Genomic DNA, 115343 nt, shown 5'->3' with positions numbered 1-115343 from the left:
GCGCAGCTCGTCGCGTGCCCTGATGGCGTCGGTGAGGTCTGCGTGCAGCGTGGACTTGAGCGTGGTCATGCGGCCAAGTGTCGCAGGTGCGGCCCCCGAGCCGCCCACAGATTTTGTGGCGCCCCGCTGTCTGCGACGATGGAGGTATGCGCGCACGCTATGGGATCCCCCTCAAAGTCACCGCAGGAATCACGGCCGTTGGCGCGGCAGGCATCGCCTATGCCGCCGGATTCGAGGCGCGCTCCTTCCGCCTCCGGCGGGTGACCGTGCCCGTACTGCCTGCGGGTGCCCGGCCGGTCCGTGTCCTCCAGGTCTCGGACATCCACATGGTCGGCGGCCAGCGCAAGAAGCAGCGCTGGCTCCAGTCACTGGCAGGGCTGCGGCCCGACTTCGTGGTCAACACGGGGGACAACCTCTCCGACCCGGAGGCCGTACCGGAGGTACTGGACGCACTGGGCCCGCTGCTCGAATTCCCGGGTGTGTACGTGTTCGGGTCGAACGACTACTACGGACCGAAGTTCCGTAATCCGGCCCGCTATCTCTTCGAGAAGGCACAGGGCAAGCACGGCCTCAACGGCAGGGCGCCGGCGGTGGGCGTGGTCCACAACCCGTGGGAGGGCCTGCGGGACGGCTTCGACGCGGCGGGCTGGGTGAACCTCACCAACACCCGCGGGCGGCTGAAGGTGGACGGCATGGAGATCGCCTTCACCGGCCTGGACGACCCGCACATCAAACGGGACAGGTACGCCGAGGTCGCGGGCGGCCCGGAGGCGGGCGCGGACCTCTCGATCGCCGTGGTGCACGCCCCGTACCTGCGCGCCCTGGACGCGTTCACGACCGACGGTTACCCCCTGATGCTCGCGGGCCACACACACGGCGGTCAGCTCTGCATCCCGTTCTACGGCGCGCTGGTCACCAACTGCGACCTGGACACCGACCGGGTCAAGGGCCTCTCGGCCCACGAGTCCGGCGGCAACCGCTCCTACCTGCACGTATCCGCAGGCTGCGGCACGAACCGCTACACCCCGGTCCGCTTCGCGTGCGCTCCGGAAGCGACCCTGCTGACGCTGACGGCGGGGCGGTAGGGGCGCCACGGGGGCCGGGCCCCGTGGCCACAGGGGCCCCATGAGCCTGTCGGGGGAAACCGGATTTCGTCTCAGGCCACGGGTCCGCTAAAGTAATCGTTGTCGCCACCACACAGGCGACAATCGGGGTGTAGCGCAGCTTGGCAGCGCGCTTCGTTCGGGACGAAGAGGTCGTGGGTTCAAATCCCGCCACCCCGACAGCTGAAATACCAGGTCAGGGGCCTGATCCACTTAGTGGATCAGGCCCCTGAGTGGTTTCCGGGGGCGTTTTGGGAGCCGTTTGGGAGCCGAGTCTGAATGCAGCTCCCTTACAGAGAGTCCGACTTCACGACCTTGGACCCGTACCGCGAAAAGTCCCGACGCACTCCGCCGGGAGACGTCCGGCTTGCCGCCGCGATGGCTGCCTACGGCTGGACACATCACTAGCCCACCACTGCACGCCCCGGAAGCATCAGATCGGGCGGGCCACATCCGGCTTCGCCGCACGTATCCAGCCCTTACGACTCGGACATTTCGTCACGATGAGTGACGCCCTGGCATCCTTGAATTTGAGGCATCAGAGTTCAAGGCCACACAACCGCAGGCGGATGCAGCCGAGCCGATCAAACATGCAGGTCAGGCAACCCTCACCACGCCTCAGCCGACTCGATCCCCATCCTTGAAATCCAGAGGCTGAAATTCAAGGATGTCTGAGTATCCTTACATTGTGGATGCGAAACTCTTGGGACAGTCCCCGATCGGCACCCTGGTGCCGATCGGCGGCTACGACCCCCGCGCTGGCCGTGACTACCACGCCAGCGCATACGTGCCGGATGACCTGCCACACAACGTCGAACTCAGTGGATCAACCCATCTGGCAGTCGCCAATGCTGCTGCTGCCGTAGCAAGGGCTGACCAGGCGGCTCGACAGCTACCGAACCCGCGACTCCTAGTCCGGCCTTCTATCCGGCGCGAGGCGGTAAGCACCTCCGCTCTGGAAGGTACGTACGCGGCCTTCACTGACGTCCTCGAAGCCGACTTCAAGGACCGCGCCCAGCTATCCGCGTCGGTTGCCGAGGTACTCAACTACGTCCGCGCTGCTGAGGAAGCCATTGCCTGGGTGGGCGAGCGACCGATCACCCTCGCGCTGCTACAGCATCTCCAAGGAGTCCTTGTTCGGGGAACCCCCAGCGAGACCCGAGACGCTGGGCGAGTGCGGACAACCCAGGTCTTCATTGGGCTCAACAGCGCTAATGTCGAGGATGCGCGTTTCGTCCCAGCACCACCCGATCACCGACTCCGCGATGGATTGCTTGCCTGGGAGGGATGGATCAACGGAGGTCAGGAGATGCACACCCTCGTAAAGATGGCTCTCGGTCACTACCAATTCGAGACTCTTCACCCCTTTAACGATGGAAACGGACGACTTGGGCGCCTCGTCGTCATCCTGCAGCTCATGGCAGCAGGTGAGCTCCAACTCCCCATCCTCAACCTGTCGCCCTGGCTCGAAGTGCGCCGCCGCGCTTACCAAGACCACCTGCTCGACGTCAGCGTGACAGGCGATTACAACCCTTGGGTTTCCTTCTTCTGCCAGGCCGTAGAGGCACAGGCAAGCGAGGCTATGCGCCAGGTCAGCGGCTTGATCGAAATCAAGCAGAAGTTCATGGATCAGCTGCGCACACTTCGGGCCAAGGGGGTTTCGCTCCAGATCGCAGAAGACTTGATCGGGTACCCGATGCTCACAGTGAGGGATGCCGCCGACCGTTACGGAGTGACGTACCAGGCCGCCAATCAGGCTGTGGCGAAGCTCGTCGAGCTGGGAATCCTGCAGCAGCGTTCTGAGGGCAACTACGGCCGGATCTTTGCCTGCAATGACGTACTGAGAGTCATGCAGCTACCGCCACCGCCACAACAGACCGCTCTCCCTGTCTCGTGACAAGCGCCGACACGGGACTCCCTTACGTCGGAGGTGCCTGAGCAACTATCCGATACAGGTTGTGCTGATGCAGGCACAGACGGTACGACCGTAACCATGCACCGTTGGTCGCCACTTAATGATCGCCAGCTGGTCCTGCTCACCCGCATCGGGGAGGGGACGGAGCCTGTTACCTCAGACAGCCCGGAACTTGCCGCCACCGCTCACGCTCTCAAGGGGCGAGGCTTGATCGCCATGCCAAAGCAGAGCGGGAGGTGGCAGGCGGACATCACCAATGACGGACGCTTCTACCTGGAGCACGGGCACCACCCGGACCGGCCTGAGCGGACTCCACGCAGGCAGCGTTCGGCGGCCCCCAAGCTGACACCGCAGGCTGGCCCGCCCCGCCGGCAGCCAGCACCCTCGTCCGCGACTGCGAAGCCCCCGCGCCCCTCACCGGCCGCGATCGGAGCGGCCCTGATCACCCAGGTACAGGAGGCGCGCTCGGCCCGCACTGCGTCCACGGCCTTGATTGTCGCGATGCCGACGAGGACCGCCAGCCTGATCCCTCCCTGACGGAGCTCTTTGAGGGCCTGCAGGAGAGTCCTGTCGGCCTGCAACCTTTGGTGTGCCATCCGAGCCAGGACCGCTTCAACTTCATTCGTGCAGGCTGCGGAAGCACCACAGCGTTCAATGAGGTGCGTTGCGACGGCCGTACTGGAACGCAGCTGCCCGTCGTGTCGCGGTTGCCAGCTACCGCACAAAGCGGCCTCCGCGATCGCCATTGGCAAGCGCATGGCCCAGGCCAACTGGGCTGCAGCAGCGCTCCGTTCTGACGAGTCAGGGGCCGAGACGAGCGTGCCGAAGAGATCAAGAATCACGGCCGTCGGACGTGATTCCACCGCCGTCGGGGCCCAGGGCGGGCAAGCGTCGGGCACGGCGTCGCATGCTGCTCCGGTGCCGGGCGTGAGCACACTCGTCGCCAGGTCAGTGCTCGTCGGCGGACAGCGCATGTCAGAGCTCCATCAGTAGGACGGCGATCCTGTGCGGATCCGAACTTTCTGGCCGAGCGGGCATCCACCCCCGGACGACATCCGGGTCGTCGCGCAAACAGGGAGCAGGGTGGCTCTTTGCGGAACTGATCCCCGAGCGGCGTGCGTTGTGTACGAACAATCGCAGCGAGGAGGACCAGGGAGCGGACAGACTGTCCTGGCTTTCTCACGCATAAGCCTTGACCAGCCGCATGGGTATAGGTAGTGAGCCGAACCCGTATGCAGCCCTGCGAGCAGGTACAGAAGCGGTCTTTATGGCGGTCTCAACACATTTGGTGACTCGGACAGCTTGATGTCTGGGCCCTCACCTGCTGGCGGCGAGGCCGTTAACAGTTGGCGAGCGCATCCGCGAGGCTGGACATTGTCCGTACGCTGAACTGAGTGCTCCGTCGCGAAGGGATCGATCCACCGATGAGTGAAAACCTGACGCTGGGAGACCGCCTCCGTATAGCCCGCCGAACACGGAAGCTGTCTGCCGCCCAGCTGGCACAAAAGGTCGCGATATCGCCCAGCTACGTCCAGAAGCTCGAGTCCGGCGCACGCAAGGCTTCTCCATCGCTGGCTCTGGCGCTCGCCAAGGCGCTCCATTTCGGCCCCGAGGTTCTGACCGGCCAGCCGTACTACGGTGAGCCGGAGGCCGAGGACGGAGTGCACGCCGTCGTGCCTGAACTCCGCAGGATCATGCTGTGCTACGACCTCCCGGACGAACTTGAGATCGCCCCGCGAGCAGTGCCCGTACTTGCGTCCGAGGTCGACCAGATCGCAGCTCTACGCCGGGATGCGCGCTACGCACCCATGGGACCGCTCCTTCCGTCGATCATCACGGAACTGACGCATCTCGCCCTCGGTGGCCGCAATGGTGACCAGGCTCAGGCGTTCTGGCATCTCGCGCGCGCCTACCGAGCTGTTAACTCACTGGCCCACAAGATGGGGCACCACGATCTGTCCAACACCGCTTTGGAACGCGTGCGATGGGCCGCAGAGCGGTCGGGCGATCCGCTGATGAACTTCACCGCGGGATACCTGGTCGCCGGCGCAATGCTCCGCCAGGGCGCCTACGCTTCGGCACGCCGCAAGCTCCACGGCCTTCGCCAGGAGCTGGAACGACTCCAGCCCGAGCGTTCTTTCACCAACGACGCCCTCGCGGTCGATGGCGCGCTACTGCTCAAGCTCGCTGTCCTGGAAGCCAGGGAGAACAACCCGGACCGGGCAGACGACTATCTGCGCGAGGCTGAGGCCGTGGCCGCGATGGCCGGCAACCGCGACTCCCTCGCCTACGAGATGTCCTTCGGGCCAACGAACATTCGCATCCACGAAGTGCACGCCATGATCGACACGGGAGACACGGAGCAGGCACTGGCGCGCCTCACGGAGTGGTCCGACGTGCCGGGACAGGAGTGGATGCCCTCGGCGGCAACCGTGGGCGAGAGGTCAAGCCACCACTTCATCGACGTCGCATCCGCGAAGCTGGCGATGGCGGACAGGACAGGTGCGTTCGCGGACCTTCGCCGCGCGCGGAAGGTCGCTCCGAACCACACGAGGTTCCACCCGTCCGCCCGCGAGACGACGGCCGCACTCCTGCGTGCGGGTACCCACCCTTCCAATGAGCTCTCAGGCTTTGGCAGTTGGGCTGGAGTTATCACAAACTGAGGCTCCGCCAAGGGTGTTCACGAGAGAAATCCACGGACAATCTGTCCGCTCGCGGCGTCAACTGAATGGAATGGTCTCCTCACTGATGGTTGCGAGGAGGCCCTTCTCATGTCCGATGCCAGCCCACGTCTTCCTGCCCTGCCGCCTCGATGGATGCCCATAGGCGAGGGACCCGAGCTGTGCTCGGCGGGCCAGTGGTGGGACGCAGTACGCGCCACTGAGGTCATCGGCCGACGCGCGATCGAGCTCTTCCACGACGGCGGTGTACCGGTCAGCCCAGTCGTTCTTGATCCTGGAGGCCCAGAACCCCGCCTGTACTTCCTCGTGCCGCCCGGCACGGCCGACGGCTGGGAGGAACCGGGAACGGTACCGCTGGGGCAGAAGTGCCACGTCGTCGTTCCGCCATCCAGAGCCACGGAGCCATCTGGGCTGCACTGGCATGTGTTCCCACGCGGGCCGAGATCGCTGACACAACCCGATCCGCTGCGTAAGGCACTCACCCAAGCGCGCCAAGAGCTGCACGGACCCGAACAAGCCTCGGATTCCGGATGTCTCTGAGAATCTTGCTCGTTCTGCTTCTCGAGATCGTCCTGACGGTCCTGCTCGAAGCGGCTCCTGGAAGGGCGGCCCTGCGGCTGTGAGCGTGCTCTTCGGGTTCTTCCTGGCCAGCACCTCCGTGGCGCCAGACATCAACCGGTTCGCCATCGGTGTCGCGGACATGATCGGCCAGATTCGGTTCTAGGTCCTGTCGTCAAATGCCACGCCCGCATCAGGAGTGATGCGAGGTTGACGGCTGCTTTGGGACTGGGCCGACTTGTTGTAGCAGGTGGAGCGCTGGGCGACGCACGAGGGCCACTGCGCTGGCACGAGGGGAGGTTCGGGAAAGTCCGCGGCCTTCCGCAAGAGTCGGCGAGCTCGCCGACTCTTGCGGAATAGGGGTGATCACGAGCGACAGCAACAAGATCTCAGATTCTTCGCCACTTACTATGCATCAGCTACCGCATCGTCCAGACTAAGTTCACCCTGCTTGCTACGGCGGACAGGCTGGCTCAACCAAGCCTCGAATTCACTATCCGCCATACCGAACCAGTCCTTAAGCGCCTTCCTGAGCGCAGTGTTCGCTTGGTTCTCCGCAATGGGGCGTAGTTCATCTTCCTTTGCTGTCGGCTGGTTGGTCTTAAGAGCCCTGAGCTGTTGCTTGATGCACAGATCCAGGTACATGCGTCGAGCCTCGCCGAGCTTCCTGTCGAACTCATCACGGTGCGGCATCCATGGAGCTACGTGCGACCATGCTGCGGGAACAGCCAGCGCCTGCATCCAGAAATAGCGGAAGTAAACAGCCTGAGCAGACTCCATATTTCCGATCTGATTGATCGGATTCGTGATGCCCGACTTGTTGAAGGCCGCCTTTCGATCACGGGCTCGGCTGTGCTCGATCTGGAAGAAGGCGTTCCAGGCGTCCACGAGAGATTCAGCGAATTTCGGCAGATCCTTGAGCTCCACACCACCCGGCTGCGCCTTCCGGATTTCCCAAATTGACCCCATCGTCATAACAAGGCCGAGTTGGCACGCATGAGTGTTGAGCACACTGTACGCATCCTTGCACCGTTTGACGCGTTCAGGGCGAGTCGACGCCAGGTACTCCTGAGCGCGGTACCGGTCGAAATCCTCCTCCTTCCCCTTCAGCGCCTCCCAGGCCCGAATGACATCCGATTTAGGGACTCGGCGATCCGAATTTTCCCTATGCTCCAGGTAGTGGTCGTGGCTATCCCGGAGTGTCCAAAACACACCAACACCGCCAAACAGCGCGTCGTGAGCCAGTGCCGCAAAAGTGTCGGCTACATGCCAGTCGTCTTTCAGTTTCGTCAAGGCGCTTGCATGTGCCGCATAAGGAGCGGTCCTCGAAAGCAGTGTCAGGATTGCCTTGCCCCAAGTTTCCTTGAAACGTGCGCTGATCGCCTCCATCTTCCCTAGGGGAAACTGCTTGTCCCCGAGGTTATCTCGATCGAAGGGGATCCCCCCATCCTCGAAATACCGCTCTAGCAGTGTGGCTACATCGAGCTGGCTACGCATGAACTCGTCGCGCTGCAATTCGCTCTCCTTGCCGGAGATTCCTTGTGCGACGTTGGTGAGGTACTTCGATGGCCCAAAGATGCAGCGGTTTACAGCCATCTTGAGCAGGTTGATGTTCGTGAGGACCGACCAACGTGCGGGCCTGTGGCTGTTAACCTCCGGGTTGTCGTACTCAACGGCGTACAAAGGAAGGTAAGAGTCGTCACTGCGACTGCGTAGCTCGCTGAGCATGCTCCGAGTGAGGACATTGGAGAGTTCAGCGTCTGAGAGCAGGATGATGCGTGACTCGCTCGGAGGGCGTGCCTCTTTGTTGACGTCAACAAAGAGCTTTCGAGCAGCTTCGTGGGGTCGGGAAGCTTCCCCTGTCTGCTCCGGGAACCAGCACACCGTGACCGGGACCTCCACCTTGGACAGGTCAGGCTCGCCGGCGCCGTGCTGCTCCAGCACACGCCGCACCTGATGCTCGTAGAAGGAGCGGTATTTGACCGCGGACGTGTCCTGCCATGAGTTCGTCAGGGTGCGTTCAATCGCCAGGAGCGCCATCGCGCGATGCTGGCCGTCAAGGACAACCAGGCTCGACTCAGATCGGTTCCACCACAGCTTGCCCACATTTGCACCGTGTGGCTGTCCGTCGGAAGCAAGCAGCCGATGGACCTGGAAGGCGTTGCCTGCACGTTGCTCCTGCCAGCTGGCTTCGTCGGCGTTGATAGACGCCAGCTCCCCGAGCGCTGGGAAGGAGGTAGGCCGTTTGCTGCGGAAGGGAAGCAGAACGGCCACGATCGGAGGGAAGAAGGCGGGGCCTGTCGTCTGTGGTTTTAGCAGGTAGGGAATCAGATTGACTGCCACGCGGTGATCGTCGAGGTCGCGCTGGAGAAGCTGGTTGAAGTCCAGGTCGCCGGCGTCCATGACTTCGCGGACGGGGGCCAAACTCTTCGTGAGTTGACGCTCAGGTGTATCTGCTTCACCGCCGAGCCGCGCCTTCGTCATGATGTAGTCGACCCGCCCCGCAGGAGTGTCAAAACTGCCCCACGTTCCCTGCACGTAATCACGGAACGTGAGCCTGCTACCCGAGCCGAACATCCTTCACTGCCTTTCTACGCTGTATCAGTTGCGGCGCCGGCAGACTCCGCTGCGCGGTCGCGATGGGTTGCCTTCAAGCCTTCTCACGACATCTTGCAGGTCACAGGGTTCTCATGGGGCCCAATGCAGCAACTGATGCTAGTGATGCCGACAGAACAAGCCATGACAGCTTGATCTGGCCCAGCCGCGCCGGAGGACCTGGCCCCCGGCGCGGGCCAGACGTCAGTCGTCCTTCAGCTCTTCCTTGAGCATCGCGCCCGTGAACATGCCCCAGTAAGTGCGCAGTTGACTGAATTGCTCGTCAGGGTTCTCGTGCTGAGCTTCAGCACGCGCGTAGCCCATGAACAGAAGGTCGATCGCAGCCTCGGCTCGGCGTGCCAGGTCGAGAATGTCCTCCGGACTCATGCCGTCGGCACCATCGTCAGCGATCTTCTTGAGTGGTCCGTACACATCGCGGAAGAACGAATGCCGGTGGTTGAACTTCACTACCGACTTGCCATTGAGGTGATGGACCTCAAGGAACTCCTTACCCGGCCAGCTTCCGTCAAGTAGCGTGATGGGCTTGGTTCGGACCTGCTCTCGGAGTTCAGCAATCTTGGCTGCGTCGGCCTCAGGGCTCAGACCCATGTCCTCCGCTGCGTGCTGGACAACCTCCTCTTCCTGCTCCGCTGTGACGTCCCTGCCTGCAAGGCCCCGGGGCAAGCTGGGATCGGTGCGTTCGGCGACGGCCATGCTGCTGCTGTGCTCACCCTTGCTGAGGCGTTCGCGAGCTTCAACCTCCCCCCAGTACTGGCGAATCTGCACACGAGCTTGAGACATCGGGCGCTTGAGCCAGTCATGCAGTTGGTTGCGCAGCTTCGTTACGGGCTCGGCACCACGCTTCACGTTTCGCACTTGGAAGTAGTCGTCCAGATCGGCCGGAAAAGTCACTTCGATGCCGATGTATCGGGCAACCTTGTCGTTACGACTTGCCGAGTCGAGTAGCCGTGGAACCACGTCGTAGTAGATCTCTCGACCATTTCGCAGGATACTGACCCTAGCGGCATTTTCGGCGCTGATCTGGAAATCCCGGATGTCCTCGCCTCGATGGTCGCATTCACCTCCGGCACCTTTCCACGGACGAAATTCAGCTGGCACCAGTGCCACGGAGACGTGCACTTTATAACCCTCGACCTCCAGGTCGCCTTCCTCGATAAGGTGACCACGAGGGTCGAGCTTCTGAGGCTTGTACCTAGAGATAATTCGAGGGTTGTCCCGCAGAAACAACGGGTCGTGCAACGTGACTACCTTACTATCGAGCTCGAAGGTGCGTCCTGTATCGATGTAGGTGCGGTAGGCGCGCGCGATGAACTTACGCAGATCGGAAAGCTTCTCATCCAGGGATGTTCCGTACGTTCCCCCGCTGTGCAGGCGATCGATCTTGCCGAAAATCACCACAGTCCCAGAAGCTAGCGGCCGACCATCCCGCCCGACCATGAGTTTGCCCGCTTCTTCGGGCCAATCGGTGACCACTCGGGTCGCGATGTATTGCTGCTTTCCGTCGCGTACCTCTTCAAGGTCGACGTAACTGTGATTGATCTGAGGGTCGCCCGCACGTTTGCTGTAGACGTCGATGCGCTCCCCCAGGCTGAGCCCAGCCAACTTGAGGCCCATCCCGAAGCGGCCGAGGCCGTCACGCTGGTTATAGCGGGCGCTGTAGCCCATCGACAGGACGTTATGCATGATCGATGGATCGATTCCCACGCCGTTATCGGCGACGATGAAACTGTGGATCGATTTCCTCTTCGGCCCGTAGAGCGGGAGGACACGCATTAGCGTCGCTTCGGCCTGAATCGAGTTGTCCAGCGGTTCACCGATGGCTGCCGTGAGATCGAAGCCGGCATCACGCATTGATTCCAAGGCTCGGTCAATTTGGATGATGTTGGCGCGCTGATCATCGGGCGCCAGGAAAATGGGGCTCGTCATTTTGCGTCCTCATTCCTTGGGGTGTCAGCTTGTGGCAGGCGGCGAAATTTCTGTGCTGCCCGTTGTGTGGGCAAGCAAAAGAGACAAGCAGTCTCGTGAAAGTTCGGGCGATCCGGATGGATGCGGTTCGCTAGTTCGGGTGAGAGCGCATGAAATAGAGCACACTCCATCTCGAAGGCATTCGCGGGGTTGTAGTGCACGTCGTAGGTGAAGTAGGTCCCGGTTCGATCAGTGCAGTGTCGAAGCAAGCGCCGCCGGACGTCTGTGTCGCTGCGTCCGACGTAGCGCGGCACACCCGTGTCCGTGTAGAGCACGTAGGAGCCGACTACGCGGGGCGGGATGAGTGCCCGTATGAGCCAGGGACTCATACGCATGAGGCGGGCGCTCACGCGACCCCGGCCGATGCGGTCCAGAGCTGACGGGCGCTCTTTCGTGCACGGCTGATTCTCTCCCGCATGCGTGTCACGGGCAGTCCCTGTCGATTAGACAGGCTCTCGGCGTCTTCTCCCTGCGCGATCGCCTGGAGGACGACGCGGTGGGCCTGTGAGATGCCAGGCTCCGTGCGGAGCCACTCGCGGAACTCGACGACTGGATAGCCCTGGTCCGGCACCCCGCGTTCGGTGTGAGCCTCTTCGAGGGCGCGGCAAGGGGTGATGGCCTTGCGGCGCTCCAACGTCTCGTAGGCATGCCCCATGGCCGACCGTACGCGGTACTCCGCAGGCGTGAACTCGTCAGAGGGGTTGCGCAGAAGCTCGTCGAGTGCGCGGTCGATCCTGTCGAGCTGGTAGGCGTCGCTGGTAACAAGGGCCCGCTGTTGCAACGCGATAACGGCCCCCTCAACGGGGTGGCTGATCATGTTCGCTCCGTCTTGTCTGGCGGCGAGCCCCATGCGGTGGCTCGCGTCCGAAGGTGAAGCTGTGCCTATTCGGTTGTCTTGCGAGGGTACTCGAGGATGGCCGCCGCGCGTGGCGGATTTCCCTGCTTGGCAAGGCGGCTGACTCCCCCTCACCTGAAGAGGTCGGGTGAGGAGCATCGTTGTTGCAGTGGCTCTGGAAGATTTTCATCAGGCACTTGCTGCCGCGGAAGTATCGCTGACAAGACGCACGAGGGGCCCGCCCCTCCAGGAGGAGGGACGGGCCCAAGGGTGGTGCTGCGCCCCGGAGCTACCCCGTGGCGGTGGAGACGAGCTGCTCGATGGAACGGAGGTCGCTACGGCCGGCCAAGAAGCCGATTCCGCGGTGCAGGTGGACTGTCAACGTCCTGGACAGCCCCTCGTCCGACAGCTCTTCACCGTCCATCAGACACCGTTGCTTGAGCAGAGCGAGGTAGATGTCTCCATAGGGACTGGAAAACGTCTTCCACGACATTTCGACGTTGGAGTCGGTCGTGACTTCCTTGACCAGCGGGGTGGACGGATCGCGTAGCGACAGGGCAAGTGCCCACCTGCACAGCTCATTCCACTGGGTCAGACCAGTGTTGCGCTTCAACCAGATGAGCTGCTCTCTCGCCGTTTGCGAAAGGCGAACTGTCTCAAGCGACATGCGTTACTCCTGCGCTCCACCAGTATCCAGCTTCAACGGTGGTGGTGAACGTCGTGTCGTCGTGAACGAGGGTGTAGGTGTGCGCGATGGATGGCTTCAATCGACCCAGAAGGTTCTCGTCGATCTCTTCGTCCGTGGACAGCAGTAGCACTTGCCGTCCGGCATTGGGGAAGTAGCGATCGACCAGATGCTGACGGTGTCGGCTGTCGAGACGACCCAGGGGTGTGTCGATCACGCTCGGCAGTCGGTTACCGGCAACCTTGGCGAGACCCCACAGGAGCGAGATGGCCAGTAGCTGCCGCTCGCCGGCGCTGAGCCGTCCGGGATCAATGGCTTCTCCGTCCGAGTCAGCAAGAGTGAGGTTGAACTTATCCGTGTCGATCCGCAGGTCATGGATGAGGCCGTTCTTGCGCATCAATGCCTTGAAGCTCTGAAGGACAGCGACTTCCAGGCGGCTAATGTGTCGCTGTAGCAGAGCAGCGCCGAATTTCTCGAGTGTGTCCCGTGCCTTGTCGGCATAGGTCACAATGCGATCGAGCTCCTCGATCTCAATCAGCGTCTTGACCCGCTTCTGTTGTGCTCGTTCCAGGTCAGAACCAATCCGATCGCGACGGCCCCTTGCCTCAGCCAGCAGGTCCTCACCGCGCCTGAGTTCAGCCTTGGCTACAGCGAGTTCGTCAATGGCCTCGTTGCGCTCCTCGACGAGATCCTTGATGAGCTTCTTGTCTGGGACACCGGCTAGGAGGCGATCGGCATCGTCAAGCTGATCAACCGTGTCTGCGGATTCTCTGAGGAGCTCTCGGGCCCGGGTCGCGTCTCGGGTGAGTGCTTCGTTGAGCGCCGAGAGTTGCTGGAGAGTGTCCGACGGCAAGTCAAGGCTCTGCTTCAGCTCGGCCGCATTCTCGCGCTTGTTGCGGTCGGTGGTTAGCTTCCGCTTCAAGGCCGTGCGGGCGGCAGCCGGAACTGACGCAGGGAGTTGATCAAGGAGCCACGCATCGCGCTCCTCCAGAACGCCAACGACTCGTGTGGCGTCATCAGCTTCCTTCTCTCGCTCTGCCTGGTTCCGGAGCGTGGCAAGCTGCTGAGGGAGCATGAGGAGAGGAAGAGGTCCTTGCGCAAGAGAGCGCAGGGCGTGGCGCTGTGACGTCAGGCGATCGGCGATAGCTGCTCGATCACCTTCCAGCTCCTTCTGCCGCTCGAAGAGCTTCCCGCCAGCTCGCTCGAATGACTTCTCTACTTTGTTGAGGCGCACCTGTAGGCGATCGCATCTGACCCTGGTGCTGCCGAGCCTTTGCGTGCGGTCCTCGACGTCCGCCTTCGCCGCTTCGTGTTCGGCTTCCTGGGCTCGGATCTGGTCGATGATGGCCTGATCCTCGTTGGACAACCGCTGTCGGCGCTGTAGCGCAAGGAGATCAGTACGGAGCTGCTCAACCGTGCTCACGCCCAGCAGGGAATGGACTGCGGACTCGATGACAGCGGCTGCGCGTTCAGGGTCCGCGAGAGACTCGACCTTTTCCCCATCGAAGAAGAAGAGCGAGGCCACTTCCAGGGGGAGGATGTCCTCGACATGGTCGGGCCAGCCTTCGCTAAGAATCCGGTCGTACTGGCCGTCCACATGAACGTTCAGGTGTTCCTTGAGCTGCTTGCCGCTCAGGCGCCAGCTCCTGATCACGCGGTAGTTCCTCTCGTGGCTATCCACGATGACGGAGAACTCCAGAGCGATCTCTGCACCCTCGGCTGAGTTCGCCTTGCGATTGATACTCTCGCGCAGATAGGAATCGTACGAGCGACTCCCCCGACCGCTGCAGCGTGCCCGCGGGCCATAGAGGACCAGTTGAATAGCGTCGAGCAAGGTCGTTTTGCCGCATCCGTTGAGCCCACCAATCAGGACGATCGGACGCCCCGGTTGAACTCTCAGATCAAGAGACTGCCTGCCGCGATAGGCGCCAAAGTCGTGGAGTTCAATCTTATGAAGATGCATCAGTGATCTCTTCGTTCAGCGTCAGGTAGGTCGGGGCTGTGTCACGGATCTCCCGCTTACGCTTCGCGAACGCCAGGGCGTCGTCCTCGTTCTCGTAGAAGCCCTTCTTGATCGTCTTCTCCAGCTCCTTGAACAGTCCGGAACGTCGAGTCATCGTTCGGTGCTGCCGCTCGACCGCAAGGAGTTCACGAGTCATCGTGAAGTGAATATCGTCGCCATCGCACACTTCCTTGAGGAGGTCAATCTCCTCTGCCCCAAGGACAAGCTGCTCATCGAGAGGCCGCCCCGGAAACGTCTCCCCCGTAGCCTTCTCATAGATCGCAGGCAAGGTGTCCTCGACCTCGTGCTTGTCGAACACCCAGATTCGGCGGATCTCGTGCAGTTCCTCCATCGTGATCAGCTCGATGCCACGTACGCTCTCCGGGGCGATCCGCCTCACGAGAGTCTGCGCCTCAAGAAGCTTCTTAAGCCATGTCTGTCGTGCTTCTTGCGTGTAGGGCCCGTGGATGACGCCATCGTGGAAGAGTTGGACACTTCCGTTCATTCGGCGAAAGTCCCGGGTCTCCCCTTCCTTTGATACGTCGTCGAGCTCATTACGGAGTGCGAGCAGAGGTCGCATCCACTCCTTCTCCTCGTCGTTGCGAATCATGGCAGTCATGGACTTGTCCTTGTCGACAAGAGTGCAAGTCCAGCACCCGAAACGGCTGTCGCCGCAGGAAGGTGTGGTGTCGTCCACAACCAGTGGGCACTCAGAGTCCTCAGAGGCCCCCTGGTACATGGTCAGTAGATCCTTGTTCCGATGACCCCATGCATTGGAGTACTGCATCAGGAACATCCAAACCTCATCGGTCCCCCACGCTTCGATGGGGCTGTAGACGAGAGAGTTCGGTAGGTTCCCGTTGGGCGAGAGACGGTCCCGAACACGGCGCTTCTCGTGCTTCTCCATGACTCGGGCGCGAGCCTGGCTCTCCGTCTTTCGAATGCCGAGCACGAGGATTGCCTCCCCGTGACGCCGTACTACGCGGCGGATGAACGCGTTCGACGGCTTGATCTTCAACCGCTCTGTACACCAGCGGAACTTAGGGCGCGGGGCTGGGTACCCGCGACCGATGAGATTGACCCAGAAGGTGTCCTTGACCTCAGGGATCAGCCGGTGCGGCTCAATTGGGAGCTGCTGTTCCGACGCGGCCTTGCCCATGGTGTCGAGAGACTGAGTGACCCAGGCAGCCACGACAGGATTCTCAACAAGCGTGTCCGTACTGATCACATGTACTGGTTTCGTGCGCTGCTCTGCCGGCAACCCCTGGAGAGCCAGCCAGACGAGCTGCAGTACAGCAGTAGAGTCCTTGCCGCCGCTGTAGCCAATGACCCACGGCACCTCGTCAGCTGTATAGAGCTCACGAATCTCTTCAGTGAGCTCACCAACTACTTCAGCGAGCGCCTTCCCTTGGAAGGGGGCCGTCGGCTTCGGGCTGCTCATGAAACTCCTTGCAGGTATGCGTCCTCGGCACGTTGCTCTTCCGGGCTGAGCCCGAGCTTCATGTGATGACGCAGATAGTTCACAGTCAGGGTCAAGTTCTGATGGCTCTTCGAGACGCGCCCGCCGATCATCGCGCGACCTTCCCAATCCGGGTTGGTGCGGGACCAATCGACCGAGGTCAGGGGCTGCAACTTTGACTGCCACACCTCGGGGGACTCGGAGTTACGCAAGAGCGAGTTACCGATCCGCCCGAGGGCATGCAGGGCAATCCCGTGGCTGTGGATGTAATCCTTGCGCACCTCCGGCGCCACAAGCTCCCGGCGCCGCACCATCCCCCACTCGGGCACAACCGCGTCAACTGCCTCCCAATACACCTCGGCCAGTTGTTGGGCCTTGTCCTTTTTCAGGTCCAGCCCGTGCAGGAGCGATTGGGTGGCAGAGCAGAGAGCGCTGAGGGTGAAGAGCTTGCGTGAGCGTTGAGCAAGGTTGCTGTTCTCCAGGTCGACGTGTCCTTTGAAGACTGGGGACTTCATGGCCAGGAGACGCGTCATGATGGCTAGGTCATCGCGATGGTCGTACAGCACGCCGATCGAACGCTGCGGGCGCACGGCATGCCGGTTAAGGTCCGCGAACATCTGCTGGCACCGGGCGAGTCCCGCGTCGTGGAAGAAGACGACTGCGATCGTCTCCTCGCCGAGGTCGGGATTCTCCTTCAGAGCCTGCTCGATGGCCGCGCGTCGATGCTGCCCGTCGTTGATCAAGAAGCGGGCGGCCATCGGGATGCGGATCTGTCCGGCGCGCATCCCCATGCCGGAGTCGGAGATGCTCTCGAACTGCATCTCTCCATCGACGGATGCCGTGAGCGCGCTGAAGACGTAGTCGTCAGGATTCTCAACGATGTAGCGAGTAAGGGCAGGAAGACGTCCCTTGTTCAAGATGCGCTGGGCACGGACCTCGGGTGCCAGCTCGTCCTCGTCGAACAGGAAGATCTTCGGGATGAGCCGCAAGGGACACATGGACACGTAGAACTCGCGCCCCGCCTGGACGCCCCGGATGGCTGGAAAGATGTAGTCAAAGCCTGCGGAGGTGGCGGTGTCAGCGAGCTGCGAAGAGGATGATCCCACGCGTGCAACGGTATCGTACGTCAGGTAAATGACGTACAGGATGCGCTCGATTAGCGTTCAGGGGTGTGGTGGGGCTCGTGGTTACCTATCTCGATGTTGCGGCGACGACGCGTGTGGACTCGCGTGTGGCCGACGTGGTGATGCACTGGATGACCGAGGACTTCGGGAACGCCGGGTCCCGAACGCACGAGTACGGGACCCGCGCAAAGCGTGCCGTGCAGCAGGCCCGCGAGTACCTCGCCAGCACGGTCGACGCCGAACCGGACGAGTTGATTTTCACCAGTGGGGCTACCGAGAGCAACAACATCGCCCTGCTCGGCCTTGGCCCGTACGGCGAGCAGAGCGGTCGGCGTCACATCATCACCTCGGCAATCGAGCACAAGGCGGTGATTGAACCCCTGGAGCACCTGCAGTCCCGGGGTTTTGAGGTCGACTTCATCAAGCCAGGCTCGTCGGGGCGGGTCCCCGTCGAGGCAGTGATGGAGCGGCTGCGTCCGGACACACTCCTAGTCTCCCTAATGCACGTGAACAACGAGACGGGTGTCATCCAGCCGGTGGCCGAACTTGCTGGGCTCTTGAGGGAGACCTCGACATACCTGCATGTAGATGCTGCGCAGGGATACGGGAAGGTCCCTCAAGACCTAACCGCCCCCATCGATCTGATGAGCGTCAGCGGCCATAAGATCGGCGCTCCCAAGGGCGTGGGAATGTTGGTTGCTCGCCGCCGACACTGGGAGCGGCTGCCACTGCAGCCGATCATGTTTGGTGGCGGCCAGGAACGCAAGCTCCGGCCCGGAACGTTGGCGGTCCCGTTGATCATGGGGCTTGCCGAGGCAGCCAAGATCTTCGAGAAGGGCCACGCCGAGTGGAGCAGGAACGCGGAGGCCCTCCGCAACCGGCTTCTGGGTGCTCTCGCGAAGACACGGTTCTGGATCAACGGGGACCAGAATCACACCGTTCCCCACATCCTCAACCTGTCCTTCGAGGGTGTGGACGCTGAAGCGCTCATTGTCATGCTGAAGCAGCACGTAGCTGTTGCGACGGGCTCCGCATGCACAAGCGCGTCCTACACCCCCAGCCACGTCCTCACTGCGATGGGGCTGCCCGAGAGGGTGGCCGAGAATGGACTCCGGCTGTCCTGGTTCCCGAGTCAGGCAGCGGATCTTGATGTAGAGGAACTGGCTGCCCAAATTGCGCGCATGCAACCCGACTCAGCGTGACGCCTCAGTCTGGCCTCCGCCGAACCAGCCGATGCCCTCGAAGCGCCCGCCCGCAGCGAATGAGCTCTGCCTCCCAGCCGCCCTCTGTGCCGATGAGGTGAGGACGCTCGTACAGCCCTGCCCGCACCTCGGCGGCCGTCAAGCGCCTGTACCGATCCGCATCTGAATCGTCGCCACTGAGGAACTCGTGCTTGCGGTGGAGCAGCGGTCGGTTCTTGGTTTCGACGTAGGAAGTGTGGGATGTCTCGAGGGTTCCTAGCTCCACCTCGTACGAGGTGGAGATTCTGGGGTGGGGATCGCTGTCGAAGTCCGGGCAGTCCAGCCAGCTAACGGCTCGGCCCTGATGGCGAAGCTTCGCGAGAGTCCATGCTTGAGGGCGGCCGGCTGCGATCGATGCACAGTGCTCGTAGAGGCGTAGCACTGTGGGCAGACGGTCAACGGCTCGCCGGTGTACGTACAACGCGGACGGCGTCACTTTTCCGACCGCTGAAGCGTTCATGGCCCCGCGGATGTATGCGTCGTCGCGCAGCTTGAGCAACAGCCGGTCGGATCGCTGGCACGCCTCCTTGTACGAGGCGAAGAATGCACGGACGTCAAATTGGATACTGAGCGGGAGGCTGCTGAATGGACTGCGCCCGTTGAAGAGTTCGACTCCAAGGAAGAGCAGAGTGTTCAGCGTCGTTCTCTTGGAGCCCTCCTGCATCTTGACGTGGTCGGCGGAGTCGCGGACGAGGCGACGAACCTCGTTTGACCGCAGGTGTCCGAGTAGCTCGGCCACCGGCTGTGGTACTTCTTCCATACGCGGCAGGCGACCACGCTGTTCAGCATGATCGACGACCGCGGCAATCGCCGAAGTCGTGTCACCGGATGCAAGCCACTCGGCGTCGGGGACGATGCGTTGAGCAAGGAAGCGAAGCCGCTCCGCCTCATCTTTGAATGCGTAGACAATCCCGGGCGCCGCAGAGACTGTTCGCACGCCAGTTACGGCCTCAACATATGAGCGCAGTTCGCCTGTGGCATAGAGGTGTTGGAACGTGTGCCGACTGGTGAGCAGCCCGTCACCGAACGCCTCTCCCCTGACCTTCGACTTCTCCCAGGTCAGTCTTGCGGAAGCGACAAGCACTTTGCCAGTGAGGTCCCATGCTTCCTTCAACGCCTTGCGACGCTCGTGCAGGTCTTCGATGACGTTGAGTACGTAAGTAAGGAGCACCACGTCCGCTGACTCCAGCGTGGTGCAGGGTTGGTAGAACGGGTCCCAACCGACCGTTTGGACGTTCAACTGCTGGAGTGCGCGCACGTCACCGCCGCGGCCGCAGCCGTAGTCAAGGACCGTGCGTCCGGCAACTACCTGCTTGTCGATCATCGCTTGCCTGGCCGGCACCGAGACTCTTGCTCGGCTGATCGCGGTCAGCCTGCGGTCGCTGCTCCAAGCCTTCTGTACCACGCTCACGCCCTCGCCCAACTTGGTGACAAGCGAGGTTAGCGGTGGCTGCGCTTCGGTTGCGAGCTATCGGGAGAAGCTGGACGGCTGAGTTGCCTGTCTCGAACCAGCACACACCGGTTAGCAGTGGGCTCTAGCGTGCCAGCATCCGAATCACGCGAGCTCATTTCGACGTCGTGACCTGACGCTCACGGCGCTTCTTCTTGACCCAGTCATGCATGGCCTCGATAAGCGCGTCCGACGGACTACGCTCCTCGCTCGCAGCGAGCGCTTCAAACTCATCGCGGAGCTGTTTGGGCGGCCGGAAGCCCATGACTCTCGTCTGCCCCGTGCGCGGCCTGCCGACCATGGCGCCCCTTCGGTTTCTGTTTAACAAAACCTAGCACTCAGCTGCAGTGATCAATTGACACAGACAGCACTTCGAGGCATTCTCGTTAAACATTAATTCCTCTTGAGCACGCGAAAGAGCTGGGAGTGGGCCCTATGATTTGTCGCCCAAGCTGCGAGGGTGGAGAGTCGCACGGCTGCCGAGCGTGGCCGATCTGGAGAGTTCGCTGCAGAGGCGACTCCCTGGACCGGAACTGGTTCCACGCCTGCGGGCGCCACCTCAACCAAATTGCCCTAAAGCAGGCCGGGGATGCAGGCGTGGAACTCGACCTCGTTCGCGTCCTTGCCGCTTGAACCTGCGATGGCGAACCCAGCAGTACCGTCTCCGGAAGCCTCAGGGTTTAGCGTCCCTGGCGCGCCGTGTGGCAGCCGCGGGCTGATCGCGATGTTGCCAGCCTGGCGGCCTCCGTCCCCGGACAGCCAGGTCCGTCGGGAGAGTTGCGTTGGGAGCCATTCGGGCGCCGAACCGCTCTCCCAGCCCTCCCGACGCCACGCGAAACCCTCCGACACCACCACCCTGACCTGCGAAAATATCGAACAGGCAGGTGTCGGCTACACCCGGCCCTCATTCGGGACGAAGAGGTCGTGGGTTCAAATCCCGCCACCCCGACAGCTGAAACACCAGGTCAGGCTCGGTCTTCTTTCACAGAAGGCCGGGCCTGATCTGCGTTTCCGGGCTCCCGGGGAGCGGCTGGGGAGTGGGGCAAGGAAATCCACTCCCCAGCCGTCGCTCCGGTCCCGCCCTCAGTAAGGCGTCGAGCATCCGGGCCGGGGCGCTCCGAACCCCAGATAGCGGGGCGCCCCATGGCAGCGGGGAGAACGGGGAGATCGTGGGTCGAGCAAGAGGTCGCTGGCGCGCAGCTTGATGGTGCGCACCCGATGCCCTGTCATATCGTCCCCGTCACTGTGCGAACAAGGGGAGGGATCATGAGCAAGGTCATCGGGCGAAGACACCTGGCGGCTGTGGCTTTGATGGCCGTCGGTATGACGGCTTGCGGCGGCGAGCACGACAGCGGCGCACACACCGCGAAGACGACGGGCAGCAGGGGCACGGGGCAGAGTGCGCGTGTGCTCTCTCAGCGGCGGCTTGAGGATGCCGTCGTGGACGCCCATGATCTTCCCGGAGTCCGGGTGGAAGAGATCGGGGTGGGCTCGGAAGGCGTCGGCAGTGGCGTCATTCACGCGGTACGCCGCACCAGAACCGAACCCTCCCTGTGCGCCCCGGTCAGCGCCGCAGTGGACGGGGCCAGCGCTTACGCCCCGGTCGGCAGCGTGCAGCGCGTTGCAGGTACCAAGGGTCACTCTGTGATCCTCACCCTGGTGTCGTACCGCCCGGCGGATGCGGCTCGGGTGATCGACGAGCTTCGCGCGGCCTTGAAGTCGTGCAAGGGGTACACGGCAGCAGGACGAATGAAGGCAATCTACGAGGATGTCGAAGCCACCCACGACCCGTCGCAGGGCGACAGCGGGGTCGCTTTCCGACTCAAGGCGAGCCTGACATCCGGCGGGGACGGCTTGAAGCTCCCCATCAGCGTGATTGTCGTGCGCCACGGTTCCACGCTGGCGATCTACAAGGCGGCTTCCAAGACTCCCGGAACGTCAGCGAGCATCCCGAGCGATCTCGTCGACGCTCAGTCGAAGGTGCTGGACGCCGCCGTCCGCCGGTGAGTGTCCGGCCAGCTGCGTGACCTCCACGGCGCATGGCAGCGGACGACCGTGGATGCCCGTGTCCGTGGACGATCAGCGCAGGTGGCAGGCGCTCCGCCCGCAGGGACAGGCCGGACGGCCCCCTCCCTGCCTGTTGCCTGGGTATCGAAGAGATCGCGGGTCTGAAGGCCGCCACCCGGACAGTTGAACACCAGGTGGCGGCCGCTTCCGGATTTCCGGAGGTGGCCTCCACCCGTCGGCGGGGGCCGACCGAGGGGAGCGACCAGAGAAAGCGGCCGGAGAGGGCGACCAGGGGCCGAGGGGCATGGATCACCCCTCGTCCGTGGGAAATCGACGGGGTGAGCGGCCGGCCGGGCAAGCGCGATGATGGGGGAATGACCGCCGACTCACGGGCCCATTCCTTCAATGTGGCGGCTGATCAGTACGCGGCCGGCCGGCCTTCGTATCCGCCCGCGCTCTTCGATTTCATCGAACAGTTCTCGGGCCGCCCCCTGGCGGGTTCCCGCGTCGCCGATGTCGGGGCGGGCACCGGAATCGCCACCGCTCTGCTGCGTGAGCGCGGGGCTGATGTGATCGGCGTCGAGCCGGGCGGCGCGATGGCAGCCCGGTTCCGCGCCATGCTCCCGGATGTGCCGATCGTCCGAGGTGACGGCAACGCGCTCCCCCTGGCGGACGCCTCCCAGGACCTGATCACCTACGCGCAGTCCTGGCAGTGGACCGACACCGCCCGCTCGGTCCCGGAAGCGCTGCGGGTCCTGCTTCCGGGCGGTGCGCTCGCGATCTGGTGGAACACCACCGCCTTCGACGTGCCCTGGATCCGAGAGCAACACCAGCGGATCGCGCACCACTGCGGGGTGAAGCCGGCCTCTCGGGCACGTCCCGACGACAGCAACGCGATCCGGCTCGCGGGTCTGTCCGGGCTCCGGGTCGCGCGCCGCCGAGTGCGGTGGAGCCGGGTGGTCTCCCTCGACAAGCACCTTGCCAACATCGGCAGCCGCTCGGCGTTTCTCGTCCTTGCCGAGGATGACAGGAGCGCCTTTCTCCACGAGGAGCTCCGGCGACTGCGCGAGATGTTTCCCGGCGAGGTGGTGGAAGAGACCTACGTGGTCGATCTGCTGGTGGCCACCCGTCCGTGACCTGTCCGGTGTTCTGGGACACGGACGGCCGGTCAGGATGCCGGGCGCTCCCGCGGCACAACGAGACGAATGGGACGAACAAGACGGACGAGCCGGCCTCCTGGGCGGCTTCTCCCCGCAGCCGGGCTCACCGTACTGAACCGGACGAGCCCTCCCGGCCACAGCGCTGGAGATCCGGGTTGCCGAAAAAGGGAGCCAAAGGGGGGCGCGAGGGGGGGCAAAAAAGGCGGCCACCCGACGCCCGGGGCGCTCCGGAGCGCCTCCGAGATGTGATGTGAGGGCTCCGGAACGCCTTCTTCGTCAAGAAGGGGCTTCCTGCTTCGGGGCCTTCACACGGTCGCCTTCCGGCATCGCGGCCCTCACCAGCTCCGCGGAGCGGATCGTGCGGGTCCCCCGCGAGACCCTCAGCCGCACCTGGGCACCGGTCGCGATGGCCTGTGAGGCCGCGGGCAGCGCCCAGGCGGTGGTCAGGTCCGTGTCCCCCTCGTCCAGGGCCAGGAACCGGGCCGCCCCCTTGCCCTTGCGCGACTCCATACGCAGCACCTCACCGGTGACCGTGGCGGGCTCCCGCAGCTCCAGACAGGCGACGGTCAGCAGGTACGCCGCCAGCGCGCCGAAGGCCGCGACCGCCACCAGCTCGCCGGGCAGGGGGCCCTCGTGGGTCGCCGCATCGCCGGCCCAGCCGTGGCTGCCGCTCGCGAAGTTGCCGGGCATCATCGCCAGGAACGCCAAGAACAGCGTCCAGCGGCTGAACTTGCCGGCCACCACGAGGCCGAGCAGCGCGCTGCCCACCCAGCCGGCGCTCAGCACCAGTCCCGGCCGTCGCAGCGAGCCGCCGCTGTGCGCGTCGACCGCGACCATCCAGTCGGGCTGTCGCAGCACCGCGAAGGCGCAGAGGCCCACGGCGACCACGCCCGCTGCGGTCGCCGACCGCAGCAGCCGGCTGGTCGAGCCGCCGAAGCCGGGGCGCAGCCGTGGGTAGCGGATCCGCACCGGGCGCCAGGTCCCTCCGTACGAGGACCAGACGCGTCGCCGGTCCCCGGAGTCGAAGCCGAGGAGCCGGCCGGTCAGGCTGGTGACGCCGAGTGCGGTCCCGTACGCGAGGTAGCGGTCCCAGACCGCCACGGATGCGGGCGGCAGCCGGGCAAAGTCCTCGTGCGCCGTCAGCCAGGCGCGCAGTCCGGCCCAATGCCCGGCGCGTTCGAGGCCCTTCGGGGTCGCCCGCTCGCCCAGCGACTTGCCGAGCAGGTAGGCCAGCGCGGCCCCTGGGGCCACACCGGCGCAGAGCGCGGCGCGCACGCCGTGGCCTCCCAAGACCGCGGCCACGGCGAACAGCGCGCCGGGCACGAAGGCACCGGTCAGCAGGGCACTTCCGAGCAGGCGCGGAAACCGGTACCGGGACAGGCCGCGCAGCCGGGCATCGGCGATGATCTCCCGGCGCAGTGCCGTGTTCCAGGAGGCCGCGCGCTTGTCGTCGCGGAAGGCGATCGCCCCGATGGGCGCGCCGCCGTCCGCCACGCGGCTGCTGACCCGGTCCAGTACCCGCTGTTCGTACGGCGTCAGCCCTGGCGCCGACCGGCCGGCCCCGGTGAGGTGGACGGTGCTGAGGGCCGGGTCGTCGCCCGGCTGTCGCAGCTCGACGAGCCCACGGGCCGCGAGGTCCAGCAGGGTGGCCGCGGCGGCGTGCTCCACGCCCCGCCAGTGATTGCCGAGCAGGCTGACCACGGCCGGCGGTTCGGGGTCGGCCCCGAACTCCTGGGTCGCGGGCCCGGGCGCGACCACGCCGTTCCGGGTGGCGGCCAGCGCGAGCCCGAAGCCGACGAGCCAGAGCACGATCAGGCCGGCGCCGCCCCAGTAGAGCTGTTCGGTGAGCGTCACGCGAACCTCACCGGGACGGTCTCCTGCGCCACACCTGCGGCCTGGAAGTACTCCCGCCGCCCGTGAGCGCCGCCCAGCCCCGCCATGACGTTCCCCGGGAAGCTCTCCAGGGCGGTGTGGTAGCTCTGCACGGCGCTGTTGTAGAACTGCCGGGCGTACGCGATCTTGTCCTCCGCCGACCTCAGCTCTGCTTGCACCGCGCTGAAGTGCTGATCCGCCCTGAGCTCCGGATAGCTCTCCCCGAGCGCGAACAGCTTCGCCAGTGTCGCGGTGAGCGCGTCCTCGGCGGTGGCCCGGTCCGCAGCACCGAGTCCGCTGCTCACGGCCGCCCCTCGCGCGGCGGTGACCGCCTCGAAGGTGCCGCGCTCGTGTGCGGCGTACCCGCGCGCCCCCTCGACGAGATTCGGTATCAGCTCATGGCGCCGCTTCAACTGCACGTCGATCTGCGCCCACGACGCCTGCGTCTGATTCCGCAGCCGAACGAGCCGGTTGTGGGTCCGGACGACCCACCAGCCACCCACAACGACAATTACCGCAAGAACCGCACCCACGATGACACCCACGGTGTCGCCCCCCAGAGCCCTGAACGTTGCGGCCCCCCTGGCCGAACCACGCGATCTTAATCGGCCGCAAGGAGACACGGCGCTCGGACAGTTCGCCCATGGTCGTCCCGGAGTCCGAGTGGGAGAGACCGGGGTGGGCTTTCGGGCGAATCCCGCCACATATGCCGTTCAACCGGGCCGCCCGGGTCCCGGACCGAACGCACGGGGCGCAGAAGGCCCGTGGGGTGTCCGGCGTTCGCACCGGGGCGTGCTTCCGTACCTCACGCATGCGCCTCCCCCGGGCAGCCGCCGCGTGGCAGCGTGCCTGAGGTCCGCAGTCGGCCGGTCTTTTGACAGGGGGCACGGAGTGGCATCTCAGTCCAGGTGCGGCGCACGCACCAAAGCCGGTGGGGCCTGCCGGAATCTCGCGGTTGTCGGCACCTCCCGCTGCGCGAGGCACCAAGGTCCCTGGTCCGCCTACGGGGTGGCGCAGCGCAAGGAGAAGGAAGCCAAGGCGAAGAAGCGCACCATCCGCAAGAAGCGGTAGGCGCTGCCGGGAGAGCTGCCGGGAGAAAGGCGCGAAGGGGGCGCGGGCCGCCGCGACGCTCTTGGGCGACGCACAGAGCGTGGTTCCCCGGCCCGGTGGGATTCCCGTTGCCGGCCGCCGCCCCGGGCGGAGCACGCCGTACGCGGCCGGATACGCCCACCGTTCGGTACCGGTCCCTCCCCTCGTGGGGACCGGTACCGAACGTGGGCGGCTTCGGTCCGCGCCATGTCGTGCACGGCGTGGACCGAGGAAGGGGTGGATCCGTGGCCGGTGCGGCAGCGGCCCGGACCGGACCTGTGCCACGGACCTCGCAGGCCCGGCCGGTGGGACGGCGACGGATCTCGTAGGCTCCGCCGGGGAGACGGCCGGTGCCTGCGCCTGGCTACGGTGAGAACGACGGAATTTGACCGAGAACATGCGGCGTCATGAGGTGTCACTCCGAGCGCTGAGCTGGTCGACGATCCGGGAGCCGCCCGGGTGGTGCGCTACTAGGTCGTGATCCTGCCAGCTGCGGCCCCCGAAGAGGGGGGTCCGGGGCCCTGATCGACGGCTAACCGCAGGTCAGCCCGATAGGCTGACTTTTCCGGTCCGGACATCCGGGGGCCGGGGGGAGCGGTCCGGACATCCAGGTGCGGGGGAAGTAAGGAGTGGACACCTTGAGTTCCGACTCAGGGGCGCGCACAGCCTTGGCGGAACGCCTCGCGCTGCTGTACAAGGAGGCCGGTAATCCGCCCCTGAAGAGCGTGTCCGATGCGGTCGTCCGGCTTCAGCGGGTCGACGAACGCGGCCGGCCCGTGCGGGTCTCCGCCCAGCGCATCAGCGACTGGCGGCGGGCCAGGAACGTGCCTGCCCAGTTCGTCGCCCTCGCGTCGGTGCTGCACGTACTGATCCCCCCGGCGCGGCGCTCCCAGCCCGCGCCCGTCTCCGCGGGCCTGTACGACCTGGCGCAGTGGCACCGTCTGTGGGAGCGGGCCGTGGCCGACCCGGTCGGCGACAGCCCTGCGGCAGCCGCCGAGGAGAGGCAACGCCCGCCGGGCGAAGCCGTGGACGTCCCCGGTGCCGTATGCCCCTACCGGGGCCTCGCTCCGTACCGGCAGCAGGATGCCCGGTGGTTCTTCGGCCGTGAGCGGAGCAGGGACGCCCTCGTCGCTCAGCTCCGGGCGGCGGAGCAGACGGGCGGCCTGGTGATGCTCGTCGGCGCTTCGGGGTCGGGAAAATCCTCCCTCCTGAACGCGGGTGCGGTGCCCGCCCTGCAGGACGGCGCCCTCGGCAGCCCCGGCAGCGCGGCGGGGGAAGTGCTCCAGCTCGTCCCGGGAGGAGACCCTCTCGCGGAGCTGACGCGCCGGATACCCGGGCTCGCGCACGTCGTCCCGGCCGCGAAGGAAGCCGCCGCGGACGCATCCGGCACACGCGGATTCGCGCAGCCCGCCAGGGAAGCCATCGCGGCGTGGGCGCACCGCGAGACGCCCTCACCCGGCCGCCCTGTCCTCATCGTGGACCAGTTCGAGGAGGCCTTCACCCTCTGCTCCGACGAGCAGAACAGGCGCGCCTTCGTCCAGCTCCTCCATGCCGTCGGCACGTCCGCCGGGCCGGACGAACCCGCTCCCGCGCTCGTACTCCTCGGCATACGCGCCGACTTCTACGAGCAGTGCCTCGGGTATCCCGAACTGGCCGACGCGTTGCAGCACCGGCACATGGTGCTCGGCCCGCTGACCACCGCGGAGTTGCGCGAGGCGGTGACCGGCCCGGCCAGGGCGGTGGGCCTGGAGCTCGAACCGGGGCTCGCTGAGCTGATCGTCCGTGACGTGAGCACCGGCAGCCCGCGCGGGAGCGGGACGCACGCGGGGGTGCTGCCGCTCCTCTCGCACGCTCTGCTCGCCACCTGGCAGCGGCGGACTGCGGGGCGGCTGACGCTGGCCGGCTACAGCGCGGCGGGCGGAATACAGGGGGCCGTGGCGGCGACGGCGGAGCACGCCTGGTCCAGCCTCGGCCCGGCGGCGCGTACCGCCGCGAGACTGCTCCTCCTCAGGCTGGTCCGGCTGAGCGAGGACACCCAGGCCACCCGGAGACGGGAGACCCGGCGCCAGCTGGCCGAGGAGTCGACGGACCCCGACAGGACCGAGGAGTCGCTCGAAGCGCTGGTCCACGCCCGGCTGGTGACACTCGACGCGGAGACCGTGGAGATCACCCATGAGGCACTGCTCCACGCCTGGCCGCGGCTGCGTGACTGGATCGACGAGGACAGGAACGACAACCTCCTCCGCCAGCAGCTGGAGGAGGACGGCAGGGCCTGGGAGGCGACGGCTCGCGACACCTCGCTCCTCTACCGCGGGACCCGTCTGGAGCAGGCACGCCGCTGGGCGAAGTCGGCCGGTGACACCTTCCTGACCAGGAGTGCGGTGGATTTCCTGGCCGCGTCGGCCAGGCTGCGCAAGCGGAGCGTCTGGATCAGCCGCGGCGCGGTGTCGGCCCTCGTCGTCCTGGCGATGCTGGCGGTCGGTTCGGCGGTGCTCGCGTGGCAGCAGCGCGACGACGCCGTGTTCGAGCAGGTCGTCGCCGAAGCCGACCGCGTCCAGTACACGGATCCGTCCCTGGCCGCCCAGCTCGATCTGGTGGCGCACCACTTGCGGCCGGACGACGAGGCCACCAGCAACCGCCTGGCCTCGATCGTCAACGCGCCCCTGGCCACGCCGCTGCTCGGCCACACCGGCGCCGTCTACCTCACCACGTTCAGCCCGGACGGGAAGACTCTGGCCACGGCGAGCTACGACCGGACCATCCGGCTGTGGGACGTGACCGACCCGACTCGTCCCGCACCGCTGGGCAGGCCCCTCACCGGCCACACGAGCTGGGTGAGCAGCGCGGTCTTCAGCCCGGACGGGCACACGCTCGCCAGCGCGTCGGACGACGGCACGATCCGGCTGTGGGACGTGACCGATCCCCGCCACCCGAAGCCGCTCGGCGCCCCTCTGACCGGCCATGGCGGTACGGCGTACCTCCTCGCCTTCAGCCCCGACGGACATATCCTGGCCTCGGCCGACGAGGATCACACCGTACGGCTGTGGAACGTGGACGACCCGGCCCGGCCGGAGGCGGTCGGGGCCCTGACCGGGCACACCGCCGCTGTGCGCTCGGTGGCCTTCAGCCCTGACGGGCGGACGCTGGCGGCCGGCGGCGACGACGGCACGATCCGGCTGTGGAACATGGCCGGTCGCGGCCGGCCGGATCCGGTCGGCCGGGTGCTGAAGGGTCACACCGGCACGGTGCACTCCGTGGCCTTCAGCCCTGACGGGCACACGCTCGCCAGCGGGGGCGCGGACGACACGATCCGGCTCTGGGACGTGAGCGACCCGCGGCACGCAGCCGAACTCGGCGCCCCGCTGGCCGGGCACACCGGGCCCGTCTGGTCGGTGGCGTTCAGCCCCGGCGGTGGGATGCTCGCCGCGGGCAGCGCCGACAGTACGGCCAGCCTGTGGAACGTCAGCAACCCCGCGTACCCGTCACAGGTCGGTGAGCCGCTCGCCGGGAGCAGCGGCGAGATGTACGCCGTCGGATTCAGCCCTGACGGGCGGACCCTCGCCACCGGGAGCGGCGACAACAAGGTCCGCCTCTGGTCGATCCCGACATCGGACATGACGGGCAGGATCGGAGCGTTCCGTCCGGACGGCCGGGTGCTCGCCACCGCCGCACGCGACCAGAAGGTCCGGCTGTGGAACGTGGAGTCCCCCGACCGCCCCGCACTGCTGGGCAGAGCGTTCATGCCGGGGAAGGGGGACGCGCGCTCGCTGCTCTTCTCCCCCGACGGGCACACCCTCGCGGTGCTGACCGGCAGCCGCGCGGTACAGCTGTGGAACGTCACCGACCCGGCCCGCCCCGTCCCCTACGGTCCGCCTGTTCCGCTGCGGACACGCTTCGCGGGCCCCGACGCGCTGGCCTTCAGCCCGGACGGGCACACGCTGGCCACCGCGCTCGACGACCGCACCATTCGGCTGTGGGACGTCAGCGACCCGTCGCGTCTCCGGCCGCTCGGTGCGCCGCTCACCGGTCAGAAGGGCTATGCCAACACCTTCGTCTTCAGCCCGGACGGACGGACGCTCGCCGGTGGCAGCGCCGACGGCGCCATCAGGCTCTGGAACGTGACCGACCCCCGGCATGCCGCCCGGCTCGGCGCACCCCTCAAGGGACACCTGGGCCCCGTCAACGCGCTCGCCTACAGTCCGGACGGGCGCACGCTGGCCAGCGGCAGCGATGACGGCACGGTCAGACTCTGGGACGTCGCGGCCCCCCGCAGGGCGACTCAGCTGGGCTCCACTCTCACGGGCCACACCGAAGCGGTCGTGTCACTGACGTTCAGCCGGAACGGGCACACCCTGGCGAGCGGCGGCAACGACGACACGGTCCGGCTCTGGAACGTCACCCACCCGTCGATGGCCACCCCCATCGGGCAGTCGCTGAGTCCGAATGCCAAGACCGGCAATTTCCTGTCGTTCAGCCCCAACAGCCACCTGCTCGGGGTGTCCAGCGGCGCCGACACCGTCCGGCTGTGGGACCTGGACGCCGGTCAGGCCGTACGCCGCATCTGCTCGATCACCCGGGGTGTCCTGACCCCGGAAAAGTGGCACGAGTACCTGCCTCGTCTGTCGTACGACCCTCCGTGCGGTGAGTGACGGGCCGGAGTGCTCCCGTGACCATGGCGCGTGATCTCGCTCACAACTCACCGCCGTGAGCGGGCAGTTCTCCCGTCACCTCACCACCCTTGTTACTGTTGGAAATAGCCCGATCGCTGGTGCATCCCCCGTCGCCAGCGGTCGGGCGTTTCCATGACCGCGCTCGGCCACCTCCGTGACCTGCGGATACCGGCTCCGGCTCCTTTCCGCGAGGCTCCCGGCGCCCTGCCGGAGCCCGCGAGGCGGTGGACCGCCCCTTCCGGGCGCGTCAAGGCCTCGTGCTGCGCCGTACGGTGAGCACGTCGGACCAGGAGAGTGGTGAGCTGCGGTGGCGCAGGCGTACGAGCGGATCGCGGATGGGCCCGGGCAGCCCGCCCGCGCCGGTCAGCAGGGGCCCGGTGGACGGCCGCCGGGCGGCGGGCACCGGCGGGTCGTCGTCGTCACCGCCGTCCATGCCCCGTCGGCGCGGTTCCTGGCGGAGGCCTACGCGTCGCTCCGCACACAGGAGTTGCCCGGCGGATGGGACTGGCACTGGGTGATACAGCAGGACGGCGAAGGACCCGGCGTCGCCTCGTATGTGCCCGCCGACGAGCGGGTGACCTTCCGGCAGGGCCGGGCCGGAGGTCCGGGTGTCGCGCGGACCATGGCCCTCGCCCATGCGGACGGCGCGTACGTCAAGGTCCTGGATGCCGACGACCAGTTGGCTCCGGGCGCACTGGCCCGTGACCTGGCCGCACTGGAAGAGAACCCGGACATCGGCTGGGCGACGTCCCGCGTGCTCGATCTGCTCCCCGACGGCTCCACGGCCGGCTTCGACGGGGACCCCGCCGGCGGGCCGGTCGAGCGCGGAGCCGTCCTCGCCCACTGGAGGGCGAACGACTACCGCGCGCCGGTCCACCCTGCGACGCTGTTCGTCCGCCGGGACCTGCTCCTCGCCCTCGGCGGCTGGATGGCCCTGCCGGCTTCCGAGGACACCGGGCTGCTGCTCGCCCTGAACGCGGTCAGCCGGGGCTGGTTCTCGTCCGGGGTCGGGCTCCGGTACCGCAAGTGGCCGGGTCAGGTCACGAGCCAGGCGGCGCACACGGACACGGCGGAGCGCGATACGCGTATGGCCGTCGTGGAGGCCAGGGCGCGTGCGCTGGAGCACTTCCGGTGGCGCCACCCCGTCGGCTCCGCATGATCCGCCGGACCCGGCCGCCCAGGGCAGTGCGCTCTCAGGTCAGCACGGCGGCGTCGGTCCGTGAGAAGACCAGGTCGCTCTCGCCGCTGACCGGTCCGCGCCAGCGGACGGGAGGCAGCGGAGGGCGGCGCCCCGCTGCGACGTAGCTCTCCGGCGAGTAGTCGTTGGCCAGTCGGTAGACGTGGTAGCCGCGCCCCCGCATCGTGTCAAGCAACTCCTCGACGGAGTCACCGAGCCGGGCCATCCGGTGGGGGGTTACCTCCACGGTGATCTCGGCGTCGGGCCGCAGCCGGTCGAGGACGGGGACCAGGCCGCGCATGACGCTGCCCTCCGCCCCCTCCACGTCGACCTTGATCACTCTGGCCGCCGTGATCTCCTCCGGCCGCAGCACCTCTGCCAGCGGGAGGGCTTCGATGTCGAAGGTGGATTCCGCGGCCCCTTCGTAGGGGACGATGCTGTTCGCCCCCATGTTGTTCGAGCTGGCGAGGACGAAGGTCAGCAGCTTCCGGGTGTCGGCGACTGCGGTGTTCACCGCCCGGATGTTGTCGCACGCGTTGAGCCGGGCGTGCTGCAGCAGCCTCCGGTGGAAGACGGGAGAGGCCTCGACGGACACCACCCGGCCCGCACTGCCGACCAGCCGCGAGGCCAGCACGCTGAAATAGCCGATGTTCGCCCCGACGTCGACGAACGTGTCCCCCGGGCGGAGCCTGCTCCGCAGCCAGTGGGTCATGTGCGGCTCCCACCCGCCGAACAGGTAGAGGTAGCGCTGGATCAGGTCCTGTGTGTCGAGGGCGAACCGGGCGCCGAACCGGTCATCGCAGACCCGTCGCCTGGGCTGATCACGCAGACGGGGGTTGAGGTAGCGGGCGGCCAGCCGCTCCTTGCCGAAAGAGCCGGGCGCGTCGCGCAGATACCGGCGGCCGAGGGTCAGCAGTACCTCTGAAGCCGTGTCCCTCATCCGATCGCCTCTCCGCAAGGTGCCGCCCGAACCGCGGCGTTGAGGGGCCGTACGCCCTCAACGCTCCGCCGCGGCCGGGCTCCGGTCAGCCGGTGGCTGCCCGGTCCTGGTCGAACGGCAGGTCCAGCATACGAATGGCGTTGCCCCGCAGCAGTTTGTACGCGACATCGGCGGAGAGCCCGGCCATGTGATCGGCCGCCACCTGACGGGTGTTCGGCCAGGTCGAGTCGACGTGCGGGTAGTCCGTCTCGAACGTCGCGTTGTCCACGCCCACCGTCTCGATGGCCTCAATGCCGTGCTTGTCACGGAAGAAGCAGCAGAACATCTGCCGGTAGTAGTACGTGGACGGCGGCTCCGGGATCAGGTCCTTGACCCCACCCCACGCCCGGTGCTCCTCCCAGACGTCGTCAGCGCGCTCCAGCGCGTACGGGATCCACCCCATCTGCCCCTCGCTGTACGCCAGTTTCAGCCGGGGGAACTTCACCAGGACCCCGGAGAAGAGGAAGTCCATCATCGACGCCATGGCGTTGTTGAAGGAGAGCGAGGCCTGCACGGCCGGCGGGGCGTCGGGCGAAGCGGCGGGCATCTGCGACGACGATCCGATGTGCATGTTCACCACCGTCCCCGTCTCCTCGCAGGCCGCGAAGAACGGGTCCCAGTAACCGGAGTGGATCGACGGCAGCCCCAGATAGGTCGGGATCTCGCTGAAGGTCACCGCCCGGACCCCGCGGGCCGCGTTCCGCCTGATCTCGGCCACGGCGAGGTCGATGTCCCAGAGCGGGATCAGGCAGAGCGGGATCAGCCGGCCCTTGCTGTCCCCGCACCACTCCTCGACCATCCAGTCGTTGTAGGCGCGGACGCAGGCCAGGCCCACTTCCTTGTCCTTGGCCTCGGCGAAGGTCTGCCCGCAGAAGCGCGGGAAGGTGGGGAAGCAGAGCGAGGCCTCGACATGGTTGAGGTCCATGTCCTTGAGGCGCTCCGCCGGGTCCCAGCAGCCGGGCCGCATCTGCTCACGGGTGATGCCGTCGAGCGTCATCTCGTCCCGCGAGAAGCCCACGGCCGCGATGATCCGCTTGTACGGGAAGATCTCCCCCTCGTACCGCCACCAGTCCGTCACCTGTCCTTCCGGGTCGGTGGTGAAGCGGTACTTCCCGCCCACGTACGCCAGGTCCCCGATCCCGGCGGTGAAGGGCTGGGGCCCCAGCTCCCGGTACTTGCCCGGCAACCACGTCCGGAAGAGGTGCGCGGGCTCGATCACGTGATCGTCCACGCTGATCACCCTGGGCAGTTCCGCGGCGCTGTCCTGACTGCTACTCATTCGCTTCCCCTCAGCTGCCTGCCACTTTGTCCGACCCGATCTGACGATGCGTCAGTTTTAGAGTACGGACGCACCCCGGGGCCGACAAGCGGTTGCCCGAACTTGCCCCTTGCGGGATCGCGTCCCGGCACCCGAAACTGACGACCCATCAGCTAACACGACCGGCAGGAGTGCCTCATGCAGACGATGTGGCTCAGCGGGGCCGAGTGGCTCGCGGTACTGCGGATCGGCCTCGGGCTGTGGTGGCTGGAGAGCTGGCGCCACAAGGACAAGACGACCTGGTTCGGCGGAGGCGGCGTGACCTGGGCGGCCGGCATAGCCGCCGAACACCGCTGGCAGTTCGTGCGGAGCGGCTTCGCGAGGACAGTGCAGCCGAACCCCAGGCTCATGGCGTACGTCGTCGCCTACGCGGAGCTGGCACTCGGCCTCGGCCTGACCGCAGGCTTCCTGACGCCGATCGCGCTGGTGGGCGGCCTCCTGCTCAATCTGATCTATCTGGTGCTGATGATCCACGACTGGGCCGAGCAGGGGCAGAACCTGATGATGGTGCTGATCTCGGCCACCGGGCTGTTCGCCATGTGCTGGCAGAGCTGGTCGCTGGACAGTCTCTGGGGCCTGTTCCTGCGATAGGCACCTCAGCGATGGGTACCTCTGCACCAGGCGCAGAGGTACCCGCGGGGGGGGCGGGCGGGACCCGGGCCTGCCGCGCCCCGCCGGTGCTGCCCGCCGTTCCCGCGGCGGCAACCGCGCCGGGGCCGCCCCGGTGCGATCCGTGTCCGCACGTCCAAGGGCATCCGGCGCCCGGCACCCGCCCTCTCCTCCGCCCGGGCGGGTGCCGGGCCGGCCGGAGGAGTCAGAGAGTCAGCAGCCGCTCGATGAGGTGCGCGGCGGAGTCCGGCCCGGCCGCCAGCACGACACGGCAGCGGGCGCCGTTCACCGGCGGGTAGTTGAGGAACTGGCCGCGCAGGTCGCAGATGGTCTGGCCGCGGCCGGGGCCCTGGGTGGCGTCGACGACGACATCGACCACGGGGGCCAGGGTCGGCACCACGCCCCCGACGGCGATGGCCGCCGCCAGCGGGTCGTGCACGGCGCAGCAGCGGCGGCCGAACGTCTCCAGGTAGAAGTCGTAGTAGAGGTCCATCATCTCGCCCAGCGCGGTGGGCAGCGGGCGGCCCGAGTCCAGCAGTCGCTGCCGGTCGGCCTCTTCGAGGGTGTGGGCGAGGGTGACGTCGAGCGGGACGAGTGTGATGTCCCAGGGCGCCGCGAGGACTTCGGCGGCGGCTTCGGGGTCGTTGGCGATGTTCGCCTCGGCGACCGGTGAGACGTTCCCGCTCTGATGGGCGGCTCCGCCCATGATGGTGATGTCCTGGACCAGCGACGGCAGCGCGGGCTCCCGGCGGAGCGCCTCGGCGACGTTGGTGAGCGGACCGGTGGTGAGCAGCCGCAGCTTTCCACGGTGGGTGTGGGCGAGCTCGATGATCATGTCGGCGGCGTCCTGCGCGACGGCCGCCTGGGCCGAGTCGGGCACGGTGATGTCGCCGATGCCGTTGTGGCCGTGGATGTGGGGCACGGAGCCCGCGTAGACGCCGGCCTGGGGGTCGGCCGCCCCGACGGCGACGGGGATGGTGGCCCGGCCCGCGAGCTGGGTGAGGGCGAGGGTGTTGCGGGCCGCCTGGGTGGAGTCGACGTTGCCGCTGACCGTACCGATTCCGGCTATCTCTATCTCGGGGGAGGCCAGCAGGTAGGCGAGCGCCATCGAGTCGTCGATGCCGGTGTCGCAGTCGAAGTAGAGCGGCTGGGCTGTCATGGGAGGTCCTTCGAGGCCGGGGCAGTGGCTGCCGGGGGGGGTGTCGGCACGGTGCCGACGCGGTACGGGGTGTGGTTGTGCCGGTGCGAAGCGGCCGCGGTCAGTCCGGCCGCCGGGTGATGAAGAGGCTGGCCACCAGGGCCAGGACGGTGATCCCCACGGAGATCCACAGGGCGGTGCCGTAGCCGCCGGGGGTGCCGCGGGCCGCGTACGGGGCGACGATGCCGATCCCGGTGCTCGCACCGATGCCGAAGGCGGCGCTGTTGAGTCCGGGCAGGGCGGCGGGCGCGTCCTTGGGCGAGTTCAGGACTCCCAGGCCGTTCACCGTGGTCAGGACGAGGCCGTTGTACGTGATCCCGAGGAAGGCGACAGCCGCGAAGACGGTCCACTTCTGCAGCGGGAAGGCGGCGATGACGCACAGGGCCGCGATGCTCAGGACCAGACCCGCCCTGAGCGTGAGCAGCCAGCCGCGCCGGTCGGCCAGCCACCCCGACACCGGGGCCGCGGCCAGCCCGATCAGGGCCGCGGGAGTCAGGTAGAGCAGCGACGATTCGGTGGCGGAGAGCCCGAAGCCGGCCCCCGGGTTCTGGCTGATGACGACGACGGTGAAGTTGATGACCGCGAAGATCCCGGACAGGGCGATCACGGTCGTCGCGATGACCGGCCACACCTGGCGGGACTTGAGGTGCCGCAGCGCGATCAGCGGGGTGGCCGTGCGGCGTTCGACCAGGCCGAAGGCGAGGGCGGAGACGACGGTGCCGGCCAGATAGCCGAGGGTGCTCGTGCTGTTCCAGCCGTCCGCGAAGCCGTGCGAGACGAGGTAGGTCACGCAGTACAGCGCGACCGACAGGGTGGCCGCGCCCCACCAGTCCATCCGGCCGGCCGTGACCGGCCCCCTGTCCCGGGGCAGGACGAACGCGACGCAGGCCGAGGCGGCGACACCGACCACCAGGATGACGGCGAAGATCGACCGGTAGCCGAAGGAGTCCGAGAGCCGCCCGCCCAGGAGGCCGTCCACGCCGCCGACCCCGCCGTTGATCGCGGTGATCACTCCGAGAGCCGTCGCGAAGGCCTTCCTGCTGAGCCGCTCGTTGAGGACGACGTACGCGATCTGGAAGGCCGCGCTCGACGCGCCCTGCAGGACCCGGCCGGTCAGCAGGACCGGCAGGTTGGGTGCGACGAGGCAGAGCACCGTGCCCGCCGCGGTGACGACGAGGACCGCCATGAGGACCCGCCGGCGCCCCCAGAAGTCGCTGACGCGGCTCAGCACGACACCCGTGATCGCCCCGGCCAGGAAGAACAGCGAGGAGACCTGCGCTATGTCGTCCACGCTCCCCTTCAGCTGCCGCGCCATCTCCGGGAGCGCTGGGGTGATCATGCTGGCGTTCAACTGGTAGGCGATGACGCTCAGCAACAGCGTCGCGACGAGTGCGGCAGCCTTCTTCCCGTGCAGGGTCGCCTGTTCGCCGTCTTCCAGCTGGTTCGCGTCTCTTACTCCTGGACTGACGTCCGGACTGCCTGTGTTCACAAGGAACCTCATCGTTACAGTGAGTCACACTCTTGGCTGATGTGAGATGTTATACCTCTCAGTCCGACATGCGTCTAGAGCTGATGGATTTCTGGTTAGATGGGGCCGACCACAGGCCCGTAGCGAAGCGAGGAGTGCCGTGGCTGTCACCGCCGTCACCGTCGACGGGTTCCTGGCCGAACCCATGACCGTCTCCGTCGGCCAGCCGCTGCGGGTGGCGGTCTACTCGCGGCTCGCGCACGGCATCCGGGACCAGGTCTTCCCGCTGGGCTCCGCCCTGCCCAAGGAGGCCGACCTCGGCGCCCGCCTGGGGGTGAGCCGCACGGTGGTGCGCGAGGCCCTCATGCTGCTGGAGGAGGACGGCCTCATCCGCACCCGGCGCGGGGTCGGACGGTTCGTCAGCCAGACCCTCCCGCGCCAGGGCCTGGAGCAGCTGCAGCCCTTCGAGGAGACGCTGGCCACGCCCGACCAGCCGGTGCGCACCGAGCGCCTGGAGATGAACCTCCAGCGCACGACGGACTTCGTCCTGCAGGGCCTCGGGCTCGACGAGGACAGCAACGCCTGGTTCTGCGAGACCCGGCTGACCCGCGGTGTGGAGCAACTGGCCCTGGTCCAGGAGCACATCCCGTGCGGTTCTGACCTCCGTGCGCTCTCCCCCGTCGTGGCGGACAGGGTGCAGGAGCTGCACGACAGCCCCCGCACCCTGCTGGGCGCCATGACGGGCATGCTCGGGCCGGTCTTCGGCCCCGGCGAGTGCACGATCACCGCGGGCATCGCCGGAGCCACCCGCGGCAGGCTCCTCGGTCTGCGCCCCTCCGACCCGCTGCTCATCCTGACGCAGACCGCGCAGCTCGCCGGCCGGCCCGCCTATCTGGCGAAGTACCTCATCGCCCCCACCGGCGACCCGCTCTCCATCCTCCAGCCGCCCCAGCCGGGAGCGGCGCCCGCGCGCCCCTGAAGGCCCGCGGCCGCCACCGCCTCACCCGATCCGGACCCTCGCCTCCAGCGGCAGGTCCGCCGACGACCGGCCGACCGCCACCGTGTAGCTCCCGGGCACCACCGTCCAGCCGGTGTCCGGTGTCTGCCACACCGCGAACGCCTCGCGGGGCAGGCCGAGATGGACCGTCCTGCTCTCGCCCGGGTCCAGGGTGACCTTCGCGAAGGCCTTCAGCTGCCGGGACGGCTCCCCGGCCGCCGCGGGAGCCGTCAGATACAGCTGGACGACCTCGCTGCCGGTGCGGTGGCCCGTGTTGCGGATCCCGACGCTCGCGCGGTATCCGTCCCCGGACCGCTCCAGGCGCAGGCCGGACAGCCGGAACGTCGTGTACGACAGGCCGTGCCCGAAGGGGAACAGCGGCCTCTCACCGGAACTCTGGTACCAGCGGTAGCCGACCGCGAGCCCCTCGTCGTAGAAGACGTGCACGCCGTCACCCGGGTACTGGGCAGTGGTCTTCGCCGGGCCCTGCTGCTCGGAGGCCGGGAAGGTCTCCGGCAGCCGGCCGCCCGGCTCCTCGTCGCCGAAGAGCATCGCGGCCAGGGCGCTGCCCTGCTCCTGTCCGCCGTACCAGTTGGCGAGGACCGCGCCCGCGTCGTCGAGCCACGGCATGAGGACCGAGCCCGATGTGTTCAGGACGACCACCGTACGGGGGTTCGCCGCGGTCACCGCCGCGATCAGCTCGTCCTGGCCGTCGGGCAGGGCGAGCGTGGTGCGGTCCGAGCCCTCGCCGGTGTAGTCGGCCGCCACGACGACGGCCACGTCCGCCGCCCGCGCCGCGTCGGCGGCCCCCGTGAGGCCCTGGGTATACGTCACCGGGATGTCCCCGGCCCGCGCCTTGATGCCGGCGAGCGGGGTGACGACCGTGCCGTGGGCCGTGACCGCGCCCGAACCGCCGCCGTGCGTACGGGTCCCGGCGTCGGCCGCGCCGCCGATGACCGCGACGGACGACGGACGGGTGAACGGCAGCACCTGCGCGTTCTTCAGCAGCACGCTGCCCTGGACACTGATGCTGCGGGCGAGCCGGAGATGCGCGTCGCTGCTGACCACCTTGGTGAGCACGGTCGCCGGGTCCGGCAGCCGGTGGTCGAAGAGCCCGATCCGGAACATGGCGGTGAGGACATGGGCCGCCATCGTGTCCACGGTGGCCTCGCTCACCGTGCCGGCCGCGACGGCGTCCTTCAGCTTCCCCCCGAGATAGGTGGAGCCCGGCATCTCCATGTCGGAGCCCGCGTGGGCGGTGAGCAGGGTGCTGTGGGTGCCGCCCCAGTCGGACATCACCAGGCCGTCGAAGCCCCACGCGTCGCGCAGGGTGTCCTGTACGGCCACGCGGTTCTCGTGCGACCAGGCGCCGTTGACCTTGTTGTACGAGGTCATCACGGCGCCCGCGCCGCCCTGCTGGACGGCGGCACGGAACCCGGGGTAGTAGATCTCGTGCAGGGCCCGCTGGGAGACCACCACGTCGATCGAGCCGCGCAGGGTCTCCTGGTTGTTGGCGGCGAAGTGCTTGACGGTGGCGATCACCGGGTGGGTCTGGATGCCCTCGATGACCGGCGCCGCCAGCTCCGCGTTGAGGTGCGGGTCCTCGGTGAAGGTCTCGAAGGAGCGCCCCCAGTACGGGACCCGCAGGATGTTGATGCAGGGCGCCAGGGCGATGTTGTGCCCCTTGCCGGCCTGCTCCGCGCCGTAGGCGTCACCGTAGGCGCGGGCCGCGCCCGGGTCCCAGGTCGCCGCCAGGGTCTTGCTGTCAGGCCACTGGGTCACCCCCGTCGACCCGTTGCCCACACCGTTCGGTCCGTCGCCCAGGTAGAGGGCCGGGATACCGAGCCGGGTGTTGGCGAGGACCCGGCCCGCGTAACCCACGGTCCCCGAGGTCCAGCCCTCGCCGTGCAGCAGGGCGATCTTCTCGTCCAGGGACATCTCCGCGACGAGTGCGGCGGCTCTGGTCGCGGCCGCCGCCGAGCCGGGCCGCGCCGCGGGGGCCGCGTCCACTGCTCCGGGGGCGGCGCCGCCCCGCACGGCCGCGGCCGCTCCCGTCGCCGACGCCACGGTGCCGACGCCCGCGGCCACCGTGGCCGCTCCGGCCAGCTTCAGTACCGATCTACGGTCGACGTTCATGTGCCCTCCCGAGTCGCTGTCATGGATGCACGCATGCCATGGGTGAACGAGTGCACGGACGTACGGATACACCTGTGCACGGGTGACATAAGTAAGTGACATGTACATGGGCACATCGATCGCCCGAATCGTCAATGGTTTGTACACGCTTCGCGGAACGCGGCCTCCCCGGCATCGACAGTGGAACGCCGTGCGCCAACTGGCCCGACCCGCGTCCCAGTTGGCTTCAGGGAGTGAACGCGGCAAGGCCCTTGACGGAGCGGCCACCGTGCCCGACAGTCATTCGCAAGGCAGCTGAGAGCGCTCTCAGGCATCTCTCCCCCACCCCCACGGAAGCAGCCCCCCATGAACAGGATCGCTTTCCCCGGCACCTCTCCCGGCGTCTCGACCGGCCCCGGCCGCCGCACCCGGCGCCGACTGCTGACCGTGCTCGCCGCGCTCTCCCTCCCGCTGGCCGGGCTCACCGGCCTGGCGGGCACCGCCGGACTCTCCGGCACCGCCGCGGCGAGCGAACCCGCCGCGGGAGCCCGTACGGCCGCGGCCGACTGGAGCACGGTCTTCCGGGACGACTTCGACGGCGCGTCCGGAACGGGCCTCAACACCGCCGACTGGCTCTACGACAAGGGCAACGCCTACCCCGGCGGCGCCGCCAACTGGGGCACCGGTGAGATCGAGACCTCCACGGACTCGACGGACAACGTCTACCAGGACGGCTCGGGCCACCTGGTGATCAAGCCCGTACGCGATGCGTCCGGGCACTGGACGTCCGGCCGGGTGGAGACCCAGCGCACCGACTTCGCCGCGCCGGCCGGCGGTCAGCTGCAGCTCAGCGCCTCCCTGAAGCAGCCCGACCCGGCGAGCGGACTCGGCTACTGGCCGGCCTTCTGGGCGATGGGCGCGGACGCCCGCCCGGCCGGAGCCACCAACTGGCCCGGTATCGGCGAGCTGGACATCATGGAGGACGTCAACGCGCTCAGCCAGCACTCGACCACCTTCCACTGCGGCCAGTGGGCCGGCGAGTGCCACGACCCGGACGGGATCAGCAGCGGGCTGCAGGCGTGCACCGGATGCCAGTCCGGCTACCACACGTACGCGGTGGTCGTGGACCGTACGAACGCCGCCGCCGAGCAGCTGCGCTTCTCCCTCGACGGCGTCCAGACCTTCGTGGTCAACCAGAACGAGGTGTCCGACGCGACCTGGAAGGCCGCCGTCGACCATGGGTTCTTCGCCATCTTCGATGTGGCGATCGGCGGTTCGTATCCGGACAAGGTCTGCGGCTGCACCTCCCCGGCCGCCGACATCAGCTCCGGGGCCGGGATGAGTGTGGACTGGTTCTCGGCCGAGGTGAGCCAGTCCTGACCGGCCCTGACCGGCCCTGACCGGCGGCGCGCCGGACCGGACTTGGACCGCGACAGCACCGTGCCCCGGGGGCGATGGCCCCCGGGGCACGGTGCTCACTGCTGCGCTGCTGGAGCGCTGCTGGTCACTGCCGCCGCGCGGTCAGTTCCAGTTGTGGTTGCGGCCGTGGTTCCAGCCGCCGTGGTTCCAGCCACCGTGGTCGCGGCCGTGGTCACGGCCGTGGTCGTGGTCGCGGCCGTGCTCGCGGCCGCCGTTCTGGCAGGTGTTGCCGAAGGCCGGGTTGAGCAGGCCGATGACGTTGATGCTGTTGCCGCAGACGTTGACCGGAACGTCGATCGGAAGCTGGACGACGTTGCCCGAGAGGACACCCGGCGAGCCGACGGCCACGCCCTCCGCTCCGCTGTCGGCGGAGGCGATCGACGCACCCCCCAGCACAGTGGCGGCCGCGACAGCAGACAGCACGGTCATCCGCACGATACGTGACATGTAGACACAAACCCTTCAGTCGGAGCACTCCAGGGCCGGACACGCAGGCCCTCTTGTGTGGTCCTTCGCTATGCCTGCCCGCTGAGTTGGGTCCCGCATCGCTTGTTCACCCGAAGAGACGCGCGGTCCACCGGCCGGCCGGCGCCGGGCTGCGGGGAGACCGGCGGGTCGGCCCGCCGGGGCGCGCGGCCACAATGGGCGCATGAGTCACGACGAGAAGTCCATGCCCGACTGGGAGAAGCGCTTCCGGGCCCCGCGTGTGGGGCTGCCCGAGTGGGCGGAGGACGCCCCGGAGCGTTCGCTCTTCGTCTCCAACGCGACCGGGACGTACGAGCTGTACACCTGGGACCGCCGGAGCGGCGAGCAGCGCAGGGCCACCGACCGGCCGAACGGCACGACCGACGGGACCCTCTCGCCCGACGGCGAGTGGCTGTGGTGGTTCAGCGACACCGACGGGGACGAGTTCGGTGTCTGGATGCGCCAGCCCTTCCACGGCGGGCCCGACGAAGCGGCCGCCCCCGGCCTCGGGCCTTCCTACCCCGGCGGTCTGGGGATCGGCAGGGACGGCACCGCGGTGGTCGGCCGTTCCACCGACGAGGACGGCTCGACCGTCCACGTCGTACGGCCGGGTGCGGATCCGGTCGAGATCTACCGGCACCGGGAGTCCGCCGGGGTCGGTGACCTCTCGCACGACGGCACGCTGATCGCGCTGGAGCACACCGAGCACGGCGACGCGATGCACTCCGCGCTGCGGGTCGTCCGTCCCGACGGTTCCACGGTCGCCGAGCTGGACGACACCCGGGGAGGCACCGAGGAGCTGGGGCTCCAGGTGCTCGGGTTCGCCCCGGTGGCCGGCGACACCCGGCTGCTCGTCGGCCACCAGCGGCGCGGACGCTGGGAGCCGATGGTCTGGGACGTGGCGACCGGCACCGAGACCTCCCCCGCGATCGACCTGCCGGGCGACGTCAGCGCCGAGTGGTATCCGGACGGCTCCGCGCTGCTCATCGTGCACAGCTTCGAGGCGCGCAGTGAGATGTGGCGGTACGAGCCGGCCGGTGAGGAGCTCGTACGCGTCGAGACCCCGCCGGGTTCGGTGTCCGGTGCGACCGCGAGGCCCGACGGCACCGTCGAGTACCTGTGGTCGTCGGCCGCGCTGCCGCCGGTCGTGCGCTCCACGTCGGGCGCGGTCGTGCTCGACCCGCCGGGGATGAAGGCGCCGGAGTCGGTGCCGGTGCGGGACGTGTGGGTGGAGGGCCCGGGCGGCCGGGTCCACGCACTGGTGCAGCAGCCCGCCGGGGACGGACCGTTCCCCACGGTCTTCGAGATCCACGGCGGTCCGACCTGGCACGACAGCGACGCCTTCGCCTCGGGCCCGGCGGGCTGGGTCGACCACGGATACGCGGTCGTCCGGGTCAACTACCGCGGCTCGACGGGCTACGGCCGGGCCTGGACCGACGCACTGAAGCACCGGGTCGGGCTGATCGAGCTGGAGGACATCGGCGCCGTCCGTGCCTGGGCGGTCTCGTCCGGCCTCTCCGACCCGGCGCGGCTCGTCCTCGCGGGCGGCTCCTGGGGCGGTTATCTGACGCTGCTCGGGCTCGGCACCCAGCCCGACGTGTGGGCGGCCGGACTGGCCGCGGTGCCGGTCGCGGACTACGTCACGGCCTACCACGACGAGATGGAGGGGCTGAAGGCGATGGACCGGACGCTGCTCGGCGGCACTCCGGAGACCGTGCCCGAGCGGTTCGCCGCCTCGTCCCCGCTGACCTATGTGGACGCGGTGCGTGCGCCGGTCTACATCTCGGCGGGCGTGAACGACCCGCGCTGCCCGATCCGGCAGGTCGAGAACTACGTGGACCGGCTCGCGGGCCGCGGTGCGGTCCACGAGGTGTACCGGTACGACGCGGGCCACGGCTCACTGGTGGTCGAGGAGCGGATCAAGCAGGTCCGGCTGGAGCTCGACTTCGCCGAGCGGTACGTGAAGGGGAAGTAGCGGGCCGGTACGGGGGGCGGAACGCACGGGGCGGGGTCCGGGGCACTGCTCCCGGATCGCGCCCCGTACCGTAAGAGATGTGTACCGGTTCCTGCTGACACCCCGCTGGTGGGGGATCACCGTCTTCGCCCTGCTCGCCATCCCGTTCTGCGTCTTCATGGGCTCCTGGCAGCTGAGCAGGTTCGAGGACCGGGTGGCCACCCACCGGACCGACGAGCACCGGCCCGACCCGACCCGTCAGGCAGCGGCGCCGCTCGATTCCCTGCTGCCCGTGAATCTCGACACGTCCGGGCGGCAGGCCGAGGCCTCCGGGAAGTACGGCAAGCAGTTCCTGGTGCCGGACCGGGTCGTGGACGGCAAGGAGGGGTCGTACGTACTGACCCTGCTCCGCACCGGAAGCGGCAAGGCGCTCCCCGTGGTCCGCGGCTGGCTGCCGCACGGCGCGAAGGTGCCCGCGGCGCCGAAGGGCGAGGTCGAGGTCACCGGTTCGCTGCAGGCCTCGGAGAACAGCGGGACCGACGGCGCCTACGCCGGGGGCGGACTGCCGTCCGGCCAGATCGGGATCATCAGCGCGGCCTCGCTGGTGAACGTGGTGCCGTATCCGGTGTACGACGCGTGGATCACCCTGCCGCGCGCCTCACCGGGCCTCACGGCCGTCCCGGCGGCGGCACCGCAGAACAGCGGGCTCGACCTGAAGTCCTTCCAGAACCTCGGCTACACCGGCGAGTGGTTCGTCTTCGCGGGCTTCGTGGTCTTCATGTGGTTCCGGCTCGCCCGGCGGGAGGCCGAGGCCCTCAGGGACCTGAAGCTCGGGATCGTGCCGGACGAGGGGCCCGTCGTGGTGGCGGAGAGCGGGTCGGGCGAGCCGACCGGTACGGCCGCCGCAGGCACGCCCGCCGCCCCCGAGGTGTCCGGCCGCCGCTGAGGGCTGTCCCGCAATCCCTGGCGGGCCGTACAGCGCGGCTGCGGCCTACGGCGCGCTGAGCAGCCCCGTGCGGTAGATCGTCCCCGCGCACGCGTTGGGGATGGTCGCCTCCGCGGCCGGTACGCCCGGCTCCGCCTCGTGCACCACGGCCACGCTGCCGTCCGATGTGCCCTCGCCGCTGCCGAGCTGCGGGGTGGCGTCGGCGCCGCCGTTCGTACCGGGGCCGCCGTCGCCCGTTCCCGCCGAGCCCTCCGGCCCTCCGGAGCCCGCCGACGGGGTCGGGTCGGGTGTGGCGCCCCCACCGGTGGGACAGGTCTCCGCCGGGACCCAGGCGAACTTCACCTCGTACGCCTGGGACGGGCCGAGCACCAGACCGGTCGACTCCTGCGACGGGTCGGGCAGACCGCCCGCCGCGTCGCCCGCCGTGTGGTCGACCACCGTGATGCGGGCGGCGTCCGCAGCTCCCAGCGCCTGGAAGTTGACGGTGCCCGCGTCGCTGACCGCGCACTGGCTCTTCGACACGTTGGAGACCTTGAAGGTCCCGTAGACGGTTCCGTCGGCGTTCGGGGTGCCGGTGTTCGCCGACGTGACGCCGAGCTGCTGGGCCGCGCAGGCCGGCAGGGAGTCGAGCGCCTTGCCCGACGGACCGGTGACACCGCCTTCCGCACCACCGTGGGTGCCGCTCCCGGCCCCCTTCGGCGTGTCCTTCTTTCCGTCCCGGCCGTGGCCGCCGCCGTCGCCCGGCGGCTTGCCGCTGTCCTTCCGGCCGCCGCCGGGGACCGTGGCACCCGTGCCGCCGGACGTGTGCCGGCCGTTCCCCGCCATCGCCGGGTTGTTCCTGACCCCGCCGTCCGCGCCGGCGACATGGATGAATGCCGGGACGGCGGTCCCGACGAGCAGCGCGGCAGCGGCCGTACCGACGACGATCTGCCGCCGCCGGGCCCGGCGCGCGGGCACGGCCCTGCGGAGATGGTCGAGCGCGCCATCGGACGGGCTGAGCCCCCGCACGGCGCCCTGCATCATGCTGCGCAGGGCGAGTTCGTCCTCGTCGAGGCCGTCGACAGCGTTGTCGGAACCGTCGTTCTGCATTCCGTTCCCCGCCTGGTTGTCCACAGACCGTGTGGGTCCGCCGTACTGCTTGCGCCACTCGGCAGGCATGTCCCACTCGTCAGGTGTGCGGGGGCCCTGGGGCCCGTCGGATCCGTCAGGGCCCTCCCGGCCGGCGGAACCGCCGCGGCCGTCCTGATCCCGGCCGTCCTGGTCCCCGCCGTACCGCCCGAAACGATTCTTTCCGTTCATGCCGGGGCCTCCATGGCCACCCGCAGCGCGGCGATGCCGCGCGAACCGTATGCCTTCACCGAACCCAGCGATATCCCCAGCGCTTCGGCCACCTGCGCCTCCGTCATGTCACCGAAGTAACGGAGCACCAGGACCTCGCGCTGGCGGCGCTGGAGGTTGCGCATGGCCTTCTTGAGCGCGTCGCGCTCCAGGAGGTCGTACGCGCCCTCCTCGGCGCTCGCCATGTCCGGCATCGGCTTGGAGAGGAGCTTCAGTCCGAGGATCCGCCTGCGCAGCGCGGACCGGGACAGGTTGACCACGGTCTGGCGCAGGTACGCGAGCGTCTTCTCGGGGTCCCGGACCCGTTTGCGTGCCGAGTGGACCCGGATGAAGGCCTCCTGGACGACGTCCTCGCAGGAGGCCGTGTCGTCGAGGAGGAGCGCCGCGAGCCCCAGCAGCGACCGGTAGTGGGCGCGGTAGGTCTCGGTGAGGTGATCGACGGTGGTGCCGGCTGCCATGGCGTCGTCAGCGCCCTCGCCGGTCCGGGACGTGGCCGCACCGGGCCGGGCCGTCGGCACGGGGGCGATCACCGGCATGCCGCCGGGCACACGGGGCCGCCGGAGCGGGCGAACCACTCCGCCCCGTCCGGACACCGCTGCAATATCGAGAACCTCTGCCACGCCAGTTGGACACGCTTCCCCCCGCCAGGGTTGTACGCGTAAGGCATCGCCTTTGACGATGCGGCCAATGCCCTCATGCGTACCCGATCTCCCCCAATGCCCCTTTTTCCATGGCATCTTGCACAGGAGGAGGCCACCCCGAAGACGCACCCGTACCGGCTGCGGTTGCAGGCGCGCGGGAAACTGAATCGTGTAACAGGCACGAGGCTCAGTTCAAGTGGTTCAGGTGCGCGTCTTGCTCACAGGTCACACACAAATTCTACAAAGGATCAGGTACGGGACACCGGATCCCGGATCGGGCTTCCGGCCATCGGCGCACCGGCGGCCGGACAGTGCCCGGCCGCCCGGGACTAGTCGTCCCCCGACGTCTGCCGCAGCTCGGCCGCGACGGCCTCCGCGATCTGGGCGGCGTTGAGCGCGGCCCCCTTGCGGAGGTTGTCGGCGCAGACGAAGAGTTCGAGTGCCTGCGGATCGTCCAGCGACCGCCGCACCCGCCCCACCCAGGCAGGATCCGTCCCCACCGCGTCGGCAGGGGTCGGGAAGTCCCCGGCGTCCGGGTCGTCGAAGAGCACCACACCGGGCGCGGTCGCCAGGATCTCGTGCGCCCGGCCGAGCGTCAGCTCGTTCTCGAAGCGGGCGTGCACGGAGAGGGAGTGCGTGGTGACGACCGGGACCCGTACGCACGTGGCCACCACAGGAAGCGCCGGGCGGTCCAGGACCTTGCGGGTCTCGGCGCGGAGCATCAGCTCCTCGGACGACCAGCCGTCTGCGGCGGGCACCCCGGACCAGGGCACCACATTGAACGCGATGGGGGCGGCGAAGGGCCCGGTGTCGTCGCCCACGGCGCGGCGTACGTCGCCGGGGTGCGTCCCCAGCTCCGTACCGGCGACCAGCGCGGTCTGGCTGCGCAGCGCCTCCACGCCCGGGTTCCCCTCGCCGCTCACGGCCTGGTACGTCGAGACGACCAGCTCACGCAGCCCGAACTCGGCGTGCAGCGCACCGACCGCCACGATCATCGCGAGGGTGGTGCAGTGCGGGGACGCGATGATGCCGCGCGGCCTGAGCCGTACGGCATGCGGATTGACCTCGGGCACCACCAGCGGCACATCCGGGTCCATCCGGAAGGCGGCCGAACTGTCCACGACCACCACGCCCTTGGACGCGGCGACGGGCGCCCACTCCCGCGCGACGTCGTCGGGGACGACGAAGAGCGCGACCTGGACGCCCTCGAAGGCTTCCTCCGTGAGGGGGAGCACTTCGGACTCCTCCCCGCGCACGACCAGCTTGCGGCCGGTCCTGCGCGGGGAGGCGATGAGTCTGATGTCGCCCCAGATGTCCGCGTGCTGCGACAGCATCTGGAGCAGCACAGTGCCGACGGCCCCGGTCGCTCCCACGACCGCGAGCGCCGGCTTGCGGCCTCCCGCCTGGAGGCCGGTGCCGGTCATCGCCCGGTGCCCCCATAGACGACTGCCTCGTCGGAGTCGCTGTCGAGACCGAAGGCGGTGTGCACGGCGCGCACGGCCTCGTTGACCTCGTCGGCTCGGGTGACCACCGAGATGCGGATCTCGGACGTCGAGATCAGCTCGATGTTGACGCCCGCGTCCGAGAGCGCCTCGAAGAAGGTGGCGGTGACGCCGGGGTTGGTCTTCATACCTGCGCCGACGAGCGAGATCTTGGCGATCTGGTCGTCGTAACGCAGCGACTCGAAGCCGACGATCGGCTTGGACTTCTCCAGCGCGTCGACGGCCTTGCGGCCCTCGTCCTTGGGGAGCGTGAAGGAGATGTCGGTCAGCCCGGTCGACGCGGCGGACACGTTCTGGACGACCATGTCGATGTTGACCTGGCTGTCCGCGATGGCGCGGAAGATCGCGGCGGCCTCACCCGGCTTGTCGGGCACGCCGACAACCGTGATCTTCGCCTCGGAGGTGTCGTGGGCGACACCGGAGATGATGGCCTGCTCCACGGTCGGTTCCCCTTGTGCTTCGTCGCGTGCTTCGTTGCTGACCCATGTGCCCTGGAGGCCCGAGAACGAGGACCGGACATGGATCGGGATGTTGTAACGGCGTGCGTACTCGACGCAGCGGTGCAGCAGCACCTTGGAACCGGAGCTGGCGAGCTCCAGCATGTCCTCGAAGGAGATCCGGTCGATCTTCCGGGCCTTCTTGACGACCCGGGGGTCGGCGGTGAAGACACCGTCCACGTCCGTGTAGATCTCACAGACCTCGGCGTCCAGCGCCGCCGCGAGGGCGACCGCCGTCGTGTCCGAACCGCCGCGCCCGAGGGTGGTGATGTCCTTCTTGTCCTGTGACACACCCTGGAAACCGGCGACAATGGCCACGTTTCCCTCGTCGAGGGCGGTGCGGATCCGCCCCGGCGTGACATCGATGATCCGCGCTTTGTTGTGGACCGAGTCGGTGATGACACCGGCCTGGCTGCCCGTGAACGACTGGGCGTCGTGGCCCAGGTTTTTGATCGCCATGGCCAGCAGGGCCATGGAGATCCGCTCTCCGGCGGTCAGCAGCATGTCGAATTCCCGCCCGGCGGGAATCGGCGACACCTGCCCGGCAAGATCGATCAACTCGTCCGTCGTGTCGCCCATCGCTGACACCACGACAACCACCTGGTTGCCGCTCTTCTTGGCGTCGACGATTCGCTTGGCGACCCGCTTGATGCCCTCGGCATCGGCTACGGAGGAGCCTCCGTACTTCTGCACGACAAGGCCCACGTGCGCTCCTCGATCCAGTCATTTCTGCGGTCGGCTCAGTCTAACGAGCGGCCGCACGACACCCCGTATGTATCAGATCGTGAGATGTCCCGCTCACTCGCTGATCACCGTCAGGTGGCACGGCCGCTCGGTCACCATGCCTGCCCGGGATCATGCGGGACACTCGGAACGTGGGGCGCGTCACACCTGCGTGCAGCACGGGCGGGCGTGTTCGCCCCCGAACAGGCACAGGCGTACGGACCGGGTCCGTACGCCTGCCCGAAGACTGACAGCCGCAGCGCCGGATCGTCGTCCGCCCGGCTGGCCGTGTACGCGGAACGGAGCAGCCCCGCAGGGACCTCAGGCCCCCTTGGCCGAGTCGAGGTGGGCGAAGACGACCACGTTGTCCACGTAGTCCTGGGCGTCCCTGTCGTAGGCGCCGCCGCAGGTGATCAGACGGAGCTGGGCGTCGGTGGTGTCGCCGTAGACGCGCTTGTCGGGGAAGTCGGCCTTGCTGAACGTCTCCACCGAGTCGACCTTGAAGGTGGCGACGGCGCCGTCCTTCCTGGTGATGTTCACCAGCTCCCCCGGCTTGAGGGTCCGCAGCAGCAGGAAGACGGCCGGACCCGTCTTGGTGTCGACGTGGCCCGCGACGATCGCCGCGCCGCGCTCTCCGGGGGTGGCACCGCCCCGGTACCAGCCGACCAGGTTGGTGTTGTCGGCGGGCGGCGGGTTCAGCCGGCCGGACTTGCCGAGATCCAGCGCCGTGAAGGGTGCGTCGACGGCGATGGTCGGGATCGTCAGCCGCGTCGGCTCCGAACGGGACAGCGGAGCAGCCGCCGCCGGAAGGGGCGTCCGGGGCGAGGGAGCGGCGGCAGCGGGCCTGGTCTGCTGCATCTTGGCGTCGCCCGCCGGGCTTCCCAGGCCGATACCGAAGGAGTTGCAGAGCAGAAGAGCGCCCAGGCAGGCCGCCAGGGCGGGCCACAGCAGCATGCGGTGGAGGGGCGGGGCAACGCTCTTCGGGGACGGGTCGGAAGGCTTCGGCTGGGGAGGCTTCACAGCGGCCATCGGGGGGCTGCCTTTCAGGGCGCGGGGCGGCGAAGAGGGTGGGGCGGCCGGTGCGGGCCAACCGTTGCGGCCACCGCCCCTGGGGGCGGTGGCCTCGTCAACGGGAATCCGTCGGTGGTACGGGCCGGTCAGGCCATCGACAGGCCGGAGGCGTTGCGACGGCGGCGGACCATGTAGACACCCGCGCCGACACCGCCGAGCAGCAGCACCGAACCGGCGGCCATACCGCCGCTGGACGCGAGGCCACCGCCACCGGTGTGCATGCCACCGTGCGGCCGGTGGTGGTCACGGCCCGGGTCCTGGTCGCTGTTCCAGGAGCTGTCGTTCCAGGAACCGTCGTCCATCGAACCGTCGTCGTCCTTCCAGGAGTCCTCCTCGTCCATACCCGAGGCCGAACTGTCGTCGTCGGCCGTGGCAAGAGCCGTGTTCATGGCGAGAGCGCCACCGCCGGTGTGGACGCCGCCGTGCGGCCGGTGGTCACCGTCGTGGCCGTGGTCGTCACCGTGGTCGTGGTCGCCATGGCCGTGGTCGTGGTCGTGGTCACCGTGGCCGTGGTCGTGACCGCCCTGCCCGTGGTCATGGCCGCCCTGCCCGTGGTCGTCGTCCCCGTATCCGGAGTCGCCGTCGTCCCCGTAAGCGGAGTCGTCGTCACCCGTGGCAGCCGCCGGAGTCATGGCAAGGGCGCCGCCGCCCGTGTGCACACCGCCGTGCGGCCGGTGGTCACCGTCGTGGCCGTGGTCGTCACCGTGGTCGTGGTCGCCATGGCCGTGGTCGTGGTCACCGTGGCCGTGGTCGTGGTCACCGTGGCCGTGGTCGTGATCGCCCTGCCCGTGGTCGTCGTCCCCGTATCCGGAGTCGCTGTCGCTGGAGTTGTCATGGCGGTCGCTGCTGGCGGCCGGGCCGCTGTCCGAGTTCGGCGCTCCTGACGCAGTGAGGGCGTAAGCGGCGGGAGCGGTGAAAGCAAGGGCGGCAGTCACAGCAGCCGACGCGAGCAGGGTGCGGGCAGTGCGCATGGAGATGATTCCTTCCGCCACGACTGCGAAGGCTGACACTGCGTCGGCTCATCGATTCGCAGAAGCGACACCCTCACCATCAGCAGGAATCTGACGCCCCGCCACAGGAGACCGGGGCATCCGAGTGACGCCATGGGCTCAATGAGTGCAGGACGGGCCGATATTCACCCGATGGACGGCACGTCGTACCCCAGGAGCGCCGACAGAATGGGGTAAGGGCCTCGTTCACGGACGGAGAGCGCTCTCCGCATTCTCCTACTACAGTGCGTCCATGAGCAGAGAGACCGAAGCGCCGGCCGCCATGCCCACCCTGGAGGACGTGGCGCGCGCGGCGGGAGTCTCCCGTGCGACCGTGTCGCGCGTCGTCAACGGCATCCGCAATGTCGACCCCGCGATCCAGCAGGCCGTGCGTGACGCGGTGGCGGCGACCGGCTACACCCCGAACCGGGCCGCACGGGCGCTGGTGACCCGGCGGGCCGAGACCATCGCGCTGGTCGTCTCGGGGGCCGGTGACGCGTCGGAGGCAGGGCAGAACACCTTCGCCTCCGGGGTGTTCGCCGATCCGTTCTTCGGACGGGTGGCCGCCGGGGTCGTCGGCTATCTCCGGCCGCGCTCCATGCACCCGGTGCTGATGTTCGCGGAGACCCCCGACGCCCGTGACCAGGTCGTCGGCTACCTGCGGCAGGGCAGCGCCGACGGCGCGCTGATCGTGTCCACCCATGCCGACGACCCGCTGCCCGGCATGATCGCGTCGGCCGGGCTGCCCGCCGTCCTGTTCGCGCGGCCCGCGGCGGCCGTGTCGCTCAGCTATGTGGACCTCGCCCACCGGGACGGAGCGGAGCTGGCCGCCGCCCACCTGGCCGGCCGTGGCTGCCGCCGCCCCGTCACCATCGCGGGGCCGCAGGACGTGGCCGCGGGCGAGCAGCGGCTGGCCGGCTTCCGGGAGGCGATGGCGCGGCACGGGCACCCGGACGTGCCGGTCGCCGAGGGTGGCTTCACCCTGCACAGCGGGGTGGAGGCGATGACGCGGCTGCTGGAGGAACACCCGGACCTGGACGCGGTGTTCGCGGCCAACGACCTGATGGCGCAGGGCGCCTGCCTGGTGCTGCGGGAACACGGCAGGCGGATCCCCGAGGACGTGGCCGTGGTCGGGTTCGACGACAGCTCGGTGGCCGTGGCCTGCCGCCCGCCGCTGACGACGGTCCGGCAGCCGGTGGAGCGGATGGCGGCCGAGATGGCGCGGCTGCTCCAGGAGCGCATCGAGCACCCTGGCGGGCCGGTCACCTCCGTCGTCTTCGAACCGGAGCTGGTGGTGCGGGAGTCGGCATGAGCCGGGGCCGGGTCCGGGTACGCACGGTCGCCTGGCACCACCCTCCTCGGCCACCGCACCCGCACCGCACTCGCACCCGCACAGCACGACACCGGCCCTCCGGGGTCAGGCCCGGAGAGCCGGTGGTCCGGTACCCGTTCCCTCAGACGGGTACAGCCATGTGCCGCTGCCGGTCACTTCCGGCCCGCTCGGCCGCACGGGCCGCACGGCGGGCGGTGATCATCCGGTCGACGGCCATGGCCCCCGGCCCCGAGAAGGCGATCAGCAGCAGGGTCCAGCAGAAGAAGACGGCGGCCTCTCCACCGTTCTCGATCGGCAGCAGAGCCCGGTGCTGGTGGATGTCGAAGTAGGCGAACGCCATGGACCCCGACCCCAGGAAAGCGGCTGTCCGCGTCGCGAGGCCGAGCAGCACCAGGCCGCCCGCGACCAGCTGGATGACAGCGGCGTACCAGCCCGGCCAGGTGCCCGCCGGTATGGAGTGGCCGCCGAGGAGCCCGAAGAGCGAAGCGACTCCGTGGCAGGTGAAGAGCGTCCCGATGACGATACGGAACAGGCTGAGCGTGTACGGCTGAGCCTGACTGAGGCGTGTGTTCATCATGAGGGCTGAGCTCCTCTCAGCTGTAGACACCGAACTCGTAGAGCGAGTAGCCGTATCCCGAGCCGCGTGCCGTCCCCAGCATCCGGACGTACCGGCCCGTGCCGTTCACATCGAGGTCGTCGATGTTGCCGTTGCCGTCGGTCACGGACTTGACCGTGGTCCAGTTGGTCCCGTCCTGGGATGTCTGGATGTCGTAGCCCTTGGCGTACGCCGGGTCCCAGGCCAGCTGGACGTGCTTGAAGGTGGTCGAGGTGCCCAGGTCGACCTGGAGCCACTGCGGGTCGCTCCAGTCGCTGGCCCAGCGGGTGTCGAACCTGCCGTCCACCGCGCCGGCGGCGGCGCACGGGCAGCCGCCCGTCGGGTCGGTCTGGAAGGACGAAGCGGTGGCGGTCTTGCCCTGGGACACGTTGGTCCCGTCGACCTTCGGGGGAACGACCTTCAGCGACTTCGTCTCGATGCCGACGTTTCCGTGGCCGTCCGTCGACTTCACGTAGACCTTGTAGACGCCCACCTTGTCGGGGACCTTCGCGGAGAACGTGCCGTTGCCGTTGTCCGTGGTGTCGGCGGCCACCAGCGCCTTGTTCTGGTCGATGTAGTTGCTGCTGAAGAACAGCTGGGACGTGGTCCTGTCACCGTTCGGGTCGGTGACCTTCGCACTCACCTTGACCTGGCCGCCCGCCGGGACGCCTGTGGTGGCGTTCTCGACGGACATGTCCGAGATGACCGGCGGGGTGTTGTCGCCCGACGTGTTGCCCCCGTACGCCTTCTTCACCGCGTAGTAGGAGAGACGCTTCTGGCCGTCCGGCACCAGGTTGAACCAGACTCCGCCGAAGTCGTCCTCGGTGCCGTAGTGGAACATCGTGGCGCCGAGCGCGACCCCCTTGTGTCCGGTGATGCAGCCCCACGCCTTGGTGTAGCCGTCGGCCTTCTGCACATCGGTCGGCTCGTCGGGCACTCCGTTCGCGTCGTCCGGCACCTCCCACTCACCTGCGGGGCCGGTCTCGGTGACGATGTACGGCTTGTCGTAACCGCCCTTCTCCCAGTCCGACTTGACGTTGCAGACCGCGTTGTAGGCATTGACCGCGTACAGGTCCAGGTCGGGCGCGTTCCTCTTGTAGTAGGGCCAGGCGCCGGTCCACGCGTCCGTGGAGGTGACCGGGTGGTTCGGGTCGACCTGGTGGATCTTCTTCGCGACGTCGTTCACGAAGGAGGTGTAGGCGTTGCGCTGGGCCTCCAGCTGGTCCCCGCTATAGCAGTTCTGGAGCCCGAGCGTCGACTCGTTGCCGACGTTCCACATCAGCACGCCGGGGTTGTCCTTGTAGGTGTCGACCCACTTGGGGAACTCGGCGAGCATGTCGTTCTTGTACGTGGTGTCGGTGAGGTAGTTGACGCAGCCGCCGGCGCCCGGGCCGCCGCCCGGCTGGAGCCAGAATCCGGCGATCACCTTGACGCCGTTGGCCGCAGCGGCGTCGAACAGCGGTTTGCTCGTCGCGTCCGTACCCCAGGTGCGGATCGTGTTGACGCCCATGGACGCCACGTCGGGCATGTCCTTGGCCGCGTCGTCGACCGACGGGCCCCAGGTCACTCCCTTGACGGTGTACGGCGAACCGTTCACGGTCAGTGCCCAGTTGCCCTGCGAGCCGGTCACCTTGACGACACTGCCGGCCGCCTGGGCCGCCGGTGCCTGGACGGCGAGCAGTGCCCCTGCGAGCAGGGCCGTCGCGGCGAACGGCGCCACGGCGCGCTTCGCCGTACGGATGGGGGGATGGTGCATATCGCTCTCCTTCTGTCTCCTGCGGATGCGTGCGTGTCCCGCGCGGTTGGCCGCGCGCCGGTTACGGGTAGCTGACGAGGTAGGAGATGCCGGTGTTGTCGTTGTTCACCGGATCGCCGGCCGTGTTGACGACGTGGCTGATGGTGCCGTCGTTGCCGAGCGAGACCGTGACCATGTCGTGGAACCTCACCCCGGGCGCGTCCGGCGCCTCGATGGCGTTGTCCGACACGACCGAAGGATCGGCCTGGAAGAGGCAGTAGCTCCCGAGTCCCCAGGCCTCGTGCGAGGAGACCGACGGTGCCACCTGGTAGGCGGCATAACCGTTGCGGGCGCCGTCCTTCCAGGCGGCCTGGTTCGGCGGGTCGTACGGCATCTCGTTCTGGAAGAAGTACGTCCGTCCGCCGTTGCCCTTCCAGGCGACCTCGGCCTTCTGGTGGTGCTCGACGAACAGCCCGTACATGACGACGTCCGCGCCGTTCACGACCAGACCGGTGTCGCTGGTGTTGACGTCCCAGCCCACCCCGGTGCCGTGGTCCGCGCGCCAGAGCCAGAGGTTGTCGCCGATCACGTTGCTGCTGTTGATCTCCACACTGGTCCTGGCCCTGCCGGCCTGTGCGCCGCCGATCCGGACGAAGACATCCTGGAGCAGGGTGGGATCAGCCGAGTGGTCGGCCGCCGCGCCGGCCGGGCCGACCTGCACCAGGACATCCGGTGCGGTGGCACCCGCGTCGACGAGCAGTCCGGAGATCTTGACTCCGTCGACGTCGGCGACGGAGATCGCGGTGACACCACCGCCGGGGACGATGGTCGCGATGCCGAGACCGAGCACCACGGTGCCTGCCCTGGTGATCCTCAGAGTGTCGTCCAGCCGGTAGACACCGGGCGTGACGAGCAGGTGCTTGCCCGCCGACAGAGCCGAGTTGATGACCGCCGCCGAGTCCCCCTCCCTGGCGATGTGGAAGTCGCTCAGCGGGATGGAGTCGCCCTGCGCGCCCCCGCTCCAGGTGATGCCGCGCGCCGCGGTCTTCAGCGCCGGGACGAACACCTGGTAGGCGCCGGAGCCGTCCACGTACAGGAAGGGCTTCTCCCGGATCACCGGCGCTGTGTCCACGACGGTGTGCGAGGGGTCAGGGAAGTTCTGCGGGGGCGCGCCGTCGACGCCCACGAAGACCATGTTCCAGACCGATCCGGCCCACTCCCCCAGGGTGCTGTTACGGGTCAGCCACTGCTGCTGCGAGCCGGAGACGACCCGCCCGTCGACCTTGCAGTCGGCCATGAACCCGCCGCTGGCCCACCCGTCGTAGCCGTTCCACAGGGGCACCTCGCCCCGGACGTGGACCCTGCGCAGCGGTGCGGCCTGCGACACGGCCCAGCGGTTGGAGCCGTCGGTGGGGGTGATCGAGAGGTTCTCGGCCGAACGCCAGAAGTTCTGGGTGGCGTTGCCCTGCATCCAGTCGGCCTCGACATGCACCAGGCCGTGGATGTCGACGTCGTCCGGGGAGAGACCGAGGCCGGCCACGTGGGTGTAGAAGCCGACGTTGACGTCCAGCCCTTCGTAGGTGCCCGGCTTGAAGAGCAGCGCGAACCGCTCGGTGCCGAACTGGTTCGACTCCTGGGTGGAGAAGACCGAGCTGACCTTGGCCTGGATGTCGGCGACCGGCATCGACGGGTCGAAGACCAGGACGTTCGGTCCGAGGTCGGGCTCGGCGGCGGCTGCGGTACGGGAGTCGGGCGTACGGGTACGGAGCGGAGCCGCGGACGCCGTACCGGCGAGGACCGGGGATGCGGCCAGGGCCGCGAGGCCACCGAGGGCCGTGCGCCGGGTGAGACCGCGGGAGGGGGACCGGGAGGGGTCTGGGGAAGGGCCTGCGGGGGGCTTCATGGTCACCTGCGTCTGTGGGGGCGGGGAGACAGCGGCGGGAAGGGTCCGGCACGCATCCGGGAGAGCGGCGGGGAGTGCAGGGTCCCGGTCTCGCGGTGGGGGCTGGGAGATCGCTCTCCCGGATGGGCCGAAAAGAGCCGGCCCGGTCGGGCCGGAGGGGTTACGGCAGTTCGTAGTCGTCGTTGAGCGCGGCGCCCGCGGACGGGTTGGTCTCGTCGTAGCCACGCGCGTCGCACTGGAGACCGCCGTTGATGCAGTGCGTGACCATGGCCTGGAGCGTGGGCGCGTCCCACCCGTTGAAGAAGTCGTAGTGGAACGAGTGCCCGGTGCCGCTGGCCAGCCGCAGCTTCGACATGTCGCCGTTGACGGGCCACGCCATCTTGAACTCGATCATCGGCAGAGCCACCGGGTGGTCGGCCGGGCAGACGTTCTGGTTGGCGCCGGACGCCACCGGGTACGCCATGTGACTCTGGTGGTTCGGGGTGTCCAGATGGATGCCGTCCCAGCAACTGGGCGCCTGGAGACGGATGTTGAGCTGGGTGTCCGGAGTGTTCGGGCAGGAGATCGGGAAGTCGAAGTTGTGGTACTGCGTACCGCACTCCCAGCCTTCCACCGTGCCCTTCAGGTTCTTGAAGTCGTCGGCGCTCTGCATGGGGTTGCCGACGGTGAACCGGAGTCCCTTGGGGAAGGGCCGGACGCTGGTGTAGTCGTTGACACTCGACTTGTAGTAGATGGTCTGCGGGCCGACGGGGAGGATCTTCTCGTCCCCGTTGTACAGACTGGGCATCCAGTAGGCCGACTTGTCACCGGGCGCCAGGCAGGTGGTGCTGCCCTGGTCGAGCGAGGCGGTGGTGGTGTTGGCGTCGGTGCCGGTGTTGCCCATGAAGGTGTGGTCGTGGGACTTACCCGGCTGGCCGGGGTAGACGATCGGGTCGTCGGGCGCCGTGTGGTTCGGGGCGCACTTGGCCTGGAACTCGTGGAAGTACCGGTGCGGCGGGTCGTACGTCGACGGGGTGACTCCGGTCACCGGCGGGTCGGCCATGATGTAGCCGTCGCCGTCCGGGTCGTCGCCGGATGCCTTGGTGGACACACCCATGCCGGGCATCCCGGCCATGCCGGGGGTGACGGCCTTGGGATGGGCGGCGGCGGCCGTCGCGGCCGGTGCTTCCGCCGATGCGCTGGCTGTCATCACGACCCCGCCGATTCCGGCCGTGGTCAGGGCCAGGGCGGTGGACAGCAGCAGTCCTGTGAGGGTTCTCGACCTGCGTGGCATGGAGACCTCCTCCTGCGTCAGTGCGGGAATACGAGGGCGGGAAATGCGGTGCGGGAGACTGGGAGAGCGCTCTCCCGGATTCGGAGTGTTCCGCTCCTGACAAGACCGTGTCAATAGCTCGTTAACTGCCGAAGCGGCGGGCCGGCCACGCGAACTGCCCTGGTGACACAGGGGCGTTCGGCGGGTGAAGGCAGCGCGTCCGATGTCAGGGGCCGGTTCGGGCCGCCGGCTGAACGCAGCGGTCCCGTAGCCGGTCCGCTCGGCCGGGGGGCAATTTTTTCGCCGCCCGTGTCACACTCCGGCCCCCGGGGCCGCTCTCATACGGTGAGGCGACAGGGAGGCAAGGATGCCCGACACCCCGAACGACGAGCCGGCGGCGGACGAACCGGCGGCGGGCGCGGCACACGGCGCGGACGCAGCGCGCGGCGCGGGCATGTCGCCCCGCGCGGCCCCGGCGGACGGGCCGAGCGGTCCGCATGCCGACGCGGATGCGGACGGGGACGCGGACGCGGACGGGGACGCGGACGGGGACGCGGACGGGGACGGGGACGCGGACGGGGACGCGGATGCGGAATCAGCGGCGGACGCGGCGACCGTCACGTTCCTGGACCACCGGGAACTGCTGTTCTCGCTCGTCTACACGATGCTGGGCAGCGTCGCCGACACCGAGGACGTCCTTCAGGAGACCTGGCTCGCCTGGGCGCCCCGGCACGGTGCACGGGACGCGGAACCGGTCCGGAACCCGCGCGCCTACCTCGTAAGGATCGCGGTCAATCTGGCCATCGCCCGGCAGGCGGTCATCAATCGCCGCAAGGAGACCTACGCAGGCCAGTGGCTGCCCGAACCCCTGGCCACAGCGCCCCCTCCCGGCTCTGCCACGCCGGTCACCGGCGAGGAGGCCGCGGAGCGCGCCGATTCGGTTTCGCTGGCGATGCTGGTGGTTCTGGAGACCCTGACCCCCCTGGAGCGGGCGGTCTTCGTACTGCACGAGGTCTTCGGGTACCCCCATGGGGAGATCGCCGGGATCGTCGGCCGCGAGCCCGCCGCCGTGCGTCAGGTCGCCCACCGGGCACGCGCGCACGTCCGGGCGAGGCGGCCGCGCTACCGCGCCGACCCGCGGATGATCCGGCGGACCACCGAGCGGTTCGTGGCCGCGGCGTTCGGCGGCGACCTCGCCGCTCTGCTGGAGATGCTCGCGCCCGATGTGACGCTGTGGAGCGACGGAGGCGGGAAGTCCCCCGCGGCGGGGCCGCGGCCGGTCACCGGACGCGACAACGTCGCGCGCCTCCTGGTGGCCCGCGCGGCCCACCCGCCCGCGCGGGGCCTGGACTTCAGCGTTCGCTACCGGCAGGTCAACGGCGATCCGTCGGCCATCGTGTTCGCGGGCGGCGAGCCGCTCGGTGTGATGGTGCTGGACCTGTCGCCGGAGGACAACCGCATCAGCAACATCTACAACGTCAGCAACCCCGACAAGCTCACCGGAATCGGGGCCGATGAGGACCGGGCACCCGACGACGCGGGCTCCGGCCCGGCCCCGGTCCCGGAGCCACCCGGGCCCCCGGGCGGAGCAACCGCACACGCAGCCGCAGAACCGACGACCGGCCGGGAGAAGCCATGACGAAGCTCGCAGCGGGCGACACCGTACCGGTGCGCACCCTCACCACGATCCTCGGGCGTGAGACGCCCGTACCTGCCCCGGACGGGCTGACTCATCTGCAGTTCCGCCGTTTCGCCGGCTGCCCGGTCTGCAATCTGCATCTGCGGACGATGGCGGACCGCCGGAGCGAGATCTGGGCCGCGGGGATCCATGAGACGGCCGTCTTCCACTCCCGCAGGGAAGAGATGCTGCCGCACCAGGGCAGCCTGCCGTTCGACGTGATCGCCGACCCGGGCCGGGAGCTCTACACGGCGTTCGGCGTGGAGACGTCGCCGAGGGCGGTCCTGCACCCACGGGTCTGGCTGGCGGGTGTACGGGCCACTCCGGCGACGCTCAAGGACATCCGAGGGGGCCGCAAGCCCGGCCCTGCCAAGGGCGAGACGGTGCTCGGCCTGCCCGCCGACTTCCTCATCGCCCCGGACGGCCGGATCGAGGCCGCCCACTACGGGCGCCACGCGGACGACCAGTGGCCGGTGGACGAACTGCTGGACCTGGCCGCCCGGAGGCCGGGCCGCACGACGTGAGCGGACCACGCACGACGTGAAGTGGCCGCGCCGCGCGTGCGGTCGGCACGCGACAGGAGCCCACCACACGCGGCGCGGAGGGACCCGGCGCACGGACGACCGCATGAGGTGAACGGACCCGCCGCGCGACCGGTCCTCTGACGGGACCCGGCCTCAGACCGAAGGGAGCCCCAGCGGACCGCCGATCTCCTCCGCCATGACCCGGCCCGCCTCCTCCGCAAGTGCCTCCTCGCTCAGGTCCTGGTCCGTGTCCAGGCCGTCGAGCGCCGGGAGCGGCTGGTCGAGACGGACGTGCGCGAGCAGGGACTGGAGTGCGCGGAGCGCACCCGATGCGCTGGAGCCCCAGTTGGAGAAGTACGAGAACTGCCACCACCACATCGCCTCGGTGGTACGGCCCGCACGGTAGTGGGCCATGCCGTGGCGGAGGTCCGTGACGATGTCCGCGAGGTCGTCGCTGATACGGCAGGCGACGGGCGCCTTGCGCGGTTCGTACGGGTCGAACACCTCGGAGTACACGTCGATCGGCTCCAGGAGCCGCGCGAAGCGCTCCCGCAGGTCGTCGGCGTCGGGCTCCGGGCCGAGGTCCGGTTCGTACCGGTCGGCCGGGAGGATGTCCTCGTGTGCGCCGAGGCGGCCCCCGGCAAGGAGGAGCTGGGAGATCTCCAGCAGCAGGAAAGGCACCGCGCTGTCCGGTTCGTCACCCTTCGCCACCTCGGTGACGGCGACGATGAAGGACTCGACCTGGTCGGCGATCTGGACGTCGAAGTCGTTCGGGTCTTCCGTGACCTTGTTGAGCGTTGCGTCAGACATCGAGTAGTCGTCTCCCCTCAAAGGCACGACCGAGCGTGACCTCGTCCGCGTATTCCAGGTCTCCCCCCACAGGGAGACCACTCGCCAGCCGTGTGACCTTCAAACCCATGGGTTTGATCATGCGAGCGAGGTACGTCGCCGTAGCCTCACCCTCCAGGTTGGGGTCGGTCGCCAGGATCAGCTCGGTGACGGCGCCGTCCGCGAGCCGGGCCAGCAGTTCCCGGATCCGCAAGTCGTCGGGGCCGACGCCCTCGATGGGGCTGATGGCGCCGCCGAGCACGTGGTAACGGCCCCGGAATTCCCGGGTCCGCTCGACCGCCACGACGTCCTTCGGCTCCTCGACGACACAGATGACCGTCTGGTCGCGCCGGGTGTCCCGGCAGATCCCGCAGAGCTCCGCCTGCGCGACATTCCCGCACACCGCGCAGAACCGGACCTTGTCCTTCACTTCGAGCAACGAGTGCGCGAGGCGCCGGACGTCCGTGGGCTCCGCCTGGAGGATGTGGAAGGCGATCCGCTGCGCGCTCTTGGGACCGACGCCGGGCAGCCTGCCCAACTCGTCGATAAGGTCCTGGACCACGCCTTCGTACAACGGAGCGCCTCTTTCGTTCAGCTGTGGAACGTACGGTAGTTGGTGCGGGGTTTCCTTAGAACCTCGGGAACGTGAAGACCTTCGGAAGCTCTGGCCTCACGCGCCCCGCACGCCTCAGATACCGAGGCCCGGCATACCGCCGAGCCCCTGGGCGAGCGGGCCGAGCTTCTGCTGCTGGAGCTCCGAGGCGTTCTCGTTCGCCGCGTGGACCGCGGCGACGATCAGGTCGGCGAGAGTCTCGGTGTCCTCGGGATCGACCGCCTTGGGATCGATCACCAGGCCGCGCAGCTCACCGGAGCCGTTGACGGTGGCCTTGACGAGACCGCCGCCCGCCTGGCCGTCGACCTCGGTCCTGGCCAGTTCCTCCTGTGCCTGTGCGAGATCCTGCTGCATCTTCTGGGCCTGCTGAAGCAGCTGCTGCATATTGGGCTGGCCACCACCGGGAATCACGGGTCACTCCGAGGCTGTTCGACGACATTTCCGACTGTCTTGCTCGTAAAACGAGCCTACGTGTTCCCCGCGTGCCCCGCCCTCCACCGGGGGGACCAACTCTTTCGGGTGAGGGCCCGACGGCTTCTCCACCTGATCACAGGCCGCTTACAGTCGTAAACCCTGGCATAACGGCGCCGGGGCCCACCATTCGGCGGTATGAAGGGCACTCGCCTGAGCAGCGTTCCGCACGGCCGGGGTCCAGCACGGCCCGATTGCGGGGTTTCGGCGTGGAGCACGGTCCGGCGGCCCGTAGCCGCGCGCGCACCGTACGTGACGGATGGGGAGAAGCCTGGTGGGTCAGCCGGAGATGCCGCAGCCCGAGGATGACGCCGTACGGCCGGGGGGCGATCCCCGCGTCGGCCCCCGGGCGGGCACGGACCCGGGGCCGGGCCCCCGGGTCTCCGCCCTCGGGGCGGATCTGGCGGTCGGGGCGGGACCCGAGGGCGCCGGGGCCGGCGCGGAGACGGAGAGAGGCACCCCGGCCGGGACGGGCACCGATCTGACCGGCGAGCCCTTCCCCGCGGGCGACTGGGCGGAGCCCGTCGAGCGCCTGGACGAGCTCTACCGCTGGGTGGAGTCGACCGCGCTGCGGACCGCGGGCTGGTACCTCACCGACCGGACCTGGAAGCGCCGGGGCGCCAGGGCCCTGCGCGCGGGGGCGGCCGGCGGCGCGTTCGTGGGGGCGGCGCTGCCGCTGCTCGACCTGGCGGCCGGTCTGCACGGGGCGGCGGAGTGGGGCTATCCCGCGCTGCTGGCCGCCGTGGCCTGCGCGGCGGGCGACCGCTGGTTCGGCCTGACCGCCGGATGGATGCGGGACGTGGCGACGGCCCAGGCGGTGCAGCGCAGACTCCAGGTGCTCCAGTTCGACTGGGCTTCGGAGAGCGTCCGGGAGGTCCTCGGCCCGGCGGACGGCACGGCGAGCGAGGCGACCGAGCGCTGCCTGGGCGTGCTACGGAGGTTCACCGACGACGTGACTGACCTCGTGCGGGGCGAGACGGCGGAGTGGATGGTCGGGTTCCGCACGGGGGGCGCGGTGCCCGTATCGGTGCGGGGCCCCGGGGAACCACGCGGCGGCGAGCCCGCGCCGACGGGCCGCACGGTGCCGGCCATGGGTGTACGCCCGAACATGCCGCGCCAGCGCCCGCCCGAACCGCCGTCGCGGTAGCGGGGAGCGGCCGGGCGGCGCGCAGCCGGCGTGCCGAGTGGGAAGCGGGCGCGCTGCGCCGGACGGCAGCGCGCCGCGCCGGCCCGCGACGCGCTGCGACACGCCGGAATTGCCGTGAACTGGCGTGCGACGTAAGGGCGGAGGGGGAATTCCCGGCCGGGCCCGGCACCTTTCCCCCCTGACAGCACGTCAGTTGACGGTACGTCACGCGCCACCCCGGCGCATCCACGCGAGCCCGGCGCACGATGCTCCGGGCAGGGCGGCCCACCGGGCCGGCACGAAGCCCCCGCACCGGGAGCCCGGCCCGGCGGCACACCCCGGCCCGCGCCGGAGCCGCCGTGGCGCCGCGTGGAATTTCGGCACCCGGATACGGAATTCAAGAATCCGCCACAAAGAGAATTCCAGCGTTCAACCTTCTTGCCCGGAAGAAAGATCCCCACTCCGTACTGTTACCGTGGCAGAATCGAAGAGCCGTATCGCGAACGGGGGTTCACGGCACACGGGGGACGGGGGAAAGTCCTTCTGCGTAGCGTGCGCTCGACCTGCGCACCGACCGGTCGAAGCCATGGGCATGTACACCGCCGCACACCATGTGCTGCGCCCTGCCCATATAAGGGTTTGGATTTCTGGTGATAGCGGAAGAAGTTTACGATCTCGTACTGGACGACATTTTCATCCGGCTCGACCAGCTGGTTCCGGGAAGTTCTCTGTACCTGAAGCTCGAAGGCCTGAATCCGGCAGGCTCGGTCAAACTCAAGACCGCGGTGGCACTCGTCGCCGACGCGGAGAATTCGGGGCGCAGCTTTCCGCGTACCCGGCTGATCGAATCGACGTCCGGGAATCTGGGCGTCGCACTGGCCATGGTGTGCGCGGCCAAGGGGTACGCCCTGACGTGTGTGACGGATGTGAACGCGAACCGTCAGTCACGGCAGCTCATGGAGGCGTTCGGTGCCGAGGTCGTCGTCATCGGCGTCCGCGACTCCAACGGGGGCTATCTGCAGTCCCGCATCGACTACATCGGCGAGCGCCTGCACCTCGACCCGGATCTGCACTGGCTGAACCAGTACGCCAATCCGGCGGGTCCGCAGGCCCACCACGACCGCACCGGGCGGGCGATCTTCGAGACCGTGGGCCGCGCCGACCACCTCTTCGTCGGGGCCGGGACGACGGGGACCCTGATGGGGTGCGCGCGGTACTTCCGCCGGTACAGCCCCGCGACACGGATCACCGGGGTCGACACGGTGGGCTCGGTGACCTTCGGCGGGCCCGCGTCGCAGCGCCGCATACCGGGTCTGGGGACGAGCAGACGCCCCGAGATCTTCGACAGGGCCCATGTCGACGACGTCGTCATGGTCACCGAAGAGGACGCCGTACGCATGTGCCGGATGCTCGCGAGAGAACGGGGCCTCCTGCTCGGGGGATCGAGCGGGACGGTGCTCTCGGCAGTCCAGAAGGCAGCCAAGAACATGCCGGCGGGAAGCGTCGTCGTGGCGGTCTCCCCCGATTTCGGGGACCGCTATGTGGAGACGGTCTACGACGACGCGTGGGTTTCGGAGCACTGGCCCGAGACCATAGGAAAGGAAATATCTCGGGCTCGCGCCTGAGTGGGGGAGAACATGCACACTTTCGAAATCATCTCCGGCAGGACCGTACGCGATATCCTCAGCGAGGAACGCACGGCGGTACTCCGCATTGTGGCTTCCGCCTACCGGGCCCACGAGGCCGGTGAATCCGTCAACCCGGACAGCTACTTCCTGCGTTTCCCGGACAAGCCGGATTCCCGGATCATCGCGCTGCCCGCGTTTCTGGGCGACGACGTCCAGCTCGCCGGCATCAAGTGGATCGCCAGCTTCCCGAAGAACACCCGGAAGGGCATTCCGCGGGCCTCCGCCGTCCTGGTCCTGAACGACTACGAGACCGGCTACCCGGTCGCCTGCCTCGAAGCCGCGAGCATCAGCTCGGCCCGTACCGCCGCGTCCGCCGCTGTCGCGGCCGGCGCGCTGCGCCCCGGCGGCTTCACGGGGACGCGGATCGCCGTCGTCGGCGGCGGTGTGATCGCACGCAACATCTGCGACTACCTGCACGCCTCCGGATGCGTCCCGGACTCCTACCTCGTCCACGACCTGGACGAGCCCTCCGGCCAGGCCCTGGCAGGGCACATCCGTACCACCCAGGGGATCCCCGCGGACTTCACCGCCGAACTGGACCCCGCGCTGCGGGCGGAGACGGTGGTGTTCGCGACGACGGCGCTCGCGCCGTACGTCAGCACGCCGTTCCGGCCGGGCCAGGTCGTCCTCAACATCTCGCTGCGCGACCTCGCGCCCGAGGTGGTGCTGGCGGCGGACAACGTCCTGGACGACGTCGAGCACTGCCTCAAGGCGGACACCTCCCCGCATCTCGCCGAACAGCTCTCCGGTTCGAGGGAGTTCGTGAACGGAACCCTCGCCGGAGTGCTCTCGGGCAAGGTGGCGCTCTCCGGGGACCGGCCGGTGGTCTTCTCGCCGTTCGGTCTCGGCGTCCTGGACCTCGCGGTGGGCGCCTTCGTCAGGAACGAGGCGCACCGGGCCGGGACGGCCGTCGAGATCCCCGACTTCTTCGGGGAGACGAGCCGATGGTGACGGAGGAAGACCCGGGGGCGGCCCCGGCCACGACCGTCGCGATCATCGGTGCAGGGCCGCGCGGCCTCGGCGTCCTGGAACGGCTGATCGCCCACTGCCTGACCGAACCGTTCCCGGTCACCGTCCATCTCGTGGACCCGCGCTCCCCCGGCCCCGGATTCCACACACCCGGCCAGCCCGACCACCTGCTGCTCAACACGGTGTGCTCCCAGCTGTCGGCCTTCCCGGACGCGCACATGGTGGACGGCCCCGTCCCGCTGTCCGGGCCCTCGCTGCACGCCTGGTGCCGGGAGCGGGATCTCCGGGTCGGGGAGGACGGATTCACCGTCCGGCCCGGCGAGGGCCGCGAGATCCGGCCGAACGACTTCCTGCCGCGCAGGCTGTTGAGCGAGTACCTGATCTGGGCCGGCGAGGAGATAATCGGAGCGGCCCCTGCCTGCCTGACGCTGGTCCGGCACCGCACGACAGCAGCGGACATACGGCCCGGCGCTGACCCGGCCACCCCGGATGCGGCCGCCGAGACCGTCGTCCTGGCCGACGGCAGCCGGTTCACGGCGGACGCGGTCTTCGTCACCGTGGGGCATCACGCCCTGTACCTGCCCGACGGGCCCGCACCCGGGCCCGCGCCGGTCACCCGCCCGTACCCGCTGCCCTCGGCCCTGGACGGCATCGCCGCGCGGTCGCACGTCGCGGTCCTCGGCGCGGGACTGACCGCCATGGACGTCATCTCCACCCTCACGGTGGGCCGCGGCGGGCGGCACGTGAAGGACGGTTCCGCGCTGCGGTACCTGCCCAGCGGGCGGGAGCCGGTGATCGTCCTCGCCAATCGCTCGGGGCTGCCGTCGCGCAGCCGCCCCTATCTCAATCCGGGGCGCGTGCGCTGCGCACCCGTGGCCCTGACCGAGGACCGGCTGGCCGGGCTCCGTACGGCCGCCGCCCGGGACGGCGGCCGGCTCGGCTTCGTCCGCGACGTCCTGCCGCTCGTGGTGGCGGAGATGGAACTCGCCTACTACCGCACCCTGCTGGGCCGGGAGACGGGCGACGCCGTGCGGGCCGGAAGGGAGCTGGCGGACCACGCCGCGCGCACCGGCCACCAGCCGCTGCTGGCGGAGTTACGCGCACGCTTCGGCCCGAATCCGGTCGCGGAAATCCTGTCGGCCGGACTCGGCCCGGCGGCCGGACTCGGCCCGTCCGGCCCGCGATCGCCCGTCCCTGAACCGTCCGGGCCTGAACCGTCCGACCCGGTCTCCGGCGGGGTCCCGCAGCCACAGCGGTGGCCCGGACACGGCGCGTACGCGCGGTGGTTCACGGAGTGCGTCACCGAGGACCTGGCCGAAGCGCGGGCGGGGCTGGGCGTCAGTCCGCTGAAGGAGGCCCTTGAGGTCCTGCGCGACCACCGGGACGTCCTGCGGGCGGCCGTCGACCCGCCGGGCCTCGACTCCGGGTCCCTGACGTTCTTCTTCGGTACGTTCGCCCCGGTCGTCAACCGGCTGGTGATCGGCCCCCAGCTGGAGCGGTCCGCGGAGCTGCTCTCCCTGGTCGCGGCGGGGATCGTCCGCATCGGCCCCGGACCTGCGCCGCAGCTGGTGGCCCCATCGGGCCGGGAGCCGTGGCGTCTGGAGTCCACCCGGCTGGACAGCCCCGCCTCCGTCGACGTGGACCACGTGGTCCACGCGCACCTGGCGGAGGCTCCCCCGGAGCGGGTCCCGGATTCACTGCTCGGCCGGCTCGCGACCGCGGGCCGTGTCCGTACCGCGGCGCCACTCGCCGGCCTCGACGTCACCCGCGGGGGCCAGGGCGTCGGCCGGTCGGGCGCGCCGCAGGAGCGCCTGTTCTTCCTGGGCCCCCACACCGAGGGGTCGAGCTACTACAACCACTACGTCCCGTCACCCGGCGCACCGTCCCGGGCCCTCATGGACGCGGAACTCGCCCTGGGTACCGCGCTGCCGTCACTGATCAGGAGGACGCGTTGAGCAACAGCGAGAAATACACCCCTTGGACCCGGAAGTACCGTGCGGACACCCACGCCGCGCAGGGCGACGGCTGGCGCAGCCCGACCACCGGCGCCGTACCCGCCGCGATCTCGCTCGGCGCCACCTACGCGCGGGACGACGAGTACCGCACCCCGGCCGGGCTCGCCTACCTGCGTGACCAGGGAACTCCCGGTTACGAACAGGTCGAGGCCGTCGTGGCGGGGCTCGAAGGCGGCTCGGACGCGCTGGTCTTCTCGTCCGGCATGGCGGCGGCCACCGCCGTCTTCCAGGTGCTCCCGGCCGGTGCGCGGGTCGTGGTGCCGCGGACGATGTACTTCGGACTCACCAAGTGGCTGCTGGAGTTCGGTGGCCAGCGCGGCCTCCGCGTGGTCCAGGTGCCCATGGACGACCTGACGGCGGTCGCCGCCGCGGTCGGGGCCGAGGACACCGCACTGGTGTGGGCCGAGTCGCCCGCGAACCCCACCTGGACGGTGACCGACATCGCCGCCGTCGCCGGGATCGCACACCGGGCGGGGGCCCTGTTCGGTGTGGACAACACCGTGCCGACTCCCGTGCACGCGCGCCCCTTCGAGCTCGGCGCCGACCTGATCATGCACTCGGGCACCAAGTACCTCAACGGACACACCGATGTGGTGGCGGGGCTGCTCGTGGTGGCGCCGGAGCCCACCGAGGCGCGCGGGGCGATATGGGAACGTCTTCGCCTGCACCGCAGGCTGACGGGCCCGATCCTCGGCCCGCTGGAGACGTATCTGCTGATGCGCGGGATGCGTACACTTTTCCCCCGTATGCGCCAGATCTCCGCCACGGCGATGACCGTGGCCGAGCACTTCGCCGCCCACCCGCTGATCAGGAAGGTCGCCTACCCGGGGCTGCCGTCGGACCCGGGCCATGAGATCGCCGCCCGCCAGATGACCGGTGGATTCAGCGGCATGCTGTCCCTGCACGTGGCCGGGGAGTGGCAGACCTCGCTGCGCGTGGCGCAGCACTGCGAACTCTTCATCCGTGCCACCTCGCTGGGCGGCGTGGAGAGCCTGATCGAGCACCGCTACACCTTCGAAGGGCCGGACAGCTCCTCACCGAAGGACATGCTGCGGCTGTCCATCGGCCTGGAGAATCCGGCAGACCTCGTCGCCGACCTCGAACAGGCCCTGGAACGGGCCGTGAAGGAAGACCATTGAGCCACCCCACCCCCACCCCACACGACGGTGCGCCACCGGCGGACCCCACGCCCCCCGCGGAGGCCGCCGGGCCCGTCCTGGAGCAGGAGGCCGCCGCCGGGCAGCAGCCCGTCACCGAACGGGAAGCAGCCGAGGCACCGGAACCCGTCGCGGACGAGGACGCGGTCGCAGGTGAACCGGCCCCCCGTACGGGCCTGTTCACCGCTCTGCTCCGGGATGCCTCGGTCTCCGCGGTCCTCGCCGGCCTGGTGGCCGTCGTCGTGTCGTACTCGGGACCGCTGGTGATCGTCCTCTCGGCGGCCTCCAGCGGTCACCTGACCCAGGCGCAGACGAGCTCCTGGGTCTGGGCGATCTCCATCGGCAGCGGTGTCACCTGCATCGGTCTGAGCCTGCGGACCCGGATGCCGGTGATCACGGCCTGGTCGACGCCGGGTGCGGCACTGCTGGTCACCAGTCTGGGCGCGTACGCGTACCCGGAGGCCATCGGCGCCTTCCTGGTCAGCGGCGTGGTCATCACGCTCGTCGGGATGACCGGCGTATTCGGGTGGCTGATGCGGCAGATCCCGGGCGCCGTCGTCTCCGCGATGCTCGCGGGGATCCTGTTCTCGTTCGGCACCGGCGTGTTCACCTCGCTCAAGTCCGCCCCGTACATCGCGGGTTCGGTCCTGGTCGGGTATCTGCTGGCCAAGCGGTGGCTGCCCCGCTACGCGGTTCTGACGGCCCTCGCCGCAGGTGTCGTCGCCGCCGCGGCCGGTTCCCGCCTCGACGTCCACCTCGGCGGACTGGAGCTGGCGCGGCCGGTGTTCACCTCGCCGCACTTCTCGGTGGCCTCGCTCGTCGGTATCGCGGTGCCGCTGGTCCTGGCCACGCTCGCCTCGCAGAACGCCCCGGGCATGGCGGTGCTTACCGCTTCCGGGTACGAGCCGGAGGACCGGCTGCTGATCGGGTCCACCGGGCTCGTCTCCACCGTGCTGGCCCCGTTCGGCTCGCACGCGATCAACCTGGCCGCGATCACCGCGGCGATCTGCACCGGCCCCGAGGCTCACCGCGATCCGCGGCGCCGGTATGTGGCGGGCGTGTCCTGCGGAGCGTTCTACCTCATCATCGGCGCGTTCGGCTCCGCACTGGTGGCCCTGTTCGCCGGGCTCCCCAAGGAACTGGTGGCGGCGATCGCAGGAGTCGCCCTGCTGGGAGCGCTGGCCGGCAGCCTGACGGGGGCGGTGAAGGAGGAGAAGGACCGTGAGGCGGCGCTGATCACCTTCCTCGCCACGGCATCGGGGCTCACGCTCTTCGGTATCGGATCGGCCTTCTGGGGGCTCCTCTTCGGAGTCCTCACCCACCTCGTCCTCACCCACCGGCGGAAGGCGGTGGCGGTCGCGTAGCCGGCGACCGGTCGACGGCACGGCGCAGCCGGCCCCGTTCAGCGCACGGCCCCGTCCGGCCGGCCGCCGGGCGGGGCCCTGTGCTTCCCGGCGCCCGGCCCCGGACTCACGTCCCGGCGGGCGCCCGCATCGAGGCATGGGCGAACTCCGCCACCCCGTCCGCGAACGACACCGCGGGCAGCCAGTCCAGTTCGGCCCTGATCCGTTGCGAGGACGCGGTGATGTGGCGGACGTCCCCCAGCCGGTACTCGCCGGTCACCAGCGGGGCCGGCCCGGGATAGGCCGCCGCGAGCTGCTGCGCCATCTCCAGGATGGTGTGCGGTTCCCCGCTGCCCACGTTGTACGCACGCAGCTCCCCGTCCGCACGGCCCCGCGCGCCCTCCAGCGCGGCCGTGTTGGCGGACGCGATGTCACTCACGTGGATGAAGTCCCGCCGCTGTCCGCCGTCCTCGAAGACGACCGGGGCCGTCCCGCGGGCCAGGGCCGAGCGGAAGAAGGACGCCACGCCCGCGTACGGGGTGTCGCGGGGCATGCCGGGCCCGTACACGTTGTGGTAGCGCAGCGCGACGGCCCTGCCGCCGGTCGCCCGTGCCCAGGCGGTGGCCAGGTGCTCCTGGGCGAGTTTCGTCGTCGCGTACACGTTCCGCGGATCGACCGGCGCGTCCTCGGCGACCAGGCCCGGCACGGCGGCGTCACCGCACTGCGGGCAGACGGGCTCGAACCGGCCCGCTTCGAGATCGGCGGGCGAGCGCGGGCCGGGACGGACGACACCGTGGCGGGTGCAGTCGTAGCGCCCCTCCCCGTACACCACCATGGACCCGGCCAGCACCAGGTCACGCACGCCCGCCTCGGCCATGGCCGCGAGCAGCACCGCGGTACCGAGGTCGTTGCAGCTCACATAGTCGGGCGCGTCGGCGAAGTGCTTGCCGAGGCCGACCATGGCCGCCTGGTGGCAGACCGCGTCCACCCCCCGCAGGGCCTTCTCCACCGCGGACCGGTCGCGGACGTCCGCCTCGATCCACTCCGCACCGGTGGGGGAGGGCCGTTGGGCGTGCGCGGCGGGCAAGAGGGCGTCGAACACGACGGGTTCGTGGCCTCTGGCCGTCAGGTCCGCCACGATGTGCGAGCCGATGAATCCCGCGCCGCCGGTGACAAGTACACGCATGCCCTGCAGCGTACGGCCCGGCCGCGCGCCGCCCGGACCACGGGTGCGGAGCCGGGGTGTCGGCGGCCGTCGCGGCGGGCGGGGGCGGGGAGGGCGGGGGCGGGGAGGGCTCCGGAGATCCCTTCCCACCCCCGCCGGGTCGTGCTGTTCCGTCCTCAGCTGAAGACGATCATCGACCCCTGCGCCAGACTGCGGGTGGCAGCCGCGTGCAGCCCCAGCCACACATGCCGTTCCCTGGCGAACGGGCCGTCGTCGGCGGAGACCGGACCGGCCGGTTCCTCCAGGGATGTCGGGCGGGACGGGGCCTGCGGCGTCGCCGGAGGGTTCGCCGCGTCGATACCGATGGACCCGGCCACCACCTCCAGCTCACGGAGCAGGCCGTGGGCGGAGCCCAGCGGGCCGCCGCCCTCCAGGAGTTCGTCGTTGGAGAGCGGTGCGCCGAAGTCGACCGGGACATAGGCGCCCGCGTGGTCGTAGTGCCAGACCAGATGGGACTGCTGCGCCGTGGCCTCGAACATCTCAAGGAGCTGTTCGTAGTCGCTGCCCAGGTCGTCGACCGGGGCGACCTCCAGGCCGCAGACCTTCAGGAGGTACGCGCGCCGCAGGAAGTGCAGGGCGTCGTAGTCGAATCCGGCCACCGGGGCCACATCGCCGGAGAGCCCCGGCATATAGGCGAGGACGGGTACGGACGGCAGCCCGGCTTCGCCGAGTGCCTTGTCGTAGACGGCTATCTCTTCTGCGAAGGGGTTGTCGGGGCTGTGGCACAGCACATCGACGAGGGGGACCAGCCACAGGTCACAGGCCAACGGGGCTCCTAGCGGGGTTCGGGGGGATCCCCCCGAGCGGGCTTGTCCGGCCAGCGTAATGCGCGGTTCACGCTGCGCGAAGACCCCCGGTCGTACCGGTCGCCGCGGCATCCCCCGGTGGCCGTTCCGGTCCCTGCCGCCCGCGGCCGGCGGGGCCGCCCCCGGACGCCTGACGCGGTACGGCCGCCCCCCGGCCCCGTTCCTACCGCGCGGCGCCGCTGCCCTTGCCCACGGGCCAGACCCAGGCTCCGCCGATCCGCTGCCCCGGGCGGCCGAGCAGCTTCTGGACCGTGACATACAGCGCCGCGTCGTTGTCCTCGGGCGGGATGACGACCACGCCCGCCTTCCAGTACGCCAGGTCGTACCGCGCCTGCGCCTGCCAGTTGGGGCCGATCACCGGGACCTTCGCGCCGTACCGGACGTCCCGGAAGAGGTTCGACGTGTAGCGGGGCGGCGCCCCGTAGATACCCGTGCGGTCCGCCCCGTACGGCCCGTTGAAGTAGCCGCCCGGCACCGGGAAACGCACCCCGGTGGCCGACTGCCAGCGCAGCGCCTCCGCGCTGCCCGGGTCGGGCAGCGGAACCGGGACCACGGACTCGCCGGGGCCCACGTACTTCTTCCACAGGCCGTCGGCGATGAACGCCGGTACGTCCGGGCGCTTCTGTACCGGCATCGGGGTGGGCACGATCGGTACCAGTGCGGCGGCGACGGCCAGCGCCCCGGCCACCTGCCAGGCACGGACACGGGTGCGGATCAGCCGGTCGGCCGTCAGCGCGACCAGTATGCCGAGCGCCGGGGCGCAGATCATCGCGACCCGGCCCTCGATCACCGACTCGAACAGCGGCCGGTGTGCCAGCAGCCGCCAGGGCCCGGGGAACACCACATCCGTGTACGGGATACGGATCTTCTGGCCCAGCGAGAGGACCGCGGCGGCCACCGCGGTGAAGGCGAGCGCCCTGACCAGCGTGTGCCGCCACAGCCGTACCGTGATCGCGAAGGCCAGCGCGACCAGCGGCCAGCCGTAGAAGGCGTTCTGCTCGGTCCGGTTCAGCGCCAGCTTGTCGGCCGTCGCGTCGCTGCCGAACAGGGCCCGCCCGGAGAACTCCAGGAGGGCGCGGGGGCTGTTGCCCGCGTTGTCCCCGTGCAGCACGCTGTGGTAGCTCTGCGCACCGAAGAACTGCCAGCCCAGCGGGTAGGCGACCAGGGGGAACGCGGTGAGCGCGGCGACCCCGAGCCCCTTGAGCAGGGGGCGCCATGCCGCCCGCGCCACTTCCCTGCGCAGCAGCCCGTAGGCCAGGGCGAAGAGCAGCATGCCGAGGGCCGCCAGCAGGAACGGCTCCTCGCCGAGGAAGATCTGGTACGTCGCGAAGAGGCCGAGCAGCACCCCGTCCCGTACGACGTTCTTCCCCTCGCAGAGCCGCAGCGCCCGGTCGATGATCACCGGGATCATGAACAGCACCAGGAAGTTGGGGTGCGCGTTGCCGTGCGAGATCATCGGCGGCGCGAACGCGGCGAGCGCGGCGCCGGGCGCCGCCGCCCACCGGTTGCGGACCAGGCGCCTGGCGATCAGCCAGTACCAGGCGGCGGCCGTCGCGGCGAGCCCGCCGGTCAGCACCAGCGCCCAGGTCACGGTCGGCCCGAACAGCAGGGTGACCGGGGTGAGCGGGACGGAGAGCCCCAGCATGGGTGTGTTGCCCATGAGGTTGACCCCGGCGGGGAAGTTCTGCGCGGTGGTGAAGAACGGGTTGTGCAGATGCGCGACGTTGTCCGCGGTGACGGCGAAGAACCACTCCCACTGGTTCTGGTCCTGGAGCGAGTCGCGGAGGTAGCCGTGTCCGAGGTCGGCCCAGAGGTTCTTGTAGAGGAGGACGGACGCCAGCAGGAAGAGCCCGCAGACCGCCAGGTCGGTGCGGCGCACCGCGCGGGCCTTCAGCCGGACCAGCTCCGTGAGCACCCGCAGATAGTCGAGCGGCCCGACCTTGGAGCCCTCCTGGTGCGACCAGCGCACCGGGACCTCGGCGACGGGCCACCCCTGGCGCCGGAAGTACTGGAGTATCTCGACGTCGATGCCCCACCCGTCGAGCCGCGCGTCGGCGAACGCCTCGCGCGCCTTGTCGCCGTCCAGGAGCTTGAAGCCGCACTGGGTGTCGCGGATACCGGGGACGGCGACGGCCCGTATGAGCCGGTTCCCCATCCGTCCCATCCACTCGCGCAGCCGCCCCTGATGCACCTCGACGCTGGAACCGGGGTGCGCACGCGAGCCGACCGCGGCCGCGTGCCCGGCCTCCAGCTCCTGGGTGAGCCGGTCCAACTCCTCGATGGGCGTGGCCAGATCGGCATCGGTGACCAGCACCCGTATGCCTTGGGACGCGGCCACACCGAGCCGCAGGGCGTGCCCCTTGCCGCGGTTGCCCGGGCTGCTGACCAGCCGGACCCGGGAGTCGGCGGCAGCGGCCTCCCGGGCGATGCGCGCGGTGCCGTCCACCGAACCGTCGTCGACGACCAGCAGCTCCCAGCGGCCGGAACCGCTGTCCAGATACGCCCGGACAGCGTCCAGCGTGGGGCCGAGGCGCCCTTCCTCGTTGTACGCGGGCACGACGACGGACAGTTCCACCACGGGCGATTCCACCCTGCTCATCTGGCGCGCCGATCCGAGGGGCGGGCGGAGGTCCGGCCGCCCCGGTGGTCGCCGCCGCCCGGGGCATCGGCGGAGGGCGGGGAGTACGGGGTGCCGTCCGGGGGCGGACCGTCGGCCGGCTCAGGACCGGCGGACGGCGGGGCGTCGGCCGGGTGCGAGTCCTCGGCCGGGTGCGAGTCCTCGGCCGGGTGCGAGTCCTCGGCCGGCGAATGGTGCGGCCCGTCGGACTGCGGGGCCGCGCCACGGGCCCGCAGCCGCTCGGCCCACCGGATGGCGTGCGCGTGGTACGCCTCGATGACCGCGAGCGCCTGGGCGCCGTCGCCGCATGTCACCGCGGCCACCAGCTCCTCGTGGCCCTGCCACAGCCATTCGGCCAGCTCCGTACGGTCGCGGAGGTACGGCACGGCGAAGACCCAGCACTGCACGCGCAGCCGGTGCAGGAAGTCGGAGATGTAGCGGTTGCCGGTGAGGGCGCCGAGCTCACGCCAGAACCGCAGGTCGTACCCGATCAGGATTTCCAGACTGCCGGTCCGCGCGGCCTGCGCGGCCTCCTCGGCCCTGCGGCGTACGGACTGCAGCGACTCACCCGCCGCGCCCCGCATCGCGAGACGCCGGAAGATCCCGTCGACGATCAGCGAGCGGGCTTCGACCATGGCGCAGTAGTCGTCGACCGAGAACTGGTGGACCCGGAACCCCTTGTGCTGATCGGAGTCGAGCAGCCCCTGCGCGGACATCTCGACCAGCGCCTCACGGACCGGGGTCGCCGAGACCCCGTACCCTTCGGCGATCTGCTTGACGGTGAAGATCTCGCCCGGCTGAAGACGGCCCGCAAGCACCTCGTCACGCAGCGCGTCGGCGATCTGCTGCCGCAGAGTACTGCGGGTCACCGCTCCGCTCGCGGGCATCGACTGTTTCCCCTCGTCCGGCTCCGGACACCCTACGACCTGGTGTGCGGGCAGCTGCCGGGTCGAGCGTAGACGGTGATCAGGACCGGGTCATGGTCCGGTCCGCGCGGCCGTGGGAGCGCCGTTCCGCTGAAAGACGCTGCTGGGCCGGGCAGGAGGGGGCTGTCGCGCGCCCAGTGGCGGACCTTCCTGCCCTCGGTGTCCTGCCGGAAGACGTGCGGGGGACGCCGAGGGGGCGGACGCACCGCCCCCTTCGGCGCCCCCATGACGTCCTAGGGCCTGTCGTTCGGATCTCCGCGGCGTCGCGGTGTCCGGCACGCGCGTCTGCCGCGTTGTCGTCGGTCGACGACGCTCCGCGTCGCCTCCCTCCTCCGCCTTGCAGCCGCACACACCGGACACCGCTCCTTCCCCACGGAGATCCGAACGACAAGCCCTAAGCGACCACGTGCTCGTCCGCCACCGAGAGCGCGGCGTCCAGTGCCGCCAGGCCTTCCTTGGCCTCCGCGTCGGTGATGTTGCACGGCGGCACCACATGCGTGCGGTTCATGTTGATGAAGGGCCACAGGCCGTGCTTCTTCGCCGCCGCGCCGAACGCCGCCATCGGGGCGTTGGCCTCGCCCGTCGCGTTGTACGGGACCAGGGGCTCGTGCGTCTCCCTGTTCCGTACGAGGTCCAGGGCCCAGAACGCGCCCACGCCGCGCACCTCGCCGACCGACGGGTGCCGGGCGGCCAGGTCCGCGAGGGCCGGGGCCAGGACGTCGGTGCCGAGGCGGGCTGCCTGGCCGATGATGTCCTCCTCCTCCATGGCCCTGATCGTCGCGACGGCTGCCGCGCAGGCCAGCGGGTGGCCGGAGTAGGTGAGCCCGCCCGGGTAGGGGCGCTTCGCGAATGTCTCGGCGATCTCGCCGGAGATCGCGACGCCGCCCAGCGGGACGTAACCGGAGTTGACGCCCTTCGCGAAGGTCAACAGGTCGGGGGTGATGCCGTAGAGGTCGGCGGCGAACCAGGAGCCGGTCCGGCCGAAGCCCGCCATCACCTCGTCGAGGATGAAGACGATGCCGTACCGGTCGCAGATCTCCCGGACGCCCGCGAGGTAGCCGGGCGGCGGGGTCATGATGCCGGCCGTGCCCGGGATGGTTTCGAGGATGATCGCGGCCACCGACTGCGGGCCCTCGTACGCGATGGTGTCCTCAAGGTGCTGGAGGGCGCGGGCGCTCTCCTCGGCCTCGGTGGTCGCGTAGAACGGCGAACGGTAGAGGAACGGCGCCCAGAAGTGCACCACGCCTGCCGACGCCGTGTCGGAGGCCCAGCGGCGCGGGTCGCCGGTGAGGTTGATCGCGGTGGCGGTGCCGCCGTGGTACGAGCGGTAGGCGCTCAGCACCTTCGCCCGGCCCGTGTGCAGCCGGGCCATCCGGACGGCGTTCTCGACGGCCTCGGCGCCGCCGTTGGTGAAGAAGATCTTGTCCAGGTCGCCGGGGGTGCGTTCGGCGATGAGGCGTGCGGCCTCGGAGCGCGACTCGACGGCGAAGGCGGGCGCGAACGTGGTCATCGTCGCCGCCTGCTCCTGGATCGCGGCGACGACCTTCGGGTGCTGGTAGCCGATGTTGGTGAAGACGAGACCGCTGGCGAAGTCGAGGTACCGGTTGCCCTCGTAGTCCCAGAAGTACGAACCCTCGGCACCGGCGACGGCGAGCGGGTCGATCAGTTCCTGGGCGGACCAGGAGTGGAACACGTGCGCGCGGTCGGCGGCCTTGACGGCCGCACCTGTCCGGGGATCGGGCTGCGAGATCTGAGGGGTCATGCGCCCCAGCGTAGAGAGCCGCAGGTCGGGAGGCACATGGCCATCATGTATGGACTCGGCGGGATTCGTCGGCAGGATGTCGCCCTGCCGGCGGCATGACCGCTGGGCACGCGGACGTCCGGCCGTCGCGCACCTTTGTCCGTTATGGACAAGCGGCTGCCGCAGACGGGAGGGCGGCCCTTACGGACAGTCCGTCGCACCGCTCGGGACAGCTACCGGGCCGCACGGACAGCCCGTCGCACCGCACGGGACAGGCGGCCCCTGCGCGGACGGTCCGCCGTAACGGACGGACGACCGCCGCAGACCGCCAGAGACCGCCACAGACAGCCCGCCTTGCACCCATTGCGCTCACGATCGGCCGTTACGGAACGGTCGGAGTACCCGGATCTCCCAGTCATACCGGCGCGCCGCGGGGGCGCACTATTCTCCCCTCCATGGGGCGCGTGCGGTAGCGCGCGCAGGGGGAGGGGCACATCCATGGAGCAGCTCCAGCCGGGCGATCCACTCCATATCGGCGCTTACCGGCTCCTGGCGCGGCTCGGTGCGGGCGGGATGGGCCAGGTCTATCTGGCGCGCTCGGACCGGGGCCGTACGGTCGCGCTCCGGCTCGTCCGGGAGGAGCTGGCCGGGGCCGGCGCGTTCCGCGACCGCTTCCGCCTGGAGGTACAGGCTGCGCGCCGGGTCACGGGGCCGTGGACGGCCCCCGTCCTGGACGCCGACACCGAGGCACCGGCCCCGTGGACCGTCACCGGGTACGTCGCGGGCCCGAGCCTCCGCTCCGTCGTCTCCGGTACGCACGGCCCGCTGCCCGGGCGGTCGGTACGGATACTCGGCTCGGGCCTGGCGCACGCCCTGGCCGGGATACACGCGGCCGGCCTGATCCACCGCGCGCTCAAGCCGTCGAACGTGCTGCTCACCGTCGACGGGCCGCGCGTCATCGGCTTCGGGATCGCCCGCCCGCCGGTGACAGCGGCCGGTGGCGGCCCGGCGGGCACGGGCGCGTCGGCCGGCCGGCCGATGCTGGCACCCGGCAGGCCGGGGCTGATGGCACCCGAGCAGATACGCGGCGACCGGGCCACCCCGGCCTGCGATGTCTTCTGCCTCGGCGCGGTCCTGGCGTACGCGGCTGCCGGGGCGCTGCCGTCCGGCGCCGCGGGGAGCGTGGCGCACGCGCCGACATCCCGCGTCGCGCAGGGGCCACCGGACCTCGGCGGGCTCCCGGAAAGCCTGCGGGACCTGGTGGCCGGCTGTCTCCGCGAGGACCCGGGCGCCCGTCCGACGCTCGCTCAGATCCTGGAGCGTACGGACGAGCCCGCTGCGGACGGTCCGTGGCTGCCCGGCCCGCTGATGGCCCACCTCGGGCGGCACGCGGCGCAGTTGCGGGAGTTGGAGGGGCTCGGCCCGGAGAGGCCCGGTCCCGAGAAGCCCGGTCCTGAGCCGGTGCGGAGCCCGGCACAGGCCCCCGCCCGGCCGGCGTCACCGGAGCGGGGCAGGTGCGATACCCCGTGCGATACCCCCCGGGGCGCGGCCCGGACGACGGCCTCGCCGCCCGCCTCCGCCGTACCGCCGTCCACCCCGCCGCCGTCCACCCCGCCGCCGTCCACCCCGCCGCCGGACACCTCCCCCGCGTACGGCTGTCCCCGCACCCCGTCCCCGGAGGACCCGCCCCCGCCTCCACGGTCCGGTTACCACTACTACGCCCCGGTGCCGGAACCCGAACCGGTGCACCGCAACAGCCGCTGGACCGCCGCACTGGTCATGGTCGCCCTGATCGTGGCGGTCGGCGCGGGCGGTTCCGTCTACGCGGTCATGGAGAAGGGCGGCGCCCCGAAGGATCCGGCGCCCCACTCCACCACCGGCCCCACGGCCCCGGCAGGGCACAGCGCGCCGGGGTCGCCGGGTCCCGGGAACCGCTGACCCCACCCGGCACCGCCGCGGCAACCCGCGGCACCCACCGGCCCCTGCCTCTTCGCTGCCGCACTGTCCGTGCGGCCGTTCCGTGTGACCGGTCGGTCTCCGGGTAGCCGGTCCGTGAAGCACAAGCCCGCGCTACCCGCGCAACCCCCGCAAGAGGAGAGGCACGTATGTCGTCATCGCTGATCGAAACGGTGGACATCGACGCCCCGGTCGCCGTGAGCTGGGCGCTGTGGAGCGATGTCACCCGCTGGCCCGCCTTCCTGAGCCACGTACGGCTCGTCGAGCCGATCGACGCCACACGTTTCGCCTGGCAGCTCTCGCTGCCCGGCGCCGACAAGAACTTCGTCGCCGAACTCACCGAGGTCGTGCCGGAGGACCGGATCGCCTGGCGGACCACCGAGGGGGTCCACCACGCCGGTGTGGTCACCTTCCACCGCCTCACCGACACCACGAGCCGGGTGGCGGTCCAGATCGAGTACGACCCCAAGGGCTTCATCGAGCACCTGGGCGCCCTTACCAACCTCGATTCCGTCCTCGCCAACTACGACCTGGGCGAATTCCAGAAACTGGCCGAGAAGACGGCCGCCTCCTGAGGCCGCTAGCCTGGTCGGCAATGAACCATTTGCCGACGTCATCAGGCTCGCTTGCCCTCACCCGGTTCCCCGAGGACCCTCGCGACCAGCTGCGCGCCTGGGACGCCGCTGACGAATATCTGCTGCGCCACCTGGAAGAGGAGACCGGCACCGGCCTCCCCACGGGAACCACCGTCGTGACCGGCGACCGGTGGGGCGCGCTGACCACCGCACTGGCCGGAGCGGACGGCGGCGCCGGGACCGGTGGGGCCGGTGAGGTCGTCCAGATCACCGACTCCTTCCTCGGGCAGGAGGCGACCCGGGCCAATCTGGAGCGGAACGGGATCGCCCCCGGCTCCGTACGGCTGCTCTCCACCCAGGACGCACCGCCGGAACGGATCGACCTGCTCATCGTCCGGGTCCCGAAGAGCCTCGCGCTCCTGGAGGACGAGCTGCACCGGCTCGCACCCGCCGTGCACGCCGGGACGGTCGTCATCGGCGCCGGCATGGTCAAGGAGATCCACACCTCGACCCTGAAACTCTTCGAGCAGATCATCGGCCCCACGAAGACGTCCCTCGCGGTGCGGAAGGCCCGGCTGATCTTCTGCACCCCGGACCCGTCGCTCTCCCCGGGCCCCAGCCCCTGGCCGAGGAGTTACGAGCTGCCCGCAGGCATCGGCACCGCCGCGGGGCGGACGGTGGTCAACCACGCGGGGGTCTTCTGCGCCGAACGTCTCGACATCGGGACCCGATTCTTCCTGCCGCACCTGCCGCAGCACGACGGCCCGGAGCGGGTGGTCGACCTGGGCTGCGGCAACGGCGTGGTCGGCACCGCAGTGGCCCTGGCGAACCCGCAGGCCGAAGTGGTCTTCACCGACGAGTCGTTCCAGGCGGTGGCCTCGGCCGAGGCCACCTTCCGGAAGAACCTGGGGCCCGACGCCCCGGCGGAGTTCCGCATCGGTGACACCTTCGCGGGCGTCGAGGCCGGCTCGGTCGACCTCGTACTGAACAACCCGCCGTTCCACACCCACCAGGCGACCAGCGACCAGACGTCCCGGCGGATGTTCCGCGGCGCCCGGGAGGCGCTGCGGACGGGCGGCGAGCTGTGGGTCGTCGGCAACAGACACCTCAGCTACCACGTCATGCTCAAGCGCACCTTCGGCAACTGCCGGGTGGTGACGAGCGATCCGAAGTTCGTCATCCTGCGCGCCGTGAAGCGGTAGGGCGAGGACCGCACGCCGAAGCAGCCCGGCAGCCGCTGAGGAACAGCTGTCCCGGCCGGAAACTCAGGCCGATGACAGCTGTTCTGCTATCTCCTTGATCCAGGCGGCGCTCTTCGCCGGGTCGTTGAGGGAGCCTGCCCACTCGTCCGTGGTCAGCCGGTGGTTGGCGGGGCCTGCTTTGAGAGCAATGAGAAGAGCTCTGGCCGACTCCCGCATGTCGGCCGTTGTCCCGCCGCTCCCCCTGATGTCTGCGCCCGCGGCCAATCCGTACAGTTTGCGCGCCATGGCCTGGCGTTCACCGTTCTGCACCTTCTTCCAGAACTTCAGGGCCTCCTTCAGCGCGTCCTCGCGGGAGGCGGGCTCCGCGGGAGTCTCGTCCGCCGACCAGCGTCCGGGGTGCCGGGCCCCCTCGTAGCGCTTCATGCCCGCGCGGCCTGCCTTGTAGGCGGTGACGCCGAGGACGAGACCGGCCGCGCCCGCGGCGAGGCCCCAGCCGACCGGGTTGCTCGCCAGTCCTGCGCCACCCGCTGTCGCGGCGACCGCCGTCACGATGCCGCCCGCGGCCTTGGTGGACTCCCCCACAGCGGTGAAAGCCTGCTTGCCCATCTTGTTGCGCTGCTTGCCGAGCGCGTAGGTGTGCACCGTGTTCATCGTGTTCACGTCTTCGGCGCGCCGGACGTCCCCGGCGGCGTCACGGGCTTCGCCCATCGCTGCCCAGGCCGCGTCGATGGCCTCGGAGACGCGCTCCAGCCGGTCATCGCCCTCGTGGTCCCAGTGGGCGTCCAGCGCGACGTATGCCTCGGCCGCGGCCCATTCGGCTGCCTGCCGGCTCCGGTCCAGCCGGGCCAGCGCCCCATCGTCGGTGCGGCCGGGCTTCGGGAGCCCTTTCAGGGCATGGTATTTGCGGGCCGTCAGGCCGAAGCGGCCTGCCGCACGGGCGCCCTTCACCGCGCCGAATGCGCTGGAGCCGATACCGCTCGCCTCGGCCGCTGCCATGGCGTGCGCCGCCTGCTGGGCCTTGGTCAGCTCCTTGGCGATGCCGAGGGCGTAGTTTCCCGCGCCGGCTGCGCTGACGAGCGCGTCAGCCGTTTTGGAGTTGGACTTCTTGTCCGCTCCGTGGAAGGCGGCCCCGCTCCCGTACTTCCCGGCGTCCTTCTTGGCTTTGGCCGCCTCCATGCCACTGAGCAGGGCGCCGGCGGTCTCCGTGACGAGGTTCTCCGACGCGGCGGCGGCCCCCGACGAGCCGGCGGCGTGTTTGAGGCCGTCGTCGACCGTGGCGGAAGCGTGCTGGGAGAAGCCCGCGTTGGCGGGGACCTGGACGCCCTTGACGAAGGTGTCGATGAATTCGAGATTCTTCTTGACCTTGTCGAGGACCGCGGCGATCCGGTCGCGATAGCCCTTCGATCCGGTGGACGCGCTGCCCTTCCCCGGTGCCTTTTCCTTCACCGTGCCCCTGGCGCGCTGCACCGCCGCCGTCGCGGCCCGGTTTCCGGCGCGGGACTGGAGCTGCAGGAGGGCGCGTTCCGCCGGGCTCCCGGACGGCGTCGTCCCGGCCCGGCCCCGGTCCCGGCGCTGCGTCAGGGCAGCCACGGACTGCCGGGGTGAGGTGCGGTTGACCGGGGTGCTCATGAACGTGCCTCTCCTGCGCCGGACCGGGGCGAGTGGAGATTAGCCAGGCAAGGCCAACAGAAGGGGCACAGCGGGAGAATTCTTCACGGAGCGCACGAAACAGGTCGTGGTCGATTCCATGTCGCTTCGATGGGGAGAGGGAGAGCAGCTCATCCTTCCCGCGGAGCCGGAGCCGCTCGCGGCCGGCATTTCCGCACGGCCGGACGCGCGACGGCGGCCGACCCGTCACAAAGGTCGGCCGCCGCGCAGTGCGCCTGCGATGTCGCTCAGGCCTCTCGGCTCAGGCCTCTCAGATGAACGAGTTGATCTCGATCGTCTCGGTCCGGCCCGGGCCCACACCGATCGCCGAGATCTGTGCGCCCGACATCTCCTCCAGCGCCTTCACATAGGCCTGCGCGTTCTTCGGCAGGTCGGAGAAGGTCTTCGCCTTGGTGATGTCCTCGGTCCAGCCAGGCAGGTACTCGTAGACGGGCTTCGCGTGGTGGAAGTCCGTCTGGCTGAACGGCAGCTCCTCGACGCGCTTGCCGTCGATCTCGTACGCCACACAGACCGGGATCTGCTCCCAGCCCGTGAGGATGTCGAGCTTGGTGAGGAAGAAGTCGGTCAGCCCGTTCACCCGCGTCGCATAGCGCGCGATGACCGCGTCGAACCAGCCGCAGCGGCGGTCGCGGCCGGTCGTGACGCCGTACTCGTGGCCGATCGAGCGCAGCTTGTCGCCGTCCTCGTCGAAGAGCTCGGTCGGGAACGGCCCCGCGCCGACCCGGGTGGTGTAGGCCTTGAGGATGCCGATGACCCGGGTGATCTTCGTCGGGCCGACACCGGTACCGGTGCAGGCGCCGCCCGCGGTCGGGTTGGACGACGTGACGAAGGGATACGTGCCGTGGTCGACGTCCAGGAGCGTGCCCTGTCCGCCCTCCATGAGGACGACCTTGTCCTCGTCCAGCGCCTTGTTCAGGATGAGCGCGGTGTCCGCGACGTACGGACGGATCTGCTCGCCGTAGCCGAGCAGCTCCTCGACGATCTGGCCGGCCTCGATCGCGCGCCGGTTGTAGAGCTTGGCGAGGATCTGGTTCTTGCCGTCGAGCGCGGCCTCGACCTTCTGCTCCAGGATCGACTCGTCGTAGAGGTCCTGGACGCGGATACCGACACGGTTGATCTTGTCGGCGTAGGCCGGACCGATGCCGCGGCCGGTGGTGCCGATCTTCCGCTTGCCGAGGAACCGTTCCGTCACCTTGTCGACGGTGGTGTGATACGGCGTGATCAGATGCGCGTTACCGCTGACCAGCAGCTTGGACGTGTCCACGCCCCGGTCGTTCAGTCCGCTCAGCTCGGAGAGCAGGACCGCTGGGTCGACGACGACTCCGTTACCGATCACCGGAGTGCACTCCGGTGTGAGGATTCCGGAAGGGAGGAGATGGAGCGCGTACTTCTGGTCGCCTACGACGACCGTGTGGCCGGCATTGTTGCCGCCCTGGTAGCGCACCACGTAATCCACGGATCCACCGAGGAGGTCGGTGGCCTTTCCCTTGCCCTCGTCACCCCACTGAGCACCGAGCAGCACAAGTGCGGGCACAGGCGTACACCCCTTCCGGGCGGGGCATGTCCAAGGTCAGGGGGCGTACGTCTGGCGTACGCCGATACCCGAACCGTCGAACCGGCTGCCCCGGAATAGACGAAGCCCCTGGCGCAATAGCGCAAGGGGCTCTTGCACAAGGATGCTACCCGAGGAAGGACCGAGGTGTCGGCTCCAGATCCCGCAGCGAACACCGAGCATCAGCTGCTGGTGGTCATCGACCCGGTCGCCCGCCGTGCGGACGGCGAGTCCGTACGGATCGCGAAAGACGTGCTGTGCGCCGGAGCACATGCCAAAATCTGCCTCCCCGAGGGGCCGGAGGAGTTCGCTCGGGCACTCGCCAGACGCGGCCACCGGCGCCTGGTGGTGGTCGGTGACGACCGGGCGCTGCTCAGAGCGGTGACCCTGCTCCATCAGGAGCGGAACAGGACCCGTGGCGCGCTCTCCCTGGTGCCGGTGGGTCCCGCGCCCGCGCTGGAGCTGGCGCGCTCCCTGGGCGTCCCGGTGGACGCGGTGGCCGCTGCCCGGTCGGTGCTCGACGGGGCGGTGCGCTGGCTGGATCTGCTGGTGGACGACAGCGACGCGGTGGTCCTGGGGGATCTGCGGATCCGGGCGGGCGTCGCACACCCCGGGGCGCGGGCCGCGGGCGGCGAAGGACCGCCGTCCGTGTGGGGTGCCTGCCGCTCGCTCGTACGGACCCTCGTCGGCCCGGCGCCCGCCCCGGATGCGCCCCGGGTGCAGTGGCTGCGAGTGGAGGCCGACGGTGTGCTCCTGACCGATCTGGACCGGCCGGTGGCGGGGGTCAGGGTCTCCTCGCGAGGCGGCGCGGGCAAGGCGGAGGTGGCCATCGAGCTGCCGTCCGGCGACCGGCTGACGGCGGAGGCGCTGGCGGTGACGGTCTCCGGGGCGGATTTCCGGTACCACAGGGACGGCCTGCTGACCGGCCCGGTGCGGACCCGGACATGGCGGCTGCGGGCGGGGGTCTGGGGGCTGACACTGCCCGCGGTCGCGGCGTGACGGCGACCGGCCGGCCCGGTGCGGCGGTTCAGCCGAAGCGCTTCTCGCGCTCCACGTCCCAGCGCTCCATCAGCGCCGCGAGTTCCCCGTGCAGGAACTCGAAGAAGGCCAGTGTCTCCCCCAGCCGCTGTCCCTGAGGGGAGTCGGGGCCCAGGTTCGCGACGCCTTCGCGCAGTGCGTCCTCCCAGCGCTTGATGACCATGTCGCGGCTGGTCAGCGCCTCGTACCACTGGTTGCTGTGCACCCGGAAGCGGTCCCGGCGGGACCCCGGCTCGCGTTCGCGGGTGACCATGTTGACCTGCGTGAGATAGCGGACGGCCCCGGAGATCGCCGCGGGGCTGACCTTGAGCTGTGCACCCAGCTCGGCCGAGGTCAGCGCGCCGGACTCGGAGGCGAGCAGCGCGGCGAAGATCCGGGCCGGCATCCGCTGCATCCCGGCGTCGGCGAGCTGCGCGGCGAAGCGCTCGACGAAGCGGGAGACCGCCTCGCCGTCCACAGGCTGTGCACTGCCCGCGCCGCCGCTTTCCGGGCCGGTGTCTTCCGTCGTCATCCTTGGATCTTCTCCCCAGCGTTCCCGGTCCCTGCCATGCTCGCGAGTTTATATGTTTCCTTAACTTCACAACTTTGTGAAATCACTGTACTTTCAGAAACATGACCAAGGCAATCACGGCCGCCGGACTGCACAAGTCGTTCGGCCGGACACCCGCACTGGATGGTCTCGACCTCAGCGTCGAGACCGGCGAGGTCCACGGCTTCCTAGGGCCCAACGGCTCCGGCAAGTCCACGACCGTCCGGATCCTGCTCGGGCTGCTGCGCGCGGACTCGGGGGCCGCACAGCTGCTGGGGCGCGATCCGTGGCGCGACGCGGTCGGGCTGCACCGGCGCATCGCCTATGTGCCGGGTGACGTCACCCTCTGGCCGAACCTGAGCGGCGGCGAGGTCATCGACCTGTACGGGCGGCTGCGCGGTGGCCTCGACCCCGCGCGCCGGGCGGAACTGCTCGACCGGTTCGAACTGGACCCGACGAAGAAGGGCCGCACGTACTCGAAGGGCAACCGGCAGAAGGTGGCCCTCGTCGCCGCGTTCGCCTCCGGCGTGGAACTGCTGATCCTCGACGAGCCGACCTCCGGGCTCGACCCGCTGATGGAGGAGGTCTTCCAGCAGTGCGTGACGGAGCAGCGCGACCGGGGCCGGACGGTGCTGCTCTCCAGCCACATCCTGAGCGAGGTCGAAGCGCTCTGCGACCGGGTGAGCATCATCCGCGGCGGGCGCACGGTGGAGACCGGCTCCCTCGCCGAGCTCCGGCATCTGACCAGCACCAGCATCGTGGCCGACCTGGCCTCGGCGCCGGGCGGTCTCGACCGGCTGCCCGGCGTGCACGGGCTCGCCATCGAGGGCACCCGGGTGAAGCTCCGGGTCGAGACGGACCGGCTGGACGCGGTGCTCGCGTCGCTCAGCGCCGCGGGCGTGCGGTCGCTGACCAGCACGCCGCCGACGCTGGAGGAACTCTTCCTGCGCCACTACGCGACACCGGCCCCGGACGGGCCGCCGGGCGGGCCCCGCACAACGGCGGCCGGCCCTGCCCAGAGCGCCGCGGCCCCCCGGTGACCGCCACCACGGCCGGCAGCCCCGGCCGCGCCACCGCCGGGCAGCCGCACGGCGGGGCGCGCGCCGCGCACCCCTGGGCGGGCACCGGCGTCCTGCTGCGGCTCGCCCTGCGCCGCGACCGGCTCATGACGCCGCTCTGGGTCGTGCTGCTGGGCGGCTCGGTCGCCTCTGTCGCACGCTCCTTCGCCGCGCTGTACGGCACGGCCGCCGAACGCACCGCACTGGCCCGCTCGATGAACGGCAACAGTTCGCTGCGGGCGCTCTACGGCCCCGTGTTCAACGACTCGGTCGCCGGACTCACCGCCTGGCGCATGGGCGGCCTCGGCGCGGTGCTGGCCGCCGTGATGAGCCTGGTCGTCGTCGTACGCCACACCCGCGAGGAGGAGGAGACCGGGCGGCAGGAGCTGCTCTCGTCGGCCGCGGTCGGCCGCCGGGCCCCCCTCACCGCGGCGCTGCTCGCGGCCGGCGCCGCCAACGCCGTGCTGGCCTGCGTCATCACGGCCGGACTCACCGCGTCCGGCGCGCCCGGCGGCGGTTCGGCGGCGCTCGCGCTCTCGGTGACGGGCGCAGGGATGCTCTTCGCGTGCACCGCGGCCGTCATCGCCCAGCTCACCGGGAGCGCCCGCGCGGCGAAGGGGGCCGGCGCGGCCGCGATCGGCGCCGCGTACGTCGTGAAGGCTGCGGGCGACGCCACGCCGGACGCCGGTACGTCCGGGCTGACATGGCTGTCCCCGATCGGCTGGGCCGAGAGCATACGGCCCTTCGCGGCCGAGCGCTGGTGGGTGCTGCTGCTCCTGGCCGCGGCCGCCGGCGTCCAGGCGGCGCTCGCGTACACACTGGCCGGGCGCCGGGACCTCGGCATGAGCTTTCTGCCCGCCCGGCCCGGACCTGCGCGGGGCCGGATGGCCACCGCGGGCGCCCTCGCCGTACGGCTCCAGCGCGGCAGCGGGTACGGATGGATCGCCGGGTTCCTGGTCGCCGGGGTGGTACTCGGCAGCATCACGGACGGCGCGGGGGACCTGGTCGGCGGCAGCGCGGACGCCCGGCGGATCTTCCAGCGGATGGGCGGCCACACCGGTCTCACCGAGGCGTTCCTCGCGGCGATGACCGGAGTGCTCGGCACCGTCGCCGCGCTGCACATCGTCGCTTCGGTGCTGCGGCTGCACAGCGAGGAGACCGGCGGTCGTGCCGAACCGCTGCTCGCGGGCGCTGTCGGGCGGCTGCGGTGGGCGGCCGGCCATCTCGCGGTCGCCTTCACGGGATCGGCGGCCGTCGTCCTGGCGGGCGGCGTCGGCCTGGCCCTCGGGTACGGCCGTGAACCGGGCCCCGTCGTCGGCGCCGCCCTGGCCCAGCTCCCGGCGGTCTGGGTCTTCGGCGGCATCGCGGTCCTGCTGTACGGAGCGGCCCCGAAGGCCGCTCCGGCGGCCTGGGCGGTGGCGGGCCTCGCCCTGGCCCTGGGCTGGATCGGCCCGGCACTGGAACTCCCGCAGCCGGTCCTCGGCCTGTCGCCCTTCGGCCACCTCGCGAAGCTGCCGGGCACGGAGATGGCCTGGACGCCGGTGGTGGTCCTGCTGGTGCTCACGGGGGCGCTGGTGGCAGCGGGGCTCGCGGCACTGCGGCGCCGGGACCTGACCGGGTGAGGCCCCGCGTCCGGCTGGTCGCTACCCCGGCCTGACCAGACCCGTCTCGTACGCGAAGACCGCCGCCTGGGTCCGGTCGCGCAGGCCGAGCTTCACCAGGATCCGGCTCACATGCGTCTTGATCGTCGACTCGGCGACGACCAGCCGGGAGGCGATCTCCGCGTTCGACAGGCCGTGCGCGATCAGGACGAGCACCTCGCTCTCGCGCTCCGTGAGCTCGTCGACCCTGGCGAGCGAGGGCTGCCTGGGCGCGTCCGACAGCCGGGAGAACTCGACGATCAGCCGCTTGGTGATGGTGGGAGCGAGCAGGGCCTCCCCTGACGCCACCACGCGTACGCCCTCGGCCAGCTGGCGGGCGGACGCGTCCTTCAGCAGGAAGCCCGAAGCCCCGGCGCGCAGCGCCTGGTAGACGTACTCGTCCAGGTCGAAGGTGGTCAGGACCAGTACCTTCGCCGACTCGTCCGCCGCGACGATCGCGCGGGTCGCCTCTATGCCGTTCAGTTCGGGCATCCGGATGTCCATCAGGACGACGTCCGGGCGCAGGGCGGCCACCTGGGCCACCGCCTCGACACCGTTGACCGCCTCGCCCACGACCTCGATGTCCGGCATCGCGTTGAGCAGGACCGAGAATCCCTCGCGGACCATCATCTGGTCGTCGACGACAAGGACCCTGATGGCCGGGGCGCTCATGCGGGCTCCTCTGCGGGGCGCTGCACCGGGATGAAGGCGGCGATCTCGTAGCCGCCGTCGTCCGTGGTGCCCGTGGTGATCTCGCCGTTCAGCATCGCGACCCGCTCCCGCATCCCGGTGAGGCCGTGCCCGGCGCCCGGGGAAGGTTTCACGAGTCCCCGCGGCGGCCCGTTGACCACCCGCAGCCCCAGCCCGCCCAGCACGTAGCTGATCTCCACCCGGGCCGGCGCCCCCGGCGCGTGACGCAGCGCGTTGCTCAGCGCCTCCTGGACGATGCGGTACGCGGACAGCTCCACGCCCTGCGGGAGTTCACGCACCGAGCCGGTCACGGCCTTCTCCACTCCCAGACCCGCCTCCCGCACATTGGTCAGGAGCCCGTCCAGTTCGGCGAGTGTCGGCTGCGGGGCGTCCGGAGCCTCGTAGTCCTCGGCCCGCACGACGCCGAGCACCCGGCGCAGCTCGGTCAGGGCGGCGACCGCGTTCTCCCTGATCACCTCGAACGACCTGGTCAGCTCCGGCGGCGGATCGGTCACCCGGTACGGCGCGGCCTCGGCCTGGATGGCGACCACCGACATGTGATGGGCGACGACGTCGTGCAGCTCACGGGCGATGGTGGTGCGCTCCTCCAGGAGCGTGCGCCGGTCCCGTTCGATGGCGGTGACGGTCTGCTGGGCGGAGACCTCGCGGCGCGCCTCGCGACGGATCTGCACCGTCGTGGTGACGAGGAGGGCGACCGCGGCGAGGAACAGCATCACGGCGGTGTTGGAGCCGCTGAGGGCGTCCGGGCCCCGTACCGCCCCTGCGAGGAACCCGTACAGGGCGGTGGCCGTCCACATCCAGGCGGCGGCCCTGGGCCTGGTCCTGGCCGCGACCACCGTCAGAACCACCAGATGCGCGAGGAAGGCGCTGTCGGTCCAGGGCAGCGACCCGTAGTCGGAGCCGAGCAGGGCGACCACAGGGGTGGCCACCATCGACGCCCAGAACGCGCCGACCGGCCTGATCAGCGTCATCACGACCGTTCCCGCCGAGACCAGGCCGGTCAGGAAGGACAGGGGGCCGGAGAAGTCGGCGGTGCCGTTGGCCGACAGCAGCAGCGTGATCAGCGCGAGGCCCAGCACCACCGTGTGCGGGGTCCATCCGGCGCGGGCCCGTATGCGGCCGGGCAGCCGCCGGGTCAGGGCTCCGTCCGTACGCATCGGCTGGAGCGGGCGGTAGGCGAAGGCGTCGTGGAAGAGGTCCTGGCGCAGCCCCGCCAGCAGACCCATGGTCAGCCGGATCTCGGGGCTCCGCGTCTCTGTGTCGGTCACAGGCACCACGGTAGGCGGCGGCGTGAGCGGGGTCGTCCGCACTGATACGGATCCTGCGGGGTCCCCCTCAGGTACTACCGGGAGGGGGCCGCCCGCACAGTGGTCCTCACGGCCTTCATGACAGCCGTCCTCACAGCCTTTCTCACCAGGCCAGTTGCTCGATCTCCGCGACGGCCACCGCGCAGGCGTCGGCAGCCGGGTCGATCAGCGCGAAGTGTCCGACTCCGTCGAGCAGCGTCACCCCGACCAACTCCCCTTCCTTGGCCGCCGCGTCCGCGTACGCGTCGGAGAGCTCGGGCGGAACGGTGGCGTCGTCCCGGCCCTGCACGACCGTGGTCGCGATGCCGGTGGGGAGCAGGGCCGACGGGTCCGCCCACTGCTCGCGTACAGCGGCGGCCCCGGCCGCCGCGGGGGCGTCCGCGGCCGGCAGGAACTGGCCCACCGCGCCCCCGCACACGCCCAGTTCCCGGGCGAGGGCGAGGTGCGCGATCGGGGCCAGCGCGACCACACCCCGGAAGGGCGGTGTGGACCGGTGCCACGGCGCCTCGGGCGGCAGGACGTGCCGGGCGGCCGCCCACAGCGCGAGGTGGCCGCCGGCCGAATGACCGGTGAGGACCGTCCGCCGCAGGTCGGCGCGGGGCAGACAGGCCGGTACGAGCCGGGGCAGCGCGTCCAGGGCCGCCGCGACGTCATCCAGGGTGTCGGGCCACCGCCCGGCGCTCCCCGGCGCCGCACCGCCGCGCCGGTATTCGACACTGGCGACGGCGAACCCACGGCGGGCCAGGAAGCCGGCGAACGGGGAGACGTGCTCCCGGTCGTACTGCTGCCGCCAGGAACCACCGTGCAGCACGACGACGAGCGGGGCCGGCCCCTCGCCGCCGTGCGGGGTGTAGAAGTCCACGATCTGGTCGGGGTGGTCGCCGTACGCAGCGGTCGCATCGGGGGCGACGGCGGGATGCGCGAGGACCGAATCGGCCTCTGCGTCGTCCGACATACGGCTCCAACCTCTCTCTGTGCGGGCAGAATTGCCCTGACCAGCGGGGACGCTATCAGGCCAGCACCTCCCCCAGAACGCGCGCGGCACGCAGCGCATCGCCGAAACTGACGTAGAGCGGGGTGAACCCGAAACGGAGGATGTCCGGTGGCCGGAAGTCCCCGACGACACCGCGGGCGATCAGTTCCTTCATGACCGCCCCGGCGTTCTCGCACCTCAGCGATACCTGGCTGCCTCGCTGTTCGGGGGCGGCCGGAGTCACCGCTTCAAGGCTCACGCACTCCAGGAAGAAGTCCGTCAGGACGAGTGACTTGGCCCGGACCGCCTCGATCGTCACCCCGTTCCAGACGTCGAGCGCCGACTCCAGCGCGAGCATCGAGAGGATGTCGGGGGTGCCGACCCGGCCGCGCGGTGCCCCGTCCGCCGGGGTGTATCCGGGTGTCATGCCGAACGGGTCCTGGTGCGAGTTCCAGCCCGGCAGCGGGGAGTCGAAGGACGGCTGGAGATCCGGGCGCACGTACAGGAACGCGGGCGAACCCGGCCCGCCGTTCAGGTACTTGTAGGTGCAGCCGACGGCGAAGTCGACCCCGTGCGCTTCGAGCCCTACGGGCAGTGCGCCCGCGCTGTGGCAGAGGTCCCAGACCACCGTGGCGCCCGCCGCGTGCACGGCGGCGGTCACGGAGGGCAGGTCGTACAGCTCTCCGGTGCAGAAGTCGACATGGTTGACCAGGACGGCGGCGGTACGCGGGCCCACCGGATCACCGGTCCGGTACGGGACGATCCGCCGGCCGGTCATCCGGGCCGCCGACTCAGCGATGTAGCCGTCCGTCGGGAACGTGGCGGCGTCGACGAGGATCTCGTCGCGGTCGTCCCCCGCCAGCCGGACAGCGGCCACAAGTGCCTTGAAGACATTGACGCTTGTCGAGTCGCCGACGACCACGGTGCCGGGGGCCGCGCCGATGAGCGGCGCGATCCTGTCACCGATCCGTTCCGGCGCTGTCCACCAGCCGGACTCGTCCCAGGAGCGAATCCCCATCGCGCCCCACTCATGGGCGATGACCTGCTGCATCCGCGCGGGAACGTGCCGGGGCAGGGCGCCGAGGGAGTTGCCGTCGAGATAGACGGTGCCGGGGGCGACGGTGAACAGCTCCCGGAGCGGCGCCAGTTCGTCGGCGGCGTCGAGCTCGGCGGCCTTGCGGGCCAGAGCGGACAGGTCGTCGGTCCGGGAGTGCACCGGTGCGGGTTTCATCGGCTGGTCCTCGTCTTCGGGGGCTGCGGGGCGGACGGAGCCTGCGCGAGGGGCGGAGTCTCCAGGAGCGGCGGGACGTCCGGAGCGGTGGCGGCTGCCGGGGCGTCCGGCAGTACCGCGGGCACCGGGGTGACCGGGTCAGACATGGCTGCGGGCCGTCCACAGCTCGGGGAACACGCTCTTCGCGGCGCGCTTCTCCAGCCAGGAGACCCCGGCCGAGCCGCCCGTGCCGGTCTTCGACCCCATCGCCCTGCGCGTCGCGACCAGGTGGTCGTTGCGCCAGCGCCACACCAGCTCGCCGACATCGGTCAGCGCCTCGCCGAGCCGGACCAGCGCGGAGTCCTGCTCCCCCGTGTAGACCGCGGTCCAGACCGCCTCGACCTCCGGGGACGGCTCGTACTTCTGCGCGAGGTCCCGCTGGAGCACGGACGGAGGCACCGGCTGACCGTTCCGGGCGAGGAAGCGCAGCGCCTCGTCGTAGAGGCTCGGCTCATGGAGCGCCTTCTCCAGCTCGGCGTGGACACGCGGCGCTCCGCGGTGCGGGACCAGCATCGAAGCGGACTTGTCGCCGAGCATGAATTCGAGCCTGCGGTACATGGCGGACTGGAAGCCCGACCCCTCGCCGAGCGCGCCGCGGTAGGCGTTGAACTGCGCGGGGGTGAGCTGGGCCAGTGGCCGCCAGGAGTCGTTGAGCGACTGCAGCTCGTACGTCGATCGCTTGAGGGCCGCGAGGGCGACCGGCAGATCGTCACCGCGCAGCGCTGCCGCAGCGGTCTCCCACTCGTGGACGATCACGGTGAACCACAACTCCATGACCTGTGTGGTCACCAGGAAGACCATCTCGCCCGGATCGTCCGAGCGCAGATGCTGGAGGTGGGTGAGGACATCGGCCTGGACGTAGTCCTCGTACGGGGTGGTCCCCGCGAAGTCCAGATGAGGGGCCGGGTCGTGCGAAGGCATAGACATCGCTGTCTCCTCGGTGGTGCTCCAGGTAGCGGTCCGCCCCTTCCGTCGACAGGTGGGCCCCGGTCCCCACCTTCATCATCGACTCGATCACCGCTCCACGGCAAGACAAGCAAGGGCCGGACACCGCGGGTGTCCGGCCCTTGCCCGGTGCGGCCGGGTCAGCCCAGCGTGTCCGCGGCAGCAGGCGAGGAGTCGCGCAGGAACGTCGTGCAGCGCTGGTACTCCTCGTCCTCACCGATGGAGTGGGCGGCGCGCGCCAGGGCGTGCAGGGCCCGCAGGAAACCGCGGTTCGGCTCGTGGTCCCACGGCACGGGGCCGTGGCCCTTCCAGCCGGCCCTGCGCAGCGAGTCGAGACCGCGGTGGTAGCCGGTACGGGCGTAGGCGTACGACTCGACGACCCGCCCGTGCTCGAAGGCGTCGTCGGCGAGCTGCGCCCAGGCGAGTGAGGACGTGGGGTACTTCGCCGCCACATCGGCGGGGGCAGTGCCGCCCGCGAGGAGCTCGCGGGGTTCGGGGTCATCGGGAAGGCGGGTCTCGGGAGGGCCCCCGAGCAAATTCTCGTGAATGGACATGGAGGCCAGTCTGCCTGCCCCCGGCGGTGACGTCTGCCAGGGGTCGCAGGGCCCGCAGGGTGCGGGCCTGCGCCGGGTGGCCCGGGTGCTACGGACGTACGGCCCGGATCGCCCGTACGAGCGCGTCGGCGCCCGCCTCCGCCTTGCCCCGCGGGCATCCGGCGTTGAGCCGGACGAACCCGTCGGCCCCGTACACCGAACCCGGCATGATCGCCACTTTTTCCACTTCGATCAGCTGCCGCTGGAGCGCATCGCTGTCGATGCCCAGCGGGCGCAGATCGATCCAGGCCAGATACCCGGCCTGCGGCGGTGCCCAGCCGAGCTCCGGAAAGGCCGTGTTCAGCCGCTCGGCGAGCATCGACAGATTCCCGGCGGTATACGCACGCACCGCGTCCAGCCAGTCAGCGCCGTGCCGGTACGCCGCGATGTGCGCCGTCAGCGAGAGCACCGCGGGCGAGGCCAGGCCCTCGGCCGTCTCCATGCGGGTGAGGTACGCCGTGCGGTCGTCCGGGTCGCCGATGATGCCGTACGAACCGGTGAGCGCCGGGAAGTTGAACGCCTTGCTGCCGGAGGTGATGAGCGCCCAGCGGCCGCGCCCGTACCGGGTCCAGGGCAGGTGGACGCCTTCGTGCACGAAGTCGGCGTGGATCTCGTCGCAGATGACCGCGGTGCCGTACTGCTCGGCGAGTGCGGCGAACCGGGACAGTTCGCCGTGGGTCCACACCCGGCCGGTGGGATTGTGCGGCGAGCAGAGCAGCAGCACCTTGCTGCCCGGGCGTGCGAGCTGCCGTTCCAGCTCCGCGTCGTCGTCCACCCGGCAGCCGCGCAGCTCACGGCCGAGGCCCGAGACCGCCTTCGTGAAGCCGTCGTAGGTGGGGGTGTGGACCACCACACCGTCGCCCTCCTCCGTCCACATCCGCAGCAGCTGCGAGAGCTGGTTGAGGACAGAGGGACCGTAGACGATCCGGCCGGTGTCGATCCGGGTGTCGAACCGGGTCGTGTACCAGTCGCGGATCGCGTCGCGGAACTCCCCGAGCCGCCAGTCGGTGTAGCCGAGGACCCCGTGGTCGATCCGTTCCCGGAGGGCCGCGAGCACCTCGGGCGGGCAGGCGAAGTCCATGTCGGAGATGGTGAACGGCAGGAGCCCGTCCACGCCGAACCGGTCCGCGACCCCGTCCCACTGGACGCTCCAGGAGCCGCGCCGGTCGACGGCGGTATCGAAGTCGTACTCCATGTGCGGCACCCTCTCTGGGGCCGGGCTCCGCGCTCCGGGCGCGCGGCCGGCCGGCTCGACGCCGGGGAACCATGCCCCGGACGCTGCGGATATGACGCGGGCCCGGCACCCCTGGTCGGGATACCGGGCCCGGCGTGACGGACGTGCCTACTTGATGCGGGTGCCCGTGGAGCGCAGGTTCGCGCAGGCCTCGGTCACACGCTTCGCCATACCGGCCTCGGCGGCCTTGCCCCAGGTGCGGGGGTCGTAGGTCTTCTTGGAGCCGACCTCGCCGTCGACCTTCAGGACGCCGTCGTAGTTGCGGAAGACGTGGTCGACCACGGGACGGGTGAAGGCGTACTGGGTGTCGGTGTCGAGGTTCATCTTCACGACACCGTTCTCCAGCGCGGTGGCGATCTCCTCGGCGGAGGAGCCGGAGCCACCGTGGAAGACGAAGTCGAACGGCTGGCTGCCGGCGGGCTTGCCGTACTTGGCGGACACGCCCTCCTGCAGGTCCTTCAGCAGCTCGGGGCGGAGGACGACATTGCCCGGCTTGTAGACGCCGTGGACATTGCCGAAGGAGGCAGCCAGCAGGTAGCGGCCCTTCTCACCCAGGCCGAGCGCCTCGGCGGTACGCAGCGCGTCGTCGACGGTGGTGTACAGCGAGTCGTTGATCTCGTGGCTGACGCCGTCCTCCTCGCCGCCGGTCGGAGTGATCTCGACCTCAAGGATGATCTTCGCAGCGGCAGCCAGCGCGAGCAGCTCCTGACCGATGGCCAGGTTGTCGGCGAGGGTCTCGGCCGAGCCGTCCCACATGTGCGACTGGAAGAGCGGGTTGAGGCCGGCCTCGACACGCTTGCGGGAGACCTCAAGCAGCGGGCGGACATAGCCGTCGAGCTTGTCCTTGGGGCAGTGGTCGGTGTGCAGCGCGACCGTGACCGGGTACTTCTCGCCGACGATGTGCGCGAACTCGGCGAGCGCCACCGAGCCGGTGACCATGTCCTTGGCGTACTGGCCGCCCAGGAACTCCGCACCGCCGGTGGAGATCTGGATGATGCCGTCGCTCTCGGCCTCGGCGAAGCCGCGCAGCGCCGCGTGCAAGGTCTGGGTCGAGGTCACATTGATGGCCGGGTAGGCGAACTTGCCTGCCTTCGCCCGGTCGAGCATCTCGTTGTAGACCTCGGGGGTTGCGATGGGCATCTGTCCGCTCCTTGGGATGTGCGGGTGTGCGTAACTGGTCCCTGACCTGGGGGCGACGTCATCGTCGCCGCCCATCTTTCCAGACTCCTGGCGCGGCTCCACCTGGCGTGGTGCCTTGACGGCGGCGGGCGGGTGTGGTTTCACGTGAAACCACACCCGCGCCCGGGGCTCAGAGGCCGAGGTCGCCCTGGTTGTACGCGAAGACGTACGGCACCCCGGCCTCGGCGATGACCTCGGCGGCGCCGGTGTTCCGGTCCACGATCGTGGCGACGGCGACGACCTCGCCCCCGGCCTCGCGCACCGCCTCGACAGCGGTCATCGGAGAGCCGCCCGTCGTGGTGGTGTCCTCGACGACCAGCACGCGGCGGCCCTTGATGTCCGGCCCCTCGATGCGGCGCTGCATCCCGTGGGTCTTGGCGGCCTTGCGTACGACGAAGGCGTCCAGCGTCCGGCCGCGTGCGGCGGAGGCGTGCAGCATGGCGTCCGCGATGGGGTCGGCGCCCAGCGTCAGCCCGCCGACCGCGTCGAACTCCAGCCCGTCGGTCAGGTCCAGCATCACCTGGCCGACCAGGGGAGCCGCCGCACCGTCCAGGGTGATCCGGCGCAGGTCGATGTACCAGTCGGCTTCGATCCCCGAGGAGAGGGTCACCTTGCCGTGCACCACGGCCTTGTCCTTGATGTGCTGGAGCAGATCAGCGCGTACGTCAGTCATGCCCCCGAGCTTAATTGCGGCAGCCGGGACTTCCTCCCGGCGGCTCGGCAGCGGTGGTGCGCAGCCGATGTGCGGAGCTGTGGTGCGCAGCGGTGACCCGGGGCTGCGGTTCAGAGGCGGCGCCAGCTCCAGGTCGTCGCGATCTCCAGCGGATCGATGGGCGTCACCAGCCGCGGCAGGGTGTTGAGGCCGTTCGGCGGGCCGGACTGGGGCTCGACGCAGACCGCTTCCGCCTGCTCGTCGTAGACCACGACCCATTCGTCCCGGCTGCTTACGTTCAGCTCCAGCTGCCCCGGCCAGGTGAGCGTGACATCCACACCGTCCGGCATCCCGAAACAGTCGTCCCAGGGACCGGGGAGGGGGTCGATCCGCTTGCCCGTGGGCAGGTGGTCGTCGCCGCGCTCCTCCTGCCAGGCGGACTCGAAACGGAGCTGGGCGTCCTCGCCCGCGCCGAGGTTCCGGTTGAACCAGGGGTGCCAGCCGGCCTGTGCCGGGAACGAGTCGCCGTAGGTCTCCACACCGAGGGTGAGGGTCAGGGCGGACTCGGTCAGCTCGAAGGTCTGGGTGACCCGGCCGGGGTACGGCCAGGGATCTGCCAGATCGTAGGTGAAGGCCGCCGTACCGGGACCGTCACCGCTGCCTGCGCGGGCGGGCTGCCAGGCGGTATTGCGTCCGGTGCCGTGGATGGCGTGCGGCGGGGAGTTCAGCGGCAGCCGGTGCGGAATACCGCCGCTGCTGAACCGGCCGCCCCCGGTCCGCCCGCACCACGGCACCATCGGGAAACAGCCGAACTTGTCTCCCTGGCGCAGCAGCTCGGTGCCGCCGATGCGGAGGCTGCGGATTCGGCACCCGTTCCCGGGGCTCACGGTCAACTCGACGTCGCCGGCGACGAGCCGGACCTCTTCGCTACTCACGCTCCGACCCTAACGGGACGGGCGCCGTTCGGCTGCCGGTTCAGTGCCGGCGCCTCAGCGCCCGGCCCACCACGACCGCCGACGCCAGAGCCAGCGCCGCCGCCGGGGCGGCCCAGCGCAGGGTCACGCCTGCCGCGCTCGACGACGGGGCCGGGACGGGGGCGTAGCGGCCGCGGGGCGGAGCGTGGTCGACCTCCTCCGCGCTGCGGCCGATCATCGTGCGGCGGGCGTGTGCGGCCTCCACCGGGGGGTCGCCCGGAGTGGGGCCCGCGTCGGCCGCCGGGTCGAGGGACGGCGGAGATACCTCCGTGTCGAAGGCGGACGGCTCGGCCCGGTCCCCGGCCCCGTCGTCCCCGGCCCCGTCGTCCCCGGCCCCGCTGCTCTCCGGCTCTCCGTGCTCCCCGGGCTCTCCGTGCTTCCTGTGCTCTCCGTGCTCTCCGGGCCCGGGTTCACCGGACGGGGCCTCGCCGGGCCGGGTGTCGGCGGGCTCCCCGTCACCCGTCGCGGACGGGCGCTCCGCAGGGTCCGGCTCCGCGGTCGCCCGGGCCGCCGGGTCCTCCCCCGGCGGCTGCCTGGTCCCGTTCCCGGTCCCGGCCGCGGATCCCGTCTGCGGGCCGGTGCGGGTCCCGGCCTGCGCCTCGGACCGCAGGCCCTCCGCGAACCGGTCCAGCAGCCGGTGCGCGGCCGTCAGCACGGCCTCAGGGGGGAACTGCGTCAGACGGCCGTCGGCCGCCTGGGCCGTTCCCGTACACCGCAGAGTCGTACCCGCACCGGCACCGTCACCCGTACCGCCATCGGCACTGGCACTGGCACCACCATCGGCATCGGCATCGGCATCGGCATCGGCATCGGCATCGGCCAGGCTCAGCCGCAGCGTGAGTTTCACCGAACCGGATCCGCGCGCCTCCGTGCCCTCGCCTTCGACCTCGTAGCCACCGTCGCGTTCCGCGACGCGCAGCGTCCCGCGGTAGGTGATCGTGTGCCCGTCGATCCGGACCTTGAGCCGGCCCGTGAGCGGGCCGTCCGAGCTGTCCGCGGCCCGCTGGAGCCCCGGCACACAGCGGGCCACACGGGCGGGGTCCGCAAGGACCCGTCGGACGGACTCTGCCGGAACCGGAACGAACACCTCATGCTCCATGGAAGCCGAGCCTACTCAGCCGCGGCCGACACGTCTCCCTTTCGGGCCTCCGGAGCGGCCCTGCGCCGCGCGAAGGTCCCGGCCCGCACGGACGGCAACGCCGTCCCGGTCAGCCCCCGTACCGCGGATGCACCAGAGTCGACGGCGGCACCCCCGGCGGACGGCCCGGCATCCGGGACCGGATACCCGCGGCCGACCTCCCCAGCTCCGGATCCCTGCGGGCCGCCAGGACGAAGCCCCAGTCGCGGGGCTCTCCCCCCGCACCCCTCACCCGGCCGGTGGACGCGGCGATGCCCGCGGCACGGCCCGGCGCCCGGTAGGGCACCGCGCGCAGACCGGCCGCCCGCACCGTCGCGTCCACCGTCCAGAAACTGCCGGAGCGGGCACCGGCCGGGCCCGCGTGGACGGCCAGCCGGCCGCCGGGGGCCAGCACCCGCGACACCATGCCGTAGAACTCCTCCGAGTACAGCTTGGTGCTCGCGGTGATCCCGGGATCGGGCAGATCCGCGACGACCACGTCATACAGCGGTCTGGGCGAACGCAGCCAGTTGAAGGCGTCGGCGGTGACCACCCGCAGCCGCGGGTCGCGGTACACGTGCCCGTTGAGCGCGGAGAGCCCGGGATCGGTGCGGGCCAGCCGCTCGACGCCGGGGTCCAGCTCGACCAGCGTCACCGAGGCCACGCCGCGATGGCGCAGCACCTCCCGGGCCGCGAGGCCGTCACCGCCGCCCAGGATCAGCACCCTCCGGTGCGGGCCGCGCATCACGGGGTCGACCAGCGCCCGGTGGTACTGCCGCTCGTCCGCACCGTCGACCTGGAGCCTGCCGTCCAGGTAGAGGTCCAGGGTGCCGTGCGCGGACCGGGTCAGGACGATCTCCTGGACAGGGGTCTGCTCGGCGACCCGCACCTGCGCGCCGTACACCGCACGCCGCACCGCCAGTTCGAAGTCGCCCACCAGGACGGTCGCCGTGGCCAGCACGGCGAGCACCAGCACGTTCGCCAGGATCAGCCACCACCGGGCGCGCCTCGTCAGATCGCGCCGGAAGAGCCACAGCACCAGTGCCCCGCCGGCCACGGCGTTGACGGTGCCGGTGAGCAGCGCCCCGGTCAGCTGGCCGAGGAGCGGGAGCAGGAGGAAGGGGAAGGCGAGACCGCCGACCAGCGCCCCCACGTAGTCCGCGGCGAACAGGTCGGCGACGGCGCCGCCCGCGTCCTGTCTCGATACCCGCTGGATCAGCGTCATCAGCAGCGGGATCTCGGCGCCCATCAGCACACCGATCGCCAGCGAGAAGCCGACCAGGGCATACCGCGAACCGCCGCCGCCCGCCCAGGCGAACGACGCGTACAGCACCAGGGCCGAGCCCCCGCCGACCAGCGCGAGCGCCGCCTCCACCAGCCCGAACCCCACGGCGGCGCGGACCCGCAGCCGTTTGGCGAGGAGCGAGCCGATGCCCATCGCGAAGACCATGACGGACAGCACGACGGACGCCTGAGTGACGGAGTCCCCGATCAAGTACGAGGCGAGCGCGACCAGTTCGAGCTCGTACACCAGACCGCAGGCAGCGCAGACGAAGACCGTGGCGAGCACCAGCAGCCTGCCGGTCCTCGGGCGGACGGAGAGCCGCGCGTCCTGGGTTCCGGCGGGCGCGGACTGGTCGATCATGCCACGAACGCTACGTTACGAAACGCACACAACTTGTCACCCGCAAGGGTGCAATCAGGCTTTGGCAGGGATACGCACCCCGACCCGTGTGCGGGTCACCACGAGCTGCCCCTCCTGTGGGTAGGCGTGCCAGGTGCGCCAGAGCACCTGCCCCTCGTGGCGCTGGGCGAGCATCGCTGTGAAGGCGTGCGGCGAGCCGGGGAACGTGCCGGCCAGGCCGTTCGGATGGTCGGCGACGAGTGCGAGCAGCTCCTGTGCCCGCCCGGCGAACGAGCAGTCCGAGAGCGTCTCGACGCAGGCCGCGAACTCGTACCCCCAGTCGCCGACGCGTTCCGCGATGCCGAGCGGTAAGGGCGTGCTGCTCCCGGGAATGCAGGCGACGGTCTCGGAACAGGTACCGCCCTCCTCCTCCAGGAGTACTTGGTGGGAGGCGCCGAGAAGTCTCATCTGGAGCTTGGCGCCCCCGAGTTCGAGATCGAGGACAGCGAGCGCGGGCAGCGGTTCGCGGCCCAGCGCCCAGGCGAGGTCGGCGGCGCGGGTGTCGGTGTAGGCAGTACTGAGGGTCGTGAGCATGGGTGGGCTCCGCAAACACACAATCGGCAGATGGACGGGGTTCTCCCCGGAGCAGGTGTCAGGGAAAGAGACGCCGGCATGGGCCACGGTCAGGTCTCAGGTCCGAGGGCTGCTTCTTCTCACATGAGGGAATCACGAAGTACGCGACGCTCACAGCGCTTTTACCCAACTTGCCAGGGTTTCCATCCCCTGGGGGGCCCCGCTGTTCATACGTTCAACAAACAGGTGTGGAGAGTGGTGCGCAGCGAGTCTCGGAGGGAGTCGTGGGACCCGTTGTGCGGCGGGCCGCCGCATTCCGGCCACTGAGAGACGCGTCACAGCGGCGGGCCGCGGCTCGCTCAAACAGAGGGCGCCCGCCGGGGGTTGACCCGACGGGCGCCGCGGAGGAGGGAGGGGAGTCCACTCCTCCGGACCGGAGAAGAACCGGGGAACAGAACGGAACGGGCGGCGAGCCCGGCGGAGTTACCGCTGCCGGGCGTACCGGCGCCCGGACCGGGCGGGCCGGGCCGGCCGGTGCGGGGGGCACCCCCACCAGGCGGACGGTGTCAGCTGGAGCCGCCGCAGCCGCCGCCTCCCCCGCACGACGAACCGCCGCCGCAGGACGAACCGCCGCCGCAGGACGAGTGGCCGCCCCCGCCGCACGAGTGGTGTCCGCCCGAATGACCGCCCGAGTGACCGCCCGAGTCGCCGCCCGAGTCGCCGCCGAGGAGACCGGTCCCGCCCGTGTTGCTGTCCCCCGCCCACCAGCTGCCGCCCGCAGCGCCGCCCGCAGCGGAGGAACCGGCCCGGCGGCCCTTGCGCCCGCCGCCGCGCTTCCGGTCGGCGGCCACCAGCGCGACCAGCACGATCACCACCACTGCCAAGATGAAAAAGCCCATGGCCCTCACCTCTCCTCACGTCCGGCGGAGCAGGGTCCCCCGTCGGCCCCCGCCCGGCTGCCGGGCTTCTCGTGTGAGAGGGAAATCCCCGTTACGCGCCGAGCCAAGCAGGAGTTGAGGAAGTCCAGAGGTTCGGCGCAGGATGGCCGCCATGACCACTACGGGAAGCTCCACGGGACAGGCGGGCGGACGGCCGCTCCTCAACCGCCGGCTGGACGGGCTCGGCACGACGATCTTCGCGGAGATGTCCGCGCTGGCCACGGCCACCGGCGCGATCAACCTGGGCCAGGGATTCCCGGACACCGACGGGCCGGAGGAGATCCGTGAGGCGGCCGTACGGGCACTGCGCGAGGGCAGGGGCAACCAGTACCCGCCCGGCCCGGGCATCCCGGAACTCCGCTCGGCGATCGCCGGTCACCAGGACCGCTTCTACGGCATCGGCCTGGACCCCGACACCGAGGTCCTGGTCACGGCGGGGGCCACGGAGGCCATCGCCGCAGCGATGATCGCCCTGCTGGAACCGGGCGACGAGGTCATCGCCTTCGAGCCGTTCTACGACTCGTACGCCGCCTGCATCGCCATGGCAGGCGCCGTCCGCGTACCGCTGACCCTCCGTGCCCCGGACTTCCGCCCCGACCTCGACGCCCTGCGCGACGCCGTCACCCCGCGCACCCGGCTCCTGCTGCTCAACTCGCCGCACAACCCGACCGGCATGGTCCTCACCCCCGGCGAGCTGACGGCCATCGCCGAGCTGGCCCGCGAACGTGATCTGCTCGTGGTCACCGACGAGGTCTACGAGCACCTGGTCTTCGACGGCGCCCACCACGCGATCGCGGCCCTGCCCGGGATGCGCGAGCGCACCGTCTCCATCTCGTCGGCGGGCAAGACCTTCTCCTTCACCGGCTGGAAGGTCGGCTGGGTCACCGGCTCCCCCGCGCTCGTCGCGGCGGTCCGCACGGCGAAGCAGTATCTGACCTATGTGAGCGCGGGGCCCTTCCAGTACGCCGTCGCCGAGGCCCTTCGCCTCCCGGACGGCTACTTCACCACCCTGCGGACCGATCTGCTGCGCAAGCGCGACCTGCTCGACGCAGGACTGCGCGCCGCCGGATTCACCGTGTACGAACCGCAGGGCACGTACTTCATCACCACCGACATCGCACCGTTCGGCGAGAAGGACGCCCTCGCCTTCTGCCGGGCGCTGCCGGAGCGCTGCGGTGTGGTCGCGGTGCCCAGCTCGGTCTTCTACGACGACCCGGAGCCCGGCCGCAGCCAGGTGCGCTTCACGTTCTGCAAGAGGGACGAGGTGCTCCGCGACGCGGGCGAGCGGCTGACGGCCGCCTTCGGGGGCTGAGCGCAACCACTGATGGGGGCAGAGATGTTGCCGCCCCGACCGCTCGGAGCAAGGCTGAGCCGGACGTCACCGGGTCTCAGGGAGTGCGGCCGGACCGCGCCGGTCGCGGTGGACGGGAGGAGTGGCGCCATGAGGGTCATGCTGCAAGCGCGCATGGACACGCAGATCACGAATGAGGCGGTCAAGAACGGCACACTGCAGAAGATCATGCAGTCGATGTCGGAACGGCTCAAGCCGGAGGCCGCCTACTTCGGCCCCGTCAGGGGCGGGCGGGCCTGCACCTTCGTCTTCGACATGCAGGACAGCTCGCTGCTGCCCTCCATCGCGGAGCCGCTGTTCCAGGGGCTCGGCGCGGAGATCGAGATCCAGCCGGTGATGAACAGCGAGGACATGCAGAAGGGTATGGCCGCAGCGAAGCAGGGCTGACCCGGGAAAGCCCGGCGGGAACGGCGCCGTAGCGCCTTCCGGCCGGGCTTTCCTCACTGGTCGCTCAGGCGTCGCCCGGCTCGTCGTCGCCGTTGCCGGACTCCAGGTCCTGCTCCAGGCCGAGCTGGTCGACAAGCCACTTGTCGAACTCGATCGAGGCACGGACCCAGCTGACCGTGGACGACACGAAGTGCTCCAGCGCCACGCCGGTACCGATGAGCATCTGCGCCTCACCGATGAGCCGGACGCTGCCGTCGTCGTGGGTGTGCGTGTAGACCTTGGGCCACAGCGTGCGGCGGTTCCAGTCGTCGATCAGCTCCAGGAGCTGGACCTTCTCCTCGATGCCGTGCGGACGGTCGTAGAAGGTCCGCACCGAGAAGACCTGCTGGTCGTCCTCGCCGCGGAACATGAAGTACGTGCGGAATTCCTCCCACGGCGCGGCGAGGTCGCCCTCGTCGTCCAGGACGTACTTCAGCTCCATCTGCTCAAGGAGCTGCTTGACCAGATCCTGGTCGGGAACGACGGGGCCCGCCGGTCCTGAATCCTGCGGATCGGGCTGGCCCCCGAAGTTCGGAATGGAGGACGGGTCGATGGTCATCTTTGAATTGCCCTTCGTACGAGTCCGGCCATCCTCTCTCATGGCGGGCGGGGCGTGGCAAGCCCCGCCCCGCCCTGTCGGCCGGTATCCGCTCCTGGCTTAGTCCGCACGCCCCACGATCAGGCCTTCCCCGCCCCCGGCGCGGTCGACCAGGACGGTGTCGCCGTCGGTGACCTCGCCCGCGAGGATCTCCTTCGCGAGGCGGTCGCCGATCGCCGTCTGGATCAGCCGGCGCAGCGGCCTGGCACCGTAGGCCGGGTCGTTCCCCTCGGCGGCCAGCCAGGCCAGCGCCTCGGGGGTTACCTCCAGCGTCAGCCGCCGGTCGGCGAGACGCTGGGCCAGCCGGTCGATCTGGAGGCCGGCGATGTGTGCCAGCTCGTCCGCCGACAGCGCGGAGAAGACCACCAGGTCGTCGAGGCGGTTCAGGAACTCGGGCTTGAAGGAGGCCCGGACGACGTCGAGGACGTGCTTCTTCTTCTCCTCGGGCTTGCTCAGCGGGTCGACCAGGTACTGGCTGCCCAGGTTCGACGTCAGGACCAGGATCGTGTTGCGGAAGTCCACCGTGCGGCCCTGGCCGTCGGTGAGGCGCCCGTCGTCGAGGACCTGGAGCAGCACGTCGAAGACCTCGGGGTGGGCCTTCTCCACTTCGTCGAGCAGGACCACGCTGTACGGGCGCCTGCGCACCGCCTCGGTGAGCTGGCCGCCCTCCTCGTAGCCCACGTAGCCGGGCGGCGCCCCGACCAGCCGGGCCACCGAGTGCTTCTCGCCGTACTCGCTCATGTCGATGCGGACCATGGCCCGTTCGTCGTCGAAGAGGAAGTCGGCGAGCGCCTTGGCCAGCTCGGTCTTGCCGACGCCGGTCGGTCCGAGGAAGAGGAACGAGCCGGTGGGCCGGTCGGGGTCGGCGATGCCGGCCCTGGTGCGGCGTACGGCGTCGGAGACGGCGCCGACCGCCTCGCTCTGGCCGATGAGACGCCGGCCCAGCTCCTGCTCCATGCGCAGCAGCTTCTGGGTCTCGCCCTCCAGGAGACGGCCGGCCGGGATACCGGTCCAGGCGCCGACCACATCGGCGATGTCGTCGGAGCCGACCTCCTCCTTGACCATGGTGCTTTTCGTGTCGGCGGTCTTCGCGGCCTCCTGCTCGGCCTCGGTGGCCTCCTCCAGCTGCTGCTCAAGGCCGGGGATCTCCCCGTACAGCAGCTTGGACGCGGTGTCGAAGTCGCCGTCGCGCTGGGCACGCTCGGCCTGCCCGCGGAGCTCGTCGATGCGCTCCTTCAGCTCACCGACGCGGTTGAGGCCTTCCTTCTCCTTCTCCCAGCGCGCCGTGAGCCCGCGCAGCTCCTCCTCGCGGTCGGCGAGGTCGCGGCGGAGCTTCTCCAGGCGCTGCTTGGACGCGGCGTCCGACTCGTTCTTGAGGGCCAGCTCCTCCATCCGCAGCCGGTCGACGGAGCGCTGGAGCTCGTCGATCTCGACGGGGGACGAGTCGATCTCCATCCGCAGCCGCGACGCGGCCTCGTCCACCAGGTCGATGGCCTTGTCGGGCAGGAAGCGGGAGGTGATGTAGCGGTCGGAGAGGGTGGCGGCGGCGACCAGGGCCGCGTCGGCGATCTGGACCTTGTGGTGGGCCTCGTAGCGGCCCTTGAGCCCGCGCAGGATCGCGATGGTGTCCTCGACGGACGGCTCGGCGACGAGCACCTGCTGGAAGCGCCGCTCCAGGGCGGCGTCCTTCTCGATGTGCTCGCGGTACTCGTCCAGGGTCGTCGCGCCGACCATCCGCAGCTCGCCGCGGGCCAGCATCGGCTTGAGCATGTTGCCCGCGTCCATCGCGGAGTCACCGCCCGCGCCCGCGCCGACGACGGTGTGCAGCTCGTCGATGAAGGTGATGATCTGGCCGTCGCTGTCCTTGATCTCGGCCAGGACGGACTTCAGCCGCTCCTCGAACTCACCGCGGTACTTGGCGCCGGCGACCATGGCCCCCAGATCGAGCGAGATCAGCCGCTTGTTGCGGAGGCTCTCCGGCACGTCGCCCTTGACGATCCGCTGGGCGAGGCCCTCCACGACGGCCGTCTTGCCCACCCCCGGCTCACCGATGAGCACGGGGTTGTTCTTGGTGCGCCGGGACAGCACCTGCACCACCCGGCGGATCTCCTGGTCCCGCCCGATGACCGGGTCGAGCTTGCCCTCGCGTGCGGCGGCCGTGAAGTCCGTACCGAACTTCTCCAGTGCCTTGTACTGACCCTCGGGGTCGGGTGTGGTCACCCGGCGCCCTCCCCTGCTCGTCTCGAACGCTTCCAGCAACTTTTTGACACCGGCGCCCTGCTCCGTCAGCAGTTCGCCCGCCTGGCCGCCCTTCGCGGCGATCCCGATGAGCAGATGCTCGGTCGAGATGTACTCGTCACCCAGCTCCTTGGCCCGCTGCGAGGCGTCCGCGATGACGGCGAGCACCTCGCGGTCGGGCTGCGGGGGCGCGACCGTCGATCCGGCCACGCTGGGCAGCCCGCCGACCAGCCGCTCGGCGCCGGACCTGATGAGCGCCTGGTCCGCGCCGACGGCGGCCAGCAGGTCGACGACGTTCTCGTTCTCCTCCCCCTCCAGCAGGGCGAGGAGCAGATGGGCGGGGGTCAGGTCGGGGTTGCCGTTGGACACGGCGCGGCTGTTCGCCGCGGTGATCGCGTCCCGGCTCTTGTTGGTCAGCTCGGCGTCCACGTGTGCGCACTCCTCCTCGCGGGGCGGGTCCGTCCCTGCAATGACTCGGTCAGCCTGCACCCGGCCGGCCGGCACTCAGTCCATGTGCACTCGGCCAACGTGCATAAAGTTGAGTCTATTCCACTCAACCCGGGATGGACAGGGGCCCCGGCCGTGGCCTGCAAGGCTCCTGCTCCCCCGCGGGCCGGGCCGGGTAGGTTCGCGACCATGGCCATTGACCCACGGAACCCCGATCCGACCTACCTCAGCTTCTGGCGCGAACACCATCTCTGCACCTTGACGACACCGCGCCCGGACGGTTCGCCGCACCTGGTGCCGGTCGGCGTGACGTGGGACCCGGAGGCCGGAATCGCCAGGGTCATCACCAACAAGGCGTCGCGGAAGGTGGCCAACATCCTGGCCGCGGGGCCCGGAGGCGCACGGGTCGCGGTCTGCCAGGTGGCGACGAAGCGCTGGGCGACGCTGGAGGGGCGCGCGAGGATCCGCAGGGAACCGGAGGTCGTCGCCGACGCGGTGCGCCGTCACACGGAGCGCTACGCGCGCACACCGGCCGAGAACCCGGACCGGGTGGTGATCGAGATCAGCGTCGAGCGGGCGATGGGCCGCGCCTGACCGGCGCCAGGTCCTGCCGGGCGGGGCCGGGGCGCAGCACAGCGGCGCCACCGTGTTCAGGTCACGGTGGCGCCGCTGTGTGGGGGAAGCACCTGAGCGATCTGTTACGACGGGGGAATCGCGTCAGGCACTGCGGGGGATAGCTGCGGTCGGCTCGGCGTCGAACATCTGGTGGTCACGCCGGTCGAGGTTGACGAACACCATGCCGTAACGGATGGCACAGCGAACAGGCTGTGGGGCGCCCCGGGGCTTGCGCAGACACCGGTAGGCGCGTACGTCTCCGTCGTCACCGTCGTCCTCACGCACGACGACGACCGGCTCGCCGAACAGGGTGACCATCAACGAATCACCACGGCGCGGAATCGCCGTGACGAGGTCGATGAAGTGCCACCCGGAGCGGTAGGCAACAGCCATCTCGCGCTGGAAGACTCTGTCGTCCGGTGGGACTGTCATGCTTCTGCCGAAACGGTAGTCGCCGGTGCTACGCCCCAGCCGCTGTCGAGAAGGACCGCCGCGTGCGTACTCCCCCATCCGCTGTCGGACTGCGTCGCCTTGGGCGCAACGCTCGTCGAGGCAAGGGCCACGCCCGTCAGGCCCCCGAAGGCGACAGTGGCGGTCAGGGCTGCGGTAAGCACCGAGCGAAGCATTTTCTTGCGCATAGTCGGCTTCGTCCTCACTTGATGGTGTCTTCTCCCCCGCATGACAAGACGATGGCTCATTCCGGCACGTCAGCGCTACACGCACGATGCATCATGTTCTTGCACGTTCAGGACCCTGGGGGGTGGAGATTTGCCGAAAAACACCACAGAACCGACGCATCCCCATGACGTCACGGAGTTGTGTGCCGAGGGGGCCCGGCTTTACGCCGGGGCGCTGAGCGCCGGCCGCATCGCACGTGCCGAGGTGGAGGCCGCACCCTGCCTGGTGGAATTCGCGCTGCTCCACCCCGATCCCGACGACGCCAACTGGCTGCGGCCGGTTCCGCCGGCCGTCGCGCTGGCCCAGCGTCTCCACCCCATCGAACGCGACATCCAGAACCGTAGACGCCTGTCGATCGAACTGACCGAATCTTTCGAGCCGTTCATCGCCATCAGCGCCCAGAACCCGGCACTCACCCACGCGATCACCGTGCTCGAAGGTGTCGACCGGATCAACGCCGCACTCAATCTCGCCACCGCCGAGTGCCATACGGAGATGCTCACCGTCCAGCCGGGGGGCGGCCGCCGGGAGCATGTTCTCAACCAGGCCCTGGAGCGCGACAGGCCGCTGGTCGACCGGGGCGTCAGCATGCGCACCCTCTACCAGCACACCGTCAGGCACAGCCCGGGAACCCTTGCCTACGTGGACCGGGTCGCCACCGGGAAGGTCGAGATCCGCACGCTCGAAGAGCTCATCGGGCGGCTCATCATCTGCGACCGCACGGTCGCCTTCATCCCTGCCAGGGACGACCAGCAGGTCGCCCTCGAACTCCGCCACCCGGGCCTGGTCAGCTACCTCGTCACGGTGTTCGAGCAACTCTGGCAGCGCGCGATCCCGCTGCTGGACGAAATCCCCTACAACCCCACGCTCAAGGGCGTCAGCGGTGTCCAGCGCTCGATCGCCCAGCTTCTCGTCGAGGGCCACGTGGACGAGGCGATAGCCCGCAGGCTGGGGATGAACGTACGCACCTGCCGGGCCCACGTCGCCAAACTCTCCGTCACCCTCGGCAGCGGCAGCCGGGCGCAGCTGGGCTATCTCATCGCCCGCTCCGGCATCCTGGAGCAGGGGAGCTGACGTCTGCCGCCACCGCGCTCGGCACCACCGCCACCGCGCTCGGCACCACCCGACCGGTCACAGCCGCACGGCCCGGCGCGTCCGGCACCCCCCGGGCACGCGTGAGGGCCGCCACCCGGTCCGGTGACGGCCCTCATACACGTGCTGTCCTACTCCGGCGACCGCTTGGGCCGGGGCCGCCAGACCACCAGCGCACTGGTCTGCTGCACGTCCTGGTACGGGACCAGGTCGCGGCGGTACGAGGCGTGGACCTGGGCCTCGCGCTGCTGCATGGCCACCGCCGCGCCGTCCACCGCCGCCGAGAGCTCGGCGATCCTGGACTGCAGAGCGGCGACCTGGTGCTCCAGCTCGATGATGCGCTTGATACCGGCGAGGTTGATGCCCTCGTCCTGGGACAGCTGCTGCACCGTGCGGAGCAGCTCGATGTCCTGGGCCGAGTACCGCCGGCCCCGTCCGGCAGTCCGGCCGGGTGAGACCAGGCCGAGACGGTCGTACTGACGCAGGGTCTGCGGGTGCAGGCCGGAGAGCTGAGCGGCGACCGAGATGACGTACACCGGGGTCTCGTCGGTCAGTTCGTACCCCATCGAAATGTCACGGCGTCCTCGGCGGCCATTCATCTCAAGCTCCCTTCACGGCCTGGAACAGCTCCGCACGCGGGTCCTCCCCCGCGGTCGCTTCACGGTAGGTCTCCAGCGACTCCCGTGCCTTGTCGCTGAGATCCACCGGTACGGCGACCTCGACGGTGACCAGCAGGTCCCCGCGGGTCCCGTCCTTGCGTACGGCTCCCTTGCCCCGGGCCCGCATCGTACGGCCGTTGGGCGTACCCGCGGGCAGTTTCAGCGTGACCGGGGGCCCGCCGAGCGTCGGCACCCTGACCTCGCCGCCGAGCGCCGCCTCCGTGAAGGTGACGGGCACGGTGAGGGTGAGGTTGTCGCCGCGGCGGCCGAAGACCGGGTGGGCGTCGACATGGACGACCACATAGAGGTCACCCGCCGGGCCGCCCTGCTCACCCGGGGTGCCCTTGCCGCGCAGCCGGATCCGCTGGGCGTCGGAGACGCCCGCGGGGATCCGGACCTGCATGGTCCGGGAGGACTTGGCCCGCCCGGAGCCCTTGCAGACGTCGCAGGGGTCCTGGGCGATGAGTCCGCGGCCCTTGCAGTCCACACACGGATCGGTCAGTGAGAACCCGCCGCCGGTGCCGCGCGACACCTGGCCGGTGCCGACACAGGTCGGGCAGACCCTCGGGGTGCCGTTCTTGTCACCGGTGCCCGAACAGGCCTTGCACGGCGCCTGGCTGGACATCCGCAACGGGACGGTGGCCCCGTCGACCGCCTCGGTGAAGCTCAGCGTCACCTCGGACTCGATGTCCTGACCGCGCCGCGGCTGGGTGCGGGTGGTACCGGGACCGCCCCGGTTGAACAGCCCGCCGAACACGTCCCCGAGTCCGCCGCCGAAACCGCCGGCGCCGCCCTGCTGCCCCGCTCCTCCGCCCTGGGCGCCCCCGAAGAGGTCCCCCAGGTCGAAGTTGAAGGAGCCGCCGCCCGCGCCGGGCCCTGGCCGGTACCCGCCGTTGCCGAAGAGAGCACGCGCTTCGTCGTACTCCTTGCGCTTCTTGGGGTCACCGAGGACGTCGTTCGCCTCGGAGACCGCCTTGAACCGCTCCTCGGCCTTGGCGTCACTCTTGTTGGCGTCCGGGTGCAGCTCGCGGGCGAGCTTCCGGTACGCCTTCTTGATCTCGGCCTCGGTGGCGTCCTTCGGGACGCCGAGAACCTTGTAGTAGTCCTTCTCGACGAAGTCCTTGGTGCTCATCCCCGACGTCCCTCCTTCCGCTTGCTGCCGATGTCAGCCCTCGTCCGGGCCACCGCTGTCCTCGTCCGGCGCCTCGTCCTTGGCCTGCGCCCCGGGCTGGGGCTCGGCCACCGCGACCCGTGCGGGACGGATGGTGCGCTCGCCGAACCGGTACCCCGGCTGCAGGATCGCCACGCACGTGTCCTCGGTGATGTCCGGCGCGTACGAGTGCATCAGGGCCTCGTGGATCGTCGGGTCGAAGGGCTCACCCTCCTTGCCGAACTGCTGGAGGCCCATCTTCGCCACGACCGTCTCCAGCGATTCGGCCACCGACTTGAAGCCGCCGACCAGCTCGCCGTGCTCCCGGGCGCGACCGATGTCGTCGAGGGTCGGGAGGAGCTCGGACAGGAGGGTCGCGATGGCGACCTCCTTGACCTGAACCCGGTCCCGCTCCACCCGGCGGCGGTAGTTCTGGTACTCCGCCTGGAGCCGCTGGAGGTCCCCGGTGCGCTCACTGAGCGCGGTGCGGACCTGGTCCAGCTGGGCGGTGAGTGCTGTTTCCTGGGCGTTCTGGCTGCTCTGTGCGTCCCCGGCCGGGGCCGCCGGCTCCGACTCCTTGGCGGAGTCGGGCTCGGCGGCCTTCGACGCGGCGTCTTCGGAGGTCGCGCCGGAGGGGACGTCGGGCTCCTCCTCGAAGCCCGGAGTCTCCTCCGTCATGCGGCGCCTCCCTGACGGCCGTCCTTCTCGTCGTCCACGATCTCGGCGTCGACCACGTCGTCAGGGGCCTCGGTGGCCTGCTCGGTGCCCTCGGCGCCCGGCGCGCCACCGGCGGCAGCGGCGCCGTCGGCGTTCGCGTACATCGCCTGGCCGAGCTTCTGCGAGACGGCGGCTACCTTCTCGGTGGCCGTACGGATCTCGGCGGTGTCCTCACCCTTGAGCTTCTCCTTCAGCTCGGTGAGGGCCTCCTCGACCTCCGTCTTGACGTCGCCCGGGACCTTGTCCTCGTTGTCCTTGAGGAACTTCTCGGTCTGGTAGACGAGCTGCTCGCCCTGGTTGCGCGACTCGGCGGCCTCGCGGCGCTTGTGGTCCTCGTCCGCGTACTGCTCGGCCTCTTCGCGCATCCGGTTGACCTCGTCCTTCGGCAGCGAGGAGCCACCGGTGACGGTCATCTTCTGCTCCTTGCCGGTGCCGAGGTCCTTGGCAGCGACGTGCATGATGCCGTTGGCGTCGATGTCGAAGGCGACCTCGATCTGCGGCACACCGCGCGGGGCCGGCGGCAGACCGGTCAGCTCGAACATCCCGAGCTTCTTGTTGTACGCCGCGATCTCGCGCTCGCCCTGGTAGACCTGGATCTGCACGGACGGCTGGTTGTCCTCGGCCGTCGTGAAGATCTCGGAACGCTTGGTCGGGATCGTGGTGTTGCGCTCGATGAGCTTCGTCATGATCCCTCCCTTGGTCTCGATACCGAGGGACAGCGGCGTCACGTCGAGGAGCAGGACGTCCTTGACCTCGCCCTTGAGGACACCGGCCTGGAGCGAGGCGCCGATGGCGACGACCTCGTCCGGGTTCACACCCTTGTTGGCGTCCTGACCACCGGTGAGCTCCTTGACGAGCTCGGCGACGGCCGGCATACGGGTCGAGCCACCGACGAGAACGACGTGGTCGATCTCGGAGAGCTGGATGCCCGCGTCCTTGATGACGTTGTGGAAGGGGCTCTTGCAGCGGTCCAGCAGATCGGCCGTGAGCTGCTGGAACTGCGAGCGGGTGAGCTTCTCGTCCAGGTGCAGCGGGCCCTCGGCCGACGCCGTGATGTACGGCAGGTTGATCGTGGTCTCCGTCGAGGACGAGAGCTCGATCTTCGCCTTCTCCGCGGCCTCGCGGAGACGCTGGAGAGCCATCTTGTCCTTGGCCAGGTCCACGCCGTGACCGTTGGCGAACTGCTTCACCAGGTAGTCGACGACGCGCTGGTCCCAGTCGTCACCACCGAGGTGGTTGTCACCGTTGGTGGCCTTGACCTCGACGACGCCGTCACCGATCTCCAGGAGCGACACGTCGAAGGTGCCGCCACCGAGGTCGAAGACGAGGATCGTCTGGTCGTCCTTGTCGAGCCCGTACGCCAGCGCGGCGGCCGTCGGCTCGTTGACGATGCGCAGGACGTTCAGGCCCGCGATCTCGCCGGCCTCCTTCGTCGCCTGGCGCTCGGAGTCGTTGAAGTACGCCGGGACGGTGATCACCGCGTCGGTGACCTTCTCCCCCAGGTACGACTCGGCGTCACGCTTCAGCTTCTGCAGGATGAAGGCGCTCATCTGCTGCGGGTTGAAGCTCTTGCCGTCCAGGTCGATCTTCCAGTCGGTGCCCATGTGGCGCTTGACCGACCGGATGGTCCTGTCGACGTTCGTGACTGCCTGGCGCTTGGCGACCTCGCCGACGAGCACCT

At 69.7% G+C, this 115343-nt stretch carries 91 protein-coding genes, 1 tRNA gene and 2 pseudogenes (2 of these 94 only partly in view); 34 read left to right on the top strand and 60 right to left on the bottom strand.

Going from position 1 to position 115343, the window contains the following annotated elements:
* A protein-coding gene (locus OG917_RS18985; RefSeq protein ID WP_328318801.1) for a GatB/YqeY domain-containing protein crosses the window boundary here: on the bottom strand, window positions 1-69 show its beginning. The gene continues 396 nt to the left of window position 1, outside the view; only the first 69 of its 465 coding nucleotides appear in the window; the start codon lies at window positions 67-69; its stop codon lies beyond the left edge, outside the window.
* Window positions 70-146: 77 nt separating this feature from the next.
* Here OG917_RS18985 and OG917_RS18980 point away from each other — a divergent pair, with 77 nt between their 5' ends.
* From OG917_RS18980 to OG917_RS18960, 5 genes and pseudogenes are all read left to right on the top strand, one after another.
* Entirely contained in the window at window positions 147-1085 is a 939-nt protein-coding gene (locus OG917_RS18980) for a metallophosphoesterase (RefSeq protein ID WP_328318800.1), read from the top strand.
* Between the two features lie 124 nt (window positions 1086-1209).
* A tRNA-Pro gene (locus OG917_RS18975) sits at window positions 1210-1283 on the top strand.
* Window positions 1284-1791: 508 nt separating this feature from the next.
* The gene (locus OG917_RS18970; protein WP_328318799.1) at window positions 1792-3000 is read left to right on the top strand and encodes a Fic family protein; all 1209 of its coding nucleotides are present in this window, start codon (window positions 1792-1794) and stop codon (window positions 2998-3000) included.
* Between the two features lie 1412 nt (window positions 3001-4412).
* The gene (locus OG917_RS18965; protein WP_328318798.1) at window positions 4413-5681 is read left to right on the top strand and encodes a helix-turn-helix domain-containing protein; all 1269 of its coding nucleotides are present in this window, start codon (window positions 4413-4415) and stop codon (window positions 5679-5681) included.
* A 548-nt stretch (window positions 5682-6229) separates the two neighbouring features.
* A pseudogene (locus tag OG917_RS18960) lies at window positions 6230-6423 on the top strand (hypothetical protein).
* 242 nt (window positions 6424-6665) lie between these two features.
* On the opposite strand, the gene OG917_RS18955 reads toward OG917_RS18960, so the two are convergent.
* The 7 genes from OG917_RS18955 to dndB all read right to left on the bottom strand — a co-directional run bounded on the left by OG917_RS18955 (window position 6666) and on the right by dndB (window position 16925).
* Window positions 6666-8834: a hypothetical protein gene (locus OG917_RS18955; protein WP_328318797.1), complete on the bottom strand. Its 2169-nt coding sequence runs from the start codon at window positions 8832-8834 to the stop codon at window positions 6666-6668.
* Window positions 8835-9056: 222 nt separating this feature from the next.
* The gene (locus OG917_RS18950; protein WP_328318796.1) at window positions 9057-10799 is read right to left on the bottom strand and encodes an ATP-binding protein; all 1743 of its coding nucleotides are present in this window, start codon (window positions 10797-10799) and stop codon (window positions 9057-9059) included.
* A 385-nt stretch (window positions 10800-11184) separates the two neighbouring features.
* Complete coding sequence (locus OG917_RS18945; protein ID WP_328318795.1) at window positions 11185-11655, bottom strand: hypothetical protein; 471 nt, start codon at window positions 11653-11655, stop codon at window positions 11185-11187.
* Between the two features lie 307 nt (window positions 11656-11962).
* Window positions 11963-12340, bottom strand: a complete 378-nt coding sequence (gene dndE / locus OG917_RS18940) for a DNA sulfur modification protein DndE (protein ID WP_328318794.1) — start codon at window positions 12338-12340, stop codon at window positions 11963-11965.
* Window positions 12330-14321 carry a DNA sulfur modification protein DndD gene (gene dndD / locus OG917_RS18935; RefSeq protein ID WP_328318793.1) on the bottom strand — a complete coding sequence of 664 codons (1992 nt, stop codon included), beginning with the start codon at window positions 14319-14321 and terminating at the stop codon, window positions 12330-12332. Before dndD ends, dndE begins: the two co-directional genes overlap by 11 nt.
* A complete protein-coding gene (gene dndC / locus OG917_RS18930; RefSeq protein ID WP_328318792.1) occupies window positions 14308-15801 on the bottom strand; it encodes a DNA phosphorothioation system sulfurtransferase DndC in 1494 nt (497 codons plus the stop codon). The genes dndD and dndC overlap by 14 nt, the downstream gene beginning before the upstream one ends.
* Window positions 15798-16925 carry a DNA sulfur modification protein DndB gene (dndB, locus tag OG917_RS18925; RefSeq protein WP_328318791.1) on the bottom strand — a complete coding sequence of 376 codons (1128 nt, stop codon included), beginning with the start codon at window positions 16923-16925 and terminating at the stop codon, window positions 15798-15800. The genes dndC and dndB overlap by 4 nt, the downstream gene beginning before the upstream one ends.
* 68 nt (window positions 16926-16993) lie before the next feature.
* Between dndB and dndA the strand changes: the two genes are divergently transcribed.
* Entirely contained in the window at window positions 16994-18145 is a 1152-nt protein-coding gene (gene dndA / locus OG917_RS18920; RefSeq protein ID WP_328322009.1) for a cysteine desulfurase DndA, read from the top strand.
* Between the two features lie 4 nt (window positions 18146-18149).
* On the opposite strand, the gene OG917_RS18915 is transcribed toward dndA, so the two are convergent.
* Window positions 18150-19589: a DNA phosphorothioation-associated putative methyltransferase gene (locus OG917_RS18915; protein ID WP_328322007.1), complete on the bottom strand. Its 1440-nt coding sequence runs from the start codon at window positions 19587-19589 to the stop codon at window positions 18150-18152.
* Between the two features lie 1311 nt (window positions 19590-20900).
* Between OG917_RS18915 and OG917_RS18910 the strand changes: the two genes are divergently transcribed.
* Complete coding sequence (locus OG917_RS18910) at window positions 20901-21641, top strand: hypothetical protein (protein ID WP_328318790.1); 741 nt, start codon at window positions 20901-20903, stop codon at window positions 21639-21641.
* A 374-nt stretch (window positions 21642-22015) separates the two neighbouring features.
* Entirely contained in the window at window positions 22016-22777 is a 762-nt protein-coding gene (locus OG917_RS18905; RefSeq protein WP_328318789.1) for a class I SAM-dependent methyltransferase, read from the top strand.
* A 300-nt stretch (window positions 22778-23077) separates the two neighbouring features.
* On the opposite strand, the gene OG917_RS18900 is transcribed toward OG917_RS18905, so the two are convergent.
* Both OG917_RS18900 and OG917_RS18895 read right to left on the bottom strand, forming a co-directional pair.
* The gene (locus OG917_RS18900) at window positions 23078-24655 is read right to left on the bottom strand and encodes a DUF2207 family protein (RefSeq protein ID WP_328318788.1); all 1578 of its coding nucleotides are present in this window, start codon (window positions 24653-24655) and stop codon (window positions 23078-23080) included.
* A complete protein-coding gene (locus tag OG917_RS18895) occupies window positions 24652-25206 on the bottom strand; it encodes a LemA family protein (RefSeq protein WP_328318787.1) in 555 nt (184 codons plus the stop codon). The genes OG917_RS18900 and OG917_RS18895 overlap by 4 nt, the downstream gene beginning before the upstream one ends.
* Before the next feature lie 1185 nt (window positions 25207-26391).
* Here OG917_RS18895 and OG917_RS18890 point away from each other — a divergent pair.
* Together OG917_RS18890 and OG917_RS18885 are read left to right on the top strand one after the other, a co-directional pair.
* On the top strand, window positions 26392-30411 hold the full coding sequence (locus tag OG917_RS18890) for an nSTAND1 domain-containing NTPase (RefSeq protein WP_328318786.1): 4020 nt from the start codon (window positions 26392-26394) through the stop codon (window positions 30409-30411).
* 328 nt (window positions 30412-30739) lie between these two features.
* Window positions 30740-31591 (top strand): glycosyltransferase family 2 protein, encoded by an 852-nt coding sequence (locus OG917_RS18885; protein WP_328318785.1) that lies wholly within the window; start codon window positions 30740-30742, stop codon window positions 31589-31591.
* Window positions 31592-31625: 34 nt separating this feature from the next.
* On the opposite strand, the gene OG917_RS18880 is transcribed toward OG917_RS18885, so the two are convergent.
* Window positions 31626-32549, bottom strand: coding sequence for an FkbM family methyltransferase (locus OG917_RS18880; protein WP_328318784.1), 924 nt, complete (start codon window positions 32547-32549; stop codon window positions 31626-31628).
* Between the two features lie 85 nt (window positions 32550-32634).
* Window positions 32635-33867: an amidohydrolase family protein gene (locus OG917_RS18875; RefSeq protein ID WP_328318783.1), complete on the bottom strand. Its 1233-nt coding sequence runs from the start codon at window positions 33865-33867 to the stop codon at window positions 32635-32637.
* A gap of 177 nt (window positions 33868-34044) precedes the next feature.
* Between OG917_RS18875 and OG917_RS18870 the strand changes: the two genes are divergently transcribed.
* Window positions 34045-34497, top strand: coding sequence for a DoxX family protein (locus OG917_RS18870; protein ID WP_328318782.1), 453 nt, complete (start codon window positions 34045-34047; stop codon window positions 34495-34497).
* Between the two features lie 223 nt (window positions 34498-34720).
* Here OG917_RS18870 and OG917_RS18865 read toward each other — a convergent pair whose 3' ends face one another.
* Both OG917_RS18865 and OG917_RS18860 read right to left on the bottom strand, forming a co-directional pair.
* On the bottom strand, window positions 34721-35674 hold the full coding sequence (locus OG917_RS18865) for a nucleoside hydrolase (protein ID WP_328318781.1): 954 nt from the start codon (window positions 35672-35674) through the stop codon (window positions 34721-34723).
* A gap of 100 nt (window positions 35675-35774) precedes the next feature.
* Entirely contained in the window at window positions 35775-37202 is a 1428-nt protein-coding gene (locus OG917_RS18860; RefSeq protein ID WP_328318780.1) for an MFS transporter, read from the bottom strand.
* A 139-nt stretch (window positions 37203-37341) separates the two neighbouring features.
* Here OG917_RS18860 and OG917_RS18855 point away from each other — a divergent pair, with 139 nt between their 5' ends.
* Window positions 37342-38160 carry a GntR family transcriptional regulator gene (locus OG917_RS18855; RefSeq protein WP_328318779.1) on the top strand — a complete coding sequence of 273 codons (819 nt, stop codon included), beginning with the start codon at window positions 37342-37344 and terminating at the stop codon, window positions 38158-38160.
* Between the two features lie 21 nt (window positions 38161-38181).
* Here the strand turns inward: OG917_RS18855 and OG917_RS18850 are convergent, their stop codons facing one another.
* Window positions 38182-40314 carry a glycoside hydrolase family 3 C-terminal domain-containing protein gene (locus tag OG917_RS18850; protein ID WP_328318778.1) on the bottom strand — a complete coding sequence of 711 codons (2133 nt, stop codon included), beginning with the start codon at window positions 40312-40314 and terminating at the stop codon, window positions 38182-38184.
* Window positions 40315-40659: 345 nt separating this feature from the next.
* Between OG917_RS18850 and OG917_RS18845 the strand changes: the two genes are divergently transcribed.
* Complete coding sequence (locus OG917_RS18845) at window positions 40660-41673, top strand: glycoside hydrolase family 16 protein (RefSeq protein WP_328318777.1); 1014 nt, start codon at window positions 40660-40662, stop codon at window positions 41671-41673.
* 141 nt (window positions 41674-41814) lie between these two features.
* On the opposite strand, the gene OG917_RS18840 is transcribed toward OG917_RS18845, so the two are convergent.
* Window positions 41815-42159: a chaplin gene (locus tag OG917_RS18840; RefSeq protein WP_328318776.1), complete on the bottom strand. Its 345-nt coding sequence runs from the start codon at window positions 42157-42159 to the stop codon at window positions 41815-41817.
* A 202-nt stretch (window positions 42160-42361) separates the two neighbouring features.
* On the opposite strand from OG917_RS18840, the gene OG917_RS18835 reads away from it, so the two are divergent.
* Both OG917_RS18835 and OG917_RS18830 read left to right on the top strand, forming a co-directional pair.
* Window positions 42362-44152: a S9 family peptidase gene (locus OG917_RS18835; RefSeq protein WP_328318775.1), complete on the top strand. Its 1791-nt coding sequence runs from the start codon at window positions 42362-42364 to the stop codon at window positions 44150-44152.
* Window positions 44153-44231: 79 nt separating this feature from the next.
* Window positions 44232-45077 carry an SURF1 family protein gene (locus OG917_RS18830; RefSeq protein ID WP_328318774.1) on the top strand — a complete coding sequence of 282 codons (846 nt, stop codon included), beginning with the start codon at window positions 44232-44234 and terminating at the stop codon, window positions 45075-45077.
* Between the two features lie 45 nt (window positions 45078-45122).
* Here OG917_RS18830 and OG917_RS18825 read toward each other — a convergent pair whose 3' ends face one another.
* The 6 genes from OG917_RS18825 to OG917_RS18800 all read right to left on the bottom strand — a co-directional run bounded on the left by OG917_RS18825 (window position 45123) and on the right by OG917_RS18800 (window position 51820).
* Complete coding sequence (locus tag OG917_RS18825) at window positions 45123-46376, bottom strand: hypothetical protein (protein ID WP_328318773.1); 1254 nt, start codon at window positions 46374-46376, stop codon at window positions 45123-45125.
* Window positions 46373-47035, bottom strand: coding sequence for a SigE family RNA polymerase sigma factor (locus OG917_RS18820; RefSeq protein ID WP_443058983.1), 663 nt, complete (start codon window positions 47033-47035; stop codon window positions 46373-46375). Before OG917_RS18820 ends, OG917_RS18825 begins: the two co-directional genes overlap by 4 nt.
* A gap of 350 nt (window positions 47036-47385) precedes the next feature.
* Window positions 47386-48480, bottom strand: a complete 1095-nt coding sequence (locus OG917_RS18815; protein WP_328318771.1) for an aspartate-semialdehyde dehydrogenase — start codon at window positions 48478-48480, stop codon at window positions 47386-47388.
* Window positions 48477-49760, bottom strand: a complete 1284-nt coding sequence (locus OG917_RS18810; RefSeq protein WP_328318770.1) for an aspartate kinase — start codon at window positions 49758-49760, stop codon at window positions 48477-48479. The genes OG917_RS18815 and OG917_RS18810 overlap by 4 nt, the downstream gene beginning before the upstream one ends.
* A gap of 339 nt (window positions 49761-50099) precedes the next feature.
* A complete protein-coding gene (locus tag OG917_RS18805; RefSeq protein WP_443058982.1) occupies window positions 50100-50807 on the bottom strand; it encodes a class F sortase in 708 nt (235 codons plus the stop codon).
* A 128-nt stretch (window positions 50808-50935) separates the two neighbouring features.
* A complete protein-coding gene (locus tag OG917_RS18800) occupies window positions 50936-51820 on the bottom strand; it encodes a hypothetical protein (RefSeq protein ID WP_328318768.1) in 885 nt (294 codons plus the stop codon).
* A gap of 271 nt (window positions 51821-52091) precedes the next feature.
* On the opposite strand from OG917_RS18800, the gene OG917_RS18795 reads away from it, so the two are divergent.
* Complete coding sequence (locus OG917_RS18795) at window positions 52092-53150, top strand: LacI family DNA-binding transcriptional regulator (protein WP_328318767.1); 1059 nt, start codon at window positions 52092-52094, stop codon at window positions 53148-53150.
* Window positions 53151-53292: 142 nt separating this feature from the next.
* On the opposite strand, the gene OG917_RS18790 is transcribed toward OG917_RS18795, so the two are convergent.
* From OG917_RS18790 to OG917_RS18775, 4 genes are all read right to left on the bottom strand, one after another.
* Entirely contained in the window at window positions 53293-53745 is a 453-nt protein-coding gene (locus OG917_RS18790; RefSeq protein WP_328322005.1) for a DoxX family protein, read from the bottom strand.
* Between the two features lie 19 nt (window positions 53746-53764).
* Window positions 53765-55522 carry a discoidin domain-containing protein gene (locus OG917_RS18785; protein ID WP_328318766.1) on the bottom strand — a complete coding sequence of 586 codons (1758 nt, stop codon included), beginning with the start codon at window positions 55520-55522 and terminating at the stop codon, window positions 53765-53767.
* Window positions 55523-55583: 61 nt separating this feature from the next.
* Complete coding sequence (locus tag OG917_RS18780) at window positions 55584-57404, bottom strand: adenylyl cyclase (RefSeq protein ID WP_328318765.1); 1821 nt, start codon at window positions 57402-57404, stop codon at window positions 55584-55586.
* A gap of 160 nt (window positions 57405-57564) precedes the next feature.
* Window positions 57565-58677 (bottom strand): DUF1996 domain-containing protein, encoded by a 1113-nt coding sequence (locus tag OG917_RS18775; protein WP_328318764.1) that lies wholly within the window; start codon window positions 58675-58677, stop codon window positions 57565-57567.
* Between the two features lie 433 nt (window positions 58678-59110).
* On the opposite strand from OG917_RS18775, the gene sigJ reads away from it, so the two are divergent.
* Together sigJ and OG917_RS18765 are read left to right on the top strand one after the other, a co-directional pair.
* Window positions 59111-60295, top strand: coding sequence for an RNA polymerase sigma factor SigJ (gene sigJ / locus OG917_RS18770; protein WP_443059090.1), 1185 nt, complete (start codon window positions 59111-59113; stop codon window positions 60293-60295).
* Window positions 60292-60858, top strand: a complete 567-nt coding sequence (locus tag OG917_RS18765) for a peroxiredoxin-like family protein (RefSeq protein WP_328318762.1) — start codon at window positions 60292-60294, stop codon at window positions 60856-60858. The genes sigJ and OG917_RS18765 overlap by 4 nt, the downstream gene beginning before the upstream one ends.
* Window positions 60859-61011: 153 nt before the next feature.
* Here OG917_RS18765 and OG917_RS18760 read toward each other — a convergent pair whose 3' ends face one another.
* The 3 genes from OG917_RS18760 to OG917_RS18750 form a co-directional block, all read right to left on the bottom strand.
* Window positions 61012-61668, bottom strand: a complete 657-nt coding sequence (locus tag OG917_RS18760) for a DUF5063 domain-containing protein (protein ID WP_328318761.1) — start codon at window positions 61666-61668, stop codon at window positions 61012-61014.
* Window positions 61661-62260, bottom strand: coding sequence for a recombination mediator RecR (recR, locus tag OG917_RS18755; protein WP_327296233.1), 600 nt, complete (start codon window positions 62258-62260; stop codon window positions 61661-61663). Before recR ends, OG917_RS18760 begins: the two co-directional genes overlap by 8 nt.
* A gap of 114 nt (window positions 62261-62374) precedes the next feature.
* The gene (locus tag OG917_RS18750; protein ID WP_328318760.1) at window positions 62375-62710 is read right to left on the bottom strand and encodes a YbaB/EbfC family nucleoid-associated protein; all 336 of its coding nucleotides are present in this window, start codon (window positions 62708-62710) and stop codon (window positions 62375-62377) included.
* Between the two features lie 349 nt (window positions 62711-63059).
* Here OG917_RS18750 and OG917_RS18745 point away from each other — a divergent pair, with 349 nt between their 5' ends.
* The 6 genes from OG917_RS18745 to OG917_RS18720 all read left to right on the top strand — a co-directional run bounded on the left by OG917_RS18745 (window position 63060) and on the right by OG917_RS18720 (window position 71089).
* Window positions 63060-63917, top strand: coding sequence for an SLATT domain-containing protein (locus OG917_RS18745; protein ID WP_443059089.1), 858 nt, complete (start codon window positions 63060-63062; stop codon window positions 63915-63917).
* A 629-nt stretch (window positions 63918-64546) separates the two neighbouring features.
* Complete coding sequence (gene sbnA, locus OG917_RS18740) at window positions 64547-65521, top strand: 2,3-diaminopropionate biosynthesis protein SbnA (RefSeq protein WP_328318758.1); 975 nt, start codon at window positions 64547-64549, stop codon at window positions 65519-65521.
* Window positions 65522-65533: 12 nt separating this feature from the next.
* Window positions 65534-66535, top strand: a complete 1002-nt coding sequence (gene sbnB / locus OG917_RS18735; protein ID WP_328318757.1) for a 2,3-diaminopropionate biosynthesis protein SbnB — start codon at window positions 65534-65536, stop codon at window positions 66533-66535.
* Window positions 66529-68508, top strand: coding sequence for an FAD/NAD(P)-binding protein (locus OG917_RS18730; protein ID WP_328318756.1), 1980 nt, complete (start codon window positions 66529-66531; stop codon window positions 68506-68508). Before sbnB ends, OG917_RS18730 begins: the two co-directional genes overlap by 7 nt.
* Window positions 68505-69707, top strand: coding sequence for a trans-sulfuration enzyme family protein (locus OG917_RS18725; RefSeq protein WP_328318755.1), 1203 nt, complete (start codon window positions 68505-68507; stop codon window positions 69705-69707). The genes OG917_RS18730 and OG917_RS18725 overlap by 4 nt, the downstream gene beginning before the upstream one ends.
* Window positions 69704-71089, top strand: coding sequence for a benzoate/H(+) symporter BenE family transporter (locus OG917_RS18720; RefSeq protein ID WP_328318754.1), 1386 nt, complete (start codon window positions 69704-69706; stop codon window positions 71087-71089). The genes OG917_RS18725 and OG917_RS18720 overlap by 4 nt, the downstream gene beginning before the upstream one ends.
* A 106-nt stretch (window positions 71090-71195) precedes the next feature.
* Here OG917_RS18720 and OG917_RS18715 read toward each other — a convergent pair whose 3' ends face one another.
* The 5 genes and pseudogenes from OG917_RS18715 to OG917_RS18695 form a co-directional block, all read right to left on the bottom strand.
* Window positions 71196-72254, bottom strand: a complete 1059-nt coding sequence (locus tag OG917_RS18715; RefSeq protein WP_328318753.1) for an NAD-dependent epimerase/dehydratase family protein — start codon at window positions 72252-72254, stop codon at window positions 71196-71198.
* A 155-nt stretch (window positions 72255-72409) separates the two neighbouring features.
* Window positions 72410-73060 carry a hypothetical protein gene (locus OG917_RS18710; RefSeq protein ID WP_328318752.1) on the bottom strand — a complete coding sequence of 217 codons (651 nt, stop codon included), beginning with the start codon at window positions 73058-73060 and terminating at the stop codon, window positions 72410-72412.
* Window positions 73061-73262: 202 nt separating this feature from the next.
* A complete protein-coding gene (locus tag OG917_RS18705) occupies window positions 73263-75698 on the bottom strand; it encodes a dolichyl-phosphate beta-glucosyltransferase (RefSeq protein WP_328318751.1) in 2436 nt (811 codons plus the stop codon).
* 242 nt (window positions 75699-75940) lie between these two features.
* Window positions 75941-76603 (bottom strand): annotated as a pseudogene (locus OG917_RS18700) (GntR family transcriptional regulator); the annotation flags it as partial.
* Between the two features lie 433 nt (window positions 76604-77036).
* The gene (locus tag OG917_RS18695) at window positions 77037-78404 is read right to left on the bottom strand and encodes an aspartate aminotransferase family protein (RefSeq protein WP_328318750.1); all 1368 of its coding nucleotides are present in this window, start codon (window positions 78402-78404) and stop codon (window positions 77037-77039) included.
* Window positions 78405-78881: 477 nt separating this feature from the next.
* Here OG917_RS18695 and OG917_RS18690 point away from each other — a divergent pair, with 477 nt between their 5' ends.
* From OG917_RS18690 to OG917_RS18680, 3 genes are all read left to right on the top strand, one after another.
* Window positions 78882-80321 carry a serine/threonine-protein kinase gene (locus OG917_RS18690; RefSeq protein WP_328318749.1) on the top strand — a complete coding sequence of 480 codons (1440 nt, stop codon included), beginning with the start codon at window positions 78882-78884 and terminating at the stop codon, window positions 80319-80321.
* A 167-nt stretch (window positions 80322-80488) separates the two neighbouring features.
* Window positions 80489-80914 carry an SRPBCC family protein gene (locus OG917_RS18685; protein WP_328318748.1) on the top strand — a complete coding sequence of 142 codons (426 nt, stop codon included), beginning with the start codon at window positions 80489-80491 and terminating at the stop codon, window positions 80912-80914.
* A 20-nt stretch (window positions 80915-80934) separates the two neighbouring features.
* Complete coding sequence (locus tag OG917_RS18680; RefSeq protein WP_328318747.1) at window positions 80935-82116, top strand: methyltransferase; 1182 nt, start codon at window positions 80935-80937, stop codon at window positions 82114-82116.
* Window positions 82117-82179: 63 nt separating this feature from the next.
* On the opposite strand, the gene OG917_RS18675 is transcribed toward OG917_RS18680, so the two are convergent.
* Window positions 82180-83745: a hypothetical protein gene (locus OG917_RS18675; RefSeq protein WP_328318746.1), complete on the bottom strand. Its 1566-nt coding sequence runs from the start codon at window positions 83743-83745 to the stop codon at window positions 82180-82182.
* 289 nt (window positions 83746-84034) lie between these two features.
* On the bottom strand, window positions 84035-85318 hold the full coding sequence (locus OG917_RS18670) for an adenylosuccinate synthase (RefSeq protein ID WP_328318745.1): 1284 nt from the start codon (window positions 85316-85318) through the stop codon (window positions 84035-84037).
* A gap of 165 nt (window positions 85319-85483) precedes the next feature.
* Between OG917_RS18670 and OG917_RS18665 the strand changes: the two genes are divergently transcribed.
* Window positions 85484-86335 (top strand): diacylglycerol kinase, encoded by an 852-nt coding sequence (locus tag OG917_RS18665; protein ID WP_328318744.1) that lies wholly within the window; start codon window positions 85484-85486, stop codon window positions 86333-86335.
* A gap of 28 nt (window positions 86336-86363) precedes the next feature.
* On the opposite strand, the gene OG917_RS18660 is transcribed toward OG917_RS18665, so the two are convergent.
* A complete protein-coding gene (locus OG917_RS18660) occupies window positions 86364-86885 on the bottom strand; it encodes a GbsR/MarR family transcriptional regulator (protein WP_328318743.1) in 522 nt (173 codons plus the stop codon).
* Window positions 86886-86986: 101 nt separating this feature from the next.
* Here OG917_RS18660 and OG917_RS18655 point away from each other — a divergent pair, with 101 nt between their 5' ends.
* Both OG917_RS18655 and OG917_RS18650 read left to right on the top strand, forming a co-directional pair.
* On the top strand, window positions 86987-87943 hold the full coding sequence (locus tag OG917_RS18655) for an ABC transporter ATP-binding protein (RefSeq protein ID WP_328318742.1): 957 nt from the start codon (window positions 86987-86989) through the stop codon (window positions 87941-87943).
* Window positions 87940-89583, top strand: coding sequence for an ABC transporter permease (locus tag OG917_RS18650; RefSeq protein WP_328318741.1), 1644 nt, complete (start codon window positions 87940-87942; stop codon window positions 89581-89583). The genes OG917_RS18655 and OG917_RS18650 overlap by 4 nt, the downstream gene beginning before the upstream one ends.
* A 21-nt stretch (window positions 89584-89604) precedes the next feature.
* Here OG917_RS18650 and OG917_RS18645 read toward each other — a convergent pair whose 3' ends face one another.
* The 15 genes from OG917_RS18645 to OG917_RS18575 form a co-directional block, all read right to left on the bottom strand.
* Complete coding sequence (locus tag OG917_RS18645) at window positions 89605-90273, bottom strand: response regulator transcription factor (RefSeq protein ID WP_328318740.1); 669 nt, start codon at window positions 90271-90273, stop codon at window positions 89605-89607.
* Window positions 90270-91580, bottom strand: a complete 1311-nt coding sequence (locus tag OG917_RS18640; RefSeq protein ID WP_443058981.1) for a sensor histidine kinase — start codon at window positions 91578-91580, stop codon at window positions 90270-90272. The genes OG917_RS18645 and OG917_RS18640 overlap by 4 nt, the downstream gene beginning before the upstream one ends.
* A gap of 142 nt (window positions 91581-91722) precedes the next feature.
* Window positions 91723-92574 (bottom strand): alpha/beta hydrolase family protein, encoded by an 852-nt coding sequence (locus OG917_RS18635; RefSeq protein ID WP_328318739.1) that lies wholly within the window; start codon window positions 92572-92574, stop codon window positions 91723-91725.
* 55 nt (window positions 92575-92629) lie between these two features.
* Entirely contained in the window at window positions 92630-93823 is a 1194-nt protein-coding gene (gene kynU, locus OG917_RS18630; protein ID WP_443058980.1) for a kynureninase, read from the bottom strand.
* Window positions 93820-93969: a hypothetical protein gene (locus OG917_RS18625; protein ID WP_328318738.1), complete on the bottom strand. Its 150-nt coding sequence runs from the start codon at window positions 93967-93969 to the stop codon at window positions 93820-93822. The genes kynU and OG917_RS18625 overlap by 4 nt, the downstream gene beginning before the upstream one ends.
* Complete coding sequence (locus tag OG917_RS18620) at window positions 93962-94783, bottom strand: tryptophan 2,3-dioxygenase family protein (protein WP_443059088.1); 822 nt, start codon at window positions 94781-94783, stop codon at window positions 93962-93964. The genes OG917_RS18625 and OG917_RS18620 overlap by 8 nt, the downstream gene beginning before the upstream one ends.
* Window positions 94784-94947: 164 nt before the next feature.
* A complete protein-coding gene (locus tag OG917_RS18615) occupies window positions 94948-95361 on the bottom strand; it encodes a DUF3151 domain-containing protein (protein WP_328318736.1) in 414 nt (137 codons plus the stop codon).
* Between the two features lie 88 nt (window positions 95362-95449).
* Entirely contained in the window at window positions 95450-96595 is a 1146-nt protein-coding gene (locus OG917_RS18610) for a MalY/PatB family protein (protein ID WP_328318735.1), read from the bottom strand.
* A gap of 147 nt (window positions 96596-96742) precedes the next feature.
* A complete protein-coding gene (fbaA, locus tag OG917_RS18605) occupies window positions 96743-97774 on the bottom strand; it encodes a class II fructose-bisphosphate aldolase (RefSeq protein WP_164264418.1) in 1032 nt (343 codons plus the stop codon).
* Window positions 97775-97943: 169 nt separating this feature from the next.
* Window positions 97944-98486 carry an orotate phosphoribosyltransferase gene (gene pyrE / locus OG917_RS18600; protein WP_328318734.1) on the bottom strand — a complete coding sequence of 181 codons (543 nt, stop codon included), beginning with the start codon at window positions 98484-98486 and terminating at the stop codon, window positions 97944-97946.
* Window positions 98487-98596: 110 nt separating this feature from the next.
* On the bottom strand, window positions 98597-99400 hold the full coding sequence (locus OG917_RS18595; protein WP_328318733.1) for an aldose epimerase family protein: 804 nt from the start codon (window positions 99398-99400) through the stop codon (window positions 98597-98599).
* A 40-nt stretch (window positions 99401-99440) separates the two neighbouring features.
* Window positions 99441-100538: an SRPBCC domain-containing protein gene (locus OG917_RS18590; protein ID WP_328318732.1), complete on the bottom strand. Its 1098-nt coding sequence runs from the start codon at window positions 100536-100538 to the stop codon at window positions 99441-99443.
* Window positions 100539-100647: 109 nt separating this feature from the next.
* Window positions 100648-102201 carry a polyamine aminopropyltransferase gene (locus tag OG917_RS18585; protein WP_328318731.1) on the bottom strand — a complete coding sequence of 518 codons (1554 nt, stop codon included), beginning with the start codon at window positions 102199-102201 and terminating at the stop codon, window positions 100648-100650.
* Window positions 102202-102255: 54 nt separating this feature from the next.
* Window positions 102256-102774: a DUF2617 family protein gene (locus tag OG917_RS18580; RefSeq protein WP_328318730.1), complete on the bottom strand. Its 519-nt coding sequence runs from the start codon at window positions 102772-102774 to the stop codon at window positions 102256-102258.
* 545 nt (window positions 102775-103319) lie between these two features.
* On the bottom strand, window positions 103320-103652 hold the full coding sequence (locus tag OG917_RS18575) for a hypothetical protein (RefSeq protein WP_328318729.1): 333 nt from the start codon (window positions 103650-103652) through the stop codon (window positions 103320-103322).
* A 151-nt stretch (window positions 103653-103803) separates the two neighbouring features.
* Between OG917_RS18575 and OG917_RS18570 the strand changes: the two genes are divergently transcribed.
* Complete coding sequence (locus tag OG917_RS18570) at window positions 103804-105003, top strand: pyridoxal phosphate-dependent aminotransferase (RefSeq protein ID WP_328318728.1); 1200 nt, start codon at window positions 103804-103806, stop codon at window positions 105001-105003.
* A 129-nt stretch (window positions 105004-105132) separates the two neighbouring features.
* Window positions 105133-105429 carry a DUF3303 domain-containing protein gene (locus OG917_RS18565; RefSeq protein ID WP_328318727.1) on the top strand — a complete coding sequence of 99 codons (297 nt, stop codon included), beginning with the start codon at window positions 105133-105135 and terminating at the stop codon, window positions 105427-105429.
* A gap of 64 nt (window positions 105430-105493) precedes the next feature.
* On the opposite strand, the gene OG917_RS18560 is transcribed toward OG917_RS18565, so the two are convergent.
* Window positions 105494-106027 (bottom strand): YbjN domain-containing protein, encoded by a 534-nt coding sequence (locus tag OG917_RS18560; protein ID WP_328318726.1) that lies wholly within the window; start codon window positions 106025-106027, stop codon window positions 105494-105496.
* A 99-nt stretch (window positions 106028-106126) separates the two neighbouring features.
* Window positions 106127-108733 carry an ATP-dependent chaperone ClpB gene (gene clpB / locus OG917_RS18555; protein WP_328318724.1) on the bottom strand — a complete coding sequence of 869 codons (2607 nt, stop codon included), beginning with the start codon at window positions 108731-108733 and terminating at the stop codon, window positions 106127-106129.
* A gap of 207 nt (window positions 108734-108940) precedes the next feature.
* Here clpB and OG917_RS18550 point away from each other — a divergent pair, with 207 nt between their 5' ends.
* The gene (locus OG917_RS18550; RefSeq protein WP_328318723.1) at window positions 108941-109345 is read left to right on the top strand and encodes a pyridoxamine 5'-phosphate oxidase family protein; all 405 of its coding nucleotides are present in this window, start codon (window positions 108941-108943) and stop codon (window positions 109343-109345) included.
* A gap of 123 nt (window positions 109346-109468) precedes the next feature.
* Here OG917_RS18550 and OG917_RS18545 read toward each other — a convergent pair whose 3' ends face one another.
* Window positions 109469-109798, bottom strand: coding sequence for a (2Fe-2S)-binding protein (locus tag OG917_RS18545; protein ID WP_328318722.1), 330 nt, complete (start codon window positions 109796-109798; stop codon window positions 109469-109471).
* A gap of 336 nt (window positions 109799-110134) precedes the next feature.
* On the opposite strand from OG917_RS18545, the gene OG917_RS18540 reads away from it, so the two are divergent.
* A complete protein-coding gene (locus OG917_RS18540; RefSeq protein ID WP_328318721.1) occupies window positions 110135-111118 on the top strand; it encodes a helix-turn-helix transcriptional regulator in 984 nt (327 codons plus the stop codon).
* Window positions 111119-111267: 149 nt separating this feature from the next.
* Here the strand turns inward: OG917_RS18540 and OG917_RS18535 are convergent, their stop codons facing one another.
* The 4 genes in view from OG917_RS18535 to dnaK are tightly spaced (at most 33 nt apart) and all read right to left on the bottom strand, a layout consistent with a single transcriptional unit that may run on beyond the window.
* Window positions 111268-111735, bottom strand: coding sequence for a heat shock protein transcriptional repressor HspR (locus OG917_RS18535; RefSeq protein WP_328318720.1), 468 nt, complete (start codon window positions 111733-111735; stop codon window positions 111268-111270).
* Window position 111736: 1 nt separating this feature from the next.
* The gene (gene dnaJ, locus OG917_RS18530) at window positions 111737-112927 is read right to left on the bottom strand and encodes a molecular chaperone DnaJ (RefSeq protein WP_328318719.1); all 1191 of its coding nucleotides are present in this window, start codon (window positions 112925-112927) and stop codon (window positions 111737-111739) included.
* A 33-nt stretch (window positions 112928-112960) separates the two neighbouring features.
* Entirely contained in the window at window positions 112961-113623 is a 663-nt protein-coding gene (gene grpE, locus OG917_RS18525; RefSeq protein ID WP_328318718.1) for a nucleotide exchange factor GrpE, read from the bottom strand.
* A protein-coding gene (gene dnaK, locus OG917_RS18520; RefSeq protein ID WP_328318717.1) for a molecular chaperone DnaK crosses the window boundary here: on the bottom strand, window positions 113620-115343 show its 3' portion. It continues 139 nt past the right edge of the window; only the last 1724 of its 1863 coding nucleotides appear in the window; its start codon lies off the right edge, out of view — the gene reads right to left on this strand; its stop codon occupies window positions 113620-113622. Before dnaK ends, grpE begins: the two co-directional genes overlap by 4 nt.

Origin of the sequence: Streptomyces sp. NBC_00388 (genome assembly GCF_036061255.1) — a bacterium.
Classification (GTDB): domain Bacteria; phylum Actinomycetota; class Actinomycetes; order Streptomycetales; family Streptomycetaceae; genus Streptomyces.
Note: the sequence above shows the minus strand (reverse complement) of the source record. Positions and strands in the feature narration are given on the sequence as shown.

Excerpts from the sequence above, each read along its gene's own strand:
- OG917_RS18980 (WP_328318800.1), top strand. The coding sequence starts at position 147 with ATGCGCGCACGCTATGGGATCCCCCTCAAAGTCACCGCAGGAATCACG.
- OG917_RS18955 (WP_328318797.1), bottom strand. The coding sequence starts at position 8,834 with ATGTTCGGCTCGGGTAGCAGGCTCACGTTCCGTGATTACGTGCAGGGA.
- OG917_RS18950 (WP_328318796.1), bottom strand. The coding sequence starts at position 10,799 with ATGACGAGCCCCATTTTCCTGGCGCCCGATGATCAGCGCGCCAACATC.
- OG917_RS18945 (WP_328318795.1), bottom strand. The coding sequence starts at position 11,655 with ATGATCAGCCACCCCGTTGAGGGGGCCGTTATCGCGTTGCAACAGCGG.
- dndE (WP_328318794.1), bottom strand. The coding sequence starts at position 12,340 with ATGTCGCTTGAGACAGTTCGCCTTTCGCAAACGGCGAGAGAGCAGCTC.
- dndD (WP_328318793.1), bottom strand. The coding sequence starts at position 14,321 with ATGCATCTTCATAAGATTGAACTCCACGACTTTGGCGCCTATCGCGGC.
- dndC (WP_328318792.1), bottom strand. The coding sequence starts at position 15,801 with ATGAGCAGCCCGAAGCCGACGGCCCCCTTCCAAGGGAAGGCGCTCGCT.
- OG917_RS18910 (WP_328318790.1), top strand. The coding sequence starts at position 20,901 with ATGAGCAAGGTCATCGGGCGAAGACACCTGGCGGCTGTGGCTTTGATG.
- OG917_RS18905 (WP_328318789.1), top strand. The coding sequence starts at position 22,016 with ATGACCGCCGACTCACGGGCCCATTCCTTCAATGTGGCGGCTGATCAG.
- OG917_RS18880 (WP_328318784.1), bottom strand. The coding sequence starts at position 32,549 with ATGAGGGACACGGCTTCAGAGGTACTGCTGACCCTCGGCCGCCGGTAT.
- OG917_RS18875 (WP_328318783.1), bottom strand. The coding sequence starts at position 33,867 with ATGAGTAGCAGTCAGGACAGCGCCGCGGAACTGCCCAGGGTGATCAGC.
- OG917_RS18870 (WP_328318782.1), top strand. The coding sequence starts at position 34,045 with ATGCAGACGATGTGGCTCAGCGGGGCCGAGTGGCTCGCGGTACTGCGG.
- OG917_RS18865 (WP_328318781.1), bottom strand. The coding sequence starts at position 35,674 with ATGACAGCCCAGCCGCTCTACTTCGACTGCGACACCGGCATCGACGAC.
- OG917_RS18850 (WP_328318778.1), bottom strand. The coding sequence starts at position 40,314 with ATGAACGTCGACCGTAGATCGGTACTGAAGCTGGCCGGAGCGGCCACG.
- OG917_RS18845 (WP_328318777.1), top strand. The coding sequence starts at position 40,660 with ATGAACAGGATCGCTTTCCCCGGCACCTCTCCCGGCGTCTCGACCGGC.
- OG917_RS18840 (WP_328318776.1), bottom strand. The coding sequence starts at position 42,159 with ATGTCACGTATCGTGCGGATGACCGTGCTGTCTGCTGTCGCGGCCGCC.
- OG917_RS18835 (WP_328318775.1), top strand. The coding sequence starts at position 42,362 with ATGAGTCACGACGAGAAGTCCATGCCCGACTGGGAGAAGCGCTTCCGG.
- OG917_RS18825 (WP_328318773.1), bottom strand. The coding sequence starts at position 46,376 with ATGAACGGAAAGAATCGTTTCGGGCGGTACGGCGGGGACCAGGACGGC.
- OG917_RS18815 (WP_328318771.1), bottom strand. The coding sequence starts at position 48,480 with ATGACCGGCACCGGCCTCCAGGCGGGAGGCCGCAAGCCGGCGCTCGCG.
- OG917_RS18805 (WP_443058982.1), bottom strand. The coding sequence starts at position 50,807 with ATGGCCGCTGTGAAGCCTCCCCAGCCGAAGCCTTCCGACCCGTCCCCG.
- OG917_RS18800 (WP_328318768.1), bottom strand. The coding sequence starts at position 51,820 with ATGCGCACTGCCCGCACCCTGCTCGCGTCGGCTGCTGTGACTGCCGCC.
- OG917_RS18795 (WP_328318767.1), top strand. The coding sequence starts at position 52,092 with ATGAGCAGAGAGACCGAAGCGCCGGCCGCCATGCCCACCCTGGAGGAC.
- OG917_RS18790 (WP_328322005.1), bottom strand. The coding sequence starts at position 53,745 with ATGAACACACGCCTCAGTCAGGCTCAGCCGTACACGCTCAGCCTGTTC.
- OG917_RS18785 (WP_328318766.1), bottom strand. The coding sequence starts at position 55,522 with ATGCACCATCCCCCCATCCGTACGGCGAAGCGCGCCGTGGCGCCGTTC.
- OG917_RS18780 (WP_328318765.1), bottom strand. The coding sequence starts at position 57,404 with ATGAAGCCCCCCGCAGGCCCTTCCCCAGACCCCTCCCGGTCCCCCTCC.
- OG917_RS18775 (WP_328318764.1), bottom strand. The coding sequence starts at position 58,677 with ATGCCACGCAGGTCGAGAACCCTCACAGGACTGCTGCTGTCCACCGCC.
- sigJ (WP_443059090.1), top strand. The coding sequence starts at position 59,111 with ATGTCGCCCCGCGCGGCCCCGGCGGACGGGCCGAGCGGTCCGCATGCC.
- OG917_RS18765 (WP_328318762.1), top strand. The coding sequence starts at position 60,292 with ATGACGAAGCTCGCAGCGGGCGACACCGTACCGGTGCGCACCCTCACC.
- OG917_RS18760 (WP_328318761.1), bottom strand. The coding sequence starts at position 61,668 with ATGTCTGACGCAACGCTCAACAAGGTCACGGAAGACCCGAACGACTTC.
- OG917_RS18745 (WP_443059089.1), top strand. The coding sequence starts at position 63,060 with ATGCCGCAGCCCGAGGATGACGCCGTACGGCCGGGGGGCGATCCCCGC.
- sbnB (WP_328318757.1), top strand. The coding sequence starts at position 65,534 with ATGCACACTTTCGAAATCATCTCCGGCAGGACCGTACGCGATATCCTC.
- OG917_RS18730 (WP_328318756.1), top strand. The coding sequence starts at position 66,529 with ATGGTGACGGAGGAAGACCCGGGGGCGGCCCCGGCCACGACCGTCGCG.
- OG917_RS18715 (WP_328318753.1), bottom strand. The coding sequence starts at position 72,254 with ATGCGTGTACTTGTCACCGGCGGCGCGGGATTCATCGGCTCGCACATC.
- OG917_RS18705 (WP_328318751.1), bottom strand. The coding sequence starts at position 75,698 with ATGAGCAGGGTGGAATCGCCCGTGGTGGAACTGTCCGTCGTCGTGCCC.
- OG917_RS18695 (WP_328318750.1), bottom strand. The coding sequence starts at position 78,404 with ATGACCCCTCAGATCTCGCAGCCCGATCCCCGGACAGGTGCGGCCGTC.
- OG917_RS18690 (WP_328318749.1), top strand. The coding sequence starts at position 78,882 with ATGGAGCAGCTCCAGCCGGGCGATCCACTCCATATCGGCGCTTACCGG.
- OG917_RS18685 (WP_328318748.1), top strand. The coding sequence starts at position 80,489 with ATGTCGTCATCGCTGATCGAAACGGTGGACATCGACGCCCCGGTCGCC.
- OG917_RS18680 (WP_328318747.1), top strand. The coding sequence starts at position 80,935 with ATGAACCATTTGCCGACGTCATCAGGCTCGCTTGCCCTCACCCGGTTC.
- OG917_RS18675 (WP_328318746.1), bottom strand. The coding sequence starts at position 83,745 with ATGAGCACCCCGGTCAACCGCACCTCACCCCGGCAGTCCGTGGCTGCC.
- OG917_RS18660 (WP_328318743.1), bottom strand. The coding sequence starts at position 86,885 with ATGACGACGGAAGACACCGGCCCGGAAAGCGGCGGCGCGGGCAGTGCA.
- OG917_RS18655 (WP_328318742.1), top strand. The coding sequence starts at position 86,987 with ATGACCAAGGCAATCACGGCCGCCGGACTGCACAAGTCGTTCGGCCGG.
- OG917_RS18645 (WP_328318740.1), bottom strand. The coding sequence starts at position 90,273 with ATGAGCGCCCCGGCCATCAGGGTCCTTGTCGTCGACGACCAGATGATG.
- OG917_RS18635 (WP_328318739.1), bottom strand. The coding sequence starts at position 92,574 with ATGTCGGACGACGCAGAGGCCGATTCGGTCCTCGCGCATCCCGCCGTC.
- kynU (WP_443058980.1), bottom strand. The coding sequence starts at position 93,823 with ATGAAACCCGCACCGGTGCACTCCCGGACCGACGACCTGTCCGCTCTG.
- OG917_RS18625 (WP_328318738.1), bottom strand. The coding sequence starts at position 93,969 with ATGTCTGACCCGGTCACCCCGGTGCCCGCGGTACTGCCGGACGCCCCG.
- OG917_RS18620 (WP_443059088.1), bottom strand. The coding sequence starts at position 94,783 with ATGCCTTCGCACGACCCGGCCCCTCATCTGGACTTCGCGGGGACCACC.
- OG917_RS18615 (WP_328318736.1), bottom strand. The coding sequence starts at position 95,361 with ATGTCCATTCACGAGAATTTGCTCGGGGGCCCTCCCGAGACCCGCCTT.
- OG917_RS18610 (WP_328318735.1), bottom strand. The coding sequence starts at position 96,595 with ATGGAGTACGACTTCGATACCGCCGTCGACCGGCGCGGCTCCTGGAGC.
- fbaA (WP_164264418.1), bottom strand. The coding sequence starts at position 97,774 with ATGCCCATCGCAACCCCCGAGGTCTACAACGAGATGCTCGACCGGGCG.
- pyrE (WP_328318734.1), bottom strand. The coding sequence starts at position 98,486 with ATGACTGACGTACGCGCTGATCTGCTCCAGCACATCAAGGACAAGGCC.
- OG917_RS18590 (WP_328318732.1), bottom strand. The coding sequence starts at position 100,538 with ATGGAGCATGAGGTGTTCGTTCCGGTTCCGGCAGAGTCCGTCCGACGG.
- OG917_RS18585 (WP_328318731.1), bottom strand. The coding sequence starts at position 102,201 with ATGATCGACCAGTCCGCGCCCGCCGGAACCCAGGACGCGCGGCTCTCC.
- OG917_RS18580 (WP_328318730.1), bottom strand. The coding sequence starts at position 102,774 with ATGCTCACGACCCTCAGTACTGCCTACACCGACACCCGCGCCGCCGAC.
- OG917_RS18575 (WP_328318729.1), bottom strand. The coding sequence starts at position 103,652 with ATGGGCTTTTTCATCTTGGCAGTGGTGGTGATCGTGCTGGTCGCGCTG.
- OG917_RS18570 (WP_328318728.1), top strand. The coding sequence starts at position 103,804 with ATGACCACTACGGGAAGCTCCACGGGACAGGCGGGCGGACGGCCGCTC.
- OG917_RS18565 (WP_328318727.1), top strand. The coding sequence starts at position 105,133 with ATGAGGGTCATGCTGCAAGCGCGCATGGACACGCAGATCACGAATGAG.
- OG917_RS18560 (WP_328318726.1), bottom strand. The coding sequence starts at position 106,027 with ATGACCATCGACCCGTCCTCCATTCCGAACTTCGGGGGCCAGCCCGAT.
- OG917_RS18550 (WP_328318723.1), top strand. The coding sequence starts at position 108,941 with ATGGCCATTGACCCACGGAACCCCGATCCGACCTACCTCAGCTTCTGG.
- OG917_RS18545 (WP_328318722.1), bottom strand. The coding sequence starts at position 109,798 with ATGACAGTCCCACCGGACGACAGAGTCTTCCAGCGCGAGATGGCTGTT.
- OG917_RS18535 (WP_328318720.1), bottom strand. The coding sequence starts at position 111,735 with ATGAATGGCCGCCGAGGACGCCGTGACATTTCGATGGGGTACGAACTG.
- dnaJ (WP_328318719.1), bottom strand. The coding sequence starts at position 112,927 with ATGAGCACCAAGGACTTCGTCGAGAAGGACTACTACAAGGTTCTCGGC.
- grpE (WP_328318718.1), bottom strand. The coding sequence starts at position 113,623 with ATGACGGAGGAGACTCCGGGCTTCGAGGAGGAGCCCGACGTCCCCTCC.